Annotated in this window: 97 protein-coding genes and 1 pseudogene (1 of these 98 running past the window's edge); 62 read left to right on the top strand and 36 right to left on the bottom strand. The window is 67.7% G+C overall.

The genetic code is table 11. The annotated features are described in order from the left end of the window. Together ACFXK0_RS21950 and trpD are read left to right on the top strand one after the other, a co-directional pair. Positions 1-223, top strand: the 3' portion of a protein-coding gene (locus ACFXK0_RS21950; RefSeq protein ID WP_379412469.1) for a hypothetical protein. It extends 197 nt beyond the left edge of the window; only the last 223 of its 420 coding nucleotides appear in the window; its start codon lies off the left edge, out of view; it ends in the stop codon at positions 221-223. A 91-nt stretch (positions 224-314) separates the two neighbouring features. Then, the gene (trpD, locus tag ACFXK0_RS21945; protein ID WP_379412467.1) at positions 315-1,376 is read left to right on the top strand and encodes an anthranilate phosphoribosyltransferase; all 1,062 of its coding nucleotides are present in this window, start codon (positions 315-317) and stop codon (positions 1,374-1,376) included. A gap of 13 nt (positions 1,377-1,389) precedes the next feature. Here trpD and ACFXK0_RS21940 read toward each other — a convergent pair whose 3' ends face one another. From ACFXK0_RS21940 to ACFXK0_RS21930, 3 genes are all read right to left on the bottom strand, one after another. Continuing rightward, positions 1,390-1,665: an Lrp/AsnC family transcriptional regulator gene (locus tag ACFXK0_RS21940; protein ID WP_278265520.1), complete on the bottom strand. Its 276-nt coding sequence runs from the start codon at positions 1,663-1,665 to the stop codon at positions 1,390-1,392. 96 nt (positions 1,666-1,761) lie between these two features. Beyond that, on the bottom strand, positions 1,762-2,307 hold the full coding sequence (locus tag ACFXK0_RS21935; protein ID WP_379412465.1) for a hypothetical protein: 546 nt from the start codon (positions 2,305-2,307) through the stop codon (positions 1,762-1,764). A 113-nt stretch (positions 2,308-2,420) separates the two neighbouring features. After that, on the bottom strand, positions 2,421-4,244 hold the full coding sequence (locus ACFXK0_RS21930) for a DEDD exonuclease domain-containing protein (protein ID WP_379412464.1): 1,824 nt from the start codon (positions 4,242-4,244) through the stop codon (positions 2,421-2,423). 700 nt (positions 4,245-4,944) lie between these two features. Here ACFXK0_RS21930 and ACFXK0_RS21925 point away from each other — a divergent pair. The 14 genes from ACFXK0_RS21925 to ACFXK0_RS21860 all read left to right on the top strand — a co-directional run bounded on the left by ACFXK0_RS21925 (position 4,945) and on the right by ACFXK0_RS21860 (position 18,896). Then, positions 4,945-5,514, top strand: coding sequence for a C40 family peptidase (locus ACFXK0_RS21925; protein ID WP_379412462.1), 570 nt, complete (start codon positions 4,945-4,947; stop codon positions 5,512-5,514). A 172-nt stretch (positions 5,515-5,686) separates the two neighbouring features. Then, a complete protein-coding gene (locus ACFXK0_RS21920; RefSeq protein ID WP_379412461.1) occupies positions 5,687-6,724 on the top strand; it encodes an NlpC/P60 family protein in 1,038 nt (345 codons plus the stop codon). Positions 6,725-6,732: 8 nt separating this feature from the next. Beyond that, on the top strand, positions 6,733-7,746 hold the full coding sequence (locus ACFXK0_RS21915; protein ID WP_379412460.1) for a peptidase MA family metallohydrolase: 1,014 nt from the start codon (positions 6,733-6,735) through the stop codon (positions 7,744-7,746). Between the two features lie 65 nt (positions 7,747-7,811). Beyond that, positions 7,812-8,939 (top strand): glycosyltransferase family 4 protein, encoded by a 1,128-nt coding sequence (locus tag ACFXK0_RS21910; RefSeq protein WP_379412458.1) that lies wholly within the window; start codon positions 7,812-7,814, stop codon positions 8,937-8,939. Positions 8,940-8,982: 43 nt separating this feature from the next. After that, on the top strand, positions 8,983-9,372 hold the full coding sequence (locus tag ACFXK0_RS21905; RefSeq protein ID WP_379412457.1) for a polyketide cyclase / dehydrase and lipid transport: 390 nt from the start codon (positions 8,983-8,985) through the stop codon (positions 9,370-9,372). A gap of 39 nt (positions 9,373-9,411) precedes the next feature. After that, positions 9,412-9,849, top strand: a complete 438-nt coding sequence (locus ACFXK0_RS21900; protein WP_379412455.1) for an SRPBCC family protein — start codon at positions 9,412-9,414, stop codon at positions 9,847-9,849. After that, positions 9,846-11,123, top strand: coding sequence for an ArsA family ATPase (locus ACFXK0_RS21895; protein ID WP_379412516.1), 1,278 nt, complete (start codon positions 9,846-9,848; stop codon positions 11,121-11,123). The genes ACFXK0_RS21900 and ACFXK0_RS21895 overlap by 4 nt, the downstream gene beginning before the upstream one ends. Beyond that, on the top strand, positions 11,116-11,793 hold the full coding sequence (locus ACFXK0_RS21890; protein WP_379412454.1) for a hypothetical protein: 678 nt from the start codon (positions 11,116-11,118) through the stop codon (positions 11,791-11,793). Before ACFXK0_RS21895 ends, ACFXK0_RS21890 begins: the two co-directional genes overlap by 8 nt. Then, entirely contained in the window at positions 11,790-12,785 is a 996-nt protein-coding gene (locus ACFXK0_RS21885) for an ROK family protein (RefSeq protein WP_379412453.1), read from the top strand. The genes ACFXK0_RS21890 and ACFXK0_RS21885 overlap by 4 nt, the downstream gene beginning before the upstream one ends. A 117-nt stretch (positions 12,786-12,902) precedes the next feature. After that, the gene (locus tag ACFXK0_RS21880) at positions 12,903-13,631 is read left to right on the top strand and encodes a lysophospholipid acyltransferase family protein (protein WP_379412452.1); all 729 of its coding nucleotides are present in this window, start codon (positions 12,903-12,905) and stop codon (positions 13,629-13,631) included. Between the two features lie 38 nt (positions 13,632-13,669). Further along, positions 13,670-14,443: a sporulation protein gene (locus ACFXK0_RS21875; protein WP_379412451.1), complete on the top strand. Its 774-nt coding sequence runs from the start codon at positions 13,670-13,672 to the stop codon at positions 14,441-14,443. A 118-nt stretch (positions 14,444-14,561) separates the two neighbouring features. Then, entirely contained in the window at positions 14,562-15,941 is a 1,380-nt protein-coding gene (locus ACFXK0_RS21870; protein WP_379412449.1) for an ABC1 kinase family protein, read from the top strand. Positions 15,942-16,028: 87 nt separating this feature from the next. Next, positions 16,029-17,573, top strand: a complete 1,545-nt coding sequence (locus tag ACFXK0_RS21865) for an alkaline phosphatase D family protein (RefSeq protein WP_379412448.1) — start codon at positions 16,029-16,031, stop codon at positions 17,571-17,573. Between the two features lie 51 nt (positions 17,574-17,624). After that, entirely contained in the window at positions 17,625-18,896 is a 1,272-nt protein-coding gene (locus tag ACFXK0_RS21860; protein ID WP_379412446.1) for an FAD-binding oxidoreductase, read from the top strand. Between the two features lie 145 nt (positions 18,897-19,041). Here ACFXK0_RS21860 and ACFXK0_RS21855 read toward each other — a convergent pair whose 3' ends face one another. Further along, entirely contained in the window at positions 19,042-19,458 is a 417-nt protein-coding gene (locus ACFXK0_RS21855) for a cytochrome c oxidase subunit 4 (protein WP_379412445.1), read from the bottom strand. Positions 19,459-19,468: 10 nt separating this feature from the next. Next, positions 19,469-20,590 carry a cytochrome c oxidase subunit II gene (locus ACFXK0_RS21850; RefSeq protein WP_379412444.1) on the bottom strand — a complete coding sequence of 374 codons (1,122 nt, stop codon included), beginning with the start codon at positions 20,588-20,590 and terminating at the stop codon, positions 19,469-19,471. A gap of 352 nt (positions 20,591-20,942) precedes the next feature. On the opposite strand from ACFXK0_RS21850, the gene asnB reads away from it, so the two are divergent. The 3 genes from asnB to ACFXK0_RS21835 all read left to right on the top strand — a co-directional run bounded on the left by asnB (position 20,943) and on the right by ACFXK0_RS21835 (position 24,561). Then, entirely contained in the window at positions 20,943-22,886 is a 1,944-nt protein-coding gene (gene asnB, locus ACFXK0_RS21845) for an asparagine synthase (glutamine-hydrolyzing) (protein WP_379412442.1), read from the top strand. 62 nt (positions 22,887-22,948) lie between these two features. Next, positions 22,949-24,133 carry a hypothetical protein gene (locus tag ACFXK0_RS21840; protein WP_379412441.1) on the top strand — a complete coding sequence of 395 codons (1,185 nt, stop codon included), beginning with the start codon at positions 22,949-22,951 and terminating at the stop codon, positions 24,131-24,133. Continuing rightward, positions 24,130-24,561: a hypothetical protein gene (locus ACFXK0_RS21835; protein WP_379412439.1), complete on the top strand. Its 432-nt coding sequence runs from the start codon at positions 24,130-24,132 to the stop codon at positions 24,559-24,561. The genes ACFXK0_RS21840 and ACFXK0_RS21835 overlap by 4 nt, the downstream gene beginning before the upstream one ends. A gap of 51 nt (positions 24,562-24,612) precedes the next feature. On the opposite strand, the gene ACFXK0_RS21830 is transcribed toward ACFXK0_RS21835, so the two are convergent. Together ACFXK0_RS21830 and ACFXK0_RS21825 are read right to left on the bottom strand one after the other, a co-directional pair. After that, positions 24,613-25,539: a carbohydrate kinase family protein gene (locus ACFXK0_RS21830; RefSeq protein WP_379412515.1), complete on the bottom strand. Its 927-nt coding sequence runs from the start codon at positions 25,537-25,539 to the stop codon at positions 24,613-24,615. 456 nt (positions 25,540-25,995) lie between these two features. Continuing rightward, complete coding sequence (locus ACFXK0_RS21825) at positions 25,996-26,352, bottom strand: iron-sulfur cluster assembly accessory protein (protein WP_071927238.1); 357 nt, start codon at positions 26,350-26,352, stop codon at positions 25,996-25,998. 314 nt (positions 26,353-26,666) lie between these two features. Here ACFXK0_RS21825 and ACFXK0_RS21820 point away from each other — a divergent pair, with 314 nt between their 5' ends. Continuing rightward, positions 26,667-27,266, top strand: coding sequence for a DUF3043 domain-containing protein (locus ACFXK0_RS21820; protein ID WP_379412513.1), 600 nt, complete (start codon positions 26,667-26,669; stop codon positions 27,264-27,266). 54 nt (positions 27,267-27,320) lie between these two features. On the opposite strand, the gene ACFXK0_RS21815 is transcribed toward ACFXK0_RS21820, so the two are convergent. After that, positions 27,321-27,488 carry a hypothetical protein gene (locus tag ACFXK0_RS21815; protein WP_379412437.1) on the bottom strand — a complete coding sequence of 56 codons (168 nt, stop codon included), beginning with the start codon at positions 27,486-27,488 and terminating at the stop codon, positions 27,321-27,323. 86 nt (positions 27,489-27,574) lie between these two features. Between ACFXK0_RS21815 and ACFXK0_RS21810 the strand changes: the two genes are divergently transcribed. From ACFXK0_RS21810 to ACFXK0_RS21785, 6 genes are all read left to right on the top strand, one after another. Beyond that, positions 27,575-28,537: a helix-turn-helix domain-containing protein gene (locus ACFXK0_RS21810; RefSeq protein WP_379412436.1), complete on the top strand. Its 963-nt coding sequence runs from the start codon at positions 27,575-27,577 to the stop codon at positions 28,535-28,537. Between the two features lie 176 nt (positions 28,538-28,713). After that, entirely contained in the window at positions 28,714-29,637 is a 924-nt protein-coding gene (locus ACFXK0_RS21805; protein WP_379412435.1) for an alpha/beta hydrolase, read from the top strand. A gap of 19 nt (positions 29,638-29,656) precedes the next feature. Further along, a complete protein-coding gene (locus ACFXK0_RS21800) occupies positions 29,657-30,193 on the top strand; it encodes a bifunctional adenosylcobinamide kinase/adenosylcobinamide-phosphate guanylyltransferase (RefSeq protein WP_379412433.1) in 537 nt (178 codons plus the stop codon). Between the two features lie 81 nt (positions 30,194-30,274). After that, on the top strand, positions 30,275-31,345 hold the full coding sequence (gene cobT, locus ACFXK0_RS21795) for a nicotinate-nucleotide--dimethylbenzimidazole phosphoribosyltransferase (protein ID WP_379412432.1): 1,071 nt from the start codon (positions 30,275-30,277) through the stop codon (positions 31,343-31,345). 40 nt (positions 31,346-31,385) lie between these two features. After that, positions 31,386-32,135: an adenosylcobinamide-GDP ribazoletransferase gene (locus ACFXK0_RS21790; protein WP_379412431.1), complete on the top strand. Its 750-nt coding sequence runs from the start codon at positions 31,386-31,388 to the stop codon at positions 32,133-32,135. Between the two features lie 133 nt (positions 32,136-32,268). Next, positions 32,269-32,982, top strand: coding sequence for an MBL fold metallo-hydrolase (locus ACFXK0_RS21785; RefSeq protein ID WP_379412430.1), 714 nt, complete (start codon positions 32,269-32,271; stop codon positions 32,980-32,982). 50 nt (positions 32,983-33,032) lie between these two features. Here the strand turns inward: ACFXK0_RS21785 and ACFXK0_RS21780 are convergent, their stop codons facing one another. Then, on the bottom strand, positions 33,033-34,130 hold the full coding sequence (locus tag ACFXK0_RS21780; RefSeq protein ID WP_379412429.1) for a branched-chain amino acid aminotransferase: 1,098 nt from the start codon (positions 34,128-34,130) through the stop codon (positions 33,033-33,035). Positions 34,131-34,156: 26 nt separating this feature from the next. Further along, positions 34,157-35,257 (bottom strand): glycine cleavage system aminomethyltransferase GcvT, encoded by a 1,101-nt coding sequence (gene gcvT, locus ACFXK0_RS21775; protein ID WP_379412427.1) that lies wholly within the window; start codon positions 35,255-35,257, stop codon positions 34,157-34,159. Positions 35,258-35,625: 368 nt separating this feature from the next. Here gcvT and ACFXK0_RS21770 point away from each other — a divergent pair, with 368 nt between their 5' ends. From ACFXK0_RS21770 to ACFXK0_RS21755, 4 genes are all read left to right on the top strand, one after another. Further along, a complete protein-coding gene (locus tag ACFXK0_RS21770; protein ID WP_379412426.1) occupies positions 35,626-37,176 on the top strand; it encodes a phosphatase PAP2 family protein in 1,551 nt (516 codons plus the stop codon). Positions 37,177-37,312: 136 nt separating this feature from the next. Further along, on the top strand, positions 37,313-37,942 hold the full coding sequence (locus ACFXK0_RS21765; protein WP_379412424.1) for a nucleotidyltransferase domain-containing protein: 630 nt from the start codon (positions 37,313-37,315) through the stop codon (positions 37,940-37,942). Between the two features lie 83 nt (positions 37,943-38,025). Beyond that, positions 38,026-38,682 carry a hypothetical protein gene (locus tag ACFXK0_RS21760; RefSeq protein ID WP_379412423.1) on the top strand — a complete coding sequence of 219 codons (657 nt, stop codon included), beginning with the start codon at positions 38,026-38,028 and terminating at the stop codon, positions 38,680-38,682. Continuing rightward, positions 38,683-39,162: a gamma-glutamylcyclotransferase family protein gene (locus ACFXK0_RS21755; protein WP_379412422.1), complete on the top strand. Its 480-nt coding sequence runs from the start codon at positions 38,683-38,685 to the stop codon at positions 39,160-39,162. A 27-nt stretch (positions 39,163-39,189) separates the two neighbouring features. Here the strand turns inward: ACFXK0_RS21755 and ACFXK0_RS21750 are convergent, their stop codons facing one another. After that, on the bottom strand, positions 39,190-40,215 hold the full coding sequence (locus tag ACFXK0_RS21750) for a hypothetical protein (protein WP_379412420.1): 1,026 nt from the start codon (positions 40,213-40,215) through the stop codon (positions 39,190-39,192). 118 nt (positions 40,216-40,333) lie between these two features. Between ACFXK0_RS21750 and ACFXK0_RS21745 the strand changes: the two genes are divergently transcribed. Then, positions 40,334-40,582, top strand: a complete 249-nt coding sequence (locus tag ACFXK0_RS21745; RefSeq protein WP_379412418.1) for a hypothetical protein — start codon at positions 40,334-40,336, stop codon at positions 40,580-40,582. Between the two features lie 51 nt (positions 40,583-40,633). On the opposite strand, the gene ACFXK0_RS21740 is transcribed toward ACFXK0_RS21745, so the two are convergent. Continuing rightward, positions 40,634-41,614 carry a hypothetical protein gene (locus ACFXK0_RS21740; protein WP_379412417.1) on the bottom strand — a complete coding sequence of 327 codons (981 nt, stop codon included), beginning with the start codon at positions 41,612-41,614 and terminating at the stop codon, positions 40,634-40,636. Between the two features lie 106 nt (positions 41,615-41,720). Then, positions 41,721-42,221 (bottom strand): peptide-methionine (S)-S-oxide reductase MsrA, encoded by a 501-nt coding sequence (msrA, locus tag ACFXK0_RS21735; protein ID WP_379412512.1) that lies wholly within the window; start codon positions 42,219-42,221, stop codon positions 41,721-41,723. Between the two features lie 174 nt (positions 42,222-42,395). Here msrA and ACFXK0_RS21730 point away from each other — a divergent pair, with 174 nt between their 5' ends. The 3 genes from ACFXK0_RS21730 to ACFXK0_RS21720 all read left to right on the top strand — a co-directional run bounded on the left by ACFXK0_RS21730 (position 42,396) and on the right by ACFXK0_RS21720 (position 46,422). Then, positions 42,396-42,866, top strand: a complete 471-nt coding sequence (locus ACFXK0_RS21730) for a carboxypeptidase-like regulatory domain-containing protein (protein WP_379412415.1) — start codon at positions 42,396-42,398, stop codon at positions 42,864-42,866. A gap of 108 nt (positions 42,867-42,974) precedes the next feature. Further along, positions 42,975-44,930: a GMC family oxidoreductase N-terminal domain-containing protein gene (locus ACFXK0_RS21725; RefSeq protein ID WP_379412414.1), complete on the top strand. Its 1,956-nt coding sequence runs from the start codon at positions 42,975-42,977 to the stop codon at positions 44,928-44,930. 55 nt (positions 44,931-44,985) lie between these two features. Beyond that, positions 44,986-46,422, top strand: coding sequence for a serine/threonine-protein kinase (locus ACFXK0_RS21720; RefSeq protein WP_379412412.1), 1,437 nt, complete (start codon positions 44,986-44,988; stop codon positions 46,420-46,422). Positions 46,423-46,431: 9 nt separating this feature from the next. Here the strand turns inward: ACFXK0_RS21720 and ACFXK0_RS21715 are convergent, their stop codons facing one another. The 4 genes from ACFXK0_RS21715 to ACFXK0_RS21700 are packed head-to-tail and all read right to left on the bottom strand — an operon-like array spanning position 46,432 to position 51,072. Next, positions 46,432-47,736, bottom strand: coding sequence for an AAA domain-containing protein (locus tag ACFXK0_RS21715; protein WP_379412411.1), 1,305 nt, complete (start codon positions 47,734-47,736; stop codon positions 46,432-46,434). Then, positions 47,733-49,202 carry a hypothetical protein gene (locus tag ACFXK0_RS21710; RefSeq protein WP_379412410.1) on the bottom strand — a complete coding sequence of 490 codons (1,470 nt, stop codon included), beginning with the start codon at positions 49,200-49,202 and terminating at the stop codon, positions 47,733-47,735. Before ACFXK0_RS21710 ends, ACFXK0_RS21715 begins: the two co-directional genes overlap by 4 nt. Then, the gene (locus ACFXK0_RS21705) at positions 49,199-50,284 is read right to left on the bottom strand and encodes a hypothetical protein (RefSeq protein ID WP_379412409.1); all 1,086 of its coding nucleotides are present in this window, start codon (positions 50,282-50,284) and stop codon (positions 49,199-49,201) included. The genes ACFXK0_RS21710 and ACFXK0_RS21705 overlap by 4 nt, the downstream gene beginning before the upstream one ends. Beyond that, positions 50,281-51,072: a hypothetical protein gene (locus ACFXK0_RS21700; RefSeq protein ID WP_379412407.1), complete on the bottom strand. Its 792-nt coding sequence runs from the start codon at positions 51,070-51,072 to the stop codon at positions 50,281-50,283. Before ACFXK0_RS21700 ends, ACFXK0_RS21705 begins: the two co-directional genes overlap by 4 nt. 147 nt (positions 51,073-51,219) lie before the next feature. Between ACFXK0_RS21700 and ACFXK0_RS21695 the strand changes: the two genes are divergently transcribed. After that, a complete protein-coding gene (locus ACFXK0_RS21695; protein ID WP_379412406.1) occupies positions 51,220-52,731 on the top strand; it encodes a leucyl aminopeptidase in 1,512 nt (503 codons plus the stop codon). On the opposite strand, the gene ACFXK0_RS21690 is transcribed toward ACFXK0_RS21695, so the two are convergent. Then, on the bottom strand, positions 52,732-53,079 hold the full coding sequence (locus tag ACFXK0_RS21690) for an oxidoreductase (RefSeq protein WP_379412404.1): 348 nt from the start codon (positions 53,077-53,079) through the stop codon (positions 52,732-52,734). A gap of 259 nt (positions 53,080-53,338) precedes the next feature. Between ACFXK0_RS21690 and sucB the strand changes: the two genes are divergently transcribed. From sucB to ACFXK0_RS21660, 6 genes are all read left to right on the top strand, one after another. Then, positions 53,339-55,078, top strand: a complete 1,740-nt coding sequence (gene sucB, locus ACFXK0_RS21685; RefSeq protein ID WP_379412403.1) for a 2-oxoglutarate dehydrogenase, E2 component, dihydrolipoamide succinyltransferase — start codon at positions 53,339-53,341, stop codon at positions 55,076-55,078. 18 nt (positions 55,079-55,096) lie between these two features. Further along, positions 55,097-55,993 (top strand): TIGR01777 family oxidoreductase, encoded by an 897-nt coding sequence (locus ACFXK0_RS21680; RefSeq protein ID WP_379412401.1) that lies wholly within the window; start codon positions 55,097-55,099, stop codon positions 55,991-55,993. Continuing rightward, positions 55,990-56,502, top strand: a complete 513-nt coding sequence (locus tag ACFXK0_RS21675) for a GNAT family N-acetyltransferase (RefSeq protein ID WP_379412400.1) — start codon at positions 55,990-55,992, stop codon at positions 56,500-56,502. Before ACFXK0_RS21680 ends, ACFXK0_RS21675 begins: the two co-directional genes overlap by 4 nt. A gap of 70 nt (positions 56,503-56,572) precedes the next feature. Beyond that, positions 56,573-57,322 carry a lipoyl(octanoyl) transferase LipB gene (gene lipB, locus ACFXK0_RS21670; protein WP_379412398.1) on the top strand — a complete coding sequence of 250 codons (750 nt, stop codon included), beginning with the start codon at positions 56,573-56,575 and terminating at the stop codon, positions 57,320-57,322. Continuing rightward, a complete protein-coding gene (lipA, locus tag ACFXK0_RS21665) occupies positions 57,319-58,341 on the top strand; it encodes a lipoyl synthase (RefSeq protein WP_379412397.1) in 1,023 nt (340 codons plus the stop codon). The genes lipB and lipA overlap by 4 nt, the downstream gene beginning before the upstream one ends. 73 nt (positions 58,342-58,414) lie before the next feature. Next, a complete protein-coding gene (locus tag ACFXK0_RS21660) occupies positions 58,415-58,726 on the top strand; it encodes a pyrimidine/purine nucleoside phosphorylase (RefSeq protein ID WP_379412396.1) in 312 nt (103 codons plus the stop codon). Positions 58,727-58,768: 42 nt separating this feature from the next. Here ACFXK0_RS21660 and ACFXK0_RS21655 read toward each other — a convergent pair whose 3' ends face one another. Then, entirely contained in the window at positions 58,769-59,044 is a 276-nt protein-coding gene (locus ACFXK0_RS21655; RefSeq protein ID WP_379412394.1) for a hypothetical protein, read from the bottom strand. A 122-nt stretch (positions 59,045-59,166) separates the two neighbouring features. Further along, a complete protein-coding gene (locus tag ACFXK0_RS21650; protein ID WP_379412393.1) occupies positions 59,167-59,754 on the bottom strand; it encodes a hypothetical protein in 588 nt (195 codons plus the stop codon). 236 nt (positions 59,755-59,990) lie between these two features. On the opposite strand from ACFXK0_RS21650, the gene ACFXK0_RS21645 reads away from it, so the two are divergent. Together ACFXK0_RS21645 and ACFXK0_RS21640 are read left to right on the top strand one after the other, a co-directional pair. Beyond that, entirely contained in the window at positions 59,991-61,088 is a 1,098-nt protein-coding gene (locus tag ACFXK0_RS21645) for a WD40/YVTN/BNR-like repeat-containing protein (protein WP_379412392.1), read from the top strand. Positions 61,089-61,092: 4 nt separating this feature from the next. Further along, positions 61,093-61,365 (top strand): MoaD/ThiS family protein, encoded by a 273-nt coding sequence (locus tag ACFXK0_RS21640; RefSeq protein WP_379412390.1) that lies wholly within the window; start codon positions 61,093-61,095, stop codon positions 61,363-61,365. 30 nt (positions 61,366-61,395) lie between these two features. Here the strand turns inward: ACFXK0_RS21640 and ACFXK0_RS21635 are convergent, their stop codons facing one another. Then, the gene (locus ACFXK0_RS21635; RefSeq protein ID WP_379412388.1) at positions 61,396-62,070 is read right to left on the bottom strand and encodes a TetR/AcrR family transcriptional regulator; all 675 of its coding nucleotides are present in this window, start codon (positions 62,068-62,070) and stop codon (positions 61,396-61,398) included. A gap of 211 nt (positions 62,071-62,281) precedes the next feature. Between ACFXK0_RS21635 and ACFXK0_RS21630 the strand changes: the two genes are divergently transcribed. Together ACFXK0_RS21630 and ACFXK0_RS21625 are read left to right on the top strand one after the other, a co-directional pair. After that, complete coding sequence (locus ACFXK0_RS21630) at positions 62,282-62,497, top strand: hypothetical protein (protein ID WP_379412387.1); 216 nt, start codon at positions 62,282-62,284, stop codon at positions 62,495-62,497. Beyond that, positions 62,494-63,546 (top strand): hypothetical protein, encoded by a 1,053-nt coding sequence (locus tag ACFXK0_RS21625; RefSeq protein ID WP_379412386.1) that lies wholly within the window; start codon positions 62,494-62,496, stop codon positions 63,544-63,546. Before ACFXK0_RS21630 ends, ACFXK0_RS21625 begins: the two co-directional genes overlap by 4 nt. Positions 63,547-63,750: 204 nt before the next feature. Here the strand turns inward: ACFXK0_RS21625 and gntA are convergent, their stop codons facing one another. Continuing rightward, entirely contained in the window at positions 63,751-64,419 is a 669-nt protein-coding gene (gene gntA, locus ACFXK0_RS21620) for a guanitoxin biosynthesis heme-dependent pre-guanitoxin N-hydroxylase GntA (protein WP_379412384.1), read from the bottom strand. 508 nt (positions 64,420-64,927) lie between these two features. On the opposite strand from gntA, the gene ACFXK0_RS21615 reads away from it, so the two are divergent. Next, a complete protein-coding gene (locus ACFXK0_RS21615) occupies positions 64,928-66,862 on the top strand; it encodes a UvrD-helicase domain-containing protein (RefSeq protein ID WP_379412382.1) in 1,935 nt (644 codons plus the stop codon). Positions 66,863-66,919: 57 nt separating this feature from the next. Here the strand turns inward: ACFXK0_RS21615 and ACFXK0_RS21610 are convergent. From ACFXK0_RS21610 to ACFXK0_RS21600, 3 genes and pseudogenes are all read right to left on the bottom strand, one after another. Further along, a pseudogene (locus ACFXK0_RS21610) lies at positions 66,920-67,114 on the bottom strand (DUF2399 domain-containing protein); the annotation flags it as partial. Between the two features lie 42 nt (positions 67,115-67,156). Continuing rightward, the gene (locus ACFXK0_RS21605) at positions 67,157-72,325 is read right to left on the bottom strand and encodes an AAA domain-containing protein (protein ID WP_379412381.1); all 5,169 of its coding nucleotides are present in this window, start codon (positions 72,323-72,325) and stop codon (positions 67,157-67,159) included. Positions 72,326-72,374: 49 nt separating this feature from the next. Beyond that, positions 72,375-73,661 carry a protein kinase gene (locus ACFXK0_RS21600; RefSeq protein ID WP_379412380.1) on the bottom strand — a complete coding sequence of 429 codons (1,287 nt, stop codon included), beginning with the start codon at positions 73,659-73,661 and terminating at the stop codon, positions 72,375-72,377. Between the two features lie 251 nt (positions 73,662-73,912). On the opposite strand from ACFXK0_RS21600, the gene ACFXK0_RS21595 reads away from it, so the two are divergent. Then, positions 73,913-75,904 carry a hypothetical protein gene (locus tag ACFXK0_RS21595; protein WP_379412379.1) on the top strand — a complete coding sequence of 664 codons (1,992 nt, stop codon included), beginning with the start codon at positions 73,913-73,915 and terminating at the stop codon, positions 75,902-75,904. Positions 75,905-75,931: 27 nt separating this feature from the next. On the opposite strand, the gene ACFXK0_RS21590 is transcribed toward ACFXK0_RS21595, so the two are convergent. Together ACFXK0_RS21590 and ACFXK0_RS21585 are read right to left on the bottom strand one after the other, a co-directional pair. Then, the gene (locus tag ACFXK0_RS21590) at positions 75,932-77,488 is read right to left on the bottom strand and encodes a serine/threonine-protein kinase (protein ID WP_379412377.1); all 1,557 of its coding nucleotides are present in this window, start codon (positions 77,486-77,488) and stop codon (positions 75,932-75,934) included. A gap of 29 nt (positions 77,489-77,517) precedes the next feature. Then, a complete protein-coding gene (locus ACFXK0_RS21585) occupies positions 77,518-78,996 on the bottom strand; it encodes a protein kinase (protein ID WP_379412376.1) in 1,479 nt (492 codons plus the stop codon). Between the two features lie 192 nt (positions 78,997-79,188). Here ACFXK0_RS21585 and ACFXK0_RS21580 point away from each other — a divergent pair, with 192 nt between their 5' ends. The 7 genes from ACFXK0_RS21580 (at position 79,189) to ACFXK0_RS21550 (ending at position 97,499) form a co-directional block, all read left to right on the top strand. Next, the gene (locus tag ACFXK0_RS21580) at positions 79,189-79,560 is read left to right on the top strand and encodes a DUF732 domain-containing protein (RefSeq protein WP_379412374.1); all 372 of its coding nucleotides are present in this window, start codon (positions 79,189-79,191) and stop codon (positions 79,558-79,560) included. 114 nt (positions 79,561-79,674) lie between these two features. Continuing rightward, complete coding sequence (gene pglW / locus ACFXK0_RS21575; protein WP_379412373.1) at positions 79,675-84,162, top strand: BREX system serine/threonine kinase PglW; 4,488 nt, start codon at positions 79,675-79,677, stop codon at positions 84,160-84,162. Continuing rightward, on the top strand, positions 84,159-87,779 hold the full coding sequence (gene pglX, locus ACFXK0_RS21570) for a BREX-2 system adenine-specific DNA-methyltransferase PglX (RefSeq protein WP_379412372.1): 3,621 nt from the start codon (positions 84,159-84,161) through the stop codon (positions 87,777-87,779). Before pglW ends, pglX begins: the two co-directional genes overlap by 4 nt. Then, on the top strand, positions 87,779-91,693 hold the full coding sequence (locus ACFXK0_RS21565) for a phage resistance protein (RefSeq protein ID WP_379412370.1): 3,915 nt from the start codon (positions 87,779-87,781) through the stop codon (positions 91,691-91,693). Before pglX ends, ACFXK0_RS21565 begins: the two co-directional genes overlap by 1 nt. Beyond that, entirely contained in the window at positions 91,690-94,512 is a 2,823-nt protein-coding gene (gene pglZ, locus ACFXK0_RS21560; RefSeq protein WP_379412369.1) for a BREX-2 system phosphatase PglZ, read from the top strand. Before ACFXK0_RS21565 ends, pglZ begins: the two co-directional genes overlap by 4 nt. A 141-nt stretch (positions 94,513-94,653) precedes the next feature. Continuing rightward, entirely contained in the window at positions 94,654-96,453 is a 1,800-nt protein-coding gene (locus tag ACFXK0_RS21555) for a DUF262 domain-containing protein (protein WP_379412368.1), read from the top strand. Beyond that, positions 96,450-97,499: a CBS domain-containing protein gene (locus tag ACFXK0_RS21550; protein ID WP_379412366.1), complete on the top strand. Its 1,050-nt coding sequence runs from the start codon at positions 96,450-96,452 to the stop codon at positions 97,497-97,499. Before ACFXK0_RS21555 ends, ACFXK0_RS21550 begins: the two co-directional genes overlap by 4 nt. Positions 97,500-97,517: 18 nt before the next feature. Here the strand turns inward: ACFXK0_RS21550 and ACFXK0_RS21545 are convergent, their stop codons facing one another. Further along, positions 97,518-98,714, bottom strand: coding sequence for a hypothetical protein (locus ACFXK0_RS21545; RefSeq protein ID WP_379412365.1), 1,197 nt, complete (start codon positions 98,712-98,714; stop codon positions 97,518-97,520). Continuing rightward, the gene (locus tag ACFXK0_RS21540) at positions 98,696-99,397 is read right to left on the bottom strand and encodes a DUF4365 domain-containing protein (RefSeq protein ID WP_379412363.1); all 702 of its coding nucleotides are present in this window, start codon (positions 99,395-99,397) and stop codon (positions 98,696-98,698) included. Before ACFXK0_RS21540 ends, ACFXK0_RS21545 begins: the two co-directional genes overlap by 19 nt. Before the next feature lie 14 nt (positions 99,398-99,411). Between ACFXK0_RS21540 and brxD the strand changes: the two genes are divergently transcribed. From brxD to ACFXK0_RS21500, 8 genes are all read left to right on the top strand, one after another. Further along, the gene (brxD, locus tag ACFXK0_RS21535; RefSeq protein WP_379412362.1) at positions 99,412-100,725 is read left to right on the top strand and encodes a BREX system ATP-binding protein BrxD; all 1,314 of its coding nucleotides are present in this window, start codon (positions 99,412-99,414) and stop codon (positions 100,723-100,725) included. Next, entirely contained in the window at positions 100,722-102,857 is a 2,136-nt protein-coding gene (locus ACFXK0_RS21530) for a DEAD/DEAH box helicase (protein WP_379412360.1), read from the top strand. The genes brxD and ACFXK0_RS21530 overlap by 4 nt, the downstream gene beginning before the upstream one ends. A gap of 320 nt (positions 102,858-103,177) precedes the next feature. Then, entirely contained in the window at positions 103,178-103,840 is a 663-nt protein-coding gene (locus tag ACFXK0_RS21525; protein WP_379412359.1) for a hypothetical protein, read from the top strand. Between the two features lie 29 nt (positions 103,841-103,869). Continuing rightward, positions 103,870-104,454, top strand: a complete 585-nt coding sequence (locus tag ACFXK0_RS21520; protein ID WP_379412358.1) for an exonuclease domain-containing protein — start codon at positions 103,870-103,872, stop codon at positions 104,452-104,454. Next, positions 104,451-104,900: a hypothetical protein gene (locus tag ACFXK0_RS21515; RefSeq protein WP_379412356.1), complete on the top strand. Its 450-nt coding sequence runs from the start codon at positions 104,451-104,453 to the stop codon at positions 104,898-104,900. Before ACFXK0_RS21520 ends, ACFXK0_RS21515 begins: the two co-directional genes overlap by 4 nt. A gap of 214 nt (positions 104,901-105,114) precedes the next feature. After that, complete coding sequence (locus ACFXK0_RS21510) at positions 105,115-105,696, top strand: hypothetical protein (RefSeq protein ID WP_379412355.1); 582 nt, start codon at positions 105,115-105,117, stop codon at positions 105,694-105,696. A gap of 45 nt (positions 105,697-105,741) precedes the next feature. Beyond that, the gene (locus ACFXK0_RS21505) at positions 105,742-108,159 is read left to right on the top strand and encodes an AAA family ATPase (protein WP_379412353.1); all 2,418 of its coding nucleotides are present in this window, start codon (positions 105,742-105,744) and stop codon (positions 108,157-108,159) included. Positions 108,160-108,251: 92 nt separating this feature from the next. Beyond that, on the top strand, positions 108,252-108,536 hold the full coding sequence (locus ACFXK0_RS21500) for a hypothetical protein (RefSeq protein WP_379412352.1): 285 nt from the start codon (positions 108,252-108,254) through the stop codon (positions 108,534-108,536). A 426-nt stretch (positions 108,537-108,962) separates the two neighbouring features. Here ACFXK0_RS21500 and ACFXK0_RS21495 read toward each other — a convergent pair whose 3' ends face one another. The 7 genes from ACFXK0_RS21495 to ACFXK0_RS21465 all read right to left on the bottom strand — a co-directional run bounded on the left by ACFXK0_RS21495 (position 108,963) and on the right by ACFXK0_RS21465 (position 115,162). Beyond that, positions 108,963-109,412: a hypothetical protein gene (locus tag ACFXK0_RS21495; protein ID WP_379412351.1), complete on the bottom strand. Its 450-nt coding sequence runs from the start codon at positions 109,410-109,412 to the stop codon at positions 108,963-108,965. Positions 109,413-109,614: 202 nt separating this feature from the next. Further along, complete coding sequence (locus tag ACFXK0_RS21490) at positions 109,615-111,102, bottom strand: NF041680 family putative transposase (protein WP_379412511.1); 1,488 nt, start codon at positions 111,100-111,102, stop codon at positions 109,615-109,617. A gap of 142 nt (positions 111,103-111,244) precedes the next feature. Next, the gene (locus ACFXK0_RS21485) at positions 111,245-111,616 is read right to left on the bottom strand and encodes a hypothetical protein (protein WP_379412350.1); all 372 of its coding nucleotides are present in this window, start codon (positions 111,614-111,616) and stop codon (positions 111,245-111,247) included. 26 nt (positions 111,617-111,642) lie between these two features. After that, positions 111,643-112,899, bottom strand: coding sequence for a hypothetical protein (locus ACFXK0_RS21480; protein WP_379412349.1), 1,257 nt, complete (start codon positions 112,897-112,899; stop codon positions 111,643-111,645). 6 nt (positions 112,900-112,905) lie between these two features. Next, positions 112,906-113,211 carry a WXG100 family type VII secretion target gene (locus ACFXK0_RS21475; protein WP_379412347.1) on the bottom strand — a complete coding sequence of 102 codons (306 nt, stop codon included), beginning with the start codon at positions 113,209-113,211 and terminating at the stop codon, positions 112,906-112,908. After that, on the bottom strand, positions 113,211-113,552 hold the full coding sequence (locus tag ACFXK0_RS21470) for a WXG100 family type VII secretion target (protein WP_379412345.1): 342 nt from the start codon (positions 113,550-113,552) through the stop codon (positions 113,211-113,213). Before ACFXK0_RS21470 ends, ACFXK0_RS21475 begins: the two co-directional genes overlap by 1 nt. Positions 113,553-114,010: 458 nt before the next feature. After that, positions 114,011-115,162: a Fic family protein gene (locus ACFXK0_RS21465; RefSeq protein WP_379412344.1), complete on the bottom strand. Its 1,152-nt coding sequence runs from the start codon at positions 115,160-115,162 to the stop codon at positions 114,011-114,013. Positions 115,163-115,343: the final 181 nt, after the last annotated feature.

Genomic DNA, 115,343 nt, shown 5'->3' with positions numbered 1-115,343 from the left:
GCTCGACGCGGCCTGCGAGATCGCCGGCTACGACGGGTACCGGCGGGCCGGGACGTCCGCCGAGGCCGTCGACGGCCTGGTGCCGGTCGTCCTGCAGCGCGTCCAGGTGCTCGACCCGCTGAGCTGTTCGCAGGAGCGCTCGCGGATGGCCGGGCTGGCCCAGCGCCACGACGGTGTCGCCGACGGCTGGGACGCACTGCAGCCGCCGCGGCCCGCCCCTTAAACTCGGCACCGGCGCGATTCCCGGTTGCGCTACCCCACCGTGCCCGGTCAGAGTGGCGCGACGGTGTCGTCGAACGAAAGATGCGGAGCAGATGAGCGTGCGCAGCTGGCCCCAGGTGCTCGGAACCCTCGCCGACGGTGGCGACCTGGCCGCGGACGACACCACCTGGGTGATCGACGAGATCTTCACCGACAACGCCACCCCGGCCCAGATCGCGGCCTTCGGCGTGGCCATGAAGATCAAGGGCCCCACCCCCACCGAGCTGGGCGGCATGGTGACGGGCATGCTCGGGCACGCGCGCCTGGTCCAGGTCGACGGCGACGCGGTCGACATCGTCGGCACCGGCGGCGACCGGTCCGGGTCGGTCAATATCTCTACCATGTCCTCGGTGGTGGTGGCGGCCAGTGGCGTGCCGGTGGTCAAGCACGGCAACCGGGCCGCCTCCTCCAAGGCCGGTGGCGCCGATGTGCTCGAGGCACTGGGCGTGAAGCTGGCGCTGGGCCCCGAATCGGTGGCGCGCTCGGTGCGCGAGACGGGGATCGGTTTCTGTTTCGCGCCGCTGTTCCATTCGGGGCTGCGTTTCGCCGGTCCGGCGCGCAAGGAGATCGGCATCCCGACCGTGTTCAACGTGCTCGGCCCGCTCACCAACCCGGCGCAGCCGCGCGCGGGCCTGATCGGCTGCGCGTTCGCCGACCTGGCGCCGGTGATCGCGGGCGTCTTCGCGGAACGGGCCGCCAGCGCGCTGGTGGTGCGTGGCCGCGACGGCCTCGACGAGATCACCACTTCCGACAGCACCGATGTGTGGATCGTCAGCGGGGGACGCATCCGGCAGACCGTGCTCGACCCGACCACCTTGGGTATCCCCCGCGTCGATCTGGACGCGCTGCGCGGCGGTGACGCCCAGGACAACGCGAAGATCGCGCGGGAGGTGTTCGCCGGGGCGCCCGGCGCGGTGCGCGACGCGGTGCTGCTGAACTCGGCCGCGGCGATCGTGGCCTACGACCTCTCGCGCGGGGTCGGCGATGCCGATCTGGATCTGGACGCCGCGCTGACCGCGGGTATCGCGCGCGCCGCCGCCGCGGTGGACAGCGGCGCGGCGGCGAAGCTGCTGCAGAGCTGGGCCGAGCTGACCCAGGCCCTCGACGAGGCCTGAGCGCACGAAAGCCTCACTCCCCCAGCGAGAATCCGGCTTCCACGTCGGCGCTGGAGTAGGACTTGAAGGCGATGTGGGTGGTGGTGCGGACCACGCCGGGCACCTTGTCGATGCCGCCGGTGACCACTTCGGCGATGCGTTCGTGATCGCGCACCCGCACGATCGCGATCAGGTCCACATCGCCCGCGCAGGAGTACACCTCGGCGACTCCGGCGGTGTCGGCGAGGGCCTGCGCGGTCTCGGGGATGCGAGAGTTCTCGGCCTGGATCAGCACGATCGCGGTAATCATGGGATCAGCCTAATGAGCACAGGGGCGACCGCGCTCCGCTATCCCTCGCGCATGGCCTATCCCTCGCGCATGGCCGGAGCGGATGCGGAGGTACGCCTAGAACTTCGGGCGTTCGGTGGCCCCTTTGAACCGGCGCATCAGCTCGTAGCTCTTGATCCCGGGCGCCGTTTCCACCGAACTGGACACATCGACGCCGAACGGCCGGTGCCTGGCGATGGTGTCGGCGACATTGTCCGCGTCGAGCCCGCCGGCCAGCACGACCTTGCCCGGTAGCGCGCGCACCCACTCGGGGAACTCCTCGAAGACCCCCGAGCCCGCGCTGGCGTCGTAGAAGAAGTATTCGCTGGTCTGCCCCGGCTCCGGCGGGTTCGACGAGCAGAACGCCAGGTTCGGCAGATCAGCCCACTGGTACAGCTGCACGACATCGAACGCGTCGGCCACCTCGGCGACCTCGTGCTGTTCCAGCGCCACGGCGAAGGTGCTGATCCGCCCGCGCGCGTACGCCGCCAGCGCCCGCGCCCGCTCCGGCGTGCGATACCGCTTGCTCTTGGCCGTGACCATGACCCCGATCGCGGAATACCCGAGCTCGACCGCCCAGTCGATCTGTTCCTCGGTGGTCAGCCCACACACCTTCACAAACATCGGCCGTCAGCCCTTTCGTCCATCGCGCAGCCACGCTCCCGTGGCGTCGCATCCATGATCCCGGATCGCCCGTCGGCGCACCGCGCGGTACCTGCTCTCGGCCCACCGCGTGCTCAGCGCTCGGCGAGGTATTCCTCGGCCTCGGTGCGTGCCGTGGCCGCCGTCCTCGCCCGCTGTGCCCAGGCGGCCCAGCGCGCAGCGCCGTGCAAGGGTTCGCGGTAGCCCTCGCTGGTGTGGACGATGCGGGCGCCGGGCTTGGCCAGCCAGCGGGCGATGACACCGAGTTCCTCGGGCGGCGCGCCACGCAACGGTGGGATGTCGTCCTCCGGCGGGGTTCCGCAGTCGCCGAGACCGGCGTATGGCGGCGCCGAGGGGAGGTCGGCGGCCGTGGCGCCGCCCAGGTCGGGGAGGACGGTTTCGGCGGACGCGAGGAGCTGGTCGACGACCGCCATCGGTGGGGTGCCGCGCCGGGCGGTGCCCGCGGCGGCCAGGCGGCCGTAGCGGATCACCGAGAACTCCCAGCCGCCCGCGCCGTCGGGCAGGGCGACGGTCAGTTCGGCGAGGCGGGCCAGGGCGGTGAGGCGCTGGGTGCGGCGCACCGTGGTGACGACGGCGGCGGTGCGGTCGCGCAGGCGGGCGGCGGCCTCGAAATGTTCGGCAGCGCAGTAGGTTTCGATGCGGTCGAGCATGGCGCGCAGCAGCGTGTCGGAGCGGCCGGTGAGCAGGTCGCGCACCGCGTCCACGGCCGGGGCGTAGCCGGTGGCGTCCAGGTCGGACCCGGGGCGGGCGGCCGGGCAACCGCCGACGACCGCGGGCGGGCAGGTGTGCCGGGCCGCGCGGGTGAGGCGGGTGGTGCAGGTCCGCAGTCCGGCGAACTCGGCGATCGTGGCGGCCACGTCGACGGCGTCGGTCCGGGATCCGAACGGACCAACCGCGGTTCGGGTCGGCGTGCGGACCGCCACCAGCCGGGGGAACGGTTCGTCGCTGAGGGTGAGCCACCAGCCGCGCCGGGGAAACTTCGAGCGCCGGTTGTAGGGCGGTGCGTGCGCGGCGAGCAGCCGCAGCTCGCGGACCCCGGCTTCGAGGCCGTGCGCGCACACCACATGGTCGACCCGATTCGCCAGTGCCACCATCTCTTTCATCCGGCCGCGGGTCTCCGAACCGGTGAAGTAGGTGCGCACGCGGCGGCGCAGGTTGACGGCGGTCCCTATATAGAGGACTTCGTCGGACGGTCCACGGAACAGATACACCCCGGGCGCGGCGGGCAGGTCACCGGCGAAGGTGCGTTTGGCGCGCTGGGTGCCGGTGACGCCGGGCAGGTAGTCGAGCAGCTCGGTCAGGCTGTGCACGCCCTGATTGCCGACCCGGGCGATCAGCGCGTGCAGCACGTCGACGGTGGCGCGGGCGTCGTCGAGGGCGCGGTGCGTCGGGGTGGTCGACGCGCCCAGGATCCGGGCGAGCACCCCGAGCCGCGCCGAGGGCGCCTCGTCCCTGGTGAGTACCCGCCGGGCCAGTTTGACCGTGCACAGCACCTGCGGATTCGGCCACTCGAGGTCCTGGCGGGCCGCGGCGGCTTTGAGGAACGCGGTGTCGAAGCGGGCATTGTGCGCCACCAGCACCGCACCCTGCGCGAATTCGAGGAACCCGGGCAGCACGGCCTCGATCCGCGGCGCCCCGTACACCATGGCGGTGGTGATCCCGGTGATCTGCACGATCGCCGGCGGAATCGCGAACCCCGGATCCACCAGCGTCGCGAACTCCCCCAGCACTTCTCCCCCGCGCACCTTCACCGCCCCGATCTCGGTGATCGAGTCCCCCTCCGGGCTGGTCCCGGTCGTCTCCAGGTCGACGACGACGAACGTGGTGTCGTAGAGCGGCGTATCGAGTTCGTCGAAGGCCAGCTGTCGGGCAGCAGCTGGGAGTACGGGCTCGGGCACGATCGGCAGCGTAGGACGAAGGTCCGACAACTTCGCCCCGGAACGGGTGTCCGCGGAGTTCGGCACCGCTTCCCGGGCGCCGCACCGGGTTTCGCGGGACCGGAAACCTCGGGTCCCACCCATCGGGACCTGATCGGCCGGACGGTCGCGACGCTCGCTGGCGGTAATTCGGCGCGAGACGTTCGTTCCGAGGCGAACAAAATGACCCCGAGCAGAGATGAATGAGACCGGGCTCACAGTTTGCCGAACGTCACATGACCGAACCGAATTTCATTGGGTAAGACCGATTACCGATCGTCGACCGCCGGAACACCCGGCGCGCCCGGCGGGGGCGAGACTGGGCAATTGACCTACTCAACCGCCGACGCGCGGAAGCGACCTGGAGATTCACCCCTAGGGGTAGACCAATAGGCCGCGAACAAGCCCTTCGCGACGCGCCCGGCGCGACACCGGAAACCCCGCGCACCCGACCTGGAGTTATCGTTTCGTGATTGGTGTGATGCAGCTCGCACACAAAGTACGGGCAGATCCCCCGAATTGCCTTTCGGACCGATGTCCGACTTTACAAACCACCGTGATGTCTTCGTAACCTTTTCGAGACCTCACGGAGTCCGCCGCAGTCGACGACGACCGCAGCGCGATGAAGCCCGCCGCGTCATACGGACCCGGCGTCGTGGGGCAGATTGGAAGTACCCGCATCATGGCGACCAACACCGTCAAGCGTCAGGCGCAGCGTGCCGTTGCCGCCGGAGCCGTCGGCGCTGCCACCATCGGCGCGTTCCTCCTGCCGGCCGCTCCCGCGTCGGCGACGCCCGTGACCGTGCCCGGCATCGGCACCTTCGAGGTGCCCAACGAGATCCCGCTGCCGCAGGGTATCCCCGGCATCGAGACCCCGTCCGTGCCGCAGGCCTTCACCGCGCCGCGCGCCACCGCCGCCGATATCGCCCTCGATGCGGCGATGAGCAAGATCGGTTCCCCCTACGTCTACGGCGCCGCGGGCCCGAACGCCTTCGACTGCTCGGGCCTGGTCCAGTGGTCCTACGCCCAGGCCGGTGTCTCGGTGCCGCGCACCAGCGGCGCCCAGCTCGGCGCCGGCATGCCGGTCGCCTTCGACGACCTGCAGCCCGGCGACATGGTGTCGTTCTACGGCGGCGGCCACTCGGGCCTCTACGCCGGCGACGGCAATGTCGTGCACGCCTCCACCGCGGGCACCCCGGTGCAGCTGGCGCCGATCTCCTCGATGCCGTTCGCGGGCGCTCGCCGCTTCTGACCGGCCGGGCACGGTGCGCTTTTCGCGGGGAAGGGCGCACTGTGACCCCTTCGTGGCCTACTGGACACGACATACGCGGTTCCGTAACCTGATCGAGACCTTCGTGTCAGACGGGACCCAACAACAGAACGGGGCACAGGGCACTGTGACTGCACACCACCGGAATTCGCGCGTGGCGCGTGGCTTCACAGCAGTCCTGACCGGCACGTTCCTGGTGTGCGCCGCCTATTCCGCTGGTCCAGCGCTCGCCGATCCGGTCGCCCTGCCGACCACCGCCACCGACGCGATCGCCCGGATGATCGAGCTGTCCCGGCAGGCCGAGCAGCTCAACCAGGCCGCGCTCAACGCCCAGACCGATCTCGACGCCAAACTGACGGTGCAGCAGGCAGCCGACGACCAGCTCGCCGCGGCCACCGCGGTCGCCGACGCCGCCCGCGCCGAAGTGCGCAAGTTCCAGCCGATGATCGATCGCACCGCGATCGCCACCTATACCGGCGCGCGCACCGACCGCATGTTCGCGGTGCTGTCGAGCAATTCGCCCCAGCAGCTGCTGGACAAGATGTCGACGCTGGACGTGATCGCCCAGCAGACCGCCGATCAGGTGCGCGAGTTCAAGAAGGCCGTCGACGTGGCGACCGGCGCCGAAACCGTCGCCCGCACCGCCGCCGACGCCGCGCACACCGCCACCCAGGCCGCCGAGGCCGTGCGCACCGACGTCGGCAACAAACTCCGCGAGCTGAGCACCGCGACCACCGAGGTGGTCGAGGCCTGGGGCGCGCTGTCCGCGAGCGACAAGTCCACCCTGGCCGGCTCACCCTTCCCGCCCGGCTTCGACCGGGACTCGCTGCTGCAGGGTCTGGTTCCCGGCAGCGGCACCAGCGCGCTGGCCGCCGCGCTCACCCGGATCGGCGATCCGTACGTGTGGGGCGCCACCGGCCCCGACCAGTTCGACTGCTCCGGGCTCGTGCAGTGGGCCTTCAAGCAGGTCGGCAAGGATGTCCCGCGCACCAGTTCCCAGCAGGCGAACTTCGGTACGCCCGTGGCCAAGGACGAGCTGCAGCCCGGTGACGTGGTGCTGTTCTACTCCGACATCTCCCACGTCGGGATCTACGCGGGCAACGGAATGATGGTGCACGCCTCCACCTTCGGTGTGCCCGTCGCTGTCGCCCCGATCGACACCACCCCGTACCACTCGGCCCGGCGATACTGAGCCGGCCGGTGACCGAACCGTCTCGCCGGCCCGCGGGCCTGCGCTCCTGGCTCACGGCCAACGGCCGCCTCGAATTCTGTCTCACGCTCGCCTCGGTCACCCTGCTGACCGGGGCCTGCGTCGCCCTGGTGCTGGTGCCGCGGCATGTCGGCGGGCTGCAACTGGCCGGCGACGAGGCCGAAGTCCTCGGCACCACCGAGGGCCTCGACGATCCGCGCCTGACTCCGGTGCGCCGCGACCTGCAGCCCTACGGCCCGATCCTGGTGCGCCGGGTCGCAGTCGAGTCCGCCCCCGACGCGCTGCTGGTCGCCCACCCGGAGCACCGCGCCGATCTCGCGGTGCTCGAGCGGGAACTCGCCCCGGCGATCGACGCGGTGAGCGCGGTGTGGGGCGGTGACTGGAACCGCGCGCCGACGATCGTCGTGGCGGGCACCCCGACCGAGTTCACCGCGCTGACCAGATCGGCGGGGATCGCGGCCGCCGCCGACGTGGCCGCGGTCTCGCTGACCGGCTCCTACCCGCCGGGCACCACGCCGACCGATCAGCGCATCGTGTTCAACCCCGACGCGCGCCGCCGGGTCGGCGACGAGGGCCTGGCGACGCTGCTGCGTCACGAACTCACCCACGTCGCGACCAGGGCCGCCACCACCGACGGCGCCCCGCTGTGGCTGCTCGAGGGCTACGCCGAGTACGTCGCCCAGCGCGGGCAGGGCAGCACCTTCTCCCAGATCGCGCCCACGCTGACCACCCGGCTGCGCGCGGGCACACTGCCCACCGACCTGGTCACCGACACCGAGTTCACCGGCACCGACGCCCCCTACGCCTACGAGGCCGCCTGGAGCGCCTGCGCCTACCTGGCCGACCGCTACGGCGACGCCCGGCTCACCGCGCTCTACCAGCGCCTGGCGACCGGCCCCCAATCCGCCGCCGCCCAGGACGCCGCCTTCACCGCCGTGTTCGGCACCACCCGCGCCGAACTGCTCGGCGGCTGGCAGGCCTGGTTGCGCGCCCACACCGTCTGACCACTGCCCCGTCACCACCCCCTCGATGAGTCCGTCCGCGACGCTCACCCGTTAGGTTGTCACTCATGGCCCGAACGCTGCTGGTTACCAACGATTTCCCGCCTCGGCCGGGCGGCATCCAGTCGTATCTGCAGGCACTGTCGCATCAGCTGCCGCCCGAGGACCTGGTCGTCTACGCGCCGCGCTGGCGCGGGGACAGCCACGAGAAGTTCGACGCCGCCCAGAAGTTCCGGGTGGTTCGCCACCCCACGACGCTCATGCTGCCGACCCCCGCGGTGGTCAAGCGGGCGAGCGCGCTGCTGCGCGAGCACGAGTGCGACACCGTCTGGTTCGGTGCCGCGGCCCCGCTGGCGGTGATGGCGCCGGTGCTGCGCCGCGCGGGCGCCGATCGCATCGTCGCCAGCACACACGGGCACGAGGTCGGCTGGTCGATGCTGCCGGGTTCGCGCCAGGTGCTGCGCTCGATCGGCGAGCACACCGACGTGGTCACCTACGTCAGCAAGTACACCCGCGGCCGCTTCGCCTCGGCCTTCGGTCCGCGCGCCGCGCTCGAACATCTGCCGCCCGGCGTCGACCCGGCCGAGTTCCGGCCCGATCCGGCCGCTCGCGCCGAGCTGCGCGCCCGCTACGGCCTGGGTGACCGGCCGACCGTGCTGTGCCTGTCGCGGCTGGTCCCGCGCAAGGGCCAGGACATGCTGATCGTGGCGATGACCGAGATCCGCGAACGCGTCGACGGCGCGGTGCTGGTGATCGCGGGCGGCGGCCCCTACGAGACCCGGCTGCGCGCGCTGGCCGACGCGCTCGGCGTCGGTGACAGCGTCGTGTTCACCGGTCGCGTGCCCTCCGGCGAGCTGGCCGCCCACCACACCCTCGCCGACGTGTTCGCGATGCCGTGCCGCACCCGCGGCGCAGGCCTGGACGTCGAGGGCCTCGGCATCGTCTTCCTGGAGGCCTCGGCGACCGGCGTGCCGGTGGTGGCCGGTGATTCCGGCGGCGCCCCCGAGACCGTCCTGGAGGGCGAGACCGGCACCGTGGTCGCGGGCCGGTCGGTTCCGCAGATCACCGAGGCCCTGGTCGAGCTGCTCACCGACCGGGACCGGGCGGCCGAGATGGGCGCGGCGGGGCGCGCCTGGGTGGAGCGGAACTGGCACTGGGACCGCCACGGCGCCCGGCTGCGGGAGCTGCTGCGGTGACACCCCGGCCTGCGCCGGTGTGGCGTCCACTACGCTCAGCGAGGTGAGCAGTATCCAGGTCGCAGATCAGACCTTTCTCGCCGCGCCGCCCGCCGCGATCGCCGACGTGCTGAGTGCCGCGAACAACTGGCGCCGCTGGTGGCCCGACCTGCGCCTCGACGTGCGCGAGGACCGCGGCGACAAGGGCATCCGCTGGACCGTGGCAGGCGGGCTGACCGGCACCATGGAGGTGTGGCTCGAAGCCGTCCCCGACGGCGCGATCCTGCACTACTTCCTGCACGCCGAACCCGCGAAACCGCTGGCCCCGCGCGCCCTCGTCGCCGCGAACCGGGCCCGCCGGGTGGCGGGCAAGGACATGTCGTTCGAACTGAAGGCACGGCTCGAGGCCGGTCGTCGGGCGGGTGTCGCGCCCGCGCACGTCACGGCGTCCTGACCCCGCCGCAGGCACCACGCACGAAAGGAACTGTTGTCCGTGGCCGACCGGACCCAGAGATCGATCGTCATCCAAGCGCCGTCTCCACAGGTGATGGCCGTCATCGCCGATCTGGAGTCCTACCCGGAGTGGGTGGCGGCCGCGCAGTCGGTCGAGGTGCTCGATCGCGATGCCACCGGCCGGGCGGTGACCGCCCGGTTCGTGCTCGACGCCGGCGTCGTCAAGGACACCTACGTGCTGACCTACACCTGGCGCGCCGACGGCCGCGCGGTGAGCTGGCAGCTGCGCGAGGGTGACCTGCAGAAGGCCCAGGACGGCAGCTACGAGCTGCGCGAGCGGCCCGACGGCAGCACCGAGGTCGTCTACGAACTCACCGTCGACCTGAACATCCCGATGATCGGCATGTTCAAACGCAAGGCCGAGAAGGTCATCACCGACACCGCGCTGAAGGAACTGAAGAAGCGAGTCGAGGGCTGAGCGGCCCGGGTGGTACCCGCGTCGAGCTGTTCGTCGGCAAGGGCGGCGTCGGCAAGACGACGCTGGCCTGCGCGAGCGGGATGAGCTACGCGCGGGCGGGTCAGCGGGTGCTGATCGCCTCGCTCGACCAGGCCCATTCCCTCGGCGACGCCCTCGGTTTCCGGTTTCCGCACGATCCGGGCACGGTCGCCGGCGTCACCCGGGTGGCGCCGGGGCTCGAGGTGATCGAGATCGATTCCCTCGCCCTGCTCGAGGACCGTTTCCGCGATGTGGTGCACATGCTCGCCCAGGGCGGCCCGCACGACCACGGCATCGACCTGGCCGCGCTGGATCCCGCCGAGCTCACCGGACTGCCCGGCGTGCAGGAACTGCTCATGCTGGTCGAGATCGCCCAGTTCACCGAGGAGGACGACTGGGATGTCGTCGTGGTGGACTGTCCGCCCTCGGCCGACATGCTGCGCATCGTCACCGCGCCCGACACCCTGCTCGGCTATCTGGAGCGGATCTGGCCGAAACATCAGCGCACGATGAGCGCGATCGGCACCGATCTGCGCAAGGCCGTGCTGGCGGCCACCGTCGAGCGCGTCGTCAAGGCGGTGACGCAGGTGCGCGACCTGCTCGCCGACCGCACCCGCACCACCGCCCGGCTGATCACCGGCCCCGAACAGGTCGCCGTGGCCGAGGCCAGGCGGGTCCGGTCGGCGGCCGCGTTGCTTGGCCTGCGCCTGGACGCGGTGGTGGTCAACAAGGTGCTGGCGCCGGTGCCGCCGCCCGGTGAGCACGCCCACCCGGCCGTGCACTGGTATCTCAACCGGCGCGCCGAGCAGTTGGAGGTGGTGGCCCGGCTGCACGAGCAGCTCACCGACGTGCCGATCCTGATCGCCCAGCACGCCGGCGCGGAACCGGTGGGAACTTCCGCACTCTCGGCGTTCTCCTACGGTGTCGACACGCTGGCTGGTCCGCACGCGCGAAGCACGGATTCCGGCGAACCGATGGTTCGATGGGAGTCCGGCTCCGGTGTCGACTCCGTGTACGCGATGCGGATGCGGCTGCCGGTGGTCGATCCCGGCACCTTGCGGCTGGGCCGAGTGGAGGACGATCTGATCGTGGGAGCCGACGGGGTGCGCACGCGCGTACGCCTCGCGCCGGTGCTGCAACGCTGCACGGTGGCGGGCGCCGAGCTCGACAACGGTCATCTGGTGGTCCGCTTCCGGCCCGACCCGCAGGTGTGGCCCGCCGATCCGAACTACCCGAAGGCCACCGCAGATGAGTGATCACCCCGACGGCTTCGCCGAGTTCACCGAGGAGCTGCGGCTGCTCGCCGAAGTGCTGCTGGCCCGGGTCGAACCGGTGCTGCGCCGCACCGCCGCCGACGGCCAGGCCGACCTCGGCGGCTGCGCCTGGTGCCCGGTCTGTGCCGCGGCCGCCCTGGTCCGCGGCGACCACCACGATGTCGTGGCCGCCCTCGCCGACCACGGCACCGCCATGGTGACCGTGCTGCGCGAAGCCCTCGCCGGCGTCCCCGTCGACCCGCTGCTGCCACCGGAATGGTTTGAGCACGCCGCGGGCCACCCGAATCCGGCAGCCGATCGCCGCACGACCGATACCGCCGGTGCCGGTCCCGACACCACCGCGGATACCGGTGCGGGGCGGACGGAAGCAGCTGCGGCGCAATCGTCCACCGACCGAGCGCGTCCGCGCTGGGGCAGTGCCCGCCGGGACCCCGACCGGACCCCGCGTCCCCGTCGCGTCGACGAGTACCCGGGCGCACGTCAGCAGGGCGCCCCCACCCGCACCCCACCCGTCCCCCCGGTCTCCCCCTCGACCGGACCCACCGACAATGCTGCCGGCACAACAGATTTCGGCACCGCCGCACGCGAGGACACACGCCGGCGCACCCGCCGCACGGACTATGTCGACATCCCGGTGACGATCCGGGGATGACCGGGCGGATCGACCCTCGACACCTGCTCACCGTCGGCATCGATGTGGGCGGCACGAATATCCGCGCCTCGGTGGTCGACGCCGAGGGCGAGGTGCTCGACACCGTGCAGGCGCCGACCCCGCACGCGGCCCGCGCGCTCGAGGACGCCATCGACCGCGCCGTGCGCGAGCTGGCCCGCCGCCATCCCGTCGCCGCGGTCGGGCTCGCCGTCGCCGGATTCATCTCCGAGGATCGCTCCACGGTCCGCTTCGCCCCGCATCTGCCCTGGCAGGACGCTCCCGTCGCGCAACGGCTCACCGCCCGCCTCGGCCTGCCGGTGCTGCTCGAACACGACGCGAACGCCGCGGGCTGGGCCGAGTACCGCTTCGGCGCGGCGGCGGGCGGGCACACCGTGGTGCTGATCGCGATCGGCACCGGGATCGGCGCCGCCCTGCTCATCGACGGCAAGCTCTACCGCGGCAGCTACGGCATCGCCCCCGAACTGGGTCACCTGCAGGTGGTGCCCGAGGGCCGGGCCTGTCCGTGCGGCAAACGCGGCTGCTGGGAGCGCTACTGCAGCGGTACTGCGCTGGCCGACACCGCGATCGAACTGCTGGCCACCGACCCGGTGCGCTCGGTGCTGGCCCGCGACGTGATCCGCGATCCCGGCTCGCTCACCGGCCGCCGGGTGGCCGGCGCCGCCCAGGACGGCGACGCGCTGGCGGTGCGGGTGATGGCCGACTTCGCCCGCTGGCTCGGCCTCGGCCTGGCCTTCGTCAGCGACATCTTCGACCCGGACCTGGTGGTGATCGCAGGCGGGGTGAGCAGTTCGGCGCCGCTGTTCCTGGACGAGGCGCGCGAACACTACGCGAACGCGGTCACCGGCGCCGGGCACCGGCCGCTGGCCCGGCTGCGCACCACCCAGCTCGGGGAGGCCGCCGGCATGATCGGCGCGGCCGAACTGGCCAGAGCGGCGGTCGGCGCGCCGGTCGCGGGGACCAGCGGGAGATGACCGTCACACCCATGCCGCACGGCTACCGTCCTGGGTTGGTTGTGACCTTCGACCAGCGGTAAAGTCGTTTCCCGACGAGGGTGCACACCACAATTCCGGTCCCGAGGAAAGGATGCCATGTTCTACTGGCTGCTCAAGTTCATCTTCCCGGGACCGTTCATGCACCTGTACAACCGGCCGGTCGTGGAGGGCGTCGAGAACATCCCCACCGACGGTCCGGCGATCATGGCGGGCAATCACCTCTCCTTCGCCGACTGGCTGTTCGCCCCGCTGCTGAGCCCGCGCCGGATCAACTACCTCGCCAAGGCGGAGTACTTCAACACCCCCGGTGTCAAGGGCCGTCTGCAGAAGTTCTTCTTCAGCGGCACCGGCCAGTTCCCGATCGACCGCAGCGGCGCCTCGGCCGCCGAGGACGCGCTCAACGCGGCCCGCAAGCTGCTCGACGAGGGCCGCCTGGTCGGCCTCTACCCGGAGGGCACCCGTTCGCCCGACGGCCGCCTGTACAAGGGCAAGACCGGCATGGCGCGCCTGGCGCTGGAGACCGGTGTCCCGGTCATCCCGGTCGCGGTCATCGGCACCGACAAGGTGAGCCCGCCCGGACCGTTCAAGTGGCGCCGCCAGCAGGTCACCCTGAAGTTCGGTGCCCCCCTGGACTTCTCGCGCTACGAGGGCATGAGCGGCAACCGTTTCGTCGAGCGGGCCGTCACCGACGAGGTGATGTACGAACTGATGCGCCTCACCGGCCAGGAATACGTCGACGTGTACGCGCACAGCCTCAAGAAGGGCGTCGCCCCCACCGACCGTCAGCTCGAGGCCACCCGCATCCCCGACACCGCCGCGAGCTGACAAGCGAACGTTAAGCCGGATGGGCCAGACTGCTCGGCATGTTCAAGCAGTTACTGGCCGCGGCGGGTGTCGGCGGCGCCGAGGTCGACACCCAATTGTTCACTCCCGGTGTGCAGCCCGGCGGAATCGTCGAGGGCGTGATCCGGTTGCGCGGCGGGCGCGTGGATCAGTCCGTCGGGCAGGTGGCGGTCGAATTCATCACCCGCGTCGAGCGTGAGTACGGCGACGGCGAGGAGCACATCGCCGATCAGCCGTTCGGCCGCGTCGGTGTCACCGGGCCGTTCACCCTGCCGGCCGGGCAGGTCGTCGAATTCCGGTTCACCGCACCGGCTCCGCTGGAAACCCCGATCACCTTCTTCGACGGCCACCACCTCCCCGGTGCCGCGGTCGCGGTGCGCACCGTCGTCGACCTGCACGGCGCCCTCGACAGCTGCGACACCGATCCGATCGGGATCGGCGCCCTGCCCGCCCAGCACGTGGTCCTGGATGCCGTGCGGCGCATGGGTTTTCCGTTGCTGCGCACCGATGTCGAGGCGGGCGGCATTCGCGGGCTGCCGCAGCGGCTGCCGTTCTATCAGGAGATCGAATTCGGCCGCTCGCCGCATTTCCCCCGGGTCAACCAGCTCGAACTCACCTTCGTGGCCGACGAGCACGGCCTGCACGTGGTGCTGGAAGCCGATATCGAGGGCGGCTGGTTCCGTGAGGACCGCGACGGCATCGGCATCTTCCGGGTCGAGCACGCCCACGCGGGTCAGCGGGACTGGACCACCGAGATCCATCGCACTCTGCAGGGAATGGGCGCACTGGGCTGATCCACCGTCGCGGACCCGCCACGCGCCGCCCACCCGGTTGGTAGCCTGCACAAAGCACGACGCCGACGGGTGGGCGCCTCGCACAGGTGACCGGTGTCGGCACGACAGTGAGGTGGACATGGCCGGTCGCGATCATGAGGGCCGGGTGCTGCCGTTCGCCCGCTCGGCAACCGATCCGCGCACCGGCAATCCACCCACCGGCCAGGTCGTGCGCAGCGCGCGGCTGGCCGCGGTCCCGGTCGCCTACGCGGGCCGGCGGATCGCGGGTTTCGGCAAGAAGGTGGCGGGCCGCCCGCCCGCCGAGGTCGACCGCGACATCCAGACCCGCACCGCCGAACACCTCTTCCAGGTACTCGGCGAGCTCAAGGGCTGTGTGGCCAAACTCGGGCAGCTGCTCGGGCTGCTGGAACTGGGTCTGGCGCCGGCGCTGGCCGAACCGTACCGGCAAGCCCTCGCCCGCCTGCACGATTCGGCACCCGCCATGCTGCCCGCCACCGTCCACACCGAGCTGGCGCGGCATCTGGGCGCCGACTGGCGCGCGCTGTTCCTGGAATTCGACGATCGCGCGGCGGCGGCCGCCTCGGTCGGGCAGGTCCATCGGGCCGTCTGGTTCGACGGGACGCCGGTGGCGGTGAAGGTGATGTATCCCGGCGCCCGCCGCGCGGTCCTGGCCGATCTGCAGGCCCTGCGCCGGGCCACGCCGTTGTTCGCGGCGCTGCTGCCCGGTGCGGATACTCGCCCGGTCATCGAGGCGCTCTGCGAGGAGATCCGCGGTGAACTCGACTACGCCCGCGAGGCGGCCAACCAGCGTGCCTTCGCCGCCGCCTACGCCGACGATCCGGAGGTGGTGCTGAGCCGGGTGATCGCCCAGCGCGGCGATGTGCTGGTCACCGAATGGCTCGACGGGACCCCGCTGTCGCGGGTGATCCTGCGCGGTGCCCCCGACGAGCTCGACCGCCTCGGCGTGCTGATCCTGCGTTTCCTGTTCTCCGCGCCCGCGCGCGCCCAGCACGTCTACGGCGACCCGCATCCCGGCAACTTCCTGCGTATGCCCGACGGCAGGCTCGGCGTGGTCGACTTCGGCGCCTGCACTCCGTGGCCCGCGGCGTTCCTCGATGTCGCCGGTGACGTGGGCGCCGCCGTGATCGCCGACTCCCCCGCCGATCTCGAGGCCGCCATGCGCCGGCACGGTTTCGTCGCGCCGGGCCGCACCATCGACATCACCACCGTCTCGGCCCGCCTGCGCCCGGTCCGCAAGGCCCTCACCTCGCCCACCTATTCGCTGTCGGCGGACTGGCTGCGCAAACAGGTCAGGGTGGCCACCGATCTGCGCCTGTCGAACGTGCTGCGCCAGTTGACCATGCCCCCGGACCACACCCCCATCCTGCGCTCGTTCCTCGGCGGCCTCGCCGTGCTGTGCCAATTGCGCACCGAGGTCCCGCTGCGCGACGAATGCACCCGCTGGTACCCGGAGACCGCCGCCGCGGCAGGTCTGTGACGCCGGTTCGAGGCGTACGACTGGCGTTCATGTGTCGTTGCCACAGCCGCGTCCCGGTGTTCCGACCGGCGATGCACCGTCGAACGCATGGCTGGTCCGGATTTCACGATGTCCCGGCGCGCGCTGTTGCGCGCCACCGCCCTCGGCATGGTCGCCGCTCCCGCTGTCGCGGCGTGCGGCCCCGGTCTGGTCCGTGCCCGGCCGACGCTGACCCACGGCATCGCCGTCGGCGATCCGCGCAGCGACGGCGCGCTGATCTGGGCGCGGTCGGACCGGCCCGCCACCCTGATCGTGGAGACCGCGGCGACCGAGAAGTTCAGCGACGTCAAACGTTTCACCGGCCCCCTGCTCACCCCGGCCACCGACGGCACCGGCCGGGTGCGCGTCAACGGGCTGCCCGCCGGTCAGCTCGTGCACTACCGCGTGCGTCTCGAGGGCGAGGACGGCGCGAGCTCGGAGACCCTCACCGGCGTCTTCCGCACCGCCCCGGCCACGCCCGCCGACCTCTCCCTGCTGTGGTCCGGCGACGTGGCGGGCCAGGGCTACGGCATCAACCCCGACCTGGGCGGCATGCAGGTCTTCGCGGCGATGGCCGCCCGCGACCCGCACCTGTTCCTGCACTCCGGTGACAGCATCTACGCCGACAACGCGCTGCAGGAGTCGGTGACCCTGCCCGACGGCCGGATCTGGCGCAACCTCACCGCCGAAGCCAAGAACGCCCCCGCCGAGACCCTCGACCAGTTCCGCGGCAACTACGCCTACAACCTCACCGACGACAACTACCGCCGCTTCAACGCGGCCGTCGCCCAGGTGGTCCAGTGGGACGACCACGAGACCACCAACAACTGGTACCCCGGCGGCACCGTCGCCGCCGACAAGGGCTACACCGAACGCAATATGGACACCCTCGCCACCCGCTCCTGGCAGGCCTTCCACGAATGGATGCCGCTGGAGCCGAAGGAAGCCGTCGACGGGCGCCTCTACCGCAAGATCGCCTACGGCCCGCTGCTGGACGTGTTCGTCCTCGACATGCGCACCTACAAGGACGCCAACGGCGCCAACACCGCCGCCCTCGGCAGCGTTTTCGGTCCAGCGCAGACCAAATGGCTCATCGACGGCCTGCGGGACTCGACCGCGACCTGGAAGATCGTCGCCGCCGACCTGCCGCTGGGCCTGATCGTGCCCGACGGCAAAACCGCCTTCGAGGGCCCCGCCAACGCCGCTCCCGGCGCACCCACCGGCCGCGAAACCGAGATCGCCCAGGTGCTCTCGGCGATCAAGGCGAACGGGGTGCGCGATGTCGTCTGGCTCACCGCCGACGTGCACTACACCGCAGCGCACCACTACTCCCCGGCCCGCGCCGACTTCACCGATTTCGACGAGTTCTGGGAGTTCGTCTCCGGTCCGCTCAACGCGGGCGCCTTCGGCCCCAACGATCTCGACCCCACCTTCGGCCCCGAAGCGGTCTTCGTGCACGCGCCGCCGACGGCCAACACCTCACCACTCGACGCGCAGTACCAGCATTTCGGCGAGGTCCGCATCGACGGACGCTCGGCCGCGCTGACCGTGAATCTGTGCGACGCGACCGGAAAAGTGCTGTTCAGCAAGCAGCTCACGCGCGCGGAGAAATAGGTGCGAAGTACCCTGCGCAAGAATGCCCGAGCTGTGGTTAGCTATGCGGTCATGGGCACGCCGCATTCCGTCATCTCCGAAGAATATCTCCCCACCGACACCGCGGATGTCGTTCGCACTGTGCGTGATTCGCGTGATCGTTCGGAACGGCTGACGGTTCGTGGCGGCGAGCAGACCGAAGAGTCCTACGGCTTGACCGATCAGCGCGGTGTGCTGTCGCTGCGGAAGATGAACTCGGTCCTCGACATCAACCTGGGCAGACGCACCGTCCGGGTGCAGGCCGGCGCGAAACTCTCCGAGATCGACCGCCGCCTCGGCGCACACGGACTCGGCCTGCCCGTGGTGGGCGATCACCGCGATATCACCGCGGGCGGGTTCGCCTCGGTCGGCGGCGTCAGCACCGCCTCGCACCGCTACGGCATGTTCATCGACCAGATCGCCGACCTCGAATACGTCGACCCCGACGGCCGGATCGGCACCTGCGGACGCGGCCACCACACCGAGCGGTTCCACCGCATCCTCGGCGCGGGCGGCCGCGCGGGCATCATCACCGCGCTGACCCTCGACGTGGTCGAGGTCGACAAGGACCACACCTGGCTGACCACCGACGCTGACCGGTTCCTGGACTTCGACTCCTTCGTCGAGCACGCCACCACCGAGATCACCAGCCCCGGCAGCGCCGCCCTGCAGGTGGGCCGCTGGGTCGACACCGCGGCGATCAAGGTGACGCGGCCGGTCGGCGCGGGGCAGGTGAACCTCGGTGCCGTCCGCTTCGGGCAGTGGTCGAGTCTGTACCCGACCGCCCCGACCCGCGGTCTGCGGGCGCGGCGCGAGGTCGGTACCCGCACGCGGAAGTCGTTGGGCGCCATCGCCTCCGCTGCCGGTGGGCGCGCGGGCATGCCGGTGCGCAATGCGGCCGCGGGGGCGCTGATGTTCGCGCCCAAGGTGCTCACGATGCGCGATGCGGAATATCTCGCCGACACTGTCATCAATTCCTCCGAGCGCGGGCCCGCCTACCGGGTCGGGGTGTTCGCACCGCTCGCCAACTACGGGTCGGTCTTCTACGGGCTGCACGACCTGTTCGCCGGGCACCGGGAACGGTCGGGGTGCTTCACTGTCATCTCCGCGATGACCTATGGGGTGCGGTCGCCCTATCTGCGTGCCGAAGCTGCCGCGCGTGGGCTGTCGCCTGCTGACTACGGGCTGATCACTTTCACCTGCCGGCTGCGGCCCTCTGCGCTGCCTTCGGAGCAGCTGCGTGAGATCGTCGCGCGGATCGATGACATCTGCCGCTCGGAACAGGCCCTGCGCTACAGCGTTTAGAGGAGAGAGACCAACACAAAAGGCTCCACCGTAATCGGTGGAGCCTTTTGCTTAGGTCTTTCGCCTCAGATCCTGACGCAACCACGTGGAAGCCGACCTCGAGGAGGCCTCGCGAGCGCAGCGAGCGCGCCAGCGCTCCAAAAAATCAGTGCTTCTCTGCGCCGATGTAGTACTCGAAGACGAGGCCGGCTGCGGCGACTAGGACGAGTGCTACGCCCAGGGCGATCAGCCAGTACTGGAAGAAGGCCAGGCCCAGGGCGGTGACCGAACCGGCTGCTGCCAGGGAGATGGGCCAGAAGCTGCCGGGCGAGAAGAAGCCCAGGTCACCGGCGCCGTCGACGATCTCGGCCTCTTCGTAGTCCTCGGGGCGCAGGTCGATGCGGCGCGCTACGAAACGGAAGTAGGTGCCGATGATCAGCGACAGGCCCGCGGTCAGCACGATCGCGGTGGTACCGGCCCATTCGATGCCGGTACGCGACTGCGCGGTGAAGAAACCGTAGACGATGCCCACCAGGATGAAGAACGCCGTGAGCAGTTCGAAGATCCGCGCTTCGATCCTCATATCAGAATCCTCACTTGCTCTCGTTCACCGAAGCGCTCTTGATATCACGCTTGGTGTTGAAGGGGTACGTGGAGGTGGCCACCGGCGACTCGCCGATCGACTCGAGGGCCTCACCGTTGGTCATGCCGTCGATGCGCGCCTGCATGTACTTGGCGTACTTCTCCGGCGAGACCGCGCGGACCTCGAAGTTCATCATCGAGTGGTAGGTGCCGCACATCTCGGCGCAGCGGCCGACGAACGCGCCTTCCTTCTCGATCTCGGAGATCTGGAAGACGTTGTCGGACTGGTTTTCCTTCGGGTTCGGCATCACGTCGCGCTTGAACATGAACTCCGGCACCCAGAAGGCGTGGATCACGTCGGCGGCGGCGAGCTGGAACTCGATGCGCTTGCCGGTCGGCAGCACCAGGACCGGGATCTCGGTGCTGGAGCCGATGGTCTCGACCTTGTCGTAGTGCAGGTACGAGAGGATGTCGTTGGCCGGCTTGCCGTGCACCGGGCCCGGCTGCGGGTGACCCTCTTCGTTGGTGCGCTCCTCGTACTGCGCCAGCTGCTCTTCGTTCGCCAGCTCACGCTCGGTGTCGATGCCGTTCCAGGTCAGCCCGCCGACATTGTTGATGTTGCGGTAGCCGAACTTCCAGTTCCACTGGAAGGCGGTCACGTCGACGGTGACATCCGGATTGTCGGTCTTCTCGTGCACGTAGTTCTGCACGACAACGGTGAAGTAGAACAGCACCGCGATGATCACGAACGGGATCGCGGTGTAGGTCAGTTCCATCGACACGTTGTAGCCCGTCTGGCGCGGGAACTCCGGGGAGTCCTTGCGCTTGCGGTGCATGATGACGGTCCAGAAGGTCAGGCCCCAGACCAGCACGCCCATGGCGAGCGCGGCCAGGACCGACCAGGTCCACAGCTCCCGCATGCGGGTGGCCTGCGGCGTGATGCCCGAGGGCCAGCCGAACCGCAGCCAAACATTGTCGATCGAGCAGCCCGAGACGAGGACGGCAGTGATCCCCAAGGACACCGCCAGCCCGGCCCGCCGAAGGATACGGCCCTGCCGACCCCGAACGGGTCGAGCCCCGATCTCTTCGCTCGCCTTGTGCGCCACGCTCACGCCTTCCTGGTCGCCACACATTCCGACACATCGCGTCGTCACAGGCCGCGATTCGCCCGCGCCGACGCGTCTTCAAAGCAGTTTCAGGCCGCCCTCGAGTATTGCTGCTGTGATGCCTGCACACCTGAGAAGGACCTGAGTACTACGCAGCGTAGACCAAAGCGGGCACTCTCTTGTCGCGGGGTCGGTTTCGACACTCCGCCGTGACCACCATGATCATCCCGACCTGCGGTTTGGCCGCCGCCGGTGGCGCGTCCAGTCCCCGCGACCGGGTGAAGGCGGCGTGTCGGTGCCCGGTGCGGCATACTCGGACACAGCGTTTCGGTCCGCCAGTGGCCACCCCATCATCGAACGAGAGAAGGTTGCCGACACCGTGTGCGGACTGCTCGGATTCCTGACAGCTGATACGGCGACGACCGAGGTGGTCGATCAGGTGTACGACGCCCTGCACTGCCAGCGCCACCGCGGCCCGGATGAGAAGGGGACCTGGCACGACGAGCACATGATCTTCGGCTTCAACCGCCTCTCGATCATCGATATCGAGCACTCGCACCAGCCGCTGCGCTGGGGCCCGGCGGAGAACCCGCAGCGCTACGCGATGACGTTCAACGGCGAGATCTACAACTACCTGGAGCTGCGCGAACAGCTGGCCGCCGAGCACGGCGCCGAGTTCGCCGACGGCAAGATCTTCGCCACCGACGGTGACGGCGAGGCCATTGTGGCCGCCTTCCACTTCTGGGGTCCCGAGGCCGTGCGCAAGCTGCGCGGCATGTTCGCCTTCGCGATCTGGGACACCGAGACCCAGGAGCTGTTCCTGGCGCGCGACCCCTTCGGCATCAAGCCGTTGTTCTACGCGACCGGCCCCGGCGGGACCGCCTTCGCCAGCGAGAAGAAGAGCGTGCTCGAACTGCTGAGCCCGCTCGAGGTGTCCGACGAGCTGGACCCGCGCGCGCTCGAGCACTACACGGTCCTGCAGTACGTGCCCGAGCCCGAGTCGCTGCACAAGAACATCCGCCGCCTGGAGTCCGGCACCTACGCCACGGTGAAGGCCGGGCAGGAGCCGAAGACCACCCGCTACTTCCGTCCCGACTTCCGGGTGCGCCCGTTCGCCGAGGGCGCCGAGCAGGCCCGGTACGCCGAGATCGCGGCCGCCCTCGAGGACTCGGTCGCCAAGCACATGCGCGCCGATGTCACCGTCGGCTCGTTCCTGTCCGGCGGCATCGACTCCACCGCCATCGCGGCGCTGGCCATGCGGCACAACCCGAAACTCATCACCTTCACCACCGGTTTCGAGCGCGAGGGCTACTCCGAGGTCGATGTGGCCGCCGAGAGCGCGGAGCTGATCGGCGCGCGCCACATCGTCAAGGTGGTCTCCCCCGCCGAGTTCGCCGCCGCCATCCCCGAGATCGTCTGGTACCTCGACGACCCGGTCGCCGACCCGGCGCTGGTGCCGCTGTACTTCGTGGCCAAGGAGGCCCGCAAGCACGTCAAGGTGGTGCTCTCCGGCGAGGGCGCCGACGAACTGTTCGGCGGCTACACCATCTATCGGGAACCGTTGTCGCTCAAGCCCTTCGAGTATCTGCCCGCCGGGCTGCGCAAGCTCGTCGGCAAACTCGGCGACCGCATTCCCGACGGCAAGCGCGGCAAGTCACTGCTCCAGCGTGGTTCACTCACCCTCGAGGACCGCTACTACGGCAATGCCCGCAGCTTCAACGACGCCCAGCTGCGCGCGGTGCTGCGCGATTTCCGCCCCGAGTGGACCCACCAGGACGTCACCGCCCCCCTCTACGCCCAGTCCGCCGGCTGGGACCCGGTGGCCCGCATGCAGCACCTGGACCTGTTCACCTGGCTGCGCGGCGACATCCTGGTCAAGGCCGACAAGATGACCATGGCCAACTCCCTGGAACTGCGCGTGCCGTTCCTGGACAACGAGGTCATGCGCGTCGCCCAGGGCCTGCCCTACGACCAGAAGATCACCAGGGAGACCTCCAAGTACGCGCTGCGCCAGGCCCTGGACGGCATCGTCCCCGACCACGTCCTCCACCGCGCCAAGCTCGGCTTCCCCGTCCCCCTGCGCCACTGGCTGCGCGGCACCGAACTCTACGACTGGGCCGAGACCCAGATCGCCGACTCCCAGACCGACCACCTCATCGACAAGGCCGCCGTCCGCCAGATGCTGCGCGACCACAAAGCCGGCCTCTCCGACCACAGCCGCCGCCTCTGGACTCTCCTGGTCTTCATGGTCTGGCACGGCATCTTCGTCGAAAACCGCATCAAGCCCGAAATCCAGGAACCGGTCTACCCAGTCTCGCTGTAAACCCTGCCCCGAACGCCCTTATGCTGCCGGGTGAAGGGAAGTACTTCGGGGAACGGGGAGACATGGCTGAACCATCCACCACGTCACCAGGCAGCACCGACCTGACGGTCGCGCAGGTGCTGTCCTGGCAGACAACGACCTTGACCGCGCTGGCGACGCGGTGGTCCGCCCAGGCACGGGGGCTGACCACCTTCGACGACAGCGCCTACCGCGCGGTCGACAGCAGCATCGATTTCTGGCGCGGTGCCGCCGGTGACGCGATGCGGGCCGGCCACGAGACACGACGAACCGCCACGAAGACGCTGATCACCGCCCTCACCGACGGCGCCGCCGCCGCGGGCGCCGGTGCGACCGAGCTGGACGCGGCCCGTACCGCGGTGGAGCGGGCCGTCCGCACGGCCGAGGCCAACGGCAACCAGGTCGCCGACGACGGCACCGTCTCCCTGTCGACCAGCACCCACCAGACACTGCTGGCGCAGCTTCCCGATGCCGCGTCCTACGCGGTCGCCGCGGGCGCGTTGCAGGTCGACGCGAACAGTTCCACCACCGCGGTCAAGCAGGCCCTCACCGACGCCGGGACGGCGGCGACAGCGGTCGCCACCTCGATCGAGCAGGCCTTCGCCGGCCTCGCCGAGAGCGAGACCCTGATCAGTCCGGCGCCGCAGAACATCGACGGCCGCGAGATCTGGGACACCACGTCGGACCCGCAGGGCCGCGCCATTCTGCAGCGCTACCTGACCGGCGGCGGGGACTGGTACATCAACAGCGATCCGGAGTGGTCGGAGTACATGATGAGCAACCAGTTGCTGCGCAGCCAGCTCGAGGAGCCGGTGACCACAGCGGCGCAGGCCGCGCTGCAGGGCTATCTGGCCAACGGCAACCCCTCGCAGGCCGGCACACCGCAGAGCCTGCATGCCGAGATCGAGAACGGCGAGGCGATCATCGGCTACCAGTATCTGCACGGAACCGACTCGACCGTCGGCGATTTCACCTTCCTGCCGAACTCGACGGTCAAGCCGCGGGGTGACGGCACCTATGAGGTGACGATGCACAACAGCTACACCTGGAACGACATCATCGATCCGAATCCGCAGTACGGCTCCGATCAGACCAAGAGCGCGATCGCGGAGGCGATCACGCTCGGTACCGCCGATCCGTACAACATCCACATCAACTGGACGGGTAGCACCACCTTGATCATGGACGCGTCCGGCAACGTGCTCAGCCAGAGCGGGTACCCGAAATGATGCGCAGGACAGTGATCGGCGTGTTGCTCGCGGGGGCTGTGCTCACCACGGGGGCCTGTGGCCCGACGATCGACGAGGGCAACGCTCGGGGTACGCCGGTCACGACCGCGCACGCGAAGTTCGCCGTACCGGGGACGTCGGCGATCTCGCCGAGCGGGTTCTACGAGGCGAAGGTCAATCCCGACGGGGAGCTGTCGATGTATGTGTCGATCGTCGACACCCGCACCGGCGCCGAGGTCTTCCGGGGGACCGACAAGTACAGCACCAGCCGCCACCATCGCTATGTGGTCGGCTGGTTGTCCACCGCGCCGGAGGAACTCTGGATCCGGACCGGTGATGTGGGCACCTTCCGGGTGGACCGCGGCCCGGACGGCTTCTGGACCAAGTCGGGCCCGAAGGTCATTCCGTCCGAGGTCGCCGACTGGTAGGGATGACGACGCCCCCGGATCCGCTCGATCCGGGGGCGTTCGGTGTCCGGCTTACAGCAGGGCGGAGAGCTCGTCGGCAGCGTCGGTGCCGTAGGCCTTGGTGAGGCGTTCGATGGCTTCGTCCTTGTTGAGGGTCCATTCCTGGGTGCCGGTGGTCTCCAGGACCAGGACGGCGATCAGGGAGCCGAGCTGGGCGGCGCGTTCCAGGCTGAGGCCGGCGCGGTGGGCGGTGAGGAAGCCGGCGCGGAAGCCGTCGCCGACGCCGGTCGGGTCGACCTTGGCCACCTCGGGCACCACGCCGACGCGGACCTCGGTGCCGTCGGCGTCGACCACGAGCACGCCGTCGGCGCCCAGGGTGGTGACCCGGATGCCGACCTTGGCGGCGATCTCGGCTTCGCTCAGGCCGGTCTTCTGGAGTAGCAGACCCCACTCGTACTTGTTGGTGAACAGGTAGGCGGCGCCGTCGACGAGTTCGGTGGTCTGCTCGCCGTCGAGGCGGGCCAGCTGCTGGGACGGGTCGGCCGCGTAGGCGATGCCCTGTGCCTTGGCCTGGCGGGTGTGCGCGACCATCGCCTCGGGGTCGTTGGCGCCGACCAGCACCAGGTCGACCGCGTGCGCGGCGGCGATCGCGGCGATGTCGATATCGCGGGCCTCGCTCATCGCGCCCGGGTAGAAGGAGGCGATCTGCGCCATCGCCTCGTCGGTGGTGCAGACGAACCGGGCGGTGTGCGCGGTACCGGAGACGTGCACCGCCGAGCAGTCGACGCCGCTGTCCTCCAACCACTTCCGGTAGTCGGCGAAGTCGGCACCGACCGCGCCGACCAGCACCGGCCGCTGCTTGAGCAGGCCCATCGCGTAGGCGATGTTGCCCGCCACCCCGCCGCGACGGATCTGCAGATCGTCGACGAGGAAACTCAGGGACACATGATCGAGCTGATCGGCGAGCAGCACATCGGCGAACTTGCCGGGAAATCGCATGAGGTGGTCGGTGGCGATGGACGCGGACACAGCAACAGACACGAGGCAGGGCCCCTTCGACGCTAGACGGGGAAACGAGAAAAGCCCGGAACCAACCGATCCCGGACTTCAACGGTAGCAAGCATCACAACCCCCACGGTTCACCTCACCGCAACCCGCCACCACCACACCCCGGAGTAGACGAACCACGCCGACACCCGACGACCCACGCCGACACCCGACGACCCACCCCACACACAACAAATCACAACCACTCCCGCGAGTGGCCCACGCCCACCTGACGCCCCCACCTACGGACTCCCAACCCGACCACCACGGTTTTCGGCCGCCTCGCATCCGAGGGGCGATACGTCACGGCGCAGCCGGAGTATCGCCCCTCGGATGTGAGGCTTACCAGGCCGAAAACCCGCGGCGCCAGCCGCCGATAACGCAGCCGAAAACCCGCGGCGCCAGCCGCTAATTAAAGCTGTCTCCGCAGGCGCAAGAGCCGGTGGCGTTGGGGTTGTCGATGGTGAAGCCCTGCTTCTCGATCGTGTCGACGAAGTCGATCGACGCACCCTGAATGTAAGGAGCGCTCATCCGGTCGACAGCCAGCTTCACACCGGAGAAGTCGACCACGATGTCGCCGTCGAGGACCCGGTCGTCGAAGAAGAGCTGGTAGCGCAGGCCGGCACAGCCACCCGGCTGGACGGCGATACGCAGGGCGAGGTCGTCGCGACCTTCCTGGTCGAGCAGCGCCTTCGCCTTGGCGGCGGCAGCGTCGGTCAGCGTCGCACCGTGGGTCTCGGTGGCGGTCTCGTTCTGCACAGTCATGGACACTCCTTGTTCGACTCAGCCCGTCAACGGACCTCAGGTGCACAGCGCACGACAGTGGGCAACACCGTCACACAGCCTGTTATTCCTATTTTGCCACCCGCACGTCAACCCGTGGACACGCCCTGGGTGCTTCGCCCCACACTACGCCCTCTGCGGGTGTGATCCTGCTCGCACAGCGGCGCCGATGAGACCGGGCCCACCGTGCACCGGACCGCGTTTCCCGCCCGGCGACCCGATCGAATAGCCTGGTGAACGTGAAATTGTTCCGTCGCGACGAGTCCAGCACCATCGACGAGTCCGTCGACGCCTCGGTGCCGGACGCAGATCAGGCCGCCGCCTCCGCTTCGACCACTCCCGGCAAGGGGCGTCCCACGCCGAAACGGCGTGACGCGGAAGGCAAGCGGCGTGGCCCGGTGGCGCCCGCCCCGATGACCGCCAAGGAGGCCCGCGCGCGCCGCAAGGCCGTCAAGGGCAACAAGGAGGACCGCAAGGCCGCTGCCGCCGATCGGCGCGCCGCCGTGCAGGATCGCCGGGCCCGCATGCTGGCCGGTGAGGACAAGTACCTGTTGCCGCGCGATCAGGGCCCGGTGCGTGCCTATGTGCGCAATATCGTCGATGCCCGGCGCAATCTGGTCGGCTTGTTCATGCCGATGGCGCTGGTGCTGATCATGTCGATGTTCGTCGCGCCCGGCCTGCAGACCATTGTCACCTTGGCGATGCTGGTGATGATGGTCTTCATGATCATCGAGGGTTTCGTGCTCGGCCGGATCGTGAACAACCGGGTGATCGAGCGGTTCCCCGACACCACCGATACCGGTTTCAAGCTGGGCTGGTACGCCTTCGTGCGCGCGTCGCAGATCCGCAAGATGCGCGCGCCCAAGCCGCAGGTCGGGCCAGGCGACGCCGTCTGAGTCCCCGTCCCACCGATGCCGTTCCACCACACCGGTGGGACGGCATTCGTGTTGTCAGCTGTGGCCGCGCGGGATGTGGTCCGCGTAGCCGGCGATGGCGGTGAGTTCGGCGGCGATGCGCTCGCGGTCGCGGTCGACGGCGCCGGTCGAGCCCGCGGTGCCGCGCCCGATCAGGAGGGCGAGTCCGAGGACGAGGGCCAGGGCGATCAGAAAAGTCAGCATGGCAGAAAGTTTGCGCGCAGAGATTTTCCGCCGAAAGTGGCAGTTCTGTCATTGTGCGCAAAGATTCAGCCAGATAGCATGGGCTGATGCTGTCCAAGGTCGCCGTGGTCCTCAACGACCGGCTCGCCATGTTCGAATTCGGCGTCGTCTGTGAGGTTTTCGGGCTCGACCGGACCGCCGACGGCCTGCCCGGCTTCGACTTCCGGGTGTGTGGGTCCGAGCCGGGCAAGCCGCTGCGCTCCACCAGCCCGGGCGTCTCGGTCACCCCCGACTACGGTCTCGACGAACTCGCCCATGCCGATCTGGTCGCGATTCCGGCCTTCCCGATCCACGTCGACCACGCCTACGACCCGCAGGTCGTCGAGGCGGTCCGGGCGGCCGCGGCGGCGGGTGCCATCGTGCTCACCGTCTGCTCCGGCGCGTTCCTCGCCGGTGCCGCCGGGCTGCTCGACGGCCGCAAGTGCACCACCCACTGGCGCTATGTCGACAAGCTCGCGACCCAGTTCCCGGCCGCGACCGTCGACCCGGATGTGCTGTTCGTCGACGAGGGCAATCTGATCACCAGCGCGGGCACCGCCGCGGGCATCGACGCCTGCCTGCATCTGGTCCGCCGCGAGATCGGCACCGCCGCCGCCAACGGCATCGCCCGCCGCATGGTCGTCCCGCCCCAGCGCGACGGCGGCCAGCGCCAGTTCATCGAACAGCCCGTCCCTGCCTGCACCACCGCGGGACTGGCGAGCACGCTGAGCTGGCTCACCGAGAACCTGGCCGAGGCGCACACCGTCGAGGACCTCGCCGCCCGCGCCGGCATGTCCACCCGCACCTTCGCCCGCCGCTTCGCCGCCGAGGCCGGCACCACCCCGGTCAAGTGGCTCACCACCCAGCGCGTGCTGTTCGCCAAGCAGCTGCTGGAAGCCACCGAGCTGCCGCTGGACCGGGTCGCCGATCGCTGCGGTTTCGGCTCCGGCGCGCTGCTGCGGCACCATTTCCAGCGGCAGGTGGGGATCGCGCCCACCGAATACCGGCGCCGGTTCGGCGCGTCGCGGTGAGCGTCACACGATCGACACAATGTCGCGAAACCCCTGTGAGTCAACACAATCGGGCACCTATCACGGTTGTATCACGAGCGTGAGTGCTTGACGGAACAGCGGGCGACTGGTCAGCTGACTGCGTGTTGCGCGCGTGGCCCGGTAGTTCTCGTTGGTCGATCACTTTTCTCGCCGTGATGGCGGCCGCGCTGTTCGTCGCGGCACCCGGCCTGGCCACCGCCGCACCCTTCGCGACTCCCGTATTGCGCGCGCCCGCAGGCGGATTCGAGGAGCTCACGGTCCCGTCGAGCATGGGCCCGATCAAGGTACAGGTGCAGTGGGCGGCCCGCGGCGGCAGCTCGGCGCTGTATCTGCTCGACGGTTTGCGCGCCCCCGCCGATCACAGCCAGTGGACCACCGACACCGACGCCCTGCGCCAATTCGCCGGTGACAATGTGACGCTGGTGTTTCCGGTCGGCGGCCATTCCAGTTTCTATACCGATTGGTACCGCCCGAGCAGTACCAATCAGCAACAGATCACCTATAAATGGGAAACTTTCCTGACCGAGGAGCTGCCCGATTTCCTCGCGTCCTACGGGGTCTCCCGCACGAACAACGCGATCGTCGGCGCCTCCATGGGCGGCAACGCGGCACTGGTGCTGGCCGCGCACCATCGCGACCAGTTCCGTTTCGCCGGGTCGTTCTCCGGGTTCGTCAACCCGACCTATCCGCTGTGGGATCAGGCCATGCGCGCCGCCATGCTCGACGAGGGCAATTTCGACGTCTACGACATGTGGGGCCCGCCCACCGACCCCGCCTGGGCCCGCAACGACGCCACCGTGCAGGCCGAACTGCTGCGCGGGCTGCCGATCTACGTCACCAGCGGCAACGGCGTACCCGGCGCGTTCGACCTGCCCAACGGCCTCGGCGACACCGTCAACGCGATGGGCCTCGAGGCGATGTCGGCGACCGCCGCGCAGATCTTCCGCGACCGGACGACGGCACTGGGTGTCTCCGCCCGCGTCGACATCCTCAACGGCACCCACACCTGGCCGTACTGGCAACAGGCCCTCACCACCGCCCGCCCGATGATCCTGGACGCGCTGGCCGCCTCTGCGTGACGGTTGCTACGGTGATCCGATGCCAGTGAGCTCGTTGCCGGTTCGGACTCTTGTGCTCGGTGGGGCGCGGTCCGGGAAGTCGGGATTCGCCGAGAACCTGCTGACGGACGAACCCACGGTCCGGTATCTGGCGACCGCCGTGCTCGACCCGGCCGATCACGACTTCGCCGACCGGATCGCCGGGCATCGCGAGCGCAGGCCCGCGCACTGGTCGACCGTCGAGAACACCGAGCCCGCAACGGTTCTCGCCGACCCGGCGCCCGCCACCCTGCTCGACGACATCGGCACCTGGCTCACCGCGCGGCTCGACGCCAGGGCGGCGTGGGAGGCTCCGCGCGGCACCGTCGCCCCCGACTGTGACGCCTTGGTGGCGGCCGTCGCGGACTATCGGCGGCGGCTGGTGATCGTCTCCCCCGAGGTCGGCATGGGCGTCATCCCGGCGACCCGCTCGGGCCGGCTGTTCCGCGACGAGATCGGCACCCTCAATCAGCGGCTCGCGCAGGTGTGCGACGAGGCGTTCCTGGTTGTGGCGGGGCTGCCCGTGCGATTGAAATGATCCGGGGCCGGTCTGTGCGGCGCGCCGCGATCCGGGCAAGATGAGCGGCGGAGGAAGGCACCACTGTCGAAAGGCTTGCTTGTGACTCACGGATTCGGCCCGGTCGCGGCCCCGGACGCGCAGGTGCGCGCGGCGGCCGAGCAGCGCCAGCGGCAGCTGACCAAACCGGCCGGGTCGCTGGGCCGGCTCGAACAGCTCGGCAACTGGGTCGCCGCCTGCCAGGGTGTGTGCCCGCCCGCGCAGTTCGAGCGTGCCAGGGTGGTCGTCTTCGCCGGTGATCACGGTGTCGCCGGGCACGGCGTGTCCGCTTATCCCAGCGAGGTCACCGCGCAGATGGTGGCCAATTTCCTGGCCGGCGGGGCCGCGGTGAACGCGCTCGCCGCGGTCGCGGGTGCGACCGTGCGGGTGGTCGACATCGCTGTCGACGGTGACACCGACCCGTCGGTCTCCGGGCACAAGGTGCGCCGCGGCAGCGGGGCGATCGACCGCGAGGACGCCCTGAGCGCGGACGAGGTCACCGCCGCGCTGGCCGCGGGCCGCGCCATCGCCGACGAGGAGATCGACGGCGGTGCCGACCTGCTCGTCGCCGGTGACATGGGTATCGGCAACACCACCCCCGCCACCGTCCTCGTGGCGACGCTCACCGGCACCGAACCGGTCGCCGCGGTCGGGCGCGGCACCGGCGTCGACGACGCGGGCTGGATCCGCAAGGTCGCCGCCATCCGCGACGGCATGCGCCGCGCCCGCCCCATCGCCACCGACCCGGTCGATCTGCTGCGCGTCGCGGCGGGCGCCGACTTCGCCGCCATGGCCGGTTTCCTCGCCCAGGCCGCGATCCGGCGCACCCCCGTCCTGCTCGACGGTGTGGTGGTGACCGCCGCGGCCCTGGTCGCCGAGGACCTCGCCGCGGGCGCGAAGGCCTGGTGGCTGCCCGCCCACCGCTCCACCGAACCGGCCCACGACCTGGCATTGAAGCATCTGCGCCTGGACCCGCTGATCGACCTGGACATGCGCCTGGGCGAGGGCTCCGGCGCCCTCACCGCCCTGCCCGTCCTGCGCGCCGCCGTGGCCACCCTCGCCGAGATGTCGACCTTCGCCGACGCGGGGGTCAGCACCGCCGACGAGCCGGACTCCGTCGACCTCGCGAAGTGAACCGCACGAGCACGCGGACCACGGCCGGCCGGAGTCCGGTGTGAACAGCGTGCGGCTCGCCGTGTCGTGGCTGACGGTGCTGCCCGTCACCGGACCGCGGACGATCGATCGCGCCGCGGCCGGTCGTGCCATCGCGCTCGCGCCGCTGGTCGGCCTGCTGCTCGGCGGTCTCGCCGCGGCGGCGATGTGGTCCTCGCACCGGGCCGGGCTGAGCACCACCCTGGCCGGACTGCTCACCGTCGGCCTGCTGGCGCTGTTCACCCGGGGCATGCACCTGGACGGCCTGGCCGACACCGTCGACGGGCTCGGCAGCTACGGGCCGCCCGAGCGGGCCAGGCAGATCATGAAGTCCGGCGGCGCAGGCCCGTTCGGCGTCGCGGCGCTGATCTTCGCGATCGGCATCCAGGCGGTGGCTTTCGCGGGGCTGGCCGAGCAGCACCGCTGGTGGGCGATCGCGCTCGCCGTCGCGGTGGGGCGCGTGGCCGTCGTGGCGGCCTGTCGGGCGGGCATCCCGGCGGCTCCCGACGCCGGTTTCGGTGCCCTGGTAGCGGGCACCCAGCCCCGCCGGGTCGTGGTGAGCTGGCTCGCGCTCGCGCTCGCCGCGGCCTCGGTGGCGGCTCCGGCGACTCTCTGGCTCGGCCCCCTCGTCGTCGCCGTCGCCCTCGCTCTCGCCGTTTTTATCACCCGTCACTGCGCGCGCCGCTTCGAAGGATTGTCCGGCGATGTCCTCGGCGCGGTGGTCGAGATCACGGTTTCCCTTGCCGCAGTAGGTTTTTCGCTGATGGCGTGAGGTGGACAGCCGGCACCGCCGGGCTACACCCGGTCACAACGCGAATATTGGCCGCTTGTGTGGTCGCACAGACCGTCCGCTCATCGGTACTCGGTGGCCTCCCCAGCACACCGGTGGCAATACAGTGGGTGCCATGTCATCCGAGCGCCTCTACTTCCGCCAGCTGCTGTCCGGCCGGGATTACGCCGTCGGCGATCCGATCGCGACGCAGATGCGTAATTTCGCGTATCTGATCGGCGACCGGGAGACCGGCGAAACCCTCCTCGTCGACCCGGCCTACGCGGCATCCGACCTGGTCGACGTGGCCGCTGCCGACGGCATGCGGGTCAGCGGCGTCCTTGCCACCCACCACCATCCCGACCATGTCGGCGGCACCATGCTCGGCTTCACCCTCGGTGGCGTCGCCGAACTGCTCGAGCAGACCAGCGTCGCGGTCCATGTGAACAAGCAGGAACTGGACTGGGTCGCCCAGACCACCGGCATCGCGCCCAGCGAGCTGACCGGCCACGACAACGGCGACAAGGTCACCGTCGGCGCCTTCGAGATCGAGTTACTCCACACCCCGGGTCACACGCCGGGCAGCCAGTGCTTCCTGTTCGACAACCGCCTGATCTCCGGCGACACCCTGTTCATCGACGGCTGCGGCCGCACCGATTTCCCCGGCGGCGACTCCGACGAGATGTTCCGCAGCCTGCGCCGCCTGGCCGCCCTGGACGGCAACCCCACCGTCTACCCCGGCCACTGGTACTCCGAATCCCCCAGCGCCGCACTCGGTTCGGTCAAAGACAACAACTACGTCCTACGCCCGCAAACCCTCCAGCAATGGCAAGCCCTCATGCCCGGCTGACACGACAACGGCGGGTTCCCCATCGGGAACCCGCCGTCTGCGTGTGAGACCTACAGCGTGCGCATCCAGCCGTGGGTGTCGGCGAAGGTGCCGCGCTGGATTCCGGTCAACGTGTCGCGCAGCGCCATCGTGACCTCGCCCGGCTCACCGCCACCGATGCTGAACTCGCCGTCGTGCGAGCGCACCCAGCCCACCGGCGTGATCACCGCGGCGGTGCCGCACGCGAAAACCTCACTGATCTCCCCGGATTCGGCGCCCTTGCGCCATTCCGCCACCGAGATCTTGCGTTCCTCGACCGGGTAGCCGGAGTCGGCGGCCAGGGTCAGCAGCGAGTCGCGGGTGATGCCGGGCAGCAGCGAACCGGACAGTTCCGGGGTCACCAGCCGGGCCTCGGAGCCGGTACCGAAGACGAAGAACAGGTTGTTGGTGCCCATCTCCTCGACGTAGCTGCGCTCGCACGCGTCCAGCCAGACCACCTGGTCACAGCCCTTCTCGGTGGCCTGTGCCTGCGCGAGCAGCGAGGCCGCGTAGTTGCCCGCCACCTTCGCCTCACCGGTGCCGCCGGGCGCCGCGCGCACGTATTCGGTGGACAGCCACACCCGCACCGGCTTGACCCCGCGCGGGAAGTAGGCGCCGGCCGGCGAGGCCAGCAGCAGGTACTTGTAGGCCGAGGCCGGCTTCACGCCGAGACCGGCCTCGGTGGAGAACATGAACGGGCGTAGGTAGAGCGAGTCCTCGCCGCCGGCGGCGGGCACCCAGTCGGCGTCCACGTCGAGGAGCTGGCGCACGGATTCGACGAACAGCTCCTCGGGCAGCTCGGCCATCGCCATCCGCGCCGCCGAGCGGCGGAACCGTGCCGCGTTGGCGTCGATGCGGAAAGTGGCGATGCTGCCGTCGGACTGCCGGTAGGCCTTGAGTCCTTCGAAGATGGCCTGGCCGTAGTGGAACACCATGGTGGCCGGGTCCATCGACAGCGGGCCGTACGGTTCGACCCGCGCGCTGCCCCACTGCCCGTCGGCGTAGTCGATCGACACCATGTGGTCGGTGAAGAAACGTCCGAATCCGGGGGCCGCCAGTACCTCTGCCCGCTGCTGCGCCGAGACGGGCGCGGGGTGCGGGATACGAGTGAACTGTGCAGCGACTGTCATGATGCGATCCTATCGGGCGGGGGTGGTCACTTCGTGTTGGTGTCGACGAACGGCGGCTTGGTCACTTCGGCGCGCAGTTTGCGGCCGCGCACGTCGACCTCCACCTCGTCGCCGGGCGCCAGCTTCGCGTCGGTGTCGAGCAGCGCCAGCGCGATGCCGACCTTGAGCGAGGGCGAGAAGGTGCCCGAGGTGGTCTCGCCGACCGGCGCGCCGTCGCGCAGCACGGTCTGGCCCTGCCGCAGCACGCCGCGGTCCAGCGCTTTCAGGCCCATCAGCTGGCGGCGCGGTCCGTCGGCCTTCTCCTGTTCGAGGGCGGTCTTGCCCCAGAACTCCGGCTTCTTCCAGCCGACCGCCCAGCCGGTGCGGGCCTGGTTCGGGGAGATGCCGAGGGAGAGTTCGTGGCCGTGCAGCGGGTAGCCCATCTCGGTGCGCAGGGTGTCGCGCGCGCCCAGGCCCGCGGGCTGACCACCGGCGGCGCGCACCTGCTCGACCAGGGCGCGGAACACCGGTTCGGCGTCGTCCCAGCTCGGCAGCAGCTCGTAGCCGTGTTCGCCGGTGTAGCCGGTGCGGCACACCCGGACCGGGCGGCCGTCCCATTCGGCGTCGGCGTAGGCCATGTACTCCATCTCGGTGGGCAGCCCGAGCGCGGTCAGCACCTCGCCGGACTTCGGGCCCTGTACCGCGAAGACGGCGTAGTCGCGGTGCTCGTCGGTGACCGTGATCCCGGCGGGCGCGTCCGCGCGCAACGCGGCGACCACGGCGGCGGTATTGGCCGCGTTCGGCACCAGGAACACCTCGTCGTCACCGACGTAGTAGGCGATCAGGTCGTCGATCACGCCGCCGTCGGCCGCGCAGCACAGCGTGTACTGCGCCTTGCCGGGACCGATCCGGCCGAGATCGTTGGTCAGCGTCGCGTTCACGAACGCCGCGGCGCCCGGCCCGGCCACGGTGGCCTTGCCCAGGTGACTCACATCGAAGAGCCCGACGGTGGTCCGCACCGCGGTGTGCTCGCCGACGGTCCCGGCGTACTGCACCGGCATCTCCCACCCACCGAACGGGGCGAAGGTGGCTCCGAGCTCGACATGAACAGCGTGGATGGGGCCCTCGAGCAGCGCGTCGTCGGTCATGGCCCCGAGCTTATCGGGCGCCGCCCGCGCCGTGCGAACCTCCCGATCCGCACCACCGAGCCCCTGGAATTGGGGGACGCGGGCCCGCTCGCGGACTGACAGGATCAGCGACCAGGAACCGCCGCACGGTCGGTGCGTCGGCAGCGGTGGCGTTCATCAGCAGGTTCAGGTCGCCGCCGGCGAAGAAGGTCGGCTGGGCGGGCTCGGCGCGGCGCGCCCGCTCCGGGCGCATCCACCGGTCAGGGCAACCCGCTCTCGATCGTTGTGCGCCGACCGGTTCCGTGATCCGACCCCACCGTCGAGGGGTGGCGGGGTCGGGTCGCGGTGCCGAAAGACGATGACGCGCAACGACGGTAGTGTTCTGTGCTGTGAGTGAGTTGTCCGGCCGCAGGTTCCGCAATGTCGCCAGGATGGACGATGCCGTGAGCCGGGCGGTGTCCTCCATTCCGGAGTCACGGGTCGACGGCGGGATGCTCACGCTGACCCGCTCGGCCAACACCGGCCGGCTGTGGCTGGCGCTGGCCGCGGCGCTGGCGGTGAAGCCCGGCCCACCGCGGCGGGCCGCGTTGCGCGGGGTGATCGCGCTGGCCGGGTCGAGTTTCGTGGTGAACCTGGTGCTCAAGTCGCTGATTCCGCGCCGTCGCCCGCCGGCCGAGCTGATGCCGCACGGCCGCCGCCTGGTCGAGGCGCCGGTGTCCTCGTCGTTCCCGTCCGGGCACAGCGCCAATGCCGCCGCCTTCGCCACCGCCGTCGCGCTGGAGAGCCCGCGCACCGCGCTGGCCGTCGCGCCGGTAGCCGCCGCCGTGGCGTACTCGCGCCTGCACACCGGCGCGCACTGGCCCTCCGATGTGCTGGTCGGCGCCGCGGTCGGCACCGGGGTCGCGCTGACCACCCGCCGCTGGTGGCCGATCCGCGAATCCGACGAGGCCGACGCGCACGCGGTGCACGACGCGCCGGTCCTGGCCGACGGCGCCGGTCTGCTGCTGCTGATCAACCCTCGCTCCGGTGATTCCGCCTACGACCCCACCGCCGACATCGCCCGGGCCCTGCCCGCCGCCACCCTGCTGCAGACCGCGCCCGGCCGCGACGCCGCCGAACAGTTGCAGGAGGCCGTCGACCCGTCGGTCGTCGCCGTGGGCGCCGCGGGTGGCGACGGCACCATCGCCGCGGCCGCCGCGGTGGCGGTGCGCAACAAACTGCCGCTGGTCGTGGTGCCCGCGGGCACGCTCAACCACTTCGCCCGCGACCTCGGCGTCTACGACCTGCGCGAGGTGGTGGACGCGACCAGCACCGGCGAGGCGGTCGAGGTCGACATCGCCGCCGTCGAATTCGAGACCCCCGACGGCACCCACACCCATCACTTGATCAACACCGCCAGCATCGGCGCCTACCCCGATTTGGTCCGGCTGCGCGAGCAGTGGCAGGACCGCTGGGGCAAATGGCCCGCCTTCGCCGCCGCGCTCATCGTCACCCTGCGCCGCGCCGAACCGATCCGGATCCGCATCGACGACCGCTGGCACGATCTGTGGTTCCTGTTCGTCGGCAACGGCCCCTACCACCCGCACGGCGCCGTCCCCGCCTTCCGCTCCCGGCTCGACGAGGGCCTGCTGGACGTGCGCTGGCTGCGCGCCGACGTCCGCTTCTCCCGCACCCGCGCCGTCGTCGCCCTGATGCTCGCCGCCATCGGCCACAGCCGCGTCTACGGCGAACGCCAGATGCACGAACTCACCGTCGCCCTGCGCACCCCGTCCGCGGTCGCCGCCGACGGCGAAGTGGTCGGCACCGCAACCACTTTGCGTTTCACCATCGCCGGCCGCGTCCCGGTCTACCGCCGCGACGAGGACAACCCCCGCTGGGAGAACCGCGCCCGCCCCCACCACCGCCGCCCCCTCGCCTGGCTCACCGACCGGCGTCGGTAGCATCACACAGCGGGCGACGTGCGCATCCGAATCGTTTTCGCCCGCACCGGCGTCCACCTCACAAACCCGTCTCACCTCCATCACCATTGCTCACAACCCCCGCGACCCTGCCGTGATGGGCGCTCATCATGGAGTGATGAGTTCTCCGGACGGTGGACGTCCGATCAGCGCGACAGAAGCCGACCGGCGGTGGGATCCGTGGACGCCCAGTGTGGTCGCCGCGCGGCTGGCCGGGTGCACGGCGCCGTGGGCGGTGGCGGGCGGGTGGGCGCTCGACCTGTTCACCGGGTCGATCTCGCGGGCGCACGCCGACCTCGAGATCACCGTCCCCCGCGCCGATTTCCCGCTGATCGCCGCGGCCTTTCCCGAATACGAATGGGACGTCGTCGGTGACGGCATCGTGTGGCCCTACGCCGTGGCCGGCCGGCGTCCGGACCTGCACCAGACCTGGTTACGCGACCCGTTCACCGGCACCTACCACCTCGACGTCTTCCGCGAACCCCACGATGGCAGCACCTGGATCTGCCGCCGCCACCCCGCCATCACCCTCCCCTACCCCGACCTGATCCACGCCACCCCCACCGGGATTCCCTACCTCATCCCCGAAGCGGTCCTGCTCTTCAAAGCGAAAGCCCGCCGCCCCAAGGACGACGCCGACTTCCAGCGCACCCTCCCCTTCCTCACCGCCGGCCAGCGCGCCCGCCTGACCACCTGGCTGACCACCGTCCACCCGGCTCATCCCTGGCTCACCAGCACCGCCACCTGACCCCCGGACCGCACCGTTGCCGGATCCCGAAGTGCCAGCTATACAGGAGTATTGGACCACGTTGCATGTGAACGGGATCTCCTATGCTCACCGAACTCCTCCTCGGCATCGCCGCCGGTTTGATCACCTCGGGACTACTCACGCAGTTCATCCGATTTCGCCGAATGGGCGGCCTACAGAAGATCCGGGTCTTCGAACCGAAAGAGGGGCAGTTCAATACCGCCTTCTACGCGTACTTCGTCGAGCAGCTCGGCCGCGCCACCGAGGAGATCGTGATCACCGGTGAGGGATTCACCTACCGTGGTTCCGAGGGACAGCGGCTGGCCGATTTGTACCACTCGGCCACCCGGGACGCGTTGGCGCGCGGTGTCCACGTGATTCGATTCCAGACCTTCAACAACATCCATCCGCGTTGGCGTGAACGACTGCGCGAGTTGCTGATCCAGTACCCAGGACACTTTCATCTCTATCTGGTGAATCACGTCGAGGGCATGCGTGACCTGGCCAGCGTGTGCGTGATCGACGCCGCTCGACGCGACAATGTCATGGAGATGTCGCTGTCGACCGACCGCGATCTGGAAGACTGCAGCGTGCGGCTCGCGGATACGGCGATCTTCATTCACGGGCGCAAGGATCTCGCTGCCGCGCTGAGGTCGAACGTCATGTCCATGAAGCGATTCGGAAACGTCGTGCTGGTCACCTCCGCCGACCAGCTCGCGGCATCGATCGAGGAGGTCTAGATGGTGCTCTATTTCGCCTACGGCTCCAATATGTCCGCGGCGCAGATGCGACGCCGGTGCCCGGGCGCGACGCTGCGTGGCATCGGAACGCTCGAGCGATTCCGGCTGGCCTTCAACCGGACCGGGTCCTATCGCCCGGGCGCGGTCGCCAGCGTCGAGCCGTCGGCGGAACCGTCGAGCCAGGTGATCGGCCTCGTCTGGGAGATGTCGGACCACGATCTGCGGGAGATGGACGCGATCGAAGACCCGGAGGCGTACCTGCGTATCGCGGTGCCGGTCCGCACCATGGAACACGGCATCGAATACTGCTGGGCCTACATCTCCTATCCCGATGAACGCGGCTCGGCGCCCGATCGCGAATACGTTCAGATACTCATCGACGGCGCCCTCGAAGCGCAGCTTCCCCCGGACTACATCTCCGAGCTCAAAGCCTGGCTGTCGCCGGCGGGCGACTCCGAACTCGCCACCTCCCGGCCGTAGGTGCGGTCGATTCGCTAGACCGGCCCGCTATCGGCACCAGCCCTGCCGATAGTCGGCCCAGTCCTGTGGTGTCGCCGCGAAATCGACGTACAGGGCGATGCCGAAGTCGGTGCGAGAGACGTCGGTGCGGGTCAAGCCCAGGCGGATGCCGCGGACCGCGGCGGCGACGGTTTCGGCCGCGCCGTGGTGGCCCGGATCGTCGGTCCAGAACGCGGGGGCGCCCATCAGCAGGTCCACGTCGGTGGGTGTCACCTCGGTGGCCAGGGCGGTCTGCTGGGCCACGTAGCCGCTGTAGAGCGCCTTCGTCGGCATGGCGGTGTCGTAGGACATGACCGCCACCTGGTCGACGCGGCGGGCGACCTCGGCGAAATACGCTTGGCTCCACCATTTTCCGTGGTCGGCGACCGTCAGGCCGACCGAGTGCAGGCCGGGGAGCGGGTCGATCACCGGGGCCGAGACCGACAGCGCGACACCGGCCTCGGCGGTCACCGCCGCGGTCGCGTCGAGCAGGGCGAGGTAGCCCGGCGAGCCGGAACGCACCGGTTCCAGGTCGTAGTGCACGCCGTCGAAACCGTAGGCCAGCACCCGGCGGGCCGAGGCGACGACCCGGTCGCGGGAGGCGGCCGATTCCAGGTCGAGCCCGTCGAATTCGGGCTGGACGATATCGCCGAGCCAGGACTGCACCCGGATGCCCGGCAGCTTCGCGTGGACCGCGTCGACGAACCAGCGAGCGCGCGGCGCCAGCTCGTCGCGCAGGCTCCCGTCGTGTTCGAGCGGGCCGGTGTGCACGTAGAGATCCCGGATCCCGCTGCCGGCCAGCAACGTCACCAGAGCGTCGATATCGGCGTCGGTCCGGCGCCCGTCGACCCACGCGTGCCCGAGCCAGAACGCATCCTTGCCCCGCGTGCGCGCCAGCTCGGACTGCTCACCCACATTGTGCGCCAGTAACGCGCACAACACCCCGATGACCGGCGCGAACACCAGCGCGACCAGCACCGCGACGATCACCGCGCATCGCCGCCACCACGACCACGACTGCCACTTCCCCCGCACGAAACCTCCCCGGCGTCAACGAACCGCCCAGTTTACCGGCAGGTACCGAACCGCAGATTTCCGGCAAACCACCCATGCGTGAAACACTCTGCGTCGCTGTACAACTGAACGGAGCATCATGAAACTCGCCGTCACCCTCGGGTCCACCGCCATCGCGGCCTTCGCCTTCGCGATCGCGACTCCGGCCGTGGCCACCGCGCAGACCTCGGACTGCCACAGCTCGTACTCCCCCTGCCTGCCCATCGTCAGCGATGTCGACTGCGAAGGCGGCAGCGGGAACGGGCCCGTCTACACCGGCCCGGTCCGGGTCATCGGACCCGACGACTACGGTCTCGACCGCGACGGCAACGGTCTCGGCTGCGAGTAGACAGAAAGAAGGGCGTGCGAGACGATCGCACGCCCTTCGTGTTCCCCGACCTCAGCGGTTCTCGGGACCGCCCTGCCCACCGTCACCGGGCTTACCCAGATCAGGACCGGATCCCGGCCCGCCATAGCCCTGGCCACCTTCACCCGGCCCGCCGTAGCCCTGGCCGCCGCCGGCCGGGCCACCGTAACCCTGACCGCCCTCGGCCGGACCGCCGTAGCCCTGCCCCGGACCGCCGTAGCCGGGTCCGCCCTGGGCCGGACCCCCGTACCCCGGCTGCTGCCCGAATCCCCCTGCGGGATCGCCGTATTGCTGCGGATACCCCGGCTCGGGCGCTGCCGCCGCACCGGACACCGGCCCGCCGACGACCACCCGGTAGGCGTAGGTCGAGGCGATGATCGTCAGCGGAATGGTCACCAGCAGACCGAGTCCGCACGGAATCGCGCCGAGGATATTGATGCCGACCAGCGCCAGTGCCAGCAACAGCAGCGGACCGGCGTTCGCCGAGATCGCCGAGAAACTGGATTTGATCGCGGTGATCGCGTCCTGATCCTGGTCGATCACGAATTGCATTGTCCACCAGGTGAAGAACGCGACGACAATACCCGGCAGAATGCACAGCAGCAGACCGATACCGGTCGCCAGACCGACCAGCAGACCGGCCAGAATGACCGCGCCGACATGGGTGAACTGGAAGAAGTCACCGAATGCCGGTTTGCGCCCGTCGATTTCGTGCAGCGCGCCGCGCACGAAAGCCGCCGAGATCAGATAGCCGACGATCGTGCTGACGATCGTGCCCAGCAACTGCCAGATCCCGAAACCGATGACAAGGGCGCCGTCGGCATCGGTGTCGGTGTCGGCCCCGAGCCCGAAGACGAAATTGATCGCCACCTGGATCAGGACCGCCACCAGCACGATGGCCACCCACACCACCGCGTTGTCCTTGAATTTGTTCCACCCGTATCCGAGCGCGTCACCGACGCCGAGCTTGGGGCCCGCCGGTGGATAACCGGGTTGCTGCTGTCCATACGTCATCCGAATCGCACCCCTCATCGCCTGGACGGCCGCGGCCGCCTTTTATGAGTTCATTCCGATCCGGCGTCACGGTCACGCCGACACTGCCGATCATGACATATCGAACTCAGCTCCCGGCGTTCTCCCGCCTGGGCAGTTTCCAGCCAGGACGCGGGAAATGGCAGGTGTAGCCGTCGGGGTAACGCTGCAGGTAGTCCTGGTGTTCGGGCTCGGCGTCCCAGAAGGTGCTCGCAGGGGTCACCTCGGTGACGACCTTGCCCGGCCACAGCCCCGAGGCGTCGACATCGGCGATGGTGTCGAGGGCGACGCGGCGCTGGTCCTCGTCGAGATAGAAGATCGCCGAGCGATAGCTCGAGCCGATGTCGTTGCCCTGGCGATCCCGGGTGGTGGGGTCGTGGATCTGGAACAGGAACTCGAGCAGCGCGCGGTAATCTGTCTGAGTCGGGTCGTAGACGATCTCGACGGCTTCGGCGTGCCCGGGATGATTGCGGTAGGTCGGGTGATCGTTGCGTCCACCGGTGTAGCCGACCCTGGTCGCGAGGACACCGGGCCGGCGCCGGATCAGATCCTGCATTCCCCAGAAGCAACCACCGGCCAGAATCGCCATGCGGGTTTCGGTCACGCGTCCTCCTTCATGAGAGCCCACGGTCGCACACTCGCGGCACAACCGTCTCCAGGACAACTCCGGTGGTCAGGCCGAAAATTCCCGCCAGTACAGTTGCCGCCCGAGCGTTATCTCAGGCCAATTCACGCAGGCGGGAAACAAGAGGAGAACGGCGCGATGCCACGGATCGGCGTTTCACGGAATTCGGTGATCGGCTTGCTGGCGGTACTGGCGATGGGAGCCGCGGTCGGGAGCGCGCAGGCGCACCCCGGCCACGACGATTCGGTCGCCCAGAAATCGACCTGCGCGCTACCCGGTCAACCCCGTCCGGACGATCTACAGGCGCGCGCGCCCAGCCCGACCGCCATCGGCCAGATCGACGCCGTCCTGATCGAGGCGGGCACCCGTTCCCCGATTCCCGGTGGCAAGGTCGTACTCACCGGTGTGGACGCCTGCGGCGATTTCATCCACCGGCATCTGACCACCGGCCGCAACGGACAGGTCAGCTTCCGCGCGCTGCAACCCGGCCGCTATCAGGTGACGGCGTATACCAGTGCCGCCGCGGTGCGCTCGATCTCCTCGACCGATATCGACCTGACCGTGTCGACGCGCAAAACCCTGCAGTTCACCGCGGGAATCGACGACTGAGGCGGGTTTCGGGGCCGGGTGCGGCCCGGCCCCGAAACCCGTTCACAGCCAGCGCGACCCGAAACGTCGTGATACAAATCACCCAGAGTTGGAAGGGTGGTTTTCCGGATGGAACCGACAGCCGAACAGCGGGCGGCACTGGGCACGATTTGCGACACATTTCTCCCCGGTGACGGGCTGGCGCTACCCTCGGCGACCGAACTGGGGGTGGTCGACACCATTTTCCAGATCCTGGGCCGCAACCCCCGCGAGGCCGACGGTAAACAGCTCGCCCGGCTGCTCGGCATGTGGGACTCCCGCGCTATGGGGCTGCTGACCGGCAGCGGCTTCCGCCGCTTCTCCACGCTGTCGCAGGAACGTCGCGAGGCCGCGCTGCTGCGCCTCGGCGATTCCGGGCTGGCGCCGGTGCGCGCCATTTTCCAGGCGCTCAAGCAGGCCTCGCTGCTGGCCTACAACGTCACCCCCGGTCCGACCGGGGAGAACCCGCTCTGGAAGCAGATCGGCTATCCGCCGCCGCCCGGGCGTCTGACCACGGCCGCCGAGCCGGCGCTCACCCCGCAGCGCTACACCGAGCCCACGACGCTGGACTGCGATGTCGTGGTGGTCGGCTCGGGCGCGGGCGGTGGCGCCGCCGCGGCGGTCCTGGCCGAGGCCGGCCTGGACGTGGTGGTGCTCGAACGCGGAAACTATTACGACGACCGGGATTTCGGCGACGGCGAGCTCGACGCGCTGACCAGCCTCTACTCCCCCGGCCCGCCGTCCACGGCGGAGGGCCAGCTCACCCTGGTCGCGGGCAGCTGTCTGGGTGGCGGCACCGTCGTCAACTGGAGCACCTCGCTGCCGACCCCGGATTCGGTGCGCGCGGAATGGGCCGAGACCGGTGTCCCGCAGTTCACCACCGACGAATTCGGCGACGCGCTCACCGCCGTGCAGCAGCGCATCGGCGTCACCGATCGCAAGTCCCCGCTCTCGGCCCGCGACGGGGTGCTCGAACGCGGCGCGCGGGCGCTCGGCTGGGACATCGACACCCTGCCGCGCAATGTGAACGACGCCTGCGACGCCGGAACCGAGTGCGGCCGTTGCGGTTACGGCTGCCGCCTCGGCGCCAAGCAGTCGGTGACCAAGACCTGGCTCGCCGACGCGGCAGGCCACGGCGCGCGCCTGGTGGTCGACGCCGATGTCCGTTCGATCACCGTCTCCGGCGGCAAGGCCGAATCGGTGACCGCCCGCACCGGCGACGGTGTCGAGATCACCGTGCGAGCCCGCGCCGTGGTCGTCGCGGCGGGCGCGATCCAGACCCCGGCGCTGCTGAAGCGCTCCGGGCTGCAGAACAAGAACATCGGGCGCTACCTGCGCCTGCATCCCGCCGCCGCGGTCTTCGGGGTGTTCGACGAGGAGATCCGCCCCTGGGAAGGCGCGTTGCAGGGCCGGATCAGCAGGCATCACGCCGATCTGGACGGCAACGGCTACGGCGTCATCTACGAGACCGGCCCGCTGCATCCCGGCCTCGCGACCGGGTTCATGAACTGGCGCGGCGCGGCGCAGCATCGCGCCACCCTGCAGGATTTCGCCCGGTCGAACTCGGTCGGCGTGATCACCCGCGATCGGGATTCCGGGACCGTGTCGGTGGATCGCAGTGGCGAGCCGGTGGTGAAATACCGGCTGTCGGACTACGACGCCGGGCATCTGCACACCGGTATCGTCGGCGCCGCCTCGATCCTGGAAGCAGCTGGGGCGCAACGGATCTACTCGGGCCATCAGGCCGGTGTCGGGTTCGAGCCGGGGGTGCGCGGTTCGCTGGCGGAGTTCGACGCCGCGGCGAAGCAGGCCGGGTACGGGCCGGGTCAGTGCTCGATGGGCGCCCTGCACATCATGGGATCGGCGCGGATGGGTGGCACGCCTGCACTCTCGGCGACCGACCCCGACGGCGCGACCTGGGAGGTGTCCAACATCGTGGTGGCCGACGGTTCCAGCTTCCCCACCGCGCCGGGCGTCAACCCGATGGTCACCATCGAGGCGATCGGCTACATGAACGCGCGACGCCTGGCGGCCCGGCTGCGCTGAGCCCGGCACCGGCTAGGCTGCCCTGGTCACGGCACGGAACAGGGAGGGGAGCCCGGTGACCGCAGTGGAGGACACTTTCGCCGGCTATCGCATCGAGGGAACGCTCGGGCAGGGCGGGATGGGCACGGTCTACCGTGCCCGCCACCCGCGGCTGCCGCGGACCGTCGCGCTGAAGCTGCTCAACCGGGCGGTCTCGGAGGACCCCGAGCTGCGACGGCGCTTCGAGCAGGAAGCCGATATCGTCGCAGGCCTGGACCATCCGGGCATTGTCGGCGTCTACGATCGCGGCACCCACGACGGGCACCTGTGGATCTCGATGCGTTTCATCGAGGGCACCGACGCGGCCCGGCTCGACCCGCACACCCCGCCAGAGCGGCTGCTGCGGTACCTGGCCGAGACGGCCGAGGCGCTGGACTACGCGCACCGCCACGGCGTGCTGCATCGCGACGTGAAACCGGCCAACATCCTCATCGCCGACCCCGGCGACCCCACCGATTCCCGCGCCCTGCTCACCGACTTCGGCATCGCCCGCCTGGTCGAGGCCGACACCAAACTCACCGCGACCGGCACCTTCACCGCCACCCTGGCCTACGCCTCCCCCGAACAGCTCGCCGGCGAGGTCGTCGACCACCGCAGCGACCAGTACTCGCTGGCCTGCACCCTGTACATGCTGCTGACCGGACAACCACCGTTCGCCGCGGCCAACCCCGCCCAGGTGATCGCCGGTCACCTCTCCCAGCCGGTCCCACCGGCCGGCGGGGTACGCCCCGGGCTGCCCGCCGCCCTCGACGCGGTCCTGGCACGAGCGATGGCGAAGCGGCGCGACGATCGTTTCGGCAGCTGCCGCGAGTTCGTCGACGCGGCCCGGAACGCATTGCTGCACAATGCATTCCCCACACCAGCCGGGCAGGCGTATGCCGGACCGACCCCCGCGCGCGGATACCCACACCACGCGCAGGGTGGACCACCGTTGTCCGCCGGCCCCATGCCGCAGGGCGGATTACCGCTACCGAATGGGGCCGGATGGGCCGGGCCCGCCTATCCGGCTGCCCCGCGAGTGTCCGGCAGCGATGCGAAGACCACCGCCGTCCTCGCCATCCTGATCGGACTGATCAGCGGCTTCCTCGGGCTGTCACTGTTGGGCCATCTGCTCACCATGCAGCCGACCGATTCCCGCGCCGGGAGTGCGCTGACCTACGACCAGGACCGATGGATGTCGGCGACGGTGGTGATCTTGTTCCTGCCACCGTCGATCCTGGCGCTCACCGGCGCGGCGGCTCTACTCCTGCGCCGGAAGGCCGGGCGGATTCTCATACTCACCGCGGCAATCCTGCTTTCGGTGCTGCCCACCGCCGCCGCCGTCGTCATGGCGGTCATCGACGACCCGTACTGGCTCATCGCCTGTGTCTTCATCGTGTTTCTTCCGCTGCTCACCTTTTTCGCCGCCCGCTCCAAAGGCACCCGGAACTGGCTCGAACAACCGCGGTACTGAATCGTCGCGTCAGTGCGATGCCGCCCGCACCCGGTGTTGCGCCAGGTGGCTCAGCACCGCCTGATTCGCCTCCCACCCGTCGGGGAACTTCACCGGCACCCCGAGGTGCACCGGCTCGGCCGACGGGTGCGCGTCGAGGAGTTCGGGGATGCCCGCCCGGCCCACGACGATGCAGGCGTGCCGATGCCGCGAGGCGAGCACGCACAGGCGGCCGGCCTCCAGGTGGAAGGCACTGGCGTCGCGGCGGCCCGAGAGCGGATGCAGCACCAGGGTCACGTCGTATTCGCGGCCCTGCAACCGGTTGGCGGTGTCGACGGTGACCGGCTCGGCCGCCGTCCCGCGCAGGGCCGCGCGCACCGCATCGGCCTGGTCCCGATGCGCGGTCCCCACCGCGACCCGGTCGACGGTGACCGCCCTGGTGCCGGCTTCCGAGTGCGCCGTGGCGCCACGTTCGATCAGCCGGGCCGCGATCGCCGCGATGGCCGCCACCGCTTCCCGATCGGTGCGCAGCGTGTGCCGGGCCGGGAGTTCGTACCAGCCCCACCCGGACGCGGCCGCCTCCTCGAGCACCGCGTCGACCGGACCGCCCATGCCGCGCGTGGTGAACTCCATCCGGCGGTCCCCGAATCCGGTGCCGGACTCGAATTCGGTGAAGGGGTAGAACGCCGTCGACACCACCGGCGCTGCCGTGGCGGGCAGCCGCCAGGACACGGGCAGCCGATGGGTCGGGATGTTGTCGTTGTTGGCGAGCATGACGCTGACCGCGCTCATGGTCGGATCCCAGGTCAACCCGGCCCATCGCGCGGTCTCGACCGTCGCGAACGGATCGAGCTGCCCGGGATCACCGACGAACAGCCCACGATCGAACCGATTCGCGATGCGCAGCAACATATCCGAGCGCATCTGGTAGGCCTCGTCGATGATCGCGTGCGACCAGCTGCCCTCGGTGACGGTGGCCCACTTGGCGGCGGTCCCGATGACGATGGTGCGATCGGCGAGATCACCGGGCTTGGTCGCCACCCGGACATTGCCGTGCTGGTCGACCCGGTCGCTCACGACGTAGGCGGCGCTGGAGAGCCGCCCGATACGCAGCGCCGGGTCGGCGCCGGCGAGGCGGTCGATGAGGTCGTCGACCTGCTCGTTGGTCTGCGCCACGATCATGCGCTGGTCGTCGTCCTCGGCGAGCTGGCGGGCCGCCCGCACCACGAGCGTGGATTTGCCTGCCCCGGGCGGGGAATCGACCACCAGCGCCCGATGACTCGCCGCACGCAGATCGGTGAGGATGTCGGCGACGGCCTGATCCGGGCTCTTCACTGTGGCTCCTCGGTGCCGGGCACGTATTCCGGCGGCGGGCCGCCGTGCGTCCACGGCGTGTCCTCGCGCGCGGGCAGGTTCAGCTGACCGTTGAACGGCGATGGCGTGAACCGGGCGAAGCCGAGTTCGTCCTCGGTCGCGGGCACACTGCCGGGTTCGGCGACGAGTTTGCGGCCCATGCCGCCGGAGAGTTCGAGCACCAGGGTGTCGCCGTCGATCTCGACCACCGTGCCCGATTGTTTGGGCCGTTCGACGCAGGTCAGTTCCTCGCCGAGCACCGCCGCGAACGGGTCGGCGGTGCGAATGTGGATGTGCGGGCGCAGTTTCGGGCGCGCGCCGGAGCGGTCGAGGCGGTCGGGTTCGCTGTGCACCACAGTGCCGCGGAAGGCCGCGCCGGCGACGCGGTGTTCGAGCATGAGCAGCGGATCGTCGAACGCGCACTGCGCCTGGAGGGCTTCGAGCGCCCGTTCGCGTTCCAGCAGTTTGCGCACCGCGCGCACGGCCGGGTCGCGCCGGGACTGCGGGGTGCCCTCGGCCGATTCGGCGGCGAAGTAGGAGAAGGCGCCGCGGTCGTCGGTCCAGCGGGTCGGCACGCTGGCGCCCTCGGGCAGTGCGCGCAGCAGCTCGATCGCCCGCCACATCAGCTGCCAGGTGGGTTCGAGCTGGCCGCGCAGCGAGCGTTCCAGCCGTTCGGCTGCCACCGAGCGGGCATTGTCGTCGAGCGCGGCGTTGTAGGCGGCGATGAGCGGGGCGAGTTCCTCGTTGTCGAAACCGGGATCGGTGGCCGGGCCCGCGGGTGGCGAGCGCAGCGGGTCCTCGGCCAGGGCCGCCGCCTCGGCGCCGGTGAGCCCGCGCGGCGGGTCGATCCAGCCGAGCAGGGCGGCGAGATTGCCGTCCTCCAGGGCGGATTGGCCCGAGGCCCAGTGCGCCGCCAGCACCGAGGTCATCGCCGGCAGTACCGCGGAGCCGGGATGTTCGGCGCGGTCGCCGAACCAGGTGAGCCAACGGCCCAGCAGCGGAATCGATTCCGGGACCGGGTTGTCGCCGTCGGCCCGGTGGAAGCGCACCGAACGGCCCAGCAGTTTCAGGAAGTTCACGCCGCCGGGGTTCGGCGTCCACAGTTGCGGCGCGTCCAGGCAGCGGGTGTAGGTCTCGCCCGCCTTGGAGGTGAGTTCCTCGACCTCACCGAGGAACGAGTCCAGGTACGGCAGCACCACATCGGCGAGCTGGGCGATGAACCGCAACCGCAGCACCCGGTCGCGCGGCTGCGCCACGATCAGCACGTTCTGATCGCCGGGCGCGCTGCCGATCATGATCGCCAGCGGCGCCGCGGCCTCCCCCGCCATCCGCAGCGGCACGGCCACCAGGGGCTGATCGGCGAGGTGGACGTGGCGCACGGCCGCGGTCGGCTGCGCCCGGCCCGACCGCACCGCCTCGGCCTTGGCCAGCGCCGACAGCACGCTCATCCGGCGATCTCCAGCCGCAACCGGTGGGCGGTACGCAGCAGCGCGGTGATGTCGGCGTGTTCGGGGCCCGGTTCCAGACTGCCGTCGGCCAGGCCGAGCACGGTGTGCAGGTTGTCGATGCCGCCCACCTCGTCACACACCCCGCGGCCCAGCGCGTCGAGTGAACCGCAGACGCGGGCCTCGTCACGGCAGGCGAAGGCCAGCTCGCAACTCGACATGCATTCGGGCGCGTAGCGTGCCGGGATCGCGGCGATCGTCTTCTCCAGGCCATCGCCCGGGGCGAAGGTGGCCTCCGGTGGCAGCAGTTCGAGCAGCTCGGGAATCGCGGTGAGCCGGGCCAGCTGCCTGCCCACCACCGCCAGCTGCTTGCGCAGGTCGACCAGCTCCGCGGTCGGCCGGTTGCTGAAGTCCTTGGCGCACACCAGGATCACATTGTGCGCGACCAGCTCCGGTGACTCGCCGATCTCGGTCATCAACTCCCGCAACGCGATCACGTACACCGCGGACTGGCGGGCGGCCGCGGCGACCTGTGCCGGATCGGCCTGTCCGTCGATCACCGGGAACGCCTTGATCTCCACCACATGGAACTTGCCGTCGAGCTGCACCGCCACCACATCCGGTTCCAGGTAGGCGGTGGCGCCGGCGATGTCCAGGCGCAGCATCGGATGGTCGAACAGGGTGCCGTCGCCTGCCTCGACGGCGCTCTTCAGCAACTGTTTCGTGCGCTGGTAGCGAACCGCGTTGCCGGTGTTCTCACCCACCGAATTCAGGTCGTGGTAGGCGACTTCGGGCACGGTGAGGCCGAGTGTGTCGCGCAGCAGGGCCAGCAGTTCGGCGCAGCCGTTGGCCTTGACCATCGACTCGAAGGCGTTGCCGCGGGTGATGGCGAACTGCGACTGACCGAATTGTGGTGGGAATCCGAGCGATTGGGCGATCGCGGTCTTGTCCACCGCGGCCGCGTCGAGCAGGGCGCGGCGGGCGCATCCCGGATTGGCCGTCAAGGCGGCGATGGTGCGGGCATTGTGCCTGGTCGCGGGCGCTTCGCCACGCAACTGATCCAACTGTGCTGCGAGAGTGCTCATTTCACCTCGGTCCGTCGCCGATCGGCTACCCCGAGCCGAACACCGAATAGTTGTGCGGCCGGATCGGCGAGCTGATCCGCCGCCCGGTGCGCGGCCCGGCGCCGCTGCCGCGCGTCTTCGCCGGAATGCACTGCCAGTTCCCGCCGCGCCGCCGCGATCACCGTCGCCGGGTCGAGCGCATCCGGGGCGCCGGTCACGCCCGGAATCGATACGGCGAGCCGCCACAGTACGCGCCGTCCCGCCGATTCGGTGGCAGGCTGCGCCGACAGATGTTCGGCCAGCCGGATCGCCGAGGTCAGCAGCCCCACCCGGGGACTCAGCGGGCCGACCATCCGCCGTTCCAGCGGCCACGAACTCACCGCCATCAGGCCGCGCGCGGGCGCCAGCAGATCGGTGGTGAGTGCCGCGCACAGGTAGTACGGCCGGGCGTACGGGGCGGAACGGAAGGAGCGTTCCTCGTCGCGGCGCAGGCTGGTCAAGCGCGCGGGCAGCAGCTCACCGGAGAAGAACGCCTCGTGCGTGGCCAGCACCAGCTTCGGCGAGGACGGCACCGACAACAGCGTCAGCGCGCGATGCACGTGCTCGCGCACCGGCACCGCGGGCGCCTCGACCTGCTCGGGTTCCTCAGGAATCGACCCGAGAACCACCGCGTCCCAGTCGGTCTCGGCCTTGCGCAGCTGCGCCCGCAACTGCCGCGCCGCGACCCGATCCCCGGACGCGGCGGCCCGGCGCACCTCGGCGCGCAAACCGCTGATGCGCGCCTCCAGCTCCTCGGCCGAGTCCGTCACGCGACGGAGCGTATCCACAGCTACCAGTATTGTCCAGTGAATCCCAGTATTCCAGCCCGCAACGCCGAGATGGTCAGCACCGGTGCCGGATTGCGGCTCGACGGCGTCGCGGTGCGGCACCGTTCGGGGAACGCATAATCTGGGGCGATGACCGCTGTTGCAGATCGTTCACTCGGACCGGAACTGGCACGCATCGAAACCCTCAGCCCGGACACCGATGTCCTGGTGATCGGGCTGACGTCCTCGGAGAACGGGCCGGCCATCGTCCCCGCCGACCTGTTCGGCGATGTGCTCACCGCCGAGGTCCGCGCGGAGCTGCTCGATGCCCTGGGCGCGGTCGGCGCGAAGGGCAAGCCCGAGGAACTCACCCGGGTGCCGGCGCCCGCGGCACTGGCCGAGGTGACCAGCGTGCTCGCGGTCGGCCTCGGCGCGGCCGACAAGCTCGACGCCGAGCAGGTGCGCCGCAGTGCCGGCGTGGCCGGGCGCGCGCTCAGCGGCACCGAACTCGTCGCGACCACGCTCTCGGGCGTCGACCTGGCCGCCGCGGCGGAGGGCTTCTACCTCGGCGCGTACACCTTCACCGCGTTCAAGTCGGCCAAGAGCGCGCCGAAGCCGGACGAACGGCCGGTGCTGCGCGTCGAGTTGCTGGTCCCCGAACCGGAATTCGGCGTGCTGGAATTGCTGCGCGCCCAGCTGGTGGCCGAGGCCGTCGCCACCGCGCGCGATTTCGTCAACACCCCGCCCAGCGCGCTGTACCCGGCCGAGTTCGCCGAGCGGGCCCGCATGCTCGCCGAGGCGGCCGGACTCGAGGTCGAGGTGCTCGACGAGACCGCGCTGGCCGCGGGCGGTTACGGCGGCATCATCGGCGTCGGCCAGGGCTCCGCGCGCCCGCCGCGGCTGGTGCGGATCAGTTATGCGGGCGGGCCGAAGAAGATCGCGCTGGTCGGCAAGGGCATCACCTTCGACACCGGCGGCATCTCGATCAAGCCGGCCGCCAATATGGAGAACATGACCTCCGACATGGCAGGCGCCGCGGCGGTCGTCGCGACCGTGCTGCTCGCCGCGCGCCTCGGCCTGCCGGTCACCGTCATCGCGACCGTGCCGATGGCCGAGAACATGCCGTCGGCTACCGCGCAGCGCCCCGGCGATGTGCTCACCCAGTACGGCGGCACCACCGTCGAGGTCATCAACACCGATGCCGAGGGCCGGCTGATCCTGGCCGACGCGATCGTGCGCGCCGCCGAGGACGAGCCCGACTACCTGATCGATGTCGCCACCCTCACCGGCGCCCAGATGGTCGCCCTGGGCACCCGCACCCCCGGCGTGCTCGGCACCGACGAGTTCCGCGATCGCGTCGCGGCGATCTCGCGGGCGGTCGGTGAGAACGGCTGGGCGATGCCGCTGCCGGCCGAACTGCGCGCCGACCTGAACTCCAAGGTCGCCGACCTGGCCAATGTCGCGCCGCACCGCTGGGGCGGAATGCTCTCGGCGGCACTGTTCCTCAAGGAGTTCGTGCCCGAGGGCGTGCAGTGGGCGCACCTGGACGTGGCCGGTCCGGCCTACAACACCGGCGGGCCGTTCGGCTACATCGGCAAGGGCGGCACCGGCGTCCCGGTGCGGACGCTGATCACGGTGATCGAGGAGATCGGCGCGGAGTAGTCACTGGTCGCGCCGCTCGCGAGCCCGCCGCTCTTCGATGCGGCGGCGGGCATCGTAATCGCGCATCCGCTGCGGATAGCCGGTGCGGTTCACGTCGTACACCGGGATCTTCAGCGCACCGGCCAGGCGCCGCGCACCGCGCTCCCCGACGACGCGCCGGGTCCATTCCCCGTCCGCGGCCACCAGCACCGCTGTGACATCAGTCACAGTCGTCTTGGGTTCGATGAACGCTTCGACGCCGCGCCGGGCACGCGCCCAGTCCGCGAGCGCGTCGAGCTCGGCCGCGTTCGCGCGCGCGACTGTCCTGCTCGCACGGCGCCCACCACGGAAACGATCCAGCAAACCCATCGGTAGCCACCTCCAGCCCGGCGGCGGAATTCTGCTCACCGCCGTACATTCCATGGTGCCAGCTCTGCCCGGAATGCCGCCCTGCGCTACGTCGGCGGCGAGCGAGTGCAAGGATGGTTGCCGGAACAAGAAACCGACGATTCCCGGACGCCTCGCTCTGTTGCGGCGGGGTGGACGTACGCCGCGACCCGCGACGGGTGTCTGCCGGGGTCGAAGCACTGTTGTATTACCCGTCTAACAGTCAGAGGAGACAGAGGACATGGCCTTCTCCGTCCAGATGCCGGCTCTTGGTGAGAGCGTCACCGAGGGAACGGTGACCAGGTGGCTGAAGCAGGAAGGAGACACGGTCGAGGTCGACGAACCGCTGCTCGAAGTCTCCACCGACAAAGTCGACACCGAGATCCCGTCGCCCACCGCCGGTGTGCTGTCGAAGATCGTCGCTCAGGAAGACGACATCGTCGAGGTCGGCGGTGAGCTCGGCGTGATCAGCGAGCCCGGCGAAGCCGCCGCTGCCGCGCCTGCCCCTGCTGCCGCACCCGCCGCGCCCGAGCCCGCCCCGGCTCCCGAACCCGCGCCCGCCCCGGCCGCGCAGGCCCCCGCGCCCGCGCCCGCCCCGGCCGCCGCACCCGCCGCCGCTGCTTCCGGCACCCCGGTGAAGATGCCCGAACTGGGCGAGTCGGTCACCGAGGGCACCGTGACCCGGTGGCTCAAGGCCGTGGGTGACACCGTCGCCGTCGACGAGCCGCTGCTCGAGGTGTCCACCGACAAGGTCGACACCGAGATCCCCTCGCCCGTCGCGGGCACCCTGCTCGAGATCTCGGCGCAGGAAGACGACGTCATCGCCGTCGGTGGTCAGCTGGGTGTGATCGGTAGCGGCGCGCCCGCGGCCGCCGCGCCTGCACCCGCCCCTGCCCCCGCTCCGGCTCCGGCTCCCCCGGCACCTGCTCCGGCGCCCGCACCCGCTCCGGCACCGGTCCCCGCGCCCGCCGCGGCGGCGCCCGCGCCGAAGCCGGCTCCCGCACCCGCCCCGGCGCCTGCCCCGGCGGCCTCGGGCAACGGCAGCACGCCGTACGTGACCCCGCTGGTCCGCAAGCTGGCCGACGAGAACAAGGTCGACCTGTCGACCGTCAAGGGTTCCGGTGTCGGCGGCCGCATCCGCAAGCAGGATGTGCTCGCCGCGGCCGAGGCCACCAAGGCGCCCGCCGCCGCACCGGCCACCGCCGCTGCTCCGGCTGCGCCTGCGGCCAAGCAGTCCGCCGCCCCGAAGCTGGCCGCCCTCGTCGGCACCACGCAGAAGGCCAGCCGGATCCGCCAGATCACCGCGACCAAGACGCGCGAATCGCTGCAGACCACCGCGCAGCTGACCCAGGTCCACGAGGCCGATGTCACCAAGATCGCGCATCTGCGTCAGCTCGCCAAGGGCTCGTTCAAGGCGCGCGAGGGCGTCAACCTGACGTACCTGCCGTTCTTCGCCAAGGCCGTGGTCGAGGCGCTCGGTGTGCACCCGAACGTGAACGCCTCCTACAACGAGGACACCAAGGAGATCACCTACCACGCGTCGGTGCATCTGGGTATCGCGGTCGACACCGAGCAGGGTCTGCTCTCGCCGGTCATCCACAACGCCAGCGACCTGTCGCTGGCCGGGCTGGCCCGCGCGATCGCCGATATCGCCGACCGTGCCCGCAACGGTGGCCTGAAGCCGGACGAGCTGTCCGGCGGCACCTTCACCATCACCAACATCGGCTCGCAGGGCGCGCTGTTCGACACCCCGATCCTGCTGCCGCCGCAGGTGGGCATGCTCGGCACCGGCGCGATCGTCAAGCGCCCGGTGGTGGTGACCGACGAGGCCGGTAGCGAGTCCATCGGCGTGCGCTCGATGGTGTACCTGCCGCTGACCTACGATCACCGGCTGGTCGACGGCGCCGACGCCGGTCGCTTCCTCACCACCATCCGGCACCGGTTGGAAGAGGCGGCGTTCGAGGCCGATCTCGGCCTGTAGCCGAGGAATCCGGCCACGATGAAGGTGGTGATCGCCGGTTCGTCCGGCCTGATCGGGACGTCGCTCGTCGCGGCTCTGCGCCGCGACGGGCACCAGGTCGCGCGCCTGGTGCGCCGTCGGGCCGCGGCGCCGGACGAATACACCTGGGATCCCGCGCGCGCCCAGCTCGACGAGCGGGCGTTGCGCGGGGCCGACGCGGTGGTGAATCTGTGCGGCGCCGGGATCGGCGGGCGCCGCTGGAACGGCAGCTACAAACAGCAGCTGCGCGACAGCCGGATCACCCCCACCGACGTACTGTCCACCGCGGCCGCCGCCGCCGGGGTGCCGACGCTGGTCAATGCCAGCGGCGTGCACTACTACGGCGGCGACACCGGTGACACCGTCGTCGACGAGACCACCCCCGCCGGAACCGGTTCCCTGGCCACGCTGTGCCGGGACTGGGAAGCCGCCACCGCACCGGCCACCGAGGCAGGTGTGCGTGTGGTCCGGGTGCGCAGCGCGGTGGTACTCGCCCGCAACGGCGGCATGCTGAGCATGCTGCACCCGCTCTACTGGCTCGGCCTGGGCGGACGCCTGGGCAGCGGCCGTCAGTACACCCCGTGGATCTCCCTCGACGACGAGGTCGGCGCGATCGTCTTCGCGCTGACGAATCCCGCGCTCGCCGGCCCGATCAACGCCGCCGGGCCCGCCCCGGTCACCAACGCGGAGTTCAACCGCGCGCTCGGCCGGGCCCTGCACCGGCCCGCCCCGTTCATCGTCCCCGGTTTCGCGTTGCGTGCCCTGGTGGGCGAGTTCGCCGACGAGGGCATCCTGCACGGACCCCGCGCCATCCCGGCCGCGCTGGAACAGGCCGGTTTCACCTTCCAGCACCCGACCATCGGCGCCGCGCTGGCCGCGACCGTCGGACGGACATGAGCACGGTGCTGATCCGTGACGCCGACAAGGCCGACCTGCCCGCCGTGCTGGTCATCCACAACACCAATATCGCCTCCTCGACCGCGATCTGGGACACCGACGAGGTCGACCTCGACGACCGCCACACCTGGTTCGCCGACCGCACCGCCGCCGGGATGCCGATCCTGATCGCCGAGATCGACGGCGAGGTCGCCGGTTACGCCTCCTACGGCCAATGGCGCCCCAAATCCGGCTACCGCTTCACCGTCGAGAACTCCGTCTACGTCGACGACCGTTTCCAGCGCCGCGGTGTGGCCACCGCCCTGCTCACCGAACTCGTCGCCCGCGCCGCCGGCTCCGGCCGCGTCCACGCCATGATCGCCGCCATCGAATCCGGCAACACCGGCTCCATCACCCTGCACGAACGCTTCGGCTTCGGCACCGTCGGCGAACTCCCGGAGGTGGGCCGGAAATTCGGCCGCTGGATGGACCTCACCCTCATGCAACGCGATTTCCCCCTCGAACCCTGATCCCGGTGACCGCCCGGTAGCGTCGAGGCGTCGTGTACTCGCCGCGGTAGCTGGGCGTAACGTCAGGAGCGTGAACGACACGCGCCCCACCGCGTCCGCGCGATTCGATACGACCCCGATCGTGGTCGAGAATCTCGGACTCATCGACTACCACACCGCCTGGGAACTGCAACGGCAGATCGCCGACGAGCGGGCCGCGGGCACCGGTGCCGACCGGTTGCTGCTGCTCGAGCATCCCTCGGTCTACACCGCGGGCCGCCGCACCGAGGCCGAGGATCTGCCGATCGACGGCAGCCCGGTGGTGCAGGTCGACCGGGGCGGCAAGCTCACCTGGCACGGGCCGGGTCAGCTGGTGGGCTATCCGATCATCCGGCTCGCCGAACCGGTCGATGTCGTGCACTATGTCCGGCGCCTGGAAGAGGCACTGATCCAGGTGATCACCGGTCTGGGCATCACCTGCGGCCGGGTAGAGGGGCGTTCCGGGGTGTGGCTGCCCGCCACCGAGTTCCTGCCCGAACGCAAGGTCGCCTCGATCGGGGTGCGGGTGCAGCGCGGTGTCGCCCTGCACGGCATCTCGCTGAACTGCAATGCCGCCCTCGACGGCTTCGCGGCGATCGTGCCCTGCGGCATCAAGGACGCCGGTGTCACCACGCTGACCCGCGAGCTCGGCCGGGAAGTCACCGTCGCCGAACTCGAGCCGCTCGTCGCGGCCGCGATCGTTGCCGCCCTCGACGGGGAAATTCCCGTCCGGCCCCATGACATTGATCGCACCACCACCGCGGCGAACACGCAGGCCCCGAGCGTAGAGTCGGTCCGGTGAGCTCCGTCGACGCCTCTGCCCCCGCTGGACGCAAGCTGCTGCGCATCGAAGCGCGCAATGCGGAGACCCCGATCGAGCGCAAACCCAAGTGGATTCGCACCCGCGCCACCATGGGCCCGGAATACAGCGAGCTCAAGGGCCTGGTGAAACGCGAAGGCCTGCACACCGTCTGCGAGGAAGCCGGCTGCCCCAACATCTTCGAATGCTGGGAGGACCGCGAGGCCACCTTCCTCATCGGTGGTGAACAGTGCACGCGGCGCTGCGACTTCTGCCAGATCGACACCGGCAAGCCCGCCGCCCTCGACCGCGACGAACCGCGCCGCGTCGCCGAGAGCGTCCAGGCCATGGGCCTGCGCTACTCCACCATCACCGGCGTCGCCCGCGACGACCTCGACGACGGCGGCGCCTGGCTCTACGCCGAAACCGTGCGCGCCATCAAGGCCCTCAACCCCGGCACCGGCGTCGAACTGCTCATCCCCGACTTCAACGCCGACCCCGACCAGCTCGCCGAGGTTTTCTCGACCCGCCCCGAGGTCCTGGCCCACAACCTGGAGACGGTGCCGCGCATCTTCAAGCGCATCCGCCCCGCCTTCCGCTACGAGCGTTCCCTCGCGGTCATCACCGCCGCCCGCGAAGCCGGCCTGGTCACCAAGTCCAACCTCATCCTCGGCATGGGCGAAACCCCCGACGAGGTCACCGAGGCCATGCGCGACCTGCACGAAGCAGGCTGCGACATCCTCACCATCACCCAATACCTGCGCCCGTCCCCCCGCCACCACCCCGTCGACCGCTGGGTCAAGCCCGAGGAGTTCGTCGAACACTCCAAGGTCGCCGAAGATCTCGGCTTCGCCGGCGTCATGGCAGGCCCCCTGGTCCGCTCCTCCTACCGCGCAGGCCGCCTCTACGCCCAGGCCATGACCCACCACGGCCGCGAAATCCCCGAGGCCATGACCCACCTCACCCAGGAAGGCACCGCCTCCCAGGAAGCCAGCTCGGTCCTGGCCCGCTACGGCAGCTGACCATGCCGGGCCAGGGCTCGGTGAGCCCTGGCCCCTCAGTAGGCTAAGGGTTCCCTCACCCCTGGAAGGACCCATGTCGAAGTTCGAGAACGTCTCCGTCGCCACCAAGGCCAATGTCTATTTCGACGGCAAATGCGTCAGCTACAGCCTCGAGCTGGCCGACGGCACCAAGAAGTCGGTCGGCGTGATCCAGCCGGCGAGCCTGACCTTCGGCACCGCGGCCCCGGAGATCATGGAGCTGGTCGCGGGCGAGGCCAAGGTGACGCTGCCCGGTGCGTCCGAGGCCGTCACCTACCGTGGCGGCGAGTCGTTCGAGGTGCCCGGCGACAGCTCGTTCGACATCGAGGTCATCGAGACCATGCACTACATCTGCCACTACGGCTGACCGTCGCGACCGGGGCGCACCGGCGCCCCGGTCCACGCCGGGCTATGTCACCAGGAACTCGTCCTGGTAGAGCCGGTTCGGCCGGGGCACGCTCGTCTCGCTCAACTCCACCCGGAAATCGCTCTCGCGCACCGTCTTCGGCCGGAAACTACCGTCGAGGGTCACCATCACCGTCTGTCCCGACGCATTGTGCCGAACCCGCCCCTGCTCGGTCCACAGATGCGTCGTCGACCACACCTTCACCCGCCCGTCGTCGAAAAGCGAAACCCGGTCATCGGTGCCATTGCTGATCACATACTTCGCGGTATTGGGGGCCATCCCCCGATCATCCCGCGCCGAGCCCATCGTCCGCACACGAACCGACGGACTCACAACACCGCACGCCCGGCGTCGAGCTGACGGCGCTCAACCGACCTGGGTATCCCTGTCCCGCAGCGGGATCAGCACAGCAGGTTCGCCGCGCTGGAGGACTCGAAGGAGACGTGGACGTGGTCGTAGTGGTTCTGGGTCGGGCTGCCCCGGTCCTCCATGTACGACCAGCCGCCGCCGTCGTTGTACTGCTGCTGCCAGATCACATAGGTGACGCCGAAGCGCGCCTTGTTGGCCAGGATGAATGCGGCGATCGCGTCGCCCTGGGCGGGGTTGGAGGTCATGATGTCGAGGGCGAGGCCGGCGCCGTGGTCGCCGTCGTAGCGTCCGTGCGCGCCGCCGATGTCGGAGAGCCCGAACATCTTCTGCACCATGTAGCTGACCTGCGCGACGTGTGGCTGGGTGCCCTTCCACTCGGTCCCGCACAGCAGCTTCAGTTTCGACGCCGACAGCGCGGCCAGTTCGTCGTCGGCGGCCACGGGCGGCGGCGCGATGGTCGCCTCGTCGTGTGGCTGCTGCGGTAGCGCGTCGAGCTCGATGGCCGATGGCGTGTGCGGCTGGACCGCCGCGACCGGCTGTACCTCGGCGGTGGTGGGCCGCAGCGCCATCCACAGCATTCCGGGAACCGTCGCCGCGAGGCTGCACACTGTCAGCGACATGCGACCGGTGGGCGGCGCAGGTGTGCGATGTTGACCAGGCACTTTATGAATCACCAGCTACTATCGAGAACAAGTCACTATTACATTACGAAACGGTCGCGGAAATGTCACGCTCGTGCGGCGGGTTGCCTACGATCGGACCAGTATCCCTCACCGGCCGCGATCATGCGGACCTTACGTCACCACGGAGTACGCTCGGACTCGATCGAGCCGGTGCGACGACCTGGAGGTCGGCTGTGGACGTGCTTCTCGGAATCGGAACCCGCAAAGGGCTGTTCCTGGCCCGGAGTACAGACGGACGGGCGAGCTGGACGGTGAGTCCGCCGCAGTTCCCGGTCGCCGATGTCAAAGCCCTGGGCATCGACACCAGGCGCGCGACCCCGCGCCTGCTCGCCGGCGTCCTGAACAGCCACTTCGGCCCGACCCTGGTCTCCAGCGACGACCTCGGCCACACCTGGACCGAACCCGACGACGCGCCACTGGCTTTCCCCGACTACACCGACGCGGCCCTGCAGGGCGTCTGGCAGATCACGCCCGCGACCGCGGCCGAGCCGGAGGTCGTCTACGCCGGTGTCGAACCGTCGGCGCTGTTCCGATCCACCGACGGCGGAAAGAATTTCACGCTGGTCAGAGGCCTGTGGGACCATCCGCACCGCCCGCAGTGGGAGCCCGGTGGCGGCGGTCTGGCGCTGCACACCGTGCTCCCGCATCCCACCGACACCCAGCGTCTGGCCGTCGCCATGTCGACCGGCGGCGTCTACCAGAGCGCCGACGGCGGCGCGTCCTGGCAGCCGACCAACACCGGTGTCACCGCCGATTTCCTGCCGGGCGAGCTGCCCGAATGGGGCCAGTGCGTGCACAAGGTCGCCCGGGACGCCGAAACGCCGAGCACCCTCTACCTCCAGAACCACGGCGGGGTCTTCCGCAGCATCGACGACGGCGCCACCTGGCAGTCGATCGACGCCGGCCTGCCCCCGTCCAACTTCGGCTTCCCGATCCTCGCGCACCCCCGTCGTCCCGGCACCGTGTACACCTTCCCGCTCGTCGCGGACATGGACCGCTTCCGCTTCCCGTCGGACGCGACCTGCGCGGTGTACCGCAGCGACGACGCAGGCGAGACCTGGTCGGCCGAGACCGACGGGCTGCCGACCGTCCCGTTCTGGGCCGCGGTCATGCGCGACGCGCTGTGCGCCGACGACGCCGACCCGACCGGCATCTACTTCGGCACCCGCAACGGCGAGGTCTACTGCAGCCCCGACGACGGCGACCACTGGCACCTGGTCGCCGACAAACTCCCCGACGTGCTCTGCGTCCGCGCGGCCGTCGTCGGATAGTCCGATGGCCCGCGTCGTCCTGCCCTCCACCTTGCGCCCCTATACCAACGGCGCCAAGGAATTCGACGTCGACGGCCCCACCCTGCGGCATGTCCTGGACGCCCTGGGCGACCGGTCGCCCGCCTTGGAACGCCGCCTGCGCGACGAGCGCGGCACCCTGCGCCGCTACGTCAACTTCTATATCGACGGCGAGGAGTGCCGCACCCTGCACGGCCTGGACACGCCACTGGCGGCCACCACCGAACTGATGATCATCCCGTCGGTCGCCGGCGGCTGACCATCCTTCGATGCGGCACACCCGCGAGGCCTAGCCGCTCGGGTCCGCGTTCCAGGCCGCCAGCGTGACGAAGATCGGCACCTCCGGCGCGGCTTCCACACCCCGCCCGCGCAGAAACGCGTCGATCATTCCCCACACCAATTCCCCTGTGCAGCGCACGAATTCGCTCGACACCGGTTCGGGTGCGGTCAGCCACAGATCGGTGAGCGCGATCATCACCCCGACGATCGCGTGCGCGAGATACTCGATGCCCTCGGCGTCGAACGGAATCGAATCTGCCACCGCGCGCACTCTTTTGGTGAACCGGCCGGCCACCGCACTGCTCAGGTCGTACTGCCCGGTCACGCCGTCCCCGCCCGTTCCGGCGTGCGCCTGCGTCAGGAACCGGAACACGTTCGGGTGGTCGAGAATGCCTGCCGCGTAGTCGCCGAGCGCTCGCGCGATCGCCTCGCGCGGCGGCTGGAGCAGCAGGGTCAGGTCGGTGCCGGTCGCCGCGAAGGCGGTATCGGCGAAGCGGGTGCCGATGGCGGTGTAGAGGTCGGCCTTGTCGGTGAACTGCCGGTACAGGCGCGGTTTGGTGATACCGGCCTCGGCCGCGAACGCGTCCATGCTGACCCGCGGCCCGTCCCGATCGAGCACCCGGATCGCGGCATCGACGATGGCGTCCCGGGTCACCGGCGGCGGTCGGCGGCTCGGTCGGTTCACGCTCACACCATACACGTACCGCAAGTACGAACTTCGTCCTTGCTCGACCGGCGTACCAACCGCCGTTGCGGCGCGCATCACCCGCCGTCACAGTGATCCCTACCTGGTGAACCCACCTGACCAGTCCGCTTTACATTCCCCTTCCGGACCGGCAGTATCGCATTTCGTACCGACAGTACGTTCTGTCGGACGACAGCGAAGGAGAAGGTCCGTGCCGGATCCCTTGGCCCAGCTCACCGAGACGCTCGGCGCCCCACCACCCCCGGAATTCGCGGACCTCACCCCCGAGGAACTCACCCGCCTCGACGCCTACATCCGCGCGGCCCTCGACACCCGCCGCGCCGCCCTCGACGACGCCCTCTACTCCGGCATGCGCCTGATCCCCCGCCTGGCCCGCCCCGCCGTGAAGAAGGTGCTCGGACTGTGACCACCCACCACCACAGCACCGCCGAACTGGCCAAACTCGCCCGCGTGCTCGACCGTCCCCGCGCCACCGACCTCGACTTCCTCGCCGAGCTCCCACCCAGCGCCCTCCGGCAGCTGCGCGACCAGGTCACCGATCTCATCGCCGTGCGCGAAGCGCGCCGCATGCAACGCATCGGCGCGGCCGCCAAACTCGTCCCCGCTCCCCTCGCCGCCAAGATCACCGAGGCCGCTTTCGGCCCGGTGCTGGCCGCCGCGATCGCCGGTTCGGTGGATCCCGCCCGCGCCGTCGCCATCGCGAGTTCCCTGTCGCCGCGTTTCCTCGCCGACGCCACCGTCACCCTCGACCCGCGCCGCGCCACCGCCCTCATCGCCGAGGTCCCCGACCGCATGGCCGCCGCCACCGCCCGCGAACTGATCGACCGCGGCGACTACCTGACCATGGGCCGCCTCGCCGGCTCGGTCCCCGATCGCGTCCTGCGCGCCGCCCTCCCGCACGCCGCCGACATCGACCTGCTCCACGTCGGCTTCTACCTCGAGGAAACCGGCGCCGCCGACCGCCTCCTGGCCGTCGTCGCCGACCGCGTCCCCGGCATGGTCCGCGCCACCGCCGCCGCGGACCACTGGGCCGAAGCCATCACCCTGCTCGACCTGCTCGGCCCCGCCGAACGCTCCCACCTGGGCAATGTCGTCGCCGACCAGGACGACGACGTCCTCGACGGCTTCCTCACCGCCGTCACCGCACTCGACGCCTGGGACACCCTGCTGCCCGCCGCCGCCGGCATGGAACACACCGCCCTGCAACGCCTTTCCCAACGCCCCACCCTGCACGACCCCGCCGTCCTCACCACAATCGCCGACCTCGCCCTCACCCAGGACCTCTGGCTCGACCTGCTCCCCCTCACCGAGCACCTCACCCCTACCCAACTCCACCCCATCGCCACCCGGCTCGCCGCCGAACCCGCCGAAACCCGCACCACCCTGATCGAACAGGCGCACGCCGCAGGCGCCACCACCACCCTGCGCCGCATCACCGACCTCCTCCCCGGGTGACACCTCCACGCCCGACCACTGCCCCGCGCCCCGCGACTCGACTCTCGGCCACCTCCTCAACACCGTGATGAACGCGAACCTCCGCCACTCATTCGGCCAGTGAGGCGATCCTCGGCTGCGGCCTCGCTCTCGGCAGCGCCCTCGCGGTGGCCGCGGAGAAACGCTCGATACCCTCCGCTCGACGTCTACATCGACGGATACCGATCAGGACGCCAGCTCGGCCTGCCGCGCGCTGAACGGGCACTGCCAATCAGCGGGCTTGGGCCGCCCCGAATACCGCCGCGCCTCCGACAACTGCTCGTACTCCAGCAAATTCGGGTTGATATCCCCCTGCAACCCGATGTCCTGCTTGCGGATCTTGTCCGCCAGCCGATCCCACATCCCGTCGGCCTTGATCCGCGCGAACTGCTCGTGCGAATTGAACGCCAACATCGGAAACGGCGGCCGCCGCCCGAACCGCCGATGCGTCTCGTGCAACCCGATCACGAAGAACGGATGCCCCGCCACGCTGTACCGGAACTCCCCCGACTGCGGATCCGAAGAACACCCCGCAGCCCACCCGTACCGCTCGGAGTCCACCTCGTGCAACAACTGCAAGTGCTCCCACAACAACTCCTCGAACCGCAGCTCATCCACCCCACGCGGCTGCTCGAAGGTCGCGACGAAACTGGTGAACTTCCGCGACCCCCAATCCGCCCCATCGACGAACTCCGCCAGATCCCCCGCCATCAACCGAGCCGCCGCACCCCCACCCATCACGTCATAATGCCGATGCGCGATTCCACCCTGCCGCCACGCCGACCGCCCCGCCAGACAAGCGAACCGGTCCCCGAGCAGGAACTTCTCCACCTCAGCCCGCGCGTCCGTCGTCAATCCCGGCGTTCCTTTCCAACCACATCCGAACTCGAGCGGGCGCCTCCGATCGCTCGGCGCACAGCCACCTCGCCCACACTGCGAGGCTGATCCTGACAGCCCACCGCCCAGGTACGCGAATCGATCGAACCGGCGCCCGCGAACATCCGGGCCGCTCGAGAGCCGAATCGGACACACGAACGTGTCGCGGATCACGGCCCTCTCCTCTGGCCGCGCGTCCGCGAGAACCCTGTGCCCACGATCGGCTGGACGCAGCGATCCGAAGGAACGGAGCCGAGGCTCAGCAGCCGAACAACCGGTCGGTCACGTTTTCCGCCTGCGGCCTACTGAGCGGTGCCATCCTGGGATACAGCCTTGGCGGCGCTCACCTCGGCACCACGCTGACGCCGGATGGCAGCGGCCACATCGGCCGAACATCGCAAGCCCGTCGAAATCTTCAACTATATTGTCCAGCAACGGATTAGCGTCGCCGGGGCGGCGACCACCGACCAGGTTCGAGGGGGAAACCATGGCCAATATCCGACGTGAGCGGCGCCTGCGCGCGGCCGAGCAGACGCTCGCCGAACAGACCCACCTGAGCTCACCGGAACGCCGGGTGCTCACGGGAGTTCTCGCCGATGAACGCTGGCAACTGCTGGTCCGCACCACCGCGTTCCGTCCGGGCAGGCCCACGGCTTTCGCCATCGGCCCGACCGGGGTGTTCGCGATCGTGTTCGCCGCCACCGCACCCGCCACTTCCGAATTCGGCGAGCTGCGCAGGCACGCCGAAGAACCTCTCGCCCGTCTCGCCGTCGGCGACTTCCGGTTCGTCCCACACATGGCCGAGATCGTCGTCGTACTACCCGGCCGGTTCCGCGCCGAGTCCGACGGCCGTGTCCACATCGTCGACGAACCCGGATTCCTCGACACCCTCACCCGAGGCGACCGGCAGTACAAGCCCGCGCGCGCTGCCCAGCTCGCAGCCTCCGGCATCGACCGCTATACCCACCTGCGTCTCGACCTGGACATCGAAACCGACACCGCTGCGGAACTTTTCACCGCGGCCGACCTCAACGAATCCGAACGTGCAGCCGCGCTGTCCCGCCCGTTCAGCGACTGGATGACCTTTCTCGACCCCGCTCAGCTGACCCTGGTACATGCGAATTTCAACGGTCCCGCCCGCATCAGCGGTCCGGCGGGCACCGGCAAATCCGTGGTCGCCCTGCACCGCATGGCGCACTGGGCCAAACGCAATCCCGGGCGGCTGATGTTCACCACCTTCGTCAAGACACTTCCCACGTTTCACGAACGCGGTTTCGCCCGTCTGGCGCCTCGGGCCGTCGACCGTGCGGTCTTCACCGGACTACACGCCTGGACGCTCCGGTTCCTCAAGGACAGGGATGTGCCGTTCAATGTCGACGAGGCAGCCGTCAACGCCGCACTCGCCGATGCGTGGCGCCGAATCCGCGATACCCTCACCGCCGTCGACGGCACCGACTTCGGCTACTGGCACGATGAAATCGACCGCATCATCAAGGGCCGCGGGATGTCGCACCCGAGCGAATACCTCAGTGTTCAGCGCAGCGGCCGCGAGGGCATCAGCCTCAAGAACGACATCCGAAAAATCGTGTGGGACGAATGGTTTCAGTTCTACCAGGAAGGTCTCGCAGCTCGCGGCGCACACGACTTCAACGACCTGATCGCCCTCGCCGTCGAGGAACTGCGCGCACGTCCCCTCCACGGCGAAGACGGCTTCGGCCTGGTCGTCGTCGACGAAGTCCAGGACTTCACGCTCCGGCAGCTCCAGCTCGTCTTCGAAATCGCCGGCGCCCGCGAGGATTCCCAGCTCCTCCTGGTGGGCGACAGCCAGCAGCGCGTCTATGTCGGCGGCTGCACACTTGCCGAGGCGGGCATTCCGGTCCCTGGTGGCCGCGGCCGGATCCTGCGCACCAACTATCGCAATCGCGCCGCGGTCCTGTCCTACGTTCAACGCATCGAAACGCCCGACTCCGTCGACGACCTCGACGGCGGCACCGGCGTCGTCATCCGCGACAGCACCCCTACGCTCCCCGACGGTGACGTCGTCGAAACCCGGCTCACCCGCCGCGAATCACTCACCGCCCTCCCCAAAGCCATCCGCGACGCGAACCTGCCACCCGATGCGGACATCGCCGTCATCGTCTCCACCAGAAGCGACATCGACCGCTATCTCACCGCCCTGCGCAGGGCCGGCCTGCGCGCCATGCCTCTGGAACACTACGACGGCACCCAACCCACCGACATCAAGGTCGGCACCGTGCACCGCGCCAAGGGCATGGACTTCACCGCCGTGTTCCTTCTCCTCACGAACCCACCCACAACCCGCCCCACCGCCCGCGACGCCGACGCCCTCCGCACCCGCCAACACCTGGTAGCCGCCAGCCGAGCACGCGACTACCTCTGGGTGTGCACCCTCACCGACTGATCCGACGCAGACATAGCGCAGCCTGGGCGGGTTCGCGGCCGGAACCGCCGACATGTCGTCGGCGGCGGTGAATCGCCACGGCGACCATGTGTACCGACGGTGCAGGAAACTGGCGATCGCGATCCCGTACCGGTCGAAATCACCGTGATAGCGCAGGCGAGCACCGGTCGCGGTGACCTGATCGAGCAGTGCGGTCACCGCGGCTCCCGGCTGGCCCTCGATGCACCCCCTACTTTCGGTCCCGCGGTCCACCGGTCGGGTTCGCGGACAGCTGCGCGTGTCTCCGCACACGATTCACACTGACCCGACCTCACGCAGCGACTGCGCCAGATCCACCACCCGCTCCAGTGCGGTGCTGGCATTGCCGGTCAACCGGGTCTGCCCGAACTGCCTGATCACCGCGCGGAACAAGGCACCCTGTCCGCTCCAGCCGAGCGACTCGGCATGGTGCGCCATCACTTCCGCCAATTCGCGCGGCGGCACCTGTTCGACAACCCGAGGTCCCAGCACCCGCCAGCGGGACAGCGGCTGATCGGGTGTCCGGTACGCCATGAGCCCGGGATCGCCCAGACCGAGCGGATCATCGACGATCAGCCTGCCGTGCGCGACCGCGGCGTGTATCGCGCGGTCGATCGCGCTCTTGATGCTGTCCCGTTCCCTCGTGCGCGCCGCGCTGACGTAGGCCGCGCGCAAACGGAGTCCGGTCACGGGTCCCTCGACCGACACGACACGGCACAGATCGTCGACGATGACCTGGTGCTCAGCCCTTTTCGGGCTCTCCAGCTCCGCGTCGAACACGAGGTAGTCACCCATCGCTGCCGAGGGCTCGGGTTTCAACCACCGCGACTCGTCCGACAGGTCGAATTGTGCGGCAACCGGATCCGTGCTCTCGTCGGCTGAAGCCGATTGCCGCCGCGTCCAGTCGAATTCGTCGACCGACGTGGCGACCAGCATCTCCGGCGCCTGGACGGTCGTATCCGTGGCGTCAGGAGCGAAATCGTCCACCGCAGTATCGATCTGCGGCTCAGCGGATTCCTCCGGGGCCGGATCCTGCCCGATCGGCCGGATTCCGTGCGCCTCCAGCACCTCGCACAAGGCATCCAGGCACCCGATCGGATCGATGATGAACTCCGACTGCCGAATCCGATGGAAGGGCCAATCGCACCGTTCCAGATCCCGCTGCAGATTCAGCTCGGCCCGATACGCTTCGGCGCCGTGCCATCGGTCACCGTCGCATTGGACCGCGAGCTGCCCGCCCCGCCCCTCCACCACGATGTCCAGGTCACACGCCGTCGCAGTGTGATGGGCGATCACCCGGTAACCACGGTCGACCAGCCCGTTGTAGACCTGCTGCTCGAACAGCGATTCGAAGGGGTCGACCAGAGTCTCGTCGCTGACACGTTCCGGGGTGACGGCGGCATCATCGCTCGCGGCCTGTTCGACCGTCAGGAAATAGTCGAGCAGCCGGAACCGCAGGTCTTCACTGTTGCTCAGCTGGTCGGCGGTGACGGAGTGGAACAGCCACACCTGATCGCGCGCACGGGAAACCGCCACGTTGTACCGCTCGACGGTGGCGTCGGTCGTCTGCGCGTTGAGCCGCCGGTCTTCGCGCCGGGCGGCGACCAGGGACAGGAATATCACGTCACGTTCGGCGCCCTGGAAGTCCGCGGCGGCGCCACAGTGCACCTTCCGTTGTTCCAGTTCCGCGGGCGGCACGACGGCAATCAGCTTGCGCCAGATCACCTTCGCCTGTTCCGGCCCCAACAGTGAGATCACACCGAAGGACTTGTCCTGGTAGGCGGGGTCGGCGAGACAGGCGGCGATCCGTTCGACGATGCGGTCGGCCTCGACCTCGTTGATCTTCGGCCGCACCTCGCGCCCGTCGGGCACGTACACCGTCCGCACCGGAGGCAACCGGTCGCTGCCGTAGCGGCGCACCGGGATCAGCGAGACACCCTGATCCTCGTAGGCGATCTTGTTGGAGAAGCCGATGATCTCCGGGACACATCGACGATGCTCGACCAGGGTCAACCGGCCGGGAAAACGCATCACCGCTTCGTCGAAGAGACTGCGCGTCGGCATCTTCCAGTGATCGGCGTACCGATCACCGATCAGGTATTGCTTGGCCAAGCTGTCGAGCTCGTCCTTGTTCGCACCGACCGCCGCTGGTGACACCTGTTTGTCGTCCCCGATGACGACGATGCGCGGCGCGAGGTACTGCAGAAACACCGCGGCGGCACCGGCCTGCGATGCTTCGTCGACCACGACGACATCGAACATGTCCGGCTTGATCTCGAACTGCTCGACCACCCGATAGATCGGCATGATCCACACCGGTACCGCGGGACGGCAGTCGGCGAGGGCGCGCTGGATGGATGCCCGTTTGCTGTCGGCGTATTTGCCGGTGCCCTTCCCCAAGGCCTTCACCAGCTGCGAATAGCCCTGCAGATCTGCCCTGGCCTTGTTGGTCAACCGCCCGACAGCCCACTCCCAGGCCCTGATCTCGGCCACGATGCCCGCCTGCCGGCGAAGCTGCTCCTCGACCTCGTCCAACTTGCGGCACAGCTCGTTGACCTCACCTGCGTTCTGCCCGGTCAACCACCGTCGGGCGACGCTCCATTGCCACGCGGCGTCGAACCGCGTGAGCCGCGTGGACCATTCCGGGTTGTCCGGCTCCGCCATGACTGCGGCGGACAACTCGGCCAGCGGCGCGACCTGCGCGCTCAGTGCGCGTCGACGCGCGAAGGCATGGCGCAGCCGGTGGAGTTCCTGCAGCCGCTCGCCTGCCTGTCGATAGGCAGCGGTGTCGCGATTGGTCACCGCGGCCGCCAGATCGTGCAGATTGCCGGTGGCGCGGGGATCGCGGCACCAGGTCTCGAGTCGTTCGCGCAGCTCGGCCAACGGTGCGTTGGCCTGTTGCCAGACCAGCTCGGCGTCCGCGGCGCGGAAGGCCGCGGCGAAGTACTCGACTTCGTCGGGCTTGGCCCAATCCGGTGCGACAAAGCCGTGCTCGCGCAGCCGAGCACTCGCAGCGCTGAGCCGGTCGCCGTAGGCGAGCACGCGGGCGAGCACCTCGCGCGCGGCCCGATGCGCCGCGACCCGATCGCGCACCGGGCCGTCCCCGGCCGACACGACCGCCATCGGCCACGCGGCATCGAGCTGGCGGACCAGCCGACGGCAGTTCTCCGACTCCAGGAACACGGTGAGCTGCGCGACCTGCGTCGGTATCCGCCCGTCGACACGCACCTGCGCGAACAGCGGCTGCGCGTCCTTGACCACCCTCGGCGTCATGAGACCGATCTTCGGGGTGCCATCGGACTCGAGCTTGAGCTCCCCACGCTGTTCGATGTGCGCGCGCAGGCCCTCGGCGAGGGCGAGCAGCGGCGCGAGATCGGGAGCGTCCACGACGACCTCGGCGAAGCCGACCGTCGTGAGTAGCTCGTCGGCCTGCGGCAGCAGTGTGTCGATCGATTGCGCGGCGACCTGCCAGCTGTGCGGCTGCTCCGCGCGCATCGCCTCGGCGGCGGCGCGCACCCAGTCCTGTCGTCCCTCGAACTCGCGAGCGGCGGCATCGAGCCCGGCCACCGTATCGGCCAGTTCCGCTCGCGTCGGCGGGGCCGTTGCGGCCACCTGCCCGGCCAGTGGCGTGCCACGGTAATGGTCGAACGAGCGCCGGTGCGTGTCCGCGCGACGTTCCGCGGTGTGCCAGCTGGTGAATTCGTCGGCCGACGGCAGGTCGACCGCGGCGATCAGGTCGGGCGCCGCGGCCTCCGGGTCGGCCAACTCACTGTCGCGCAGCAGGTCGAGCCATTCCGTCAGCGCACCGGCATCGATCGGGCAGAGGTCCCCCACTGCGGTGTCGAGCAACCCGGAAGTCCACTCGAATTCCGCGCGCTCGGCACACCATCGGCTCGCAATGGCCGCGAGCGACCCCGCGTAGTCACCGATCCGATGGTGGGTGATGTCGTGTTCACGAAGGCGGAGCAGCTCCGCGTGCAACCCACCGCGCACGCGACGCAGTTCGTCGATGCGCGCTTCGGCCGCTGCGGCGGTGCGCCGACTGCGCTGCGGATCATGTTCGGCAGCAGCCTGATTGATCCGGTTGACCGACATCTTCAGCTCTTCGAGCTCGGTCCGCGAATCGCCGATCACGGTGACACACAACGGCTTGATGGCCTCGGGCAGCCGTTCCCGGACCTCGTTCAGTGCGCGATCGGTGTGCGCGGTGATGAGTACCCGTTTGCCCTGTGCCAGCAGGTGGGTGATGAGTGCGGCGGCGGTGTGGGTCTTGCCGGTGCCGGGTGGTCCCTGAACGAGGGTGTGCGCGTGCTTGTCCACATGCTCGAGGATCTGCAGCTGCCGAGGATTGAGCGGCAGCGGAAGGAACCGATCGGTGCCGTCCCGCACGATCGCACCGGTGGAGTCCGGTGCGGACACCACCGGCTCGTGGTCGGGGTCGACCAGGTTCAGCATTCCGGCGGGCACCGAACCGCTGCTCCGGATATTCGCCGCGATCGCACGCAACGCGTTCACCATCCCGCGCTGGGAACGCTTGCGCAGGATGACGGCCGGCGCGTAGAACGCGACGGGATGTTTACCGGGCGTTCCGGGGTCCAGTTCGTCGCGATACTCCGCGTCGGGATTGATGCAGTTGACGAACATCCGCACCAGCGCGGCGATGTCCTCCCGCTCGAACGGGCTGACATCACCGGTGCGGGCTTCGTCCTCGGCGCGCTGCAGGTCACCGGGCGCCGCCATCTGCCCGGCCTCGACGATCTCCTGCAGTTCCGGGGTGTAACCGGTGGCCGTCGCGTCCAACGCGACCGACAGCGCACCGTAGCCCGAATCGAATCGCACCGAAGCCGGCACGGTCAGCACATGCCTGCGGACGGTCCCGACCGAGCTGTCCTGCCAGGTGAGCAGACCGAGACCGAGGACTACTTCGAAGGTTTCCCGTTCGCCCTCGAAACGCGTATACACCTCGTAGAGAGCCTGATACAGCGCCAGCGCCGCCAGTTTGAGCCGGGCCGCCGGGGCCCAGGCACGCCATTGGTCGAGCCATCGCGCGTACGCGTCGATGACCTCCGGCTGCTCGCCGATCCGCAGCTCGACGCCGTCGTCACCGAGGCGCCGCTGCGTCAACTGCGGTTCGCGAGCCGGATCGTCGGTCGCACCGTCCAGCCACTCACGTATCGCCCGCCCAGGCTCGGGCGCCGGGGGTACCTGCACCTTCTCGACAACCAGGAACGGCGCGCCCGGCTCCGCCGCACCGTAGGTGATCGCTGGATCATCCGGCAGATTCGCCACCCAGACGACCTGCCCCTCGCGCTGATAGGTGCCGAGGTCCTTGATCCGGCTGACGCGCAACTGTTGCGCGTGCGCGAGGAAGTCGAACAGGCGCGCACCGCGACCGGCCAGGTCGTCGGAAACGGCGGGAGTGCCGGCCCCACCCTGTGTGTTCATCACCCGAGTCCTCCAGAGTGCGTGGTGCGACAGAAACTGTGTGTGGCGTTCAGCGAACGCGGATGTCGTTGATCTGCGTCGCCAACTCGACGACCCGCGGGTCCTGTGACCCGAACCGGACCGACATCTGCTGGTGCAATCGCTTCAGCCGGTTCAGCGCCACTTTCGGATTACCGAGGCGCAGTTGGCAGATGGCGAGTCGTTGATGGCAATACATCGCCTGCTCGTCATAGGGCCCGTTGGCTTCCGACAGCTCGTCGGCGAGCACGCGGTACAGCTCACTCGCGGTGCCGAATTCGCCGGCATCGAAGTGGCGGTCCGCGATCCGGAGTCGTTCGAGACCTGAGTCGGGTATCGAGTGCGCCGTCGGCTCCGCCGGGGAACGGGTGCCGGCGAAGGCGACATCCATCGACGGCGCGAGCAAAGTCGCAGCCGTCCGATAGCCGGGTACCGACACCGTCGCCTGCGCGTACATCCGCGCCGGGCTGGTCGGCTCACGCACCTGTGCCAGTTCGTCGAGCGCGCTGATGTGGCGTACCAGGGTGCGGTGCACGATATCGGCGTCGCGTGGTCGCTGCCGCGGGTCCTTGGCCAGCATGTCGGTCACCAACGCGGCCATGTCACGCGGCACGTCGGGGCGACGAGTGGATATCGCCGGCGGCACCATCTCGATCTGCTTTCGCCACAGCAGAAAGTGGGTGCTACCGGTGATCGCCTGGGTGCCGGTCAGCAGCTCGTAGAGGACGAGGCCCAGCGAATACAGGTCTGTTTGCGCGACGACCGGTTCCGCGTTGATCTGTTCGGGTGCCATGTACGCCGGTGTGCCGAGCGTGTTCCCCGTCGAGGTGAGCCGCGAGACATCGGAATCCAGCAGCACCGCCAACCCGAAATCGAGCACCTTCACGGTGCCGTCGGGACACAGCATCACATTCGACGGTTTGAGATCGCGATGAAAGATCGACTTCCGATGCGCCGCGGCCAGCACCGCGGCGACCTGTGCGCCGATGGCGGCGACCACACCGACCGGTAGCTCGCTGCGGAACTCGGCGAGCTGGTCGAGCGTCGCGCCCTGCACGAAATCCATCACCAGATAGGGCCGTTCCGGCGGCCCTGGTTCGACCCCGGCGTCGTGGATCGACGGCAGCCCGGGATGGCTCAGCCGCGCCATCAGTCTGGCCTCGCGGAGGAACCGTTTGGTCCATTGCGGATCGGCGTCGAGGTCGGCGCGCGTGAGCTTGACCGCGATCGGGCGCTCCAGATGCCGGTCGTAGCCGGCGAACACCTGGCCCATCCCACCGGCGCCGATCTGGTCGGTGAGTTCATACCGACCTCCCACGACCTGCGGCTCCCGCCCCACCATCACCCTCCACACGCCTCGACTGGTTGCCCAAAAGTACCGGACGGGAACAGTTGCGGGGCGATCGGCGGGCCGACGGGTACCCGCTATGGCGCCAAGACAAACCGCGAGGTTTGTGCCGGATGGCACCCGGCTAGCGATTGACATAGTTTTCACTCACTCCTAGAGTGCTATCCGCCTGGATTGCCAGGCCTTGCACTCTCGAGACAGGTGAGACATACATGGCGGGCGTGGATCTTTCCAAGACCGATTCTCTGGCCTTGCGCGAGCAGTCCATCCCCATGCCCACCAGTACCGAGGGCTATCGAAAGGTGTTGCTGCTCGGCACGACCGGAGCGGGCAAGACCACCGTCGTCCGTCAGCTGCTCGGCACCGATCCACGGACCGAGAAATTCCCGTCGACCTCCACCGCGAAGACGACCGTCGCCGACATGGAGGTGATCGTCACCGACGACGCGAGCTACCGCGCCGCGGTGACCTTCGCGCCACGTGACGTCATCGAGGGGCATCTACAGGAGAACCTCGTCGACGCCGCCCTGGCCGCCTACGCGGGCAAGGACGACGCGGTCGTCGGCCGCAAACTCCTCGACCATGTGAACCAGCGCTTCCGGTTCAGCTACGCCCTCGGCCGGATCCAGACCGCCGCCGCGGACGACCTCGTCGACGATGACGAAGACGAGGAGGACGACGATGACGATCTCGACCCCGACGACTTCGGTGCGATCGACGAAGCCGCCACCGCGCGTGTCCTCAAATCCGCGATCCAGTCGCTGCGCCTGATGACCGAGGAGTACGCGATCGAGACCGGATTCCAGGTTCCCGCCGAGGAGATCGCCAAATATATCGAGCGCAACGCCGATTCGGACCTCCCGCGCAACCCGCGCTACGCCCAGATCGTCGACATGCTGATGGCCGAGCTGATGCGCCGATTCGACGCCCTCGACCTCGGTGAGTTGCGCTATGACTTCCGTGGCTGGCCGATCCTGTGGACTGTGCAGAGCACCGATCGCACCGAATTCCTCACCATCGTCACCCGTTTCACCGGCAACAATGCCAAGCTCTTCGGCCGACTGCTCACGCCGCTGGTGAGCGCGGTGCGGGTGAGCGGCCCGTTCGTCCCGCCCTGGGCCGATACCCGGCCGCGCCTGGTGCTCATCGACGGCGAGGGCCTCGGCCACGCCAAATCGCATGCTTCACCCCTGTCGACCCGGATCTCGCGCCAGCTCGACCAGGTCGACGCCGTGCTGCTCGTCGACAATGCTCAGCAGCCCATGCAGGCCGCCGCGGCCGCCGCGCTCAAAAGCGTCGCCATCTCCGGTCATTCGGCGAAGCTGCATTTCCTCTTCACCCATTTCGACCAGGTCAAGGGTGACAACCTCGACACTTTCACCGAACGCGAGGAACACGTTCGCCAGTCCCTGCACAATGTGCTCAGTCAGCTTCGCGCCGAAGGACGCCAGGTCAACCCGGCGCTGGAATCCGCCGAACGAGTCCTGCAACTCCGCCTCGAGCACGGCGCGTTCTTCGTGGGTGGCATCCACAAGAAGCTCAAGCCCACCAACAACGCTGGTCGCCGCACCATCGACGAACTCAACAAGCTCCTCGCCCTGATCGCCGACCCCGAGATCGCGCACCGCGCCGGCGAGTCCCGTCCGGTCTATCGCAAGACCGAACTGCTCGAAGGCATCTCGCATGCCGTCGTGGAATTCCGCGACAAGTGGCAGGCACTGCTGAAACTCAAGTCCCATGCCTCGGTCTTCCCCGAACACGGCAGCCGTATCAAGGCACTCGCCCGGCGCGTCGCCAACCGCTGGGACAACAACGAATACGACAACCTCAAGCCCGTCGCCGAGCTGCGCGAATCCCTGAACGAACAGGTCTGGAACGTCGTCCAGAACCCGCAGCGCTGGCTCGGCGCCCGCCCGACCGCCGAGGAACGCCAGAACCTGATCGACAACTTCATGATCGCCGTCACCAGCCGCCTCACCGACCTGGTCGAGAACCGGATCGTGGAGGAACCGCACGCCGAATGGGTCGAGGCCTACGCCCTGTCGGGCAACGGCTCGGTCGCCCGCCGCGCCCACGCGCTCGATGTCCGTATACTCGAGCGCGGCGCACCGATGCCGGTAACGGGCCACGCTCCGGAAGCGAACGCACTGCTGACCGCCGTTGCTCACCTGATCGACGCGGCGGCGACCGAGCAGGGTGTCGTGTTCGAGTAAGTGCACCGGCATACTGCTCCGCACGGATCAGGTCGACGGCGGCTCCATCGCCGTCAACTGGTCGATTGCTTCCATCGCGTCGCATGTGAGCACATCGTCGGCGCCGCGGATCATCACAAGGTCGGCGTACACCTCGTCCAGCACTGCCGCAGCTTCCTCCTGGTCACCCAGCAGTGTGAGCATTCTGCCGAGGCCCACGCGCAGTTCCAGAGCGAGTTGACCTCCGTCGCTCTGGCTTTCCCGCACCTGCACGAGCAATGCTCTGGTGTCAGCCACAGCGACAGCCAGCTCACCGAGTTCGGCACGGCAGTTCACGGCAGCCTTGCGACAGTCCAGTACGGTGTCGTCCCCATGGCCTGCCAGCAGCGCGTACTCCTCGGCAAGGTGCTCGAATTCATTTCCAGCCCTGCGGAACTCGCCACCGAGTAGGAGCGCCTGGGCTACCTTGCGTCGAATGTCGAGGGCCCTGTGCATCTCACTGCCGGACGCAGTGGCCACCGCCGGCGCTGCCAAAGTAAGGACATCCGCCGCTTGCAGGAAGCGACCTTCGTCGACCAGCTGCTGGTACTCCATTTCTGCAGCCCGAAGCGGCTCGTCGGGTGCACGGTCAGCAATCGGCGAACGATAGGGTGCGACAGCGCGGAACGGAATCGAACCGAACCTGAGATGTCGGGGCCCATTCGGTCGTCGAAAGAGCTCGACCGGATCCGGAAATCCAGCCGGAGCCTGCTGCTCCCGCAGATCGCAGGATTGCAACAACGCCAGCAGCCGATCGAACACTACTTCTGCATCGCTCGGACGCTGCTCAGGCGACTTCGCCAGGAGCTCGAGTACCAGTCGATTCAGGTCCGGCGGCACATCTGCGCGGATCTCGGCGGGCGATGTCGGTTCGACGAAGGCGTGACCGTGCGCGACCGCAGGTGCGCTACCAACGAAAACACTTCTGCCACAAAGCATCTCGAAAAGCACGCAGCCCAGCGCATAGAGATCGCTGCGCGGCGTGGGTTTGACCCCGAGTCCTTGTTCCGGCGACATATAGGCCACGGTGCCGAGCATCATGCCCGTCATCGTCAGCTTGGGGACGCCGGAGGTCAGCAAGGCAGCAAGACCGAAGTCGATGATCTTCACCGCGCCGTCCGCCACGAGCAGGATATTGTCCGGTTTGAGGTCACGATGTACGACCGGCAAGGCATGCGCGTAGGCGAGTGTCGTCGCGATCTGGGCAGCGACCGCAACTGCCCACCCGACGGGCAACTCGACCTTCCGGTCGAGATAGTGCTGTAGCGGGGAAGCATCGGCGATGAACTCCATCACCAGACACACTTCGGCGACCTCCGCGTCGAGAATCGCATCGAATACCTGCGGGACCCCGGAGTGTCGGATCCGCGCTGTGACCCTGGCCTCCCGGTGGAACCGTGCAACGAGTTCGGCCGCCTCGACGCTGGATCGTGCCTGGCTCAGCCGGATGAGCTTGACGGCGACCTCGCGATCGAGCACAGTGTCGTACCCACGCCACACCGACCCCATGGCGCCGGAACCGATCTCCTCGATCAGGTCGTACCTCGCACCGATGCACGTTCGCATCGTCGTTCACCTGCCAATCCGTCGAATACCTACTCGCTGTCGATGTCGCGCATCTGATCGGCCAGGGCGATGACGCGACGGTCCTGTTCGCCGTAACGAACGGCCATGCGCGTGTGGAGATGCTGCAACCTCGCCACAGCACCGCGCGCGTCACCGGCGCGGGCGTCACACCGTGCGAGCTGCTGCTGGCAGTACAGAACCCGCGCACTATAGGGACCCTGATCGCCGGTCAGGTCATCGATCAGGGTCCGGTACAGGTCGGCGGCAGTCAGGTATTCACCGGTCGCGAACTGCAGGTCGGCAAGCCGTGTCCGCGCTTCGACGATCTCCTGGTCACGTGAACCGAGAATGGCCGCCGCGCCGGTGATCACGGTGGTCAACCGATCGACAGCATCGACCCGCTCCTGAGCATCCGCGATCACGTCGGTCGACGCGATCGCTTGTCGCAGTGTCTCGCGGCTCGGTTCGTCGGCGATCTCGTCGAGCCGATCGGCCCTTCGATCGGGTTCCACCGCCGATACCGGGTGCGCTCCGAGCACGGTGAGCTCAGCGGCGCCCACTGCCAGCGCATACATGAGCGCGGGCCGTTCGAGGCCGGTGACCTCAGGCAGCGATCCCAGGTCAGCCGCGTGTCGCAAGAGGCCCGCATGCACCTCGGCGGCATCGCGCGGCCGATGACTGGGGGACTTGGCGAGCATGCTCATCAGCAGCTCGGCCATCTCAGCCGGGATATCGGGACGAAGCGCGGCGATCTCGGGCGCCGGTCGGTGGATCTGGTTCTGCCACACTACGAACGGTGTGCCGCCGGTCATGACTCGCGTACCGGTGAGCAATTCGTGCAGCACGAGACCGAGCGCGTACAGATCGGTCTGTGGCACCACAGGTTTGTCCTCGACTTGCTCGGGCGCCATGAATGCGGGCGTTCCGAGAGTGGTGCCGGTGGTGGTGTACCGCGTGACGTCCGCACCGAGAACTACCGCGAGACCGAAGTCGAGGACCTTCACCGTCCCGTCGTGGCACAACATCAGATTGGACGGCTTGAGATCCCGGTGATAGATCCGATGACGATGCGTCGCAGCCAGTACCGCCGAGGCCTGCGCACCCAGCGCAGCGACCACACCGACGGGCAGCGATCCGTGACCGGCGAGCAGATCGTCGAAAGTGACGCCCTCGACGAATTCCATCACCAGGTACGGCCGCCCCGGGTCACCGGGGATCAGTCCCGCATCGTGGATGGCAGGCAGTCCAGGATGACTCACGCGCGCCATCAACTCGGCTTCCCGGAAGAAGCGCTGGATCCACCCGGGATCGTCGTCCAGGCTCGGCTGCGTGAACTTCACCGCGATCCGACGCTTGAGATTGCGATCGAATCCCGCGTAGACCCGCCCCATTCCGCCGGATCCGACCTGCTCGAGGAGCTCATAGCGATCCCCCACAACCTGCGGTTGCACGCCCACTACCTCCGTCGGTCGATCACAGTGCCGCGACCAGCCGCTCGCGCACCTCATACATCCTCGCACCGATCGATCCGCCCGGATACAGCGCGTAGACAAGCATCAACTATTCAAATTGACAATGTTTTCATGTCAATGTACTGTTTACTTCACTCAGCGATCTAGAAGCTGAGTTCAATGTTATCCAACAGCGGACAGTGGCGTCACCTTGCCGACCCACTCCCGCCCGCACCCTCGAGGACCATCTTGCGCACGCGCCCCACCATCTCGACCCTGCTGGCCATCGGCGCCACCGCGGTTACCCTCACCGCCGTCGCACCGAGCGCGACCGCCGGACCGAACACCGGCTCGGCAGGCGGCTCTTCGAGCAGCGAATGCAGTCCGCGAAGCGATGCGGACCGCGTGTTCCTGCGCGAGTCCTACCACGATCGCGAAGACTGCGACGTCCAGGATGCCGCCATCCAGCTGGCTCTTTCCGAATGCCGATGGCTCGACAGTCACGGCGGTTCCGCCGCAAACCAGATCGAGCTGGCCGAGAGCACCAGCGACACCCTCGAGTACCCGTACACCTTCCTCGACGCGGCGATCCAGGCGTACTGCCCGCAGCACATGCTCTGAGGCGTGCACCGAATTATCGCCGGTGCTCCGGGCAGCCGTCCCGACGACTAGTGTCTACCTGGCGGCATCGGGGGCCGCACGAAGCGGCAAACGACGAGAACAGGACGCGCGCGTATGGACGAGGGTCGGTGGACGACCGTCACCGAGTCGAGTTTCGAGCACGAGCGCCGGGGGCTGGAAGCGATCCGAACCCGGTTGCCCGGCGTCGACCCTTGGTTCGCGTGGTCCAATTTCACCTTCACCGCCACGACCGGCCATGTCCGCGAGATCGATCTGCTGGTGATCGCCCCCAACGGCGTGCACATGATCGAGCTCAAGGACTGGAGTGGCCGGCTCACCTCGTCCGGTGGCGACTGGGTCCAGACCACCAACGGTGGCGACCGCCGCTTCCACCGCAGCCCGCTGCACCTGGTGAACCAGAAGAGCAAGGAGTTGGCCGGCCTGCTCGGCGCGCACGGCGCCCGCGTCTTCGTGGGCGCCACCGTGTGCTTGACCAACCCGAATCTGAAGTTCGATCTCCCGACCGGCGACCGCGCCGGTACCGACACGATCAAAGAACTGATCGACCGCCTGAACGCCCCGGTCCGCGAGGCCCGGCACACCATCTCCCTCGACAAGGCCCGCTCGATCAAGAAGGCTCTCGAACAGATCGGCATCCGCCGCAGCGACGCCGACTTCGTGGTCGGCGCCTACCAGCTCGAACACACACCGATGGACACCGGACCGACCTGGCAGGACTATCTCGCCACCCACACCGAGCTGCGTAAGCAGGTCCGGGTCCGCCTGTATCTGCGCGAACGCGGCGCCGACGAGCAGACCCGCAGATCGGTCGACGCGGCGGCCAAACGGGAGGCCGACGTCCTGAGCCGGTTCGGGCATCGAGGTGTGGTGCACCTCGAAAATTTCGAACCGTCGGCACATGTCGCCGGCCCTGCCCTGATCTTCCACTACCACCCGGAGACCCTGCACCTCGACGCCTACCTCGCCCGCTACGGCGACGTCCTCGACATCGGTCATCGCGTGCGGTTGGTCCGCCAGCTCGCCGAGACCTTGCGTTCGGCGCATTCGGCCCGCCTCTATCACCGGGCACTCGCCGCCCGGTCGATCCATGTCATTCCCCGCGCGGGATCCGACGAGACCGAACGCTGGCGCGAGCCGCTGCTGCAGATCTCGGATTGGCAAGTCGCGACGCGACGTTCGACCGGAACCGCCTCCACAACCACACGCAATCACGCACCCACCGCACTGTCCCCGCAGCATCTGTCGTCGAGCTCGAGCGCCTATCTCGCTCCCGAGGTGACCGCGTCCTCCCCTGACCCCATCACCATGGACGTCTACGGCCTCGGGATGCTCACCTACCTGATCACCACGGGCAAAGCCCCCGCCGGTTCGCAGGCCGAGTTGCTGGCCCGCTTCGAATCGGGTGAGGAGCTGCGCCCGAGCGCGTTGGCCGACAATGTGCCCTGGGATGTCGATCTGCTGGTCGCCTCGGCGACCGATTTCCAGCCGTCGAAGCGACTGGGCTCGATGGACGAATTCCTCGAGCTGCTCGAATCGGCCGAGAAGGCGCTCGACGCGCCTGATGACGACGAGCCCGAGACTCCGGACAAGGATCCGCTCGACGCGGTGCCCGGAGATGTACTCGGCGGCCGCTGGAAGGTCGTTCGCCGTCTCGGTACCGGTTCCACCAGCCGCGCGCTGCTGGTACACGACCTGCAGTCCACCATCGCCAAGCCCGGCGGCAAAACCTATGTGGTGCTCAAGGTCGCGCTCTCCGACGACCGCGCGGAGATCCTCGAACGCGAAGCGGCGGTGCTGCGCGGCCTGCGCCGCCACTCGGGTTTGATCGGCCTGGTCGAGCCCGAGCTGCTGAAACTCGGCGACCTCACCACGCTGGTACTCGAGTATGTCGGCAACGAGCACGGCCTCGACGCGGAGTCCACCCAGCGCACCGAGGAGACCGTCGCACGCGAGCTCCGCGACAACGGTCGCCTGCAGGTGGGCCGGCTGGAAACCTACAGCGACTATCTGTTCGGCGCCCTCGACTTCCTCGAAGGCGAGGGCGTATGGCACCGTGACCTCAAGCCGGACAACATCGCGATTCGCGTCCGCCCCAATCGCACCCGCGAGCTGGTCCTCATCGATTTCTCGCTCGCGGGCTACCCGGTGCGCAATACCGACGCGGGCACCGACGGCTACCTCGACCCGTTCATCGGCACCCTCACCCGTGGTGTCTACGACGCCCATGCCGAACGTTATGCCCTGGCCGTGACCCTGCACGAGATGGCATCGGGTGAACTCCCCCGCTGGGGCGACGGCAGCATGCTCCCCCAGCAGCTCGACGCCACCGAATGGCCGTACCCGAAGATCACCGCGGACGCTTTCGACCCCTCGGTGCGCGACGGCCTGGTCTCGTTCTTCCGCCGAGCCCTGCATCGCGATGTGGCACAGCGTTTCCCTGATCTCAAGCCCATGCGTGACGCGTGGCGCAAGATCTTCCTCGACATGTCCCGCGCGGTGCCGTCCCGACCGCTCAGCGTCCACCCCGTTCCGCCACCGAGCGATATCGACAACCCGGCCCCCGAAGATCAGCGCCGCCGGATCGCCGACCAGGCAACCGTCGATACCCACCTCTCGCAGGCCGGCCTCACCGCCGCCACCGAGCAGTTCCTGTACGGGCTCGGGGTGAACACCGTCGGTGAGTTCCTCGAGTACGGCCGCGGCAAGCTGATCAACGCTCCTGGTTTGGGTGTGCGGGCCCGCCGCGAGATCCAGGAACGGCTCAAAGAGTGGGTCCAGCGACTCGGCGGCGAAGAGCCTGCCCCGCTGACAACGCAGGCCCGGAAAGAGTCGAAGAGCGAACTCGAAGCCGCCACAGCCGATCCCGGCGACGGTCTGCGCACCCTCAGCCTCGACACGCTGGCTGCCAGATTCGTCCCGGAACGCAACAACAACGGCAGCAACGCCACCAAGATCGACGCGGTCACGCGCCTGCTCCGCATCCCCGGCGCGGGTGATCTTCCGGAATTGGACAGCTGGCCCACCCAGACCGCCGTTGCCGAAACCCTCGGCCTGACCTCCCCCGCGGTATCCCAATTACTCAAGGCCCAGCGCAAGCTGTGGAAAGAGGACCCGGCCGTGCAAGCGTTGCGCGCGCAGGTCATCGAGCTGCTTGCCGAATTCGGCCGGGTCGCCGCCGCCACCGAACTCGCCGACGCACTGCTCGTGCAGCGGGGTTGCCGCTTGCGGGGTCGCGCCGAACGCCGCGCGCTCGGCATGGCAGCGGTCCGCGTGGTCGCCGAAGTCGAACAGCTCGTCCCCGACGAGGCGATGCTGCTGGTCGCGCAACGCCGCGACGCCGGCATCAATCCCGTCGTCGTGCTCGCACTCGAAGTGGACGACGACACCGACCCCAACACCCCTGGCGCCAAGGGGCTGACGAATTACGCACTCCGCCTGGGCAAGTCCGCCGACGCCCTGGCCGCGCTGGAAACCCTGCCGACCGCCGCCACCGTCCTGGATCGGCTCGGCGCCGTCGAACCCCCGCCGGGTTCGCTGGTCCTCGACGAGCGCCGCCTCGTCCAGGTGGCCGTGGCGGCTTCCCACAATGCCGCCGCCACCCCTCGCCTGGAGATCTACCCGCGCGACCTTCCCTTGGTTCGTGCCGTCCGCCTTACCCAGGCGGGCCTGTTGTCGCTGACGCCGGGCATGCCACTGACCCACCAGACGGGTCTCGCCCCGGAAACCGTCATCGACCGCATACTCGCTCGCTTCCCCGAGTTGCCGGTGCCTGGCAGCGGCCGCAAGCAGCACACCCCCGCCCTCGCCAAAGCACTCCGCGACGCGGGATTCGCCCTGACACTGGCGAAACATCCCGTCACCCATACGCCTCGGTATCTCCCCGACCACGGCGACCCCGAGTCCAGCGTCACCGCTCAACCTCGCTGGTCGACCAATATCGGCACGAATACCGCCACGGGCACCTATGCCGACGACCCCGAAGTCGCCGGCGCCGCCCGTGCCGAGGAGCTGCTCACCGGTGCCGCCCGCCGCGATGGTTTCCGGGTACTGACCGCGCCCAACAAGCCGATCGGCGCCGACCGCGCCACTGCCGTGGAGATCCTTCGCAATCGGTTCGGTGCCCGCCCCTTGTCCGTCACCGCCCTGTTCCTGGCGAGCATGCACGAGCAGGTGCTCCCGAATTCCAAGCCGACCTGGGACACCATCCTGCGTGCCGATGTCGCCGAGCCCGGTTCGCGTGGCGCACTGAAGTTCTCCGAATACGCCCGCACCGCGTGGGGCCAGATGGAGGTCGAGATCACCGCCGAAATCGCAGGCGACGGCCCCCTGTTGCTCACCGACACCTTGGTCTTCGCCCGCTACGACGCCATGGACGTCCTGAGCCGCCTGGCCGAAAGGGCCCGCCGCGGAACCGGTGGCCTGTGGCTCATGTGCCCGCAGGCCGACCCGTCTCGCCACCCGCACCTGGGTACCACCGCTGTCCCCTACCAGTCCGCCCTCAACGAGTGGATCTGCCTGCCGGACACCTGGATCCGCAACCGTCACCGCCCCACCGAGCCCGCATCAGGAGCCACCGCATGATCGACCGCACCGCACTGCTTGCCGATCTGAAGAAGCAGGTCACCGCGGTCGAGAAGGACCTCAACGACCAGCTGCGCGCCCTCCCCGAGGTGAAGTCACGGCTGGTCGCCGAGTACTCCCAGGCCCGCAAACTCAACCGCACCGCCGCCACCGAATCCGCGTGGCTGGGCGAACGCGTCACCCAGGTAGCCGTCGCCTGGGTCCTCGGCACCGTCTTCGTCCGCTTCTGCGAAGACAACCAGCTCATCCCCGACCCCTACCTCACCGGCCCCACCGACGACCGTCGCGACCTGGCCCACGCCCGCTACGACTCGTACGTCGAGTCCGACCCGGACCCCACCTACCGCGGCTGGCTCGAAACCGCCTTCGCCGAACTCGGCACCGGCCAGGCAGGCAAACTCCTCTTCGACCCCGCCCGCAACCCGCTCTACCAGATCCCGGTGTCCCATGACGGCGCCCGCAAGCTCATCGAGTTCTGGCGGGCACGCGACGAGCACGGCGTCCTCATCCACGACTTCACCGACCCGCTCGACGAAGACGGCGTCAACGGCTGGGACACCCGCTTCCTCGGCGACCTCTACCAGGACCTCTCCGAGGACATCCGCAAAAATTACGCCCTACTCCAAACTCCCGAGTTCGTCGAAGAGTTCATCCTCGACCGCACACTCACCCCCGCCATCAACGAATTCGGCTACGCCGAGATCAAACTCATCGACCCCACCTGCGGCTCCGGCCACTTCGTCCTCGGTGCCTTCAAACGCTTGAACACCCTCTGGGCCGACAACCGCCCGACTATGGACCGACACGAAAGAGTCCGCGCCGCCCTGGAATCCGTCCACGGCGTCGACATCAACCCCTTCGCCATCGCCATCGCCCGCTTCCGCCTCCTCGTCGCCGCCATGGCCGCCGCCAACATCCGCACCCTGAACGAGGCAGCCCGCTACGACTGGCCGATCAAACTCGCCATCGGCGACTCCCTCATCAAGGCTCGTCAGCTCGAACTCACCTTCGACGGCGAACAGAACGACCCCCTCGCAGAACACTCTTACGCCACCGAGGATCTCCATGACCACCCCGGCATCCTCGCGCCCGGCACCTACCACGTGGTGGTCGGTAACCCGCCCTACATCACCGTGAAGGATAGGAACCTCAACGAAATCTATCGCAGCCTCTATAAGGCATGCAGCGGGATCTACGCGTTGTCGGTCCCATTTGCACAAAGGTTCTTCGAACTTGCCCGATTGGGCAACGCAGATGGACAAGGCTTCGGTCGGGTTGGACAGATCACCGCCAACTCTTTCATGAAAAGGGAGTTCGGCACAAGGCTCATCGAGGATTTCTTCGCGCACGCAGTCGAACTCACAGAGGTTATCGATACCTCTGGAGCATACATCCCGGGCCACGGAACACCAACAGTAATTCTCATTGGCACCCGCCGCTCGGGCAATGGCCGCAGTATCACCGTAAAGACAGTGCGTAGCATCCAGGGTGAGCCCAAAGCCCCCGAGAAGCCCGAACAGGGCCTCGTATGGCGGGCGATAGTTGACCAGATTGATTGCGCGCCGAGCATCAGTAATTGGGTCTCCGTGGATGACCTTGATCGAAAACGATACTTCAGCAAGCAACCCTGGGTCCTTGTTGATGGTGGATTGGAAATGCTCGAACAGATCGAAAAGGAAAGCAACCATACGCTCGCCAAGGTTCAGAAGCTCATCGGACGGTACACCCACACCGGGAATGACTCAGCATACTTCGGAAATACCGGAACATGGACTCGCCATCGCGTCAATAGTTCACACATTGCACCCCTGGTGGAGGGCGACACCGTGCGCGACTGGAGTATCGCGCATGAAACCGAGGCGATCTTTCCCTACGGTGCCGATCTCAAAGCGGACCTGACTAGCGACACCCAGCCGCTTCTTTGGCGCTATCGAGCCATGCTCCGATCACGACGTGAACCTGGCGGCACCCACGAGGAAGTAGGACTGACGTGGTATGAATGGAGCCGTTGGCACCCAGAGCGATACTCGGTGCCACTAGGTATCGCCTTTGCCTTTGTAGCAACGCACAACCATTTCGTACTGGACCGGGGCGGGAAGGTGTTCAAACAATCCGCGCCGGTGATCAAGTTGCCGGAGGGCGCGAGCGAGGAGGAGCATCTGCGGCTACTCGGGCTGCTCAACAGCTCCACCGCCTGCTTCTGGCTCAAGATGGTGAGCCATGACAAAGGGATTCGCGGTGAAGGTGGCGGGTTCACAAGCTCGGATTGGGAGCGCTTTTTCGAGTTCACAGGCACCAAACTCGCCGAATTTCCAATCCCAACCAATAAATTTGGTCCGCTCGGCGAAGCCCTGGACAGTCTCGCAAACCAGCTAGCTTCCGAGTCTCCGCTGAGCCGCAAAGATCAGGCACCTACTGCTGTAAAACTGAGGGAATCGGGGCAACGCGCGGCATCGCTGCGAGCCCAAATGATTACCTTGCAAGAAGAACTCGACTGGCAGGTCTACGACCTCTATCGACTCATGGACAAACCTGTCAGCGCACCCAATGTAGACCTCCCCGAACTCGCGTTGGGCGAACGGGCATTCGAGATAGTTCTAGCTCGTCGCGTCGCAGCCGGCGAAGCTTCCCCAGAATGGTTCGACCGCCACAACTCAACTCCTATCACCGAAATCCCTGAACATTGGCCAGAATCCTACAAAGAAGTTGTCCGGCGCCGTATCGAGATCATTGAATCCAATCGTGCGATCGGCATGATCGAACGGCCCGAATACAAGCGACGCTGGGCGGCTGAAGACTGGGACAGCCTACAGAACAGGGCTCTTCGGTCCTGGCTCCTCGACCGCATCGAATCTCGCGACCTGTGGTTCGACCACAACGGCCAACCGCAGATCCTCACTCTGCCCCGCTTGACGGACCGGCTCGCGTCCGACGAAGACTTCGTCTCTGTCGCGGCGCTGTACGCACCACGAACGGAGCTCTCCGTGGTGGTCGCTGATTTGATCACTGATGAGCACGTCCCGGCACTGTCCGCCTTGCGTTACAAGCCCTCCGGCCTCAAGAAGCGCAAGGATTGGGAACCCGTCTGGGACCTCCAGCGGCAAGAGGACGCGATGCCTGACGGTGCCGCGAAGATCGACTTCCGAGACAGTATCCCGGTCCCACCCAAGTACACCTCAGCCGACTTCCTGCGGACATCTTTCTGGCAGGCCCGAGGCAAACTCGACGTGCCCAAGGAACGCTTCATCTCCTACGGCTCAACCAATACCGCAACCCCCGACCTCTACGGCTGGGCAGGCTGGGATCACCGCGAACAGGCCATGGCCATCGCCATCTACCTCGCCGAACACAGCCTCTCCACCGAAGAGATCACCCCGTTCCTGGCAGCCCTGCTGGAACTCCAGCCCTGGCTCGACCAGTGGCACAACGAGATCGACCCCGCCTACGGCATCGCCCCGTCCACCTTCCTGGCCGGTGACCGCCGCGACCGCCAGGCCGAGCACGGTCTCACCGATGACGACCTGCGCAACTGGCGTCCGCAGCCGGCTACGCGTGGTCGCCGCACCACAACACGCGCGACCAAGAAGAAGGCCGCTGAGGCCGAGGGGGACAACTGATGAACCAGCAACCGCTGCTGCGTGAGCTCATCGAGATCAAGGAGAACCCCTCCGGGTCGGACTATGTGCTCACCCTGTCCGAAGCGGTGACCGATGCGGGTTCGGCGAAGGCGGTCGAGGACTATGTCCTCACCGACCGCTTGCTCGGAAACTTCGATGAGGCACTGGCCCTGATCAAATCTGCGCTCGACGGGAACACGTCCAAGCCAGCCTTCCTGCACGGCTCGTTCGGTGCCGGTAAATCGCACTTCATGGCCGTGCTGTACGCGCTGTTGTCCGGTAATCAGGTAGCGCGGGCCAAGACCGAGTTCGACCCGGTTCTCACCAAGCACGAGTGGTTGCTCACCGAGAACAAGCGGTTCCTGATGGTTCCGTACCACATGATCGACGCCAAATCGATGGAGCAGCGAGTCCTCGGCGGCTATGTCGATTTCGTGCGGTCCAAGCATCCCGATGCGTCGGTGCCCTCGGTTTACCGCACCGATGCGCTGTTCACCGATCTCCGGTCGCTGCGGGAACGAATGGGTGAGGCCTCGTTCCTCGCCGCGCTCAACGGTGATCACACCGGCGGCGAGGATGACGAGTGGGGTGACACGACCGCTTTCTGGACGACCGAGAAGGTCGACCGGGCCCTCGTCGCCGAGGAAGCCCACGATGGTCGTGCCATCGACCATGTGAATCCCACGACCGATGCGGGCCTGCGCGCCAAGCTCGTCAACGATGTGAGCATCGGACTGCTGCCGGGATTCACCAAGCGGGCCGCCGAGGACGAGAGCGGGTTCATCTCCCTCGATGCCGGCCTCAGTGTGATCGCCGCGCATGCCAAGTCCCTCGGCTACGACGGCATCATCCTGTTCCTCGACGAACTGATCCTCTGGCTGGCCAGCCTCATCCACGACGAGAAGAAGGTCGCCCGTGAGGCCAGCAAGATCACCAACTTCCGCGAAGGCGGTGACGCGCGGCGGGCGATTCCGATCATCTCGTTCATCGCCAGGCAGCGCGACCTGCGCGAGCTGGTCGGCGAGGAGCTCGCGGGTGCGGCGGAATCGGCGATCCAGGACGCATTGAATCACGCGTCCGGCCGGTTCGATCTGATCAGTCTCGAAGACCGCAACCTGCCGCAGATCGCGCGTGCCCGGCTGTTGAAGCCACGGGACGCCGAAGCCGCCGCGCAGATCGATGCCGCTTTCGAGCAGACCAAGAAGCTGGGCTCCCGGGTGTGGGACACCCTGCTCGGCTCGGACGCGACAACGACCGGCGCCGATGAGGCCTCGTTCCGGCTCAGCTACCCGTTCTCGCCGGCCTTCCTCGACACCCTGGTACATATTTCCGCGGCCCTGCAGCGCTCGCGCACCGGCCTGAAATTGATGAGCCAGCTGCTCGCCGACCACCGCAACGAACTGCGCCTGGGCGATCTCGTGCCGCTGGGCGATCTCTACGAACAGCTGACCCGCGGCGGTGACCGGCCGTTCGTCGCCGACAAGAAGGTGCTCTTCGACGCCGCCGACAAGCTCTACCGGACCCGGCTGCGCCCCTATCTGCTCAGCACCTGCGAAGTCACCGAAGACGATGTCAGCGCCTACCTCAATCGCCGCGAGACGATCACCGATCCCAAACTGATCGGCAAGTGCGCGAAATTCGTCGGGCACAACCGGCTCGCCTGCACCGTGCTGCTCGCGGCCTTGGCTCCCACGGTGCCCGCGCTGCGGGAACTGACGATCCGCAGGCTCACCGCGCTCAACCACGGTTCGATCCGGTCGATGATCCCCGGTCGGGAAGAAGCACTGACCGTCGATATCGTGCGGGAATGGGCGGGCCGATTCCCGGAGATCAAGATGGTCGGCACCGAGGTCAACCCCGGTGTGCGGCTGGAGATCTCCGGTGTCGATGTCGAGTCGGTCATCGCGAACGCCCAGGTCAACGACAACCCGGCGAACCGGCTCGCGCTCGCCCGCGACCTGCTCGCCGAAGAATTCGGGCTCGACCGGGCCAACGGCCGCTTCGACGCCGACGAGCTGCAGTTCGTCTGGCGTGGTTCGAATCGGCTCGTCGAGGTGGTGTTCGGCAATGTCAGCGATGAGGATTCGCTGCCGAACCACGAAATGCAGCCTGCCTTCGACGGGCGCTGGCGGATCGTGCTCGACCTGCCCTATGACGAGGGCCTGCTCGGCCCGGTCGAGGATGCCGATCGGATTCGCAAGCTGCGAGAAGCGCAGGGCGACAATCACCCTCGCACCGTCGCCTGGCTGCCTTCGCATCTGACCAAACCGCGCTGGGAGGAGTTCCGCCGCCTGCTGGTGGTCACGAAAGCACTCGCCGACCCCTACCGTTTCGATACGCAATACGCCCAGCACCTCAACCCGGACAACCGAGCCACCGCCAAGCAACTCCTGGAGTCGCAGCGCGAGACATTGCGCGGCCAGGTACTCGCGTGGTTCAAGCAGGCCTACGGTTTGGCCGAGCGCAAGCCGAACGACGTCACCAACGAGCTCGATCGCCTGTTCCACCCACTGCCCGACATCGACAACCTGACGGTGTCCATCGGGCAGACCTTCCGCAACGCGATTCGCAGTTTGGCCGGCAAACTGCTCACCCACCAGTTTCCCGACCACCCCGACTTCGACCCCGAAGGCACTGGCACGGCCGTCAAACCGGTCGAGGCGAAAACGGTTCTCCAGCATGTGAAAGGCGCGGCTGAAGCACGCGACGGCCGCTTCGAGGTACCGGCCAAAGACCGTGCGCTCATGCGCCGGATCGCCGAACCTCTCGGCCTGGGGACACAGAAGGAAGCCTATTTCGAGCTGTCCAAACGGTGGGCCGACCATTTCCGCAAGTACGCGCAGACGGCAGGCGAGACGGGCGACCTGTCGATCATCTCGCTCGGCGATTGGATCGACGAGCCGCAGCCCCGCGGGCTCGAATCGCACATCGCCAATCTCGTCATCGCCTCGTTCGCCGAGATGGACGACCGGATCTGGGTCCGCGGCGGTGTGCCCATCGACGCTCCGGACCTGACCAAGCTCGCCCCCGGCGACGCACTGCGCGCGCAGCCGTTGCCGAGTGAATCGGACTGGGACACCGCGCGCAACCGGTTCGAGGTCCTGTTCGGGGAAAAGGCGCCCACCTTGCTCCGTGGCGGCCAGGTTCAGCATTTCGCCCGGCAGATCACCGCCGCGGCGACCCGATTCCATGATCCGGCGTCGAGGCTGGTCGACCAGCTCGAGGAGCACGCGGAATTCCTCCGGCTCGACGACACGGAACCAGGTGGCCGGCTGGCGCTCGCTCGGCGCTCACTCGATCTGCTCTCCGGCTTGCTCGCTGCCGGTGGTGGCGGCTCGGCCGGCGCGAAGAAGACCGTGGAAGCACTCGCGGGTGCTGATCTGGGTGAGGTGAACGCCGACCGGTACGCCACCTCGATCACCGCCGCGGACAAGGTGATCCGTGCGTTGACCCACGCACCGTGGAAGAACCTCGAGACCGCGCAGTTCCTCGGCCCCGAGGGCACCGCGTTGTTGGAGTCACTGCGCACAGCCGCCCGAGCGGATCAGCGATCAGCCGACCTGGCCGAGTCCCTGGCACAGACCGCCAAGCGGGTGACCGAATTGACGACCCGGCGTCTGCGCGAGGAACAAGCGCGGCGACGTGCGCAGGAGGCGAGCGACCGTGCCACCCAACCGGTCGCACCTGAGCCCACTCCGGTCACCGAGCGCGCCGACCAGATCGACCTCAGTACCGGCACCAGCGTCCCGCCTATTTCGCCCGATCGATCCGCACGCGCGACGGCTCGTCGTCGGGTAGGTATTCAGACCACGACCGCACGGGACGCTGTCGCGGCATTCGCGGCGGAACTGGCCGAACTGGCCGAACTGGAACCCGGGGCCACCGTCGAAGTCTCCTGGAAGGTGGTCGAATGACGTCGACCACCTCGACCGGTGTGCTGCGGTTGTCGAGATCGACGGTCGCGCAGTACCTGTCGTCCCACGGTCAGATCGCCAAGCTCATCGCTGCACCGGGTGCACCGGTGACGGTGCTGTTGCGCGGTGAACCGGTGTGGGAAGGTGACTCGGTTCTCTCGTTCGGAGACGGGCGCCGGGTCGAGGTCGCGGTCGCAGCGTCGCCACTGGCCGTGCACGAGGAGATCCTCGGCCACGCACGCAAGATCGACCCCGATCCGCGGGTGCTGGTCCTGGTGACCGCCGTCGACGATCACGATGTCGACCCCGCGATCCTCGTTCGTGCCTACGGCAACCGCATCCGCACGGTGGACCAGTGGGAGATCGTGCGGGAATCCTTCGGCGCCACCGGCATCGACACCAGGCTCAAGCAGCACCGGTGGGCATGCGAGGCACTGCTCGACGCAGCGGGTGCTCGCGGTTGGCCGACCACGATGGCCGGCGGAGTGCTGGCCCGAGTGCCTGCGCTCGCCGCACTCACGGCCCGCAGACTGCGCATCCCGACCGATTCCGACCGGATCGATCCGTACACCCTGCTCACGTGGACCTTGGCACCCGGCGGACCGCAGCTCCTGCTCGACCTCCGCGCACCGGAGCGCGACGGGATCATCGAGTTCCTCGGCGAGAACGAGCAATCGGGCGCCACCGGATCGGTCGTGGCCGCACTCACCCGCACCGGCCATGCCGCCGAAGCCATCGCCTACGGGCTCGTCTGTGCGGCACTGTGGACACACGCACGACCGGACAGCACCGTGTACCAGGCGCGGGGACGGGTCGAACGATGGCTCGGCGATCACCCACCAGCTCAGGGACAGACGCTGGACGAAATGCTCAGTGTGTTCGGCCGAACCTGCGAGCAGTACGTCGACGTCCTGCTCGAGAAAACCCATGCGGACGCCGATCCGGATGAGGAGGTCGACGAGCCGACCCGTACCGCGCGGCAGACCAAGGCCGCCATTCTGCTCCAGGCCGATCTGCTGGTCCGTCAGTTCGGCGCCGACGAGGCAGCGACCTCCAGCCCGATTCTCCCCGCAGGACTGGCAGCACGTTTCGCCGCCGCCGGGCGCGCACTCGAGAACGGTCGGTCCGAGGAGATCGATCGCACTGTCACGGCTGTCCGGAAGCACCGGCTCGCCACTGATCAGCGGGTACGGATCAGCCGTCTGCGCATGGCACAGCGGCTCGACCGATGGCTGCAGACTCGCCCGGACCCGACCGAGAACGACAGCGTCGCCGCGGCCCTCGATCGTCAGATGCACGACACCGCGTGGGCCGACCGAGCACTGGATTACCTCGACGCCGGTGGTGATGAGGAGCCGACCTTGCGCGTCGCCTACGCCGCGATCGCCGACCGCGCGCGGTCTCACCGTCGCGAGTTCGATCGGGAGTTCGCCAAAAACCTGGCTATATGGACGGATTCGGGCACGCCTCCCAAGACCATGCTGACTGTCGAGACCTTCCTGCACCGTGTTGTGCGACCTTTGGCAGCCGACCATCGGGTCCTGCTCATCGTCGTCGACGGTATGAGCGCCGCGATAGCCACCGAACTGGCGGGCGAATTGCGCAGCAGTTTCTCCGAATTCGATCCGCTGCCGGGAACCAGTGCCCCCAGGCGCCGATGCATGGCTGCCGCCCTACCCAGCCTGACCGCGGTCTCTCGCACGTCGCTGTTCGCCGGGAAACTCATGAAAGGCGACCAGAAGACCGAGAAGAAGCTCTTCCGCGAGCATTCTTTCTGGGGCGCACGGCGCGCGGAGGTTTTCCACAAGGACAACCTGCGCAGCCAGGCCGGCGACCGCTTCGGCACCGACCTGACCCAAGCGCTCGCCGACCCCAACTGCCATGTCGCGGTGGTACTCAACACCATCGACGACCGACTCGGCAAAGAAGCCAAACTCGATGACTCCGGGTGGCAAGCTCGCGAAATCGGCGACCTGCAAGCTCTTGTCTCCGTGGCGACCGCCCAGGGCATGGTGGTGCTGATCACCAGCGATCATGGGCATGTCGTCGACCGCAAGGGCGTTACCGTCACCGCCACCGACGTAGCCTCCGCACGGCACCGCGTCCCGGTCGGTGAGTTCGATCGTCGCAGCGAAACCGAGATACCGCTGCAGGGTCCACGTGTGGTCTGGCCGGAACCCGGCGCCTCGATCGTCGCACTGTGGGACAACGATTCGCGCTACACCGCCCAAAAGGCCGGGTACCACGGTGGTGCGGCACTCGCCGAGATCACCATCCCGGTACTGGCATTCCTCCCCTTCGGCGCCCTGCCCCCCAACGGCTGGCGTGAACTGGGTGACCAGCGCCCGAACTGGTGGCGCGACCCCACAGATGTCCTCCCGATCCCGGCCCCGGCATCCACCGCGAAGGCAACCGCGACAGCGGTGTCCCGCAAGGCCGCTGACAAGGCCGGTAACCAGATCACCCTCGATATCGTGCTCCCGGAACCAGCACCGATCGCTGCCCCGGCGAACCCCGCCGACGCATTGGTCGCCGGACTCCTGGCCTCGGCGGTTTTCGAGGCACAGCTCGAACAGCTGGCCAGGAAGCCGACGACAACCAAACTGGAGAAGGCGATCCGAGCACTCCTCGACGGCCCCCAGTCGACAACGGCACTCGCGCAGCGGGTCGGCGACCCTGTCACGCGCGGCAGCGGGTTCGCGGCGATTCTCGGCCAGCTGCTGAATGTGGACGGGGTGCAGGTGCTGGAGACCATGCAAGACGGACGAACCCTGCGTCTGCACGTCGGCCTGCTGCGAGCACAGTTCGGATTGGGATAGAACTCCTGTTGGCGGCCCCGGGCCACAAGGAGCCGGTGCAGACCGTAGTATTCACACGAAAGTTGTTGGTAGTCAGTCGAAGACATCTCTGCCGGCAGAGTCGAAACGTCGGTCGCACCACCTGGGGGACTTGCTGTGGGAATGGACAATCCGAAGCTGTCCGACCTCTTGGCATCGATACACAGAGGACAGCTGCAGCTTCCGGATTTCCAGCGCGAGTGGAAGTGGGACGATCAGCGCATCCGGGAACTGATCGCCACCGTGACTCTCGACTATCCCCTCGGCGTGGTGATGACGCTCGAGACCGGCGGCCAGACCCGGTTCCGGTCGCGCCCACTGACCGGTGCCGATGCCGATGCCGTGGAGCCCGGGCTGCTGTTGCTCGACGGTCAGCAGCGGCTGACTTCGCTGTATCAGGCACTGTTCCTGAACAAGCCGGTCCGCACTGTCGATGCGCGCAACAAGCCGCTGCTGGTCTGGTACTACGTGGATATCGCGAAGGCGATCGGCTCTCCTGCCGATCGCGACGACGCGATCGTTTCCGTCCGATCCGATTCGCGGATCGTGCGTAACCCGCAGAATTCGAAACCGGTCGTCGAGCTCTCCGATACCGCTGCCGAAGTCGCCGCCGGATACTTCCCGTTGCGGGTTGTTTTCGACCGCGACCAGTACCACGTGTGGCAACGAGCGTTCACCGAGGCGGACCCCGGTAAGAACTGGCCGATCTGGGCGCAGTTCGAAGGTGAGGTGATCCAGCACATCAAGTCGTTCGACATCCCGATGATCACCCTCGGCGCCGAGACCACGCCCGACGCGGTGTGTTCGGTCTTCGAGAGAGTGAACACCGGCGGCGTTCCACTCAATGTGTTCGAGCTGCTCACCGCGACATACTCCGGTGATCGGACCTACGAACAGCAGCACAACGACTACTATCGCCTGCCCGAAGTCTGGACCGACATCAAGAAGGGGCTGGCCACCGCCCACCCGGTGTTCGGCTACCTGGATGTCGGATTGGAGGACGGCTTCGCCAGCAGTGACTTCCTGCAGGCAGTGGCACTCGTACGCACCTGGAACCTCAAGCAGGATCGGCCGGCGACCGCGGTGTCGTGCAAACGGCGTGATCTGCTCACCCTCCCACTCGAAGACTTCGATCGGCTCGCGCCCGCGGTCCGGGATGCGTTCGCCTGGGTGGGCGAGTTCCTCGCCGAACAGTGCATTGTCGCGCCACGCGATCTGCCGTATCGGTCGCAGCTCATCCCGCTCGCGGCCGTGCGTACCATCCTGGGCGAGCGCACCGACGAACCACTGATCCGGGAACGCCTCACCCGATGGTATTGGTGCGGTGTCCTCGGCGAAATGTACAGCGGCTCCACCGAAAGCCGATTCGCCCGCGATGTGGAACAGCTCGTCACGTGGATCGATCCGGAGTCTGCGACACCCGACACCGTCAGCGAAGCCATCTTCGTCGCCGACCGGCTCGATAGCCTGAGCACCCGCAACAGCGCCGCGTACAAGGGCATCATCGCGCTACTGGTCAAGCAGGGCGCAATCGACTGGTACTTCTCCGCCGACTGCCTGACTTCGAGCACGCTGATCCAGTATGCCGTCGACATCCGGCAGATCTTCCCGAAGCGCTGGCTCACCCGATTCGGCGTGGAAAGCTGGCGCGCGACCTCCATCATCAACAAGACACCGCTGTCGGATAGGGCGAACAAGAGCATCGTGGGTGCGCCGAGCGACTATCTGCCGGTCCTGGCCGGCGACTCCGGGACTCGCGACGAGTGGTTCGACGATATCGTCGCGACCCACCTGATCAATCCGACGTTGCTGCGAGCAGACAACTTCGACGCATTCTATGCGGACCGGAAGGGTCAGCTACTGGCGCTGGTCGCCGAAGCGATGGGCAAGAGAATCGTCGACGACTGGGAGGCGTACGCATGACTCTCGCCATCACTCAGGAACAGATCGCCGACCTGTCCGGGCGGACGATACCGGTCAAAGAGCTCGTAGACCTGTTCGGCTTTCGCCGTCGTGATTACGAGAGTGTCCAGGCGATCACTGTCGGCCTGCACACCGCGAACCTGACCACTGCGCCCAGCTTCGCGACGTGTCATCGGGATACCGCTGTCACGATCGTCCCTGTCCAGGAAGCCGACTCCGCGGAGGAGACAGCCGCGTACGAGGATTTCCGGCCGGGGAGTCTGCCTCAGCGGCCGTTCCAGATCGGTGACCTGCCATCTGCAGTCAACGGGATCCACTCGGTGACCCCGGACGCGACCCTGAGTTACGCGATACATCTCATGCGGCAGCACGACTTCTCACAGATACCGGTGATCGGCGGATCTTCCGATCTGAAGGGAATCATCACCTGGCAATCGGTGGCCGCGATGCGCGAAAAGCAGGGGTTCTCAGGAAAACTCACCGATGCGATGATCGAAACCGTCGAGTGCGCCGAAACACACCACGAGCTGTTTTCACGCATGACAATCATTCACAAGCACGGATATATGCTCGTACGGAAGCCGAGCGGAAGGTTCTCCGGCATCGTCACACCGGCCGATATCGCCGAACGATTCCATCAACTGGGGCTTCCGTTCTTCCTGGTCGGAGAGATCGAGGGAAAGCTGCGAACCCTCCTACGGCCGCTTCCGCAGACCAGCATCGACCTCGTCCTGAACCCCCGCCAGCAGCAGCCGCCGGGTACGTCGATAGACGAGCTGATGTTCGGCCAGTATGTCAACCTGCTCAGACAATCCGATGTACCTGCGACAAAACAGAAAGCCCGTGACAAGCAACTCACCGCGAGCGCCGATCTCAATTGGCAGACCCTCGGCTGGGAAACCGTCGACCGCCAGTTGTTTGTCACCCAGCTTGTTCGCGTCAAGGACATCCGCAACCGAATCGCGCACTTCAGCCCGAAGCTTCTGCCTGATTCCGATATCACCGAGTTACGGAGTTTCTGCAGCCTTCTGGATCACCTGATGTAACCCTCGCTTGCCCCTCGGCTATCGAGATCCGGGCCGACCGAGATGGAATTCGAGGAAGGAACGATCTACATCAACCGGTTCCGCGAGACGCCAGGTGTTTCCACGCTTGACGATCTTCCCCGAGGCAGTGAACGGCAGCCTGTCGCGGAATGCTGTGATCGCCAAACTCATATCGGAAGCATCGAGCGGAACTGTCACCCGCCTGATTCGCCCGGCGATTTCGGCATTCACCACGACTTCTCCGCCGTTTTCCTCGGCATCACCACCGCCGGAATCCTGCCGCTTCAATTCCTTGACCGGACCAACGATCGTGATCCGCTCCGGTTCGATCCGTCGCACCAGCCGTCGTTCGATATCGGGCAACTGATCGATGAGGCCACGGTCCAGCGACACGTGACTCGGAACTGCTGACTGCTGCGGTTCGGCCGCCGCCCATTCGAACGACAGGTCGAGGGAGCGGATCCCATCACTGCCACCAATTTCTTGAAGTGCCTGCACGACCTGTAGTTTCAGTCCTTGGTCGACGGCGTCACCGATACCGTCGAACTGATCACGCGTCGCCGCGTAGCGCCTGGTTACATCGAGACTTCGCGCCAAAGTCGTCATCGTTCGCCTGGCGAAGCTCGGAACGGTCACTGACTCTCCGAGCTCCTGCGGTTCATCCGCGCCCTCATCGTCACCGATTCGCGCGGCAACAGTGATGATGAAGCTTCCCTTTTTGGTGTGCCCCATACGAACATCTTCATTGAGGAACTCACTCACCATATCCGGGATCCGACCACGCCCCGTTGCCAGCGGATTGTGGGCAGAAATCGCGGCGGCTCGAACCATCTGATCAATGCTGTCCAACAGCGCGCTAGCCTGCCTGAGCGGGATGGTTCCGTCATCGTATCGCTGGTCTACTCGGATGAAGAACAGATCCGCGCGGATGGACGCGATCTGCTCAGCAAGCTCGGGAAGGCCCAGATCGTAGGTGCTGGCGATGGTCTCGATGGCTTCACGAAGACGTTTCGGATAGTCGACGAACGATGGCTGACGTGGCAGCAGAACAGAAACCGGACGACCACCACCGCCTGCCTCGAGCACCCAAACCTGATCGACTCTCCGATCCGTTCTACACGTCCAATCGCGCGTTGCGAGGAACTGTGCGACATTGGCGGGTGTCAGGATATCGCCGTACTCACTGATCGGACCGGCTAGATTTGTGGCTGCCATTTGCTCGCCTCCTCCATCAACTCGAGCAACGCCTTGGGTGTCAGCAGATTGGATTTCGAGATGTGTACCGTTTGTGATTGCTGGTCACACTTGACCGGCGGTAACTGGTGCCCCCATTGCCAATACATATGACTTCGGGCGAGTAGCCCGTCAACAGTCAGGTGCAACCAGTGGCCTGCTTCCGGTGGCACGACGAGCACACACAACAGGGCCGGATTCGAACGGTTCCGCTTGGAGATCAAGTCGTAGGTGCGGACATCGAGTGACCACGCCACTGTATCGGCCCGGACGATATCCTCCTGACCACTGCACTTCAACTGGACATCGATCTTGGGCGCGTACATGTGTGGCGTGTAATCCACGCTCGAGCTGAGCGTCGCATCCCGACCGTCGTAGTCTTGGGACCAACTGCCGACAGTCAACCCACAGGCGCTCGCGAGCATGTGGATGTAGGCGACACTGAGGTCTTCCTTCATCGCGCTGAGCGGCAGAGATCCCTCGGGTAGCACGTGTGAGAGCGCAACCGTCATCGCCGCTGTCCTCTGCCAGGCATGGCTCATTGAACCACGCCGAGAGGACACCTGCCTGCAGATCGTCAGCGGGCCGAACGCCTGCACAGCGACCATTACCCACCGCAGCGACCATCGAACGTCGACGGTCAGGCGATAGCCAGCACGACCCATGCGAGGATTGAACAGTGAACAGCGTCCCTGCCCCGGTCAGTGCCGTGCGCCGGCGCGATGTCATCGATGCGCTGCGCCGCGGCGCCGTCCCTGGCAACGGTCTGGATCTGCTGGCCACGGGGCTCGACCGTTTCGAATCCGCGCTCGATGCCGAGCTGGACACTGTGGCGTCCGGCGGTGCGGTATTCAAGGCGGTCCGCGGCGAATACGGGTCCGGCAAGACCTTCTTCTCCCGCTGGCTCGGCGAACGGGCACGAAAGAAGGGGTTCGCGGTAGCCGAAGTCCAGATCTCGGAGACCGAAACGCCGCTGCACAAGCTCGAAACGGTGTACCGGCGAGTCACCGAGCAGTTGGCCACGTCCAGTTTTCCGCCCAGCGCACTGCGACCGGTTGTCGACGCGTGGTTCTACGCCCTCGAAGAAGACGCAATGGCAGCCGGCGCGAACGATGGCGAGCTGCCCCGCGCCGTCGGTGAGCTGATGTCCGCCCGCCTGGCCGAGGTGTCACGACATGCGCCCTCGTTCGCGACGGCACTGCGCGGCTACCACCGAGCGCTGCAGAACAACGATGAGGCGACCGCGTCCGCAATTCTCGCCTGGCTGGGTGGCCAACCCAATGTGGCCGCGGCGGCTCGGCGCTCGGCAGGCGTGCGCGGGGAGCTCGATCATTTCGGCGCACTCGGATTCCTCCAGGGATTACTCACTGTGCTGCGCGACAGCGGCCATCGAGGTCTGCTGCTCGTACTCGACGAAGTCGAAACGTTGCAGCGGGTTCGCTCCGATGCCAGGGACAAAGCGCTCAATGCACTCCGCCAGCTCATCGACGAAGTGCATTCGGGCCGATTCCCCGGCCTATATCTGCTGGTCACCGGCACCCCTGCGTTCTACGACGGACAACAGGGCGTGCAACGGCTGGCTCCGCTGGCACAGCGACTGGCCACTGATTTCACCACCGACCCTCGATTCGACAACCCCCGAGCTGTACAGCTGCGGCTGCCCGGATTCACTTCCGGATCACTCAACGCACTGGGTGCAACGATCCGTGACCTCTATGCCGACGGGAGCGGCGACCCCGGGCGCATCCGACGAGTTGCCGACGACGCCTACGTGGCCGATCTGGCGAAGGCGGTGAGCGGGTCTCTCGGTGGGAAGGTCGGCATCGCACCTCGGGTCTTCCTCAAGAAGCTCGTCGGCGATGTACTCGACCGTATCGATCAATTTCCGGAGTTCGATCCGCGCGAGCACTACCAGCTCACGATCAACGTCACCGAACTGACCGACGCCGAACGCAATCTCGTCAGCGCCGACGATATCGACCTCGACCTGTGACCGAGGAGGTGTGGGACCGACTCGATCCGGTTGTGGTGCACCACATCGTCAATACGCTGGGCTGGCCGGGGCTGCGACCACTGCAAGAACAAGCGATCGCTCCACTTCTCGACGGCGAGGATACGGTGCTGTTGGCACCGACGGCAGGCGGCAAGACCGAGGCCGCATGTTTTCCGCTGCTCAGCGCGATGTCTCAGCAACAGTGGACCGGCACCTCGATTCTCTATCTGTGCCCACTCAAGGCGCTGTTGAACAACCTCGCCACCCGAGTCGACGGGTATGCCCAGTGGCTCGGACGTACGGCGGCACTGTGGCACGGCGACATCACCGATTCGGTCCGGAACCGTATTCGCCGCGAGCACCCGGATGTCCTGCTCACCACGCCGGAATCACTGGAAGCCATGCTGATCGGCACGAAAACCGATCACAATCAATTGCTCGGAAACGTCAGGGCGGTGGTGATCGACGAGGTCCACGCCTTCGCCGGCGACGACCGCGGCTGGCACCTGCTCGCAGTTCTGGAACGCCTGCAGAGAGTCACCGGCGGACCGATTCAACGCATCGGTCTCTCGGCTACCGTCGGCAATCCGGAAGACCTGCTCACCTGGCTCCAGGGTTCCGGAGCAGACATCCGGCCAGGTCGTGTGGTCGCCCCTGGAGTTACGCCGCCTCGCCCCGGAACCGCCGCCTCCTCGCCGCCGCCTGGGCAGGTCGAACTCGACTATGTCGGCTCGCTGGAGAATGCCGCCAAAGTCATCGCGGCACTGCATCGTGGTGAGAAGCGGCTGGTCTTCTGCGACTCGCGCAAGCAGGTCGAGGAACTGGGGGCAGCACTGCGCACACGCGGAATCACAGCCTTCCTCTCGCACGCATCGCTGTCGGTCGACGAACGCGCGCGGGCAGAACAAGCCTTCGCCGAGGCTCGCGACTGCGTGATCGTGTCCACTTCCACCCTCGAACTCGGTATCGACGTCGGCGACCTGGATCGGGTCATCCAAATCGATTCTCCGGCAACGGTTGCATCGTTTCTCCAGCGCATCGGTCGTACCGGGCGCCGGGTGAACAGCACCCGCAACTGCTTGTTCCTCGCCACCGACAGCGATTCCCTGCTTCAGGCCGCCGGCCTTCTGTTGCTCTGGTCTCGCGGATGGGTCGAGCCCGTCACTGCGCCGCCCGCGCCGAGGCATCTGGTGGCGCAGCAGCTGCTCGCCCTCACACTCCAACAACACTCCGTCGGAGACCACAGCTGGTCGGCCGAGTGGAACGGACTACCGCCGTTCGACATCTCCGCCGTACCCATCCTCCGTCATCTGATCAAGGAAGGTCACCTCGAGGACGACGGCGGACTACTTCATATCGGTCCTGCTGCCGAGAAGCGGTTCGGCAAGCGACATTTCCTTGATCTGACAGCGGCTTTCACCGCACCTCCACAGTTCACAGTGCTCGCCGGCCGCCAGGAGATCGGGCACACCGACCCCTCCGTCCTGACGACCGAGACAGCCGGACCTCGCATCCTGCTGCTTGCCGGGCGCAGCTGGCGAGTCAACTACATCGATTGGACCCGTCGACGTGCGTTCGTCGAACCCGCTGACACCGGCGGCGTAGCGAAATGGTCATCCATCGGAATTCGCGGGCTGTCGTTCGAATTGACTCGCGCCATCCGCGACGTGCTGCTCGGCGTGGACCCGCCGGTCGATCTCACCCGTCGTGCACTCGGTCATATCGATGATGTGCGAGCATCGAAAGGCGCCGGGCTCGTGGACGACACCGTCACCGTCGTCGAGCACGAAGGCAACGCGATGCGCTGGTGGACCTGGGCAGGGTTCCGAGCCAATGCGACACTGGCAGCTTCTCTCCCCACCGTGGTCGATCCGACGCAGCGCCCCAACGACTTCAGCATCCGGCTACGCCCAGATCTCACGGCAGGCCTGTGGCACGACGCGCTGGCCGATCGACGGGCGCAGGACCCCGTCGTTGTGCTTCCCCAGGCAGACGAACGCGCCACACGAGGCCTGAAATTCTCGGACGTGTTGCCCGAGAATCTCGCGGCTGCCACGGTCTCCTCGCGCCTGGCCGATGTGAACGGCGCACTCCAAGTACTTCGAGAACCGACGCGGTTCCAGATCGGCTGATGCCCGATCGCTCGACCGCGAGCGATGCAGTCCTCTCTGCAGCTCCGCCGGCAAGGCGATCGCTATAGGGCTCGTCCGTCGAACTCCGCAATTCGGATGGGGTGAAGGACAACAGGTCGGCGCGTGGCCTGATCTCGCTCGGCAACAACTGGTCAGACGTCGGTGCGCGCTGCGAAATGTCTCACCGTATCGCTGCTGTCGTGTCTGCGAAAGCAACGGGTTGCCGGTTCAGGACAGAGCTCGCGGGATCACCGCAGCGCCGACCTTGTCGTGTACAACACCAATCCTGAACTAGAACCACACAGATGTCAACATCATGATTGATGCTTGACAACGTTTTCATTGTACGTCAGTCTGTGTACAACGCACCGCATCGTGGTGCCGCAGTCTTCCGCTCCGCAGCGCCTCGCGAGGCCCTGCACACCACCCAGACAGATCAGAGAAGGCCAGTGACCTATCCGCACCCGCAGCCCTTCCAGCCACCGCGTCCTCCGGTCCACCCCAACGGCAGTGCGAAACCACTGGTCATCGCTCTGGCCGCCGTCGGGGGTTTGTGCACGATCGGGATCCTGCTCGCCGCGATCGGCGCGGTCACCGGATCGGGCGACAACACCACTGCGACAAGCCGATCCGTGGCATCACCGGCGGCCACCATTCACCACACGTCGATCCCGGCAGCGCCGGTCTATGACGTCCCGTCCGAACAGAACATCGCTCCGGAGCTGACTGTCACCGAAAAGTCGTGTTTCGGATCGGCCGGCTGCATCTTCGAGTACGAGCTGCGGATCGTCACCACGACGCCCGTCGAGTTCCATCCGTCGAAGCGATATCGCGTCACGGTCGCGCTCGACGAGGGCACCGACTGGGAACGACTCCACTCGATCACGGTCACCGGCAAGAAGGCCGGCGTGATCACCGGTCACGTGAGCAGCGATACGAGCACCACACCGGTCGCCACGATCCAGACGATCACCCCGCTCTGACCACCTACCCACTCCCCCAAGGACATCGAGTGACCGACAACCTCTCCTTCGCCGCCTTCGACGTCGAAACCGCCAATCCCAAACACGGCAGCATCTGCGCGATCGGCGTCGCCATCGTCCACAAAGGCACGCGTGTCGCCACGCATTCCTGGCTGTGCCGCCCGCCGGCGGCGGTCGGCGAGTTCGCGCCCCGCAATATGCAGATCCACATGATCACCCCGAACATGGTGGCCAAGCAGCCCAGCTTCGCCCAGCTCCTGCCGCAGGTGCTGGACACGATCGGGGATCTGCCGGTGGTGGCGCACAATGCCGTCTTCGACATGGGAAACCTCAGCCGCGCTTGTGAATTCAGCGGGTCGGCCCTGCCGGGATGGCAGTACGGCTGCACCTACGCATGGTCGAAGCGGCAGCTGCTGCTCGGTGGCTACAAGTTGAACCAGGTCGCCGCGGCACTCGGCATCGTCCTCGACAACCACCACGAGGCCGGCGCCGACGCGGCGGCGGCGGCCGACATCGCGATCGCGCTGGCGCGGATGGCGGGAGCACACGACCTCGCCGGCCTGGCCCGGATCAACGGGACCCGCCTGGCGCACCTCGGTCGGGTGCGGCGATGAACGATCCGATCGACAAGCCCAGCACGCCTCCCACCAACCCGCCCGCGGTCCACGATCCGACCATGCCGTTGGACCACCTCTCCAGCGTGCCGGAACCGCAGGCACCGCGACCGCGTGATGTCGCCTACCCACCGCGCCCCATCCACCCGACTCCGCCGAATCCCGCCGGACCTGCGCCTGCCCCACCGGCCTATCCGTATCCGACGGCGCCGCCCCATGTTCCGCAGGCGCCCCCGTACCCCGCACCGCAGGGCTACGGGATGCCTCCCGGGTACCCGATGCCGATCATCTCGGTCACCCAGAACAACGGCGCCGGGGCAGCACCCTTCATGATCCGGCGCGGACCGAATCACGGTCTCCACCTGATGCTCACGCTCATCACCTGCGGGCTCTGGCTACCGGTCTGGATCATCGTCGCGATCTTCGACGCGATGAACCGCAAATAGCGACCATCATCCCCCGCCCACCAGCGCCGAGCTGGCGCAGTCGCGCCACGTCGACCCTGTCCTCGGGCATTTCGCGCAGGACCAGTACAGCCGATTCACGGTGACAGGCTTCGCGGTCGAGGCGACGGTGGGCCAGATGTTCCTGCTCGGATCACTCGCTGGCCGGATCCCGAAAACGACTAGTACTACCGATTTACCGACTACAAGGAGAACAATGCTGGGATTCGCAATCGTCGATCGGCAACCACATGCCGAGCACACCGCGGTGTGGGCGACCAGCTGCAGCGCCGAACACATTGTCCGCCACACGAACGCCGTCGTCATCCGGCACTACGATCCGGGATACGTGGAAACAATGCGTTCGCTCACCGCCGATCGCTCGGTCGTACTCACCGAAGGTTCCGAACCTCCGGTGCCGTTCGCCCACGCTGTCCGGATCGAGGTGTTCGACGACCTGATCGAGGCCACCACCCGTCTCCAGGACCGCATCGCCGATGCCGTCGCCGAGTACTCCCGGCGCAGGAAGACCACGTTGGTGATGCCGAGCTACCTGCCCGTGCCCGAACGTTCGGCGCCCGAACACGACGAGGCACGATTCCGCGCGTTCGCCGTCGCCGACTACATCGGTCGCGTGTGGACGGCCTGGTTGTTCACCGAGGAACACCGGCAGCGGCGGACCATCGCACCACGCACCCAGGAAACGCCCTGGATCATGTCGATCGAGCTGAACAGCCCGACCATCGCGACGCTGCCTGCCGAATTCGTCGACCGCGTGAAGCCGGAGCCGCTGTCCTGACGGACCGCCGCCCTACCACATCTCACACGAACCAGGGGATCGTCGATGCAGGAATCGTCATCTGTCACCAGTACGTCCGAGTCATCCACCGGATGTCTCACCGATCTCGTCGCCGCGGCACTGACCGCCGACACCGCAGTACCTCCCGAGGTCGCTGCGACCGTTCTCGCGTCCTTCCCCGAGAGCGTCGCGTCTGCGACGACCGGTACGGACGAGGTGCTGGCCGGAATGTTCGTCCGGTCGATCACCGTCAACGGATTTCGTGGGATCGGACAGCCTGCCCGGCTCCCCGTCCAGCCCTCCCTGGGCCTGACTCTCGTAGTCGGCCGAAATGGCTGCGGCAAGTCCAGTTTCGCCGAAGCCGCGGAGTTCGCCCTCACCGGGGACAACAAGCGCTGGGCGAACAAATCCAAGATCTGGAAGGACGGCTGGCGCAACCTGCACGACGGCACGAGGCCGCGCATCGCGGTCGAACTGCAGACCGAGTGCCCGGACAACCCGCTGACCATCAGCGGAAGCTGGGAGCCCGGCACCGCGCTGGAAGCCGGTCGATGGACAACCGAGCGCAAGACGGGTGGTGCGGGCCCGCTGGACCGTTCGCGACTCGCGCAGCCGCTCGAGCTGTATCGCCCGTTCCTCTCCTACAGCGAGCTGGGGTCCCTCATCGACGGGACACCGAGCGGCATGTACGACGCGCTACACAGCCTGCTCGGCCTGGACGACCTCACGACCGCGTTGGCGAGTTTGCAGCGCAGACGCCTCGATTTGGACAAGGCGATCAAGGAAACCAAGCGCGGCAAAGACACTCTGCTCACGGAACTTTCGATCGTCGACGACGAGCGCGCGCGTACAGTCGAAAAGCACCTGCGGGCGCGCCAGGTCGATCTCGAGGCGCTCTCACGTACAGTGCTCGGCGCCGGGGAATCGTCCGGAGCGGCCACCTCGTTGTCAGCGGTGACCGCGGTCGAGTTGCCGACGGAAGCAGCAGTCGAAGCGGCTCTTACCCGACTCACCGCCACGACGACCCGTCTCCTCGGCGCCGCGACCGCCGACGCCGAGACGAGCTCGCGGATGCTCGACATCCTCGTTCTGGCCACCGAACTCGCGGACGGCGCCGACTGCCGGTGCCCGGTGTGCGGCGAGGGCCGGCTCGACGAGCGGTGGCGGGGTACCACGCGGCAGTCGATCGCCGACATCCGCGCCCGCACAGCGGAACTCGCCGAAGCGCGCAAACAGCACGCCTCGGCAACGGCCCAGGTTCGTGAGCTGATCCGGCCGCTTCCCGCGCCCCTGGCGAACTGCCCGATCGACTCGGCGGCCGCCGCCCTCGCCTGGCGAGAGTGGGCCGAGCTCGCGGTCGGCGAACCCGCGTCGCTGCCTGCCCGGATGCGTGTCCGTTATCAGCGGGTGCGTGCGGAATTGACCGCCCTGCAGGGCCGTGCCCGGACCGAACTGGCCGGACTCGATGACGTATGGGCGCCGCTGGCCCGGCAGATCGCCGCGTGGGTCGACAGTGCGACGGCCCTTGTCGGCGCGCCCGACGAGCTGAAAACAGTGAAAGCAGCGGAGGTCTGGCTCAAGAGCGCGGCCGTTACTGTGCGCAACGAGCGCATGCGACCGCTGACCGAACTGTCGCAGCGGGTCTGGACAACGCTGCGGCAGCAGAGCAATGTCGAGCTCGGCGATGTGGTGCTGGAAGGGACGGCGCAGGCTCGACGGGTCAGCCTCGATGTCACCGTCGACGGTGTCGCCGGCGCGGCACTGGGCGTCATGAGCCAGGGCGAACTGCACGCCCTCGGGCTGTCGTTGTTCCTGCCGCGGGCCACCGCCGAACAGAGCCCGTTCCGGTTCCTGATGATCGACGACCCTGTGCAATCGATGGACCCGGCGAAGGTCGACGGGTTGGCCAGAGTGCTCGCCGATGTCGCGCGCACGCGGCAGGTCATCGTCTTCACCCATGACCTGCGCCTTCCGGAGGCCGTGCGGCGCTTGCAGATTCCCGCGACCGTCCTCGACGTGCAACGACGGGAACGATCTGTCGTCGAGGTCCGGGTGTCGATCGACCCGGTCCGCCGCTACATCGACGATGCCCGCGCCCTGAGCCTCACCCGCAACCTTCCTCGCGAGGAAGCCGACGAGATGATCGCCCTGTGCTGCCGGCTCGCCATCGAATCAGCGGCCACCACCAAGGTCAGGCGGGTGCTCGGCGAGCACGGATTCCGCCAGTCCGACATCACCGAACAGCTCGACAAGGCCGAACGCACCGTCCAGAAACTGGCGCTGGCCGTGTTCTACGACCGAACCAGGGAGTCCGACATCCTCGCCCACCTCGACACCGAACTCGCGCCATGGGCATCCGACGTTGTCAGGACATGCAATCGCGGCGCCCACGGCAGTACCCGTGACGAGCTCGGCGACCTTGTCAACCGCGCGGAGAGGATCGCCAAGTGGCTCAACCGCTGAACACCATCCACTCCCGTCTCCGCACGGCGGACAACCTCATCACCGACGCGAGTTCCGATGTCGGCGGAATGTGGCCACGAGCAGCGGCCTGGATGCTGCGGATCGCGCTGGAACAGGCCATCCAGGACCTGTGGCGGGCCGTGTCACCGCAGATGGGCCGCGTGACGGTGCGGGCGCAACTGCTCGTGCTGCCGAAATACCTCGGCGAAGAAGCCGCGGCCGACGCGCGATTGCTATGGTCAGAGCTGTCGACAACAGCCCACCACAACGATTTCGAACTGGCGCCGGCGGTTCAGCAACTGCGGCGCTGGCAGGAAGCCGCGCATAGAGTCGCCGATGCCGTCGATTCGGCGAAAGCCACCCGGACGGTCTCGTAGCCCCCGTTCAACGAACGCTATCATCGCTTCGCGCAGGGGAATCGAGAAGGAACACATGCGGGCGGTCGGCCCCGAAGAACGTCAACTGTTGCTGAAATGCCGCGCTGTGAAGCGAAGGCCGGGCTCCATACGATGACCATTCACCGACCAGGACTCCCGGACGACCTCCCAAAAGCCGAAATACTCTGGGCCCGACGGGCATTGATCGCCGCAGTCCGTGCGGAGGGCACAGCGGAGGACAACGACAGCGGCCACTGGATCGACCCCGACGGTCTCCATTGGGACGATTCCGGCTGCACTTGGTGGACGCTGTCCAGCATGGGCGCGGGCCGGACCGTGCCGCCGCGGCCAGAACCCTCGCCGCCGCCGGGATCATTGGGGAGCCATCGATGACATAGAAGCCACACGTGTAGCTGCGGACAGGCGTCAGGACACGTCGCGGGTCAGCTGGAAAGTCGTGCAACCATCGCCGATCACCTTGCCGCTCAGTGTGGTCGTGCTTTCGGTGCGGTCGGCGACGAGGTCGACCATCACGTAGGAACCGGGCCGATCGATCCACGTTGTCTGGCGGAATACGAGTCGTCCCGACTCGACTCGCCACTGCATGCGGAAGCTGCCCGACCGTACTGTGGGGTTGTCCGGTGTTGGGTAGAAGGCGAACTCTGCCTGCACCGAGGATTGCACCGTCAACGTCAGTCCGGTTGTGCCCTGGGAACATTCGTAGGTGCCGATCCAGGTGCCCTGTGGCGATTTCCAGTCGTTCGTGACGGTGCTGGTCTCCGCGGCCACCGCCGACCCCTCGACCGCGTGACTGCACGCCGGCACAGCCATCACCACGCAGAGACCTGCGACGTAGACCAACTCGCGAATTCCCATTACTTCCCCGTACTCCCCGAAAGACTCCCCCGACAGTTCCCTATCTAACCCCCTCGGCGATCTAACCCCCTCGGCGCGCGCTCCTGAGTTTGGTCAGGTAACCAGGATTTTCGGACCTGTATCGCCTTGACCTGGTGTGATGGTCGCGTGAAGTGGCGGTTTCACGCGCTAACGGCCCCGGTAGAATCCTGGGTCGTGGTGTTCATCCGGCAAGTACGGACCGCGTCCGGAGCGACCGCGGTCCAGATCGCCGAGTACACCGACAGTCGCCGGCAACGCATCGTCGACCATGTCGGGTCCCGCCCACACCGATGCCGAACTGGCGTGCCAATGGCGAAGGCCCGCGAGCTGATCGATGACGACTCCCAAGGCCGGCTCGACCTGGGCCTGGAACCGGTCCTGGGCGTGAGGGTTTCGGCGCACTGGCTGGACATGCAATGTTCGGGCGGAGGTGCCGAAATACCCGCCGGACCCGCGCGGGTGTGAGCTGTTGCGGTGCAACAGGTTTCTCCCACGGACGCCGCTGATCGCGCGCGAGTCTGCGGGCCAGGCGCAGCTGGGTGTATGCGGCCATCAGCAACCAGGTCCACCGGTCCGCGCTGGCGGGATCGCGGGGTTTCGGTGCGGTCCAGCCCAGGGTTTGCTTGAACATGCGGAAGGTGTGCTCGATGTCGAACCGGCGCAGGAACGCTTGCCAGAGCAGATCGACCGTGCCCGCGTCCAAGCCGGTGCCCGAATGCCACAACCACACCGGTTTCGGTGTCGCACCACTGGGCAGCCGGGCGACGTCGAGGCGGACCACGGTGCCCTCGATGACGGGCAGTTTCCCGGCCGCAGCGACCCACGACGATCGGTGGGTGAGCCGGGGGTGTAACCGGTCCCATGACCGTGCGTGTGCGGGCCCGTAAAGCCTGGTTTCGGTCAGGGTCTCGGTTGCCGGATCACCCCAGGTAGCGGGATCGCCGAACACGAACTCGCCGCCGTGGCGCGGCGGACGTCCCATGGTGCCGGGAATCCATGGCGGTGCGGCGCGGCGCAGGACGCGGTCGGACCGCATCCGGCCCAGCAGCTGCACCGGCAGATCCGCGAGCAGGAACGCCATCCGGGGCGCGTCGTAGCCGGCGTCGGCGACGATCCAGATGTAGGGATCGCCGGGCTGCCACTGCCCGGCAGCGATCAGGTTGCCGACCACGGTCCGGAGCTGGGCCGCGGTGACTGTGGCAGCGTCGTCGCCGGGCGTCAACCGGATCACGTCCAGTGGCGCTGTCCAGGAACTGCGCCCGGTCTCGAGCGCGCAGACGACCGAGTACGGCCAGCCCGGGATCATCTGATGTGCGTTCTTGGCTCGCCCGTAGGTGTGACACAGCACCCGTTGCGGACAGGTGTGAGCTTCGGGCCGCAGCCAGCAGGTGATATCGACCGCTAGCACCAGCCGACCGTCCGCAGCCCTGGGCAGCGGGACCGCGGCCAGCGCTCGCCGCAACCGCTCCACATCAATTCGGCCGCGATCCAGCGCCGTGTACACGCTGCCGTGGCCACGGCGATGCTCGGCGATCAGCGACAGCTCCGGCAGTGACCGCACCGGCCCGTCCGCGCACAACACCGCGTCGACCAGCTCGAACACCGCATCCGTGCGCGCGGTCACACACTGATACAACTCCTGCCGGAACGCCGACAGGTCCCCGAACACGCTGGCACCGCCGGTGTCGTGCACACTATTCACCGAAGCCCTTGGAGTGAGTTTCCTTCTGTCGCAAGAAGAATCATCACCCAAGGACTTCTTTCAAGATCAACCAGGGGCCGCCTGACTGGGACCGAGGTTAAAACTCAAGTTAGACGGAGACCGTGATCCGTGCAGGATCCGGAAGTACCTCGGGGGTATCGTCGGTCACCCAACCATATTCAACCGCGGACAGATAGCCGTCCGACGACCACAGAGTGACTTCACCGATATAGTTCCCCCGCTCATCATAAGCCTCGCCGCTGACCGGAAGTTCGCCATCGATGCCGCTTGCTTGGTCATCACCAGGAGCGACTGCCAAGTCCACGCTGGGCGACGCTTCACCCCAAGTCGCCACCACCTGCGCACGTAACGTCTGCGTCCTGAACTCGGCGGCACCGTCGAATTCGACGGAGAGCAGCTTTGTCACGACGGCAGCTTCGCGCGGTGACAAGGGTCGTGGCGCAACGGGAACCACGCTCATCGTTTAGTTCCTTTCATTCGAACTGGTTAAGGTATGAAGGCGGTACTGATTTTGAACACACCGTTGATCATCGCGCCGCGGATAGTGATGGTATGTCCATCGATTGTCCGAACCAACGGGTTGGCCTTGCCGTAGATTCCATCAGGAGCTCCTTGGACAGCCTCGATCAGTTTGGTCATGGCCGCCTCACGGCTGCCAGCACCCTGGAGAAATCCATTCAGCTTGTGTTTGTCCACGAAGACATGGTCGAGTTTTTGAGGCGTAAGCGCATAGTTTTTCGAGTCCTGAAGTTTCTGATCTGGAATGGAAGGTTTCCCAGGTTCGGCCTTGTCCGCCTTCTTGAGATTCTTGATACGCTCAAGAACCGACTGGCTCTTCTTGAGGTCCTTACTGGCCTTGACTCCGCCTTCCAGCTTCTTGGCGGCCTTCCATGCGCGGATTGCCGCACTGATCGCCGTTGCCGCTTTCTTTACCGAATGGGCTCCCTTCGCCACGGCGGCACCGGCTGCAAGCCCGACGGTGAAGACAGCCCCGATTGCTGCGAACGCGAGAGTCATCGCGACTTCCTCGGCCAGAATATTGAGGATTCCCTTTATGGTGTCGCGTAATTCACCTACTGCGGCCCGGTGCTCACGACATGACTGGGCCAGCTCGCCACATGCATGTCGAAGATCTTCTGCCGCGGTGTGCAGCTCCTGGAGATCTTCGATGACGAACTCCACCTCAGTGGACTTGGCCGCCGCGAACCGTCCGGGTTGTTTGGCGAGCAAGGCAACGTTGTTGACCATCACGTCGTCGGTGGCCATTGCGTGCCAAACCTTGCCAGCCAGATCCAACCGATCCGGGTTACCGTCGGGAACAGGTAATTCGATGAGCTCCAGAAGGCCCATGCCGACGTTGTCCGCCAGGCCCTGGCCTGGACCACCTGCGGACGGAGGTGACAACAAGCTCCGTGCCTCGAATTGCGGTGGCGCCGAAGGTGGTGCGTCGTTGTCAGGATTTGCGTCGGCAAGGGCGTGCATGTAGCCAACTTTGCCGAGTATCTCGCTATAGGTCGCGAGTGCCGCGATCAAGTTCTTCGCTGTTGCAATTGTGTCGACAGCTCGTGCATCGTATGAGGTCGCCCATGCGCGACCAGAGTCATAGCTCCCAGCCATTTCGCCGCACTCGGATAGTCCGCCGATCGCGAGCGTGAAGTAGGCATCGAAGGCTGCTGCAACATTGAGGCAGTCTCGGCTCGCGTCATAGAAGACCTGGGGGTCAATATTGATCTCATCGGACATCGATTGCTATCGCCGCCCGAGCATACGCAGATTTGTTTCTACCGCGGTTGTGTAGCGATCGTGGGCTTCCTGCGCAGTCCGCCTAATCGCGTCGATTCCCTCGGCGACTTCGGTCGCACCGGTCAGCCACTTTTGAAATGCTGCTGCCTGAGCGTCCGCTGCTGTACCGTTCCATGTTTGCTGAACTGCGTTGGTCCGTTGCTTGAGGCCCGACAAGCTATCGTTCAAGAACCCCACGAAACCACCGACGCGTGCCGTGATTTGTTCCAGCTCCGCCAGATTGACCTGGTAGCCTTGTATCCTGTCGCTCATCACAACCCAGGCAAGTCGAGCGTGCTCGCAAGCGGTTCGTGGGCCGCAGCACGCGCAGTGTCCTGGTCCGACAGTGTCTGGCTCGTCACACCCAGCAGCCTGGCCATGGTCGACAACGCCTCCAACACCTCATCGGCCCCCTGCTTGGTCTCAATCCAAGCTGTACCGTACATCTCGGCCGAATACCCCTTCCACGTCTCCAACAGCGCAGTGATATCGCTATCAAGGGAACGTAATCCGTTGACCAGCGACTCTGCTACCAGTTGCACGTACTTTCCCGCGTCCGTGACCTCTGCAGGCACCACAGCAAAGTCTGCGCCAGCCCATTCCTCAGCTGCCATCATCGATCCCCTCACCCAGCAGTCGTCCCAAAACTGCACTACAGGACAGGGCTGCAGCGCGCTCGTTAACCTCAATCTTACGCAGGGCCTTCGGCCCAGCGTAATCGGTTTCGGATTGGTCGAGAGCCGCTGATCAGCGGCTTTTGGGCAACTGGCCAGTAGCCGTGGCTTCCACGGGCCCGGAGGGTGACCTTTCAGGTTGTAACCTGAGTTTGGTCAGGTAACCAGAATTTTCGGACCTGTATCGCCTTGACCTGGTGTGATGGTCGCGTGAAGTGGTGGTTTCACGCACTAACTAACCCCCTCGGCGCGCGCTGCTCTACCTGGGGGGTGTGGGCGAGGATCGACAGAGTCACCGTGATGCCGTGGACATGCGGGTGCCCGATCCGGAGAATCAGCCGGCGCCGAGATGGTGCAGCCGCTGCATGTGGTAGCGGTGGGTACCAGAACCGCCGCCATCACCCTCGATACGGGTCTACCAGACTGACCGGCGTCCGAGCTGTCTCGAGAACGATCTCCGGGAATTTCTCCCCCGCGACGCAATACCTGGCCTTGGTTCGCCCTACGGAGGCCAGAACACGTCGCTGGACCAGTGTTTTCAGATCTCGTTGGGCTTGCTGAACACTGAGCCCCTCGTTGGCTCCATACCTGGACCTCCGCACGCGCCCGGCCATCGAGACATCGTGTAGCGCCGACGCCACCCGCTCATCCAGGCCGGACTGCTCCACGAAGCCGGCCAGCTGCTCCCATATCCGACCCGATCGCTCGAATCTCGCGTGCACGGTCTGGGCCTGCTGGTGGTAGGCAAGCAGGTTGAAGCTGATCCACTCCGAAACATCCTGATCGGGACGGTAGCTAGCGCCGAGACGGCCCAATACCTGGTAGTACTCCCAGGTATTGCCAGGGCGTCCCAGCCACGCCTCGATCGATGAGAATTCCGGCGCCAGCACTCCTTCCCGTGCGATCAGCAAGGTCTGGAGGGATCGTGACATTCGGCCGTTGCCGTCGCACCAGGGATGGATCGATACCAAGTGCAGATGCGCCATGGCGGCGCGAATCAATGCATGAGTTTCGTCCGCGGTGTTCAGCCACGCCACGAGTTCATCGGCCAGTTCAGGAACGGCCTCGGCAGCGGGGGCAGTGTAGGCGGCGATGCTGGGATCGCGAGCGTCCGTCACGTAGGCCGGGCCCCGGCGCCACTGACCGGCGGGCTTGCGTGAGGTGTGCCTGTGGCCCTGCAGGATCCAATGCAGCGCATTGAGCTGGCCCTTGCTGAAATCGAAGTTCCGGGCATCGTGCAACGTCTGCAGGTACGTCATCATCTGCTGATAGGCCAGGGTCTCCGCACGATTCTCGTCGGTGACGTCGATATCCTGCTCACCCGCCATGAGGTCCTCGACGTCCACGGTGGAGACCTTGAAACCTTCGATCGAGTTCGAGGCCGCCACGGCATCCGCGGTGAGGAACTTCCGAATCCCGCCGGTCCATTTCGCAGGCACACCCTGTACCTGGTGCCGCAATCGCTCACGCATCTCATCAACTGCCTCGAGGACACGCTGGTCCTGGGCAGAAAGGTTCGGCGTTGGGTATAGCACCGTTCCATCATGCATTGACGCAATCATTACGTCAATGCGACACGGTCGTAGCGCCTGGGCCGACACTGCTGCGGAAGGCAAAAAGGCCCTCCAACCGAAGTTGGAGGGCCTTTCGCAATGATGTTCCGGCGGTGTCCTACTCTCCCACACCCTGTCGAGTGCAGTACCATCGGCGCAGGTGGCCTTAGCTTCCGGG

This window comes from Nocardia sp. NPDC059177 (genome assembly GCF_042755165.1).
GTDB lineage: Bacteria > Actinomycetota > Actinomycetes > Mycobacteriales > Mycobacteriaceae > Nocardia.
This window is presented reverse-complemented; position numbering and strand designations above follow the sequence as displayed.

What these genes read in the sequence shown, in the direction of transcription:
- trpD (WP_379412467.1), top strand. Translation starts at nt 315, where the DNA reads ATGAGCGTGCGCAGCTGGCCCCAGGTGCTCGGAACCCTCGCCGACGGT.
- ACFXK0_RS21940 (WP_278265520.1), bottom strand. Translation starts at nt 1,665, where the DNA reads ATGATTACCGCGATCGTGCTGATCCAGGCCGAGAACTCTCGCATCCCC.
- ACFXK0_RS21935 (WP_379412465.1), bottom strand. Translation starts at nt 2,307, where the DNA reads ATGTTTGTGAAGGTGTGTGGGCTGACCACCGAGGAACAGATCGACTGG.
- ACFXK0_RS21925 (WP_379412462.1), top strand. Translation starts at nt 4,945, where the DNA reads ATGGCGACCAACACCGTCAAGCGTCAGGCGCAGCGTGCCGTTGCCGCC.
- ACFXK0_RS21910 (WP_379412458.1), top strand. Translation starts at nt 7,812, where the DNA reads ATGGCCCGAACGCTGCTGGTTACCAACGATTTCCCGCCTCGGCCGGGC.
- ACFXK0_RS21890 (WP_379412454.1), top strand. Translation starts at nt 11,116, where the DNA reads ATGAGTGATCACCCCGACGGCTTCGCCGAGTTCACCGAGGAGCTGCGG.
- ACFXK0_RS21885 (WP_379412453.1), top strand. Translation starts at nt 11,790, where the DNA reads ATGACCGGGCGGATCGACCCTCGACACCTGCTCACCGTCGGCATCGAT.
- ACFXK0_RS21880 (WP_379412452.1), top strand. Translation starts at nt 12,903, where the DNA reads ATGTTCTACTGGCTGCTCAAGTTCATCTTCCCGGGACCGTTCATGCAC.
- ACFXK0_RS21875 (WP_379412451.1), top strand. Translation starts at nt 13,670, where the DNA reads ATGTTCAAGCAGTTACTGGCCGCGGCGGGTGTCGGCGGCGCCGAGGTC.
- ACFXK0_RS21870 (WP_379412449.1), top strand. Translation starts at nt 14,562, where the DNA reads ATGGCCGGTCGCGATCATGAGGGCCGGGTGCTGCCGTTCGCCCGCTCG.
- ACFXK0_RS21865 (WP_379412448.1), top strand. Translation starts at nt 16,029, where the DNA reads ATGGCTGGTCCGGATTTCACGATGTCCCGGCGCGCGCTGTTGCGCGCC.
- ACFXK0_RS21860 (WP_379412446.1), top strand. Translation starts at nt 17,625, where the DNA reads ATGGGCACGCCGCATTCCGTCATCTCCGAAGAATATCTCCCCACCGAC.
- ACFXK0_RS21855 (WP_379412445.1), bottom strand. Translation starts at nt 19,458, where the DNA reads ATGAGGATCGAAGCGCGGATCTTCGAACTGCTCACGGCGTTCTTCATC.
- ACFXK0_RS21850 (WP_379412444.1), bottom strand. Translation starts at nt 20,590, where the DNA reads ATGTGTGGCGACCAGGAAGGCGTGAGCGTGGCGCACAAGGCGAGCGAA.
- ACFXK0_RS21840 (WP_379412441.1), top strand. Translation starts at nt 22,949, where the DNA reads ATGGCTGAACCATCCACCACGTCACCAGGCAGCACCGACCTGACGGTC.
- ACFXK0_RS21835 (WP_379412439.1), top strand. Translation starts at nt 24,130, where the DNA reads ATGATGCGCAGGACAGTGATCGGCGTGTTGCTCGCGGGGGCTGTGCTC.
- ACFXK0_RS21830 (WP_379412515.1), bottom strand. Translation starts at nt 25,539, where the DNA reads ATGCGATTTCCCGGCAAGTTCGCCGATGTGCTGCTCGCCGATCAGCTC.
- ACFXK0_RS21825 (WP_071927238.1), bottom strand. Translation starts at nt 26,352, where the DNA reads ATGACTGTGCAGAACGAGACCGCCACCGAGACCCACGGTGCGACGCTG.
- ACFXK0_RS21815 (WP_379412437.1), bottom strand. Translation starts at nt 27,488, where the DNA reads ATGCTGACTTTTCTGATCGCCCTGGCCCTCGTCCTCGGACTCGCCCTC.
- ACFXK0_RS21810 (WP_379412436.1), top strand. Translation starts at nt 27,575, where the DNA reads ATGCTGTCCAAGGTCGCCGTGGTCCTCAACGACCGGCTCGCCATGTTC.
- ACFXK0_RS21805 (WP_379412435.1), top strand. Translation starts at nt 28,714, where the DNA reads ATGGCGGCCGCGCTGTTCGTCGCGGCACCCGGCCTGGCCACCGCCGCA.
- ACFXK0_RS21800 (WP_379412433.1), top strand. Translation starts at nt 29,657, where the DNA reads ATGCCAGTGAGCTCGTTGCCGGTTCGGACTCTTGTGCTCGGTGGGGCG.
- ACFXK0_RS21785 (WP_379412430.1), top strand. Translation starts at nt 32,269, where the DNA reads ATGTCATCCGAGCGCCTCTACTTCCGCCAGCTGCTGTCCGGCCGGGAT.
- ACFXK0_RS21780 (WP_379412429.1), bottom strand. Translation starts at nt 34,130, where the DNA reads ATGACAGTCGCTGCACAGTTCACTCGTATCCCGCACCCCGCGCCCGTC.
- gcvT (WP_379412427.1), bottom strand. Translation starts at nt 35,257, where the DNA reads ATGACCGACGACGCGCTGCTCGAGGGCCCCATCCACGCTGTTCATGTC.
- ACFXK0_RS21765 (WP_379412424.1), top strand. Translation starts at nt 37,313, where the DNA reads ATGAGTTCTCCGGACGGTGGACGTCCGATCAGCGCGACAGAAGCCGAC.
- ACFXK0_RS21760 (WP_379412423.1), top strand. Translation starts at nt 38,026, where the DNA reads ATGCTCACCGAACTCCTCCTCGGCATCGCCGCCGGTTTGATCACCTCG.
- ACFXK0_RS21755 (WP_379412422.1), top strand. Translation starts at nt 38,683, where the DNA reads ATGGTGCTCTATTTCGCCTACGGCTCCAATATGTCCGCGGCGCAGATG.
- ACFXK0_RS21745 (WP_379412418.1), top strand. Translation starts at nt 40,334, where the DNA reads ATGAAACTCGCCGTCACCCTCGGGTCCACCGCCATCGCGGCCTTCGCC.
- ACFXK0_RS21740 (WP_379412417.1), bottom strand. Translation starts at nt 41,614, where the DNA reads ATGACGTATGGACAGCAGCAACCCGGTTATCCACCGGCGGGCCCCAAG.
- msrA (WP_379412512.1), bottom strand. Translation starts at nt 42,221, where the DNA reads ATGGCGATTCTGGCCGGTGGTTGCTTCTGGGGAATGCAGGATCTGATC.
- ACFXK0_RS21730 (WP_379412415.1), top strand. Translation starts at nt 42,396, where the DNA reads ATGCCACGGATCGGCGTTTCACGGAATTCGGTGATCGGCTTGCTGGCG.
- ACFXK0_RS21725 (WP_379412414.1), top strand. Translation starts at nt 42,975, where the DNA reads ATGGAACCGACAGCCGAACAGCGGGCGGCACTGGGCACGATTTGCGAC.
- ACFXK0_RS21710 (WP_379412410.1), bottom strand. Translation starts at nt 49,202, where the DNA reads ATGAGCGTGCTGTCGGCGCTGGCCAAGGCCGAGGCGGTGCGGTCGGGC.
- ACFXK0_RS21705 (WP_379412409.1), bottom strand. Translation starts at nt 50,284, where the DNA reads ATGAGCACTCTCGCAGCACAGTTGGATCAGTTGCGTGGCGAAGCGCCC.
- ACFXK0_RS21695 (WP_379412406.1), top strand. Translation starts at nt 51,220, where the DNA reads ATGACCGCTGTTGCAGATCGTTCACTCGGACCGGAACTGGCACGCATC.
- ACFXK0_RS21690 (WP_379412404.1), bottom strand. Translation starts at nt 53,079, where the DNA reads ATGGGTTTGCTGGATCGTTTCCGTGGTGGGCGCCGTGCGAGCAGGACA.
- sucB (WP_379412403.1), top strand. Translation starts at nt 53,339, where the DNA reads ATGGCCTTCTCCGTCCAGATGCCGGCTCTTGGTGAGAGCGTCACCGAG.
- ACFXK0_RS21680 (WP_379412401.1), top strand. Translation starts at nt 55,097, where the DNA reads ATGAAGGTGGTGATCGCCGGTTCGTCCGGCCTGATCGGGACGTCGCTC.
- ACFXK0_RS21675 (WP_379412400.1), top strand. Translation starts at nt 55,990, where the DNA reads ATGAGCACGGTGCTGATCCGTGACGCCGACAAGGCCGACCTGCCCGCC.
- ACFXK0_RS21660 (WP_379412396.1), top strand. Translation starts at nt 58,415, where the DNA reads ATGTCGAAGTTCGAGAACGTCTCCGTCGCCACCAAGGCCAATGTCTAT.
- ACFXK0_RS21655 (WP_379412394.1), bottom strand. Translation starts at nt 59,044, where the DNA reads ATGGCCCCCAATACCGCGAAGTATGTGATCAGCAATGGCACCGATGAC.
- ACFXK0_RS21650 (WP_379412393.1), bottom strand. Translation starts at nt 59,754, where the DNA reads ATGTCGCTGACAGTGTGCAGCCTCGCGGCGACGGTTCCCGGAATGCTG.
- ACFXK0_RS21640 (WP_379412390.1), top strand. Translation starts at nt 61,093, where the DNA reads ATGGCCCGCGTCGTCCTGCCCTCCACCTTGCGCCCCTATACCAACGGC.
- ACFXK0_RS21615 (WP_379412382.1), top strand. Translation starts at nt 64,928, where the DNA reads ATGGCCAATATCCGACGTGAGCGGCGCCTGCGCGCGGCCGAGCAGACG.
- ACFXK0_RS21605 (WP_379412381.1), bottom strand. Translation starts at nt 72,325, where the DNA reads ATGAACACACAGGGTGGGGCCGGCACTCCCGCCGTTTCCGACGACCTG.
- ACFXK0_RS21590 (WP_379412377.1), bottom strand. Translation starts at nt 77,488, where the DNA reads ATGCGAACGTGCATCGGTGCGAGGTACGACCTGATCGAGGAGATCGGT.
- ACFXK0_RS21585 (WP_379412376.1), bottom strand. Translation starts at nt 78,996, where the DNA reads ATGAGGTGCGCGAGCGGCTGGTCGCGGCACTGTGATCGACCGACGGAG.
- pglW (WP_379412373.1), top strand. Translation starts at nt 79,675, where the DNA reads ATGGACGAGGGTCGGTGGACGACCGTCACCGAGTCGAGTTTCGAGCAC.
- pglX (WP_379412372.1), top strand. Translation starts at nt 84,159, where the DNA reads ATGATCGACCGCACCGCACTGCTTGCCGATCTGAAGAAGCAGGTCACC.
- ACFXK0_RS21565 (WP_379412370.1), top strand. Translation starts at nt 87,779, where the DNA reads ATGAACCAGCAACCGCTGCTGCGTGAGCTCATCGAGATCAAGGAGAAC.
- pglZ (WP_379412369.1), top strand. Translation starts at nt 91,690, where the DNA reads ATGACGTCGACCACCTCGACCGGTGTGCTGCGGTTGTCGAGATCGACG.
- ACFXK0_RS21555 (WP_379412368.1), top strand. Translation starts at nt 94,654, where the DNA reads ATGGACAATCCGAAGCTGTCCGACCTCTTGGCATCGATACACAGAGGA.
- ACFXK0_RS21550 (WP_379412366.1), top strand. Translation starts at nt 96,450, where the DNA reads ATGACTCTCGCCATCACTCAGGAACAGATCGCCGACCTGTCCGGGCGG.
- ACFXK0_RS21545 (WP_379412365.1), bottom strand. Translation starts at nt 98,714, where the DNA reads ATGGCAGCCACAAATCTAGCCGGTCCGATCAGTGAGTACGGCGATATC.
- ACFXK0_RS21540 (WP_379412363.1), bottom strand. Translation starts at nt 99,397, where the DNA reads ATGGGTCGTGCTGGCTATCGCCTGACCGTCGACGTTCGATGGTCGCTG.
- ACFXK0_RS21515 (WP_379412356.1), top strand. Translation starts at nt 104,451, where the DNA reads ATGAACGATCCGATCGACAAGCCCAGCACGCCTCCCACCAACCCGCCC.
- ACFXK0_RS21510 (WP_379412355.1), top strand. Translation starts at nt 105,115, where the DNA reads ATGCTGGGATTCGCAATCGTCGATCGGCAACCACATGCCGAGCACACC.
- ACFXK0_RS21505 (WP_379412353.1), top strand. Translation starts at nt 105,742, where the DNA reads ATGCAGGAATCGTCATCTGTCACCAGTACGTCCGAGTCATCCACCGGA.
- ACFXK0_RS21500 (WP_379412352.1), top strand. Translation starts at nt 108,252, where the DNA reads ATGCTGCGGATCGCGCTGGAACAGGCCATCCAGGACCTGTGGCGGGCC.
- ACFXK0_RS21495 (WP_379412351.1), bottom strand. Translation starts at nt 109,412, where the DNA reads ATGGGAATTCGCGAGTTGGTCTACGTCGCAGGTCTCTGCGTGGTGATG.
- ACFXK0_RS21485 (WP_379412350.1), bottom strand. Translation starts at nt 111,616, where the DNA reads ATGAGCGTGGTTCCCGTTGCGCCACGACCCTTGTCACCGCGCGAAGCT.
- ACFXK0_RS21480 (WP_379412349.1), bottom strand. Translation starts at nt 112,899, where the DNA reads ATGTCCGATGAGATCAATATTGACCCCCAGGTCTTCTATGACGCGAGC.
- ACFXK0_RS21475 (WP_379412347.1), bottom strand. Translation starts at nt 113,211, where the DNA reads ATGAGCGACAGGATACAAGGCTACCAGGTCAATCTGGCGGAGCTGGAA.
- ACFXK0_RS21470 (WP_379412345.1), bottom strand. Translation starts at nt 113,552, where the DNA reads ATGGCAGCTGAGGAATGGGCTGGCGCAGACTTTGCTGTGGTGCCTGCA.
- ACFXK0_RS21465 (WP_379412344.1), bottom strand. Translation starts at nt 115,162, where the DNA reads ATGCATGATGGAACGGTGCTATACCCAACGCCGAACCTTTCTGCCCAG.